110 protein-coding genes and 1 riboswitch (1 of these 111 running past the window's edge) are annotated in these 115,343 nt (G+C 38.0%); of the genes, 68 read left to right on the forward strand and 42 right to left on the reverse strand.

Going from position 1 to position 115,343, the window contains the following annotated elements:
- The 4 genes from EGI31_RS00005 to hslU form a co-directional block, all read left to right on the forward strand.
- Positions 1-2,467 (forward strand): immunoglobulin domain-containing protein (locus EGI31_RS00005; protein WP_255035052.1); only part of this gene is annotated, 2,467 nt, incomplete at its 5' end.
- A 28-nt stretch (positions 2,468-2,495) separates the two neighbouring features.
- The gene (locus EGI31_RS00010; protein WP_255035053.1) at positions 2,496-5,414 is read left to right on the forward strand and encodes a DUF11 domain-containing protein; all 2,919 of its coding nucleotides are present in this window, start codon (positions 2,496-2,498) and stop codon (positions 5,412-5,414) included.
- A 126-nt stretch (positions 5,415-5,540) separates the two neighbouring features.
- Complete coding sequence (locus tag EGI31_RS00015; protein WP_255035054.1) at positions 5,541-7,526, forward strand: T9SS type A sorting domain-containing protein; 1,986 nt, start codon at positions 5,541-5,543, stop codon at positions 7,524-7,526.
- Between the two features lie 332 nt (positions 7,527-7,858).
- On the forward strand, positions 7,859-9,235 hold the full coding sequence (gene hslU / locus EGI31_RS00020; RefSeq protein ID WP_262925348.1) for an ATP-dependent protease ATPase subunit HslU: 1,377 nt from the start codon (positions 7,859-7,861) through the stop codon (positions 9,233-9,235).
- A gap of 85 nt (positions 9,236-9,320) precedes the next feature.
- Here hslU and EGI31_RS00025 read toward each other — a convergent pair whose 3' ends face one another.
- Entirely contained in the window at positions 9,321-9,851 is a 531-nt protein-coding gene (locus tag EGI31_RS00025; RefSeq protein WP_255035055.1) for a thioredoxin family protein, read from the reverse strand.
- Positions 9,852-9,900: 49 nt separating this feature from the next.
- The gene (gnd, locus tag EGI31_RS00030; protein ID WP_255035056.1) at positions 9,901-11,784 is read right to left on the reverse strand and encodes an NADP-dependent phosphogluconate dehydrogenase; all 1,884 of its coding nucleotides are present in this window, start codon (positions 11,782-11,784) and stop codon (positions 9,901-9,903) included.
- 146 nt (positions 11,785-11,930) lie between these two features.
- Here gnd and EGI31_RS00035 point away from each other — a divergent pair, with 146 nt between their 5' ends.
- Positions 11,931-13,121 (forward strand): M20 metallopeptidase family protein, encoded by a 1,191-nt coding sequence (locus EGI31_RS00035; protein WP_255035057.1) that lies wholly within the window; start codon positions 11,931-11,933, stop codon positions 13,119-13,121.
- Between the two features lie 398 nt (positions 13,122-13,519).
- On the opposite strand, the gene nth is transcribed toward EGI31_RS00035, so the two are convergent.
- The 6 genes from nth to EGI31_RS00065 form a co-directional block, all read right to left on the reverse strand.
- Entirely contained in the window at positions 13,520-14,206 is a 687-nt protein-coding gene (nth, locus tag EGI31_RS00040; protein WP_255035058.1) for an endonuclease III, read from the reverse strand.
- Between the two features lie 99 nt (positions 14,207-14,305).
- On the reverse strand, positions 14,306-15,409 hold the full coding sequence (locus EGI31_RS00045; protein WP_255035060.1) for a vWA domain-containing protein: 1,104 nt from the start codon (positions 15,407-15,409) through the stop codon (positions 14,306-14,308).
- Positions 15,410-15,411: 2 nt separating this feature from the next.
- Complete coding sequence (locus tag EGI31_RS00050) at positions 15,412-15,597, reverse strand: hypothetical protein (RefSeq protein WP_255035061.1); 186 nt, start codon at positions 15,595-15,597, stop codon at positions 15,412-15,414.
- Positions 15,594-16,163: an ATPase gene (locus EGI31_RS00055; protein ID WP_255035062.1), complete on the reverse strand. Its 570-nt coding sequence runs from the start codon at positions 16,161-16,163 to the stop codon at positions 15,594-15,596. The genes EGI31_RS00050 and EGI31_RS00055 overlap by 4 nt, the downstream gene beginning before the upstream one ends.
- 114 nt (positions 16,164-16,277) lie before the next feature.
- Positions 16,278-17,414, reverse strand: a complete 1,137-nt coding sequence (gene nspC / locus EGI31_RS00060; protein ID WP_255035063.1) for a carboxynorspermidine decarboxylase — start codon at positions 17,412-17,414, stop codon at positions 16,278-16,280.
- A 91-nt stretch (positions 17,415-17,505) separates the two neighbouring features.
- Positions 17,506-19,467 carry a TonB-dependent receptor plug domain-containing protein gene (locus tag EGI31_RS00065; RefSeq protein ID WP_255035064.1) on the reverse strand — a complete coding sequence of 654 codons (1,962 nt, stop codon included), beginning with the start codon at positions 19,465-19,467 and terminating at the stop codon, positions 17,506-17,508.
- A 65-nt stretch (positions 19,468-19,532) separates the two neighbouring features.
- A riboswitch (cobalamin riboswitch) is annotated at positions 19,533-19,735 on the reverse strand.
- A gap of 84 nt (positions 19,736-19,819) precedes the next feature.
- Here EGI31_RS00065 and EGI31_RS00070 point away from each other — a divergent pair.
- Entirely contained in the window at positions 19,820-20,164 is a 345-nt protein-coding gene (locus tag EGI31_RS00070; RefSeq protein WP_255035065.1) for a GIY-YIG nuclease family protein, read from the forward strand.
- 483 nt (positions 20,165-20,647) lie between these two features.
- On the opposite strand, the gene EGI31_RS00075 is transcribed toward EGI31_RS00070, so the two are convergent.
- Entirely contained in the window at positions 20,648-21,877 is a 1,230-nt protein-coding gene (locus tag EGI31_RS00075) for a saccharopine dehydrogenase family protein (protein WP_255035066.1), read from the reverse strand.
- Between the two features lie 906 nt (positions 21,878-22,783).
- Here EGI31_RS00075 and EGI31_RS00080 point away from each other — a divergent pair.
- Positions 22,784-23,521, forward strand: a complete 738-nt coding sequence (locus EGI31_RS00080) for a 3-keto-disaccharide hydrolase (RefSeq protein ID WP_255035067.1) — start codon at positions 22,784-22,786, stop codon at positions 23,519-23,521.
- Position 23,522: 1 nt separating this feature from the next.
- Here the strand turns inward: EGI31_RS00080 and EGI31_RS00085 are convergent, their stop codons facing one another.
- The 6 genes from EGI31_RS00085 to EGI31_RS00110 form a co-directional block, all read right to left on the reverse strand.
- Complete coding sequence (locus EGI31_RS00085; RefSeq protein WP_255035068.1) at positions 23,523-24,002, reverse strand: hypothetical protein; 480 nt, start codon at positions 24,000-24,002, stop codon at positions 23,523-23,525.
- Positions 24,003-24,269: 267 nt separating this feature from the next.
- Positions 24,270-24,776: a fasciclin domain-containing protein gene (locus EGI31_RS00090; protein ID WP_310586141.1), complete on the reverse strand. Its 507-nt coding sequence runs from the start codon at positions 24,774-24,776 to the stop codon at positions 24,270-24,272.
- Positions 24,777-25,115: 339 nt separating this feature from the next.
- On the reverse strand, positions 25,116-25,487 hold the full coding sequence (locus EGI31_RS00095) for an energy transducer TonB (RefSeq protein ID WP_255035069.1): 372 nt from the start codon (positions 25,485-25,487) through the stop codon (positions 25,116-25,118).
- A 1-nt stretch (position 25,488) separates the two neighbouring features.
- On the reverse strand, positions 25,489-25,683 hold the full coding sequence (locus EGI31_RS00100; protein WP_255035070.1) for a hypothetical protein: 195 nt from the start codon (positions 25,681-25,683) through the stop codon (positions 25,489-25,491).
- Positions 25,684-25,724: 41 nt separating this feature from the next.
- Positions 25,725-27,869 (reverse strand): xanthine dehydrogenase family protein molybdopterin-binding subunit, encoded by a 2,145-nt coding sequence (locus EGI31_RS00105; protein WP_255035071.1) that lies wholly within the window; start codon positions 27,867-27,869, stop codon positions 25,725-25,727.
- 2 nt (positions 27,870-27,871) lie between these two features.
- Complete coding sequence (locus EGI31_RS00110) at positions 27,872-28,333, reverse strand: (2Fe-2S)-binding protein (protein ID WP_255035072.1); 462 nt, start codon at positions 28,331-28,333, stop codon at positions 27,872-27,874.
- A 211-nt stretch (positions 28,334-28,544) separates the two neighbouring features.
- Between EGI31_RS00110 and EGI31_RS00115 the strand changes: the two genes are divergently transcribed.
- Together EGI31_RS00115 and EGI31_RS00120 are read left to right on the forward strand one after the other, a co-directional pair.
- Positions 28,545-29,570, forward strand: a complete 1,026-nt coding sequence (locus EGI31_RS00115; RefSeq protein ID WP_255035073.1) for a threonine aldolase family protein — start codon at positions 28,545-28,547, stop codon at positions 29,568-29,570.
- Positions 29,570-30,337 (forward strand): DUF3575 domain-containing protein, encoded by a 768-nt coding sequence (locus tag EGI31_RS00120; protein ID WP_255035074.1) that lies wholly within the window; start codon positions 29,570-29,572, stop codon positions 30,335-30,337. The genes EGI31_RS00115 and EGI31_RS00120 overlap by 1 nt, the downstream gene beginning before the upstream one ends.
- A gap of 1 nt (position 30,338) precedes the next feature.
- Here the strand turns inward: EGI31_RS00120 and EGI31_RS00125 are convergent, their stop codons facing one another.
- A complete protein-coding gene (locus EGI31_RS00125) occupies positions 30,339-31,616 on the reverse strand; it encodes an aspartyl protease family protein (protein ID WP_255035075.1) in 1,278 nt (425 codons plus the stop codon).
- A 216-nt stretch (positions 31,617-31,832) separates the two neighbouring features.
- On the opposite strand from EGI31_RS00125, the gene rlmN reads away from it, so the two are divergent.
- The 10 genes from rlmN to EGI31_RS00175 all read left to right on the forward strand — a co-directional run bounded on the left by rlmN (position 31,833) and on the right by EGI31_RS00175 (position 44,580).
- Positions 31,833-32,867 carry a dual-specificity RNA methyltransferase RlmN gene (rlmN, locus tag EGI31_RS00130; RefSeq protein WP_255035076.1) on the forward strand — a complete coding sequence of 345 codons (1,035 nt, stop codon included), beginning with the start codon at positions 31,833-31,835 and terminating at the stop codon, positions 32,865-32,867.
- A gap of 106 nt (positions 32,868-32,973) precedes the next feature.
- Entirely contained in the window at positions 32,974-34,392 is a 1,419-nt protein-coding gene (locus tag EGI31_RS00135; protein WP_255035077.1) for an inorganic phosphate transporter, read from the forward strand.
- 168 nt (positions 34,393-34,560) lie between these two features.
- Complete coding sequence (locus tag EGI31_RS00140) at positions 34,561-35,643, forward strand: arginyl-tRNA--protein arginylyltransferase (protein ID WP_255035078.1); 1,083 nt, start codon at positions 34,561-34,563, stop codon at positions 35,641-35,643.
- Positions 35,644-35,924: 281 nt separating this feature from the next.
- Complete coding sequence (locus tag EGI31_RS00145; RefSeq protein ID WP_255035079.1) at positions 35,925-37,700, forward strand: FAD-dependent oxidoreductase; 1,776 nt, start codon at positions 35,925-35,927, stop codon at positions 37,698-37,700.
- 12 nt (positions 37,701-37,712) lie between these two features.
- The gene (locus EGI31_RS00150) at positions 37,713-39,515 is read left to right on the forward strand and encodes a 2-oxoacid:acceptor oxidoreductase subunit alpha (protein WP_255035080.1); all 1,803 of its coding nucleotides are present in this window, start codon (positions 37,713-37,715) and stop codon (positions 39,513-39,515) included.
- A 5-nt stretch (positions 39,516-39,520) separates the two neighbouring features.
- On the forward strand, positions 39,521-40,573 hold the full coding sequence (locus tag EGI31_RS00155; RefSeq protein ID WP_255035081.1) for a 2-oxoacid:ferredoxin oxidoreductase subunit beta: 1,053 nt from the start codon (positions 39,521-39,523) through the stop codon (positions 40,571-40,573).
- A 156-nt stretch (positions 40,574-40,729) separates the two neighbouring features.
- The gene (locus EGI31_RS00160) at positions 40,730-41,065 is read left to right on the forward strand and encodes a hypothetical protein (RefSeq protein WP_255035082.1); all 336 of its coding nucleotides are present in this window, start codon (positions 40,730-40,732) and stop codon (positions 41,063-41,065) included.
- A 185-nt stretch (positions 41,066-41,250) separates the two neighbouring features.
- Positions 41,251-41,760 (forward strand): hypothetical protein, encoded by a 510-nt coding sequence (locus EGI31_RS00165; protein ID WP_255035084.1) that lies wholly within the window; start codon positions 41,251-41,253, stop codon positions 41,758-41,760.
- 220 nt (positions 41,761-41,980) lie between these two features.
- Positions 41,981-43,336: a TlpA family protein disulfide reductase gene (locus EGI31_RS00170; protein WP_255035085.1), complete on the forward strand. Its 1,356-nt coding sequence runs from the start codon at positions 41,981-41,983 to the stop codon at positions 43,334-43,336.
- Between the two features lie 176 nt (positions 43,337-43,512).
- Positions 43,513-44,580, forward strand: a complete 1,068-nt coding sequence (locus EGI31_RS00175) for a TlpA family protein disulfide reductase (protein ID WP_255035086.1) — start codon at positions 43,513-43,515, stop codon at positions 44,578-44,580.
- A 61-nt stretch (positions 44,581-44,641) separates the two neighbouring features.
- Here EGI31_RS00175 and EGI31_RS00180 read toward each other — a convergent pair whose 3' ends face one another.
- Together EGI31_RS00180 and EGI31_RS00185 are read right to left on the reverse strand one after the other, a co-directional pair.
- Positions 44,642-44,872, reverse strand: a complete 231-nt coding sequence (locus EGI31_RS00180) for a type II toxin-antitoxin system RelE/ParE family toxin (RefSeq protein WP_310586147.1) — start codon at positions 44,870-44,872, stop codon at positions 44,642-44,644.
- A gap of 81 nt (positions 44,873-44,953) precedes the next feature.
- Positions 44,954-45,241 carry a hypothetical protein gene (locus EGI31_RS00185; protein WP_255035087.1) on the reverse strand — a complete coding sequence of 96 codons (288 nt, stop codon included), beginning with the start codon at positions 45,239-45,241 and terminating at the stop codon, positions 44,954-44,956.
- 346 nt (positions 45,242-45,587) lie between these two features.
- Here EGI31_RS00185 and EGI31_RS00190 point away from each other — a divergent pair, with 346 nt between their 5' ends.
- The 8 genes from EGI31_RS00190 to EGI31_RS00225 all read left to right on the forward strand — a co-directional run bounded on the left by EGI31_RS00190 (position 45,588) and on the right by EGI31_RS00225 (position 52,978).
- Positions 45,588-46,031 (forward strand): hypothetical protein, encoded by a 444-nt coding sequence (locus tag EGI31_RS00190; protein WP_255035088.1) that lies wholly within the window; start codon positions 45,588-45,590, stop codon positions 46,029-46,031.
- Positions 46,032-46,344: 313 nt separating this feature from the next.
- A complete protein-coding gene (locus EGI31_RS00195) occupies positions 46,345-46,794 on the forward strand; it encodes a DUF6036 family nucleotidyltransferase (protein ID WP_255035089.1) in 450 nt (149 codons plus the stop codon).
- An 80-nt stretch (positions 46,795-46,874) separates the two neighbouring features.
- On the forward strand, positions 46,875-48,017 hold the full coding sequence (locus tag EGI31_RS00200) for an amidohydrolase family protein (RefSeq protein WP_255035090.1): 1,143 nt from the start codon (positions 46,875-46,877) through the stop codon (positions 48,015-48,017).
- 161 nt (positions 48,018-48,178) lie between these two features.
- The gene (locus EGI31_RS00205) at positions 48,179-49,657 is read left to right on the forward strand and encodes a xylulokinase (protein ID WP_255035091.1); all 1,479 of its coding nucleotides are present in this window, start codon (positions 48,179-48,181) and stop codon (positions 49,655-49,657) included.
- 58 nt (positions 49,658-49,715) lie between these two features.
- A complete protein-coding gene (locus EGI31_RS00210) occupies positions 49,716-50,180 on the forward strand; it encodes an NADH-quinone oxidoreductase subunit A (RefSeq protein WP_255035092.1) in 465 nt (154 codons plus the stop codon).
- Complete coding sequence (locus EGI31_RS00215; RefSeq protein WP_255035093.1) at positions 50,177-50,692, forward strand: NADH-quinone oxidoreductase subunit B; 516 nt, start codon at positions 50,177-50,179, stop codon at positions 50,690-50,692. The genes EGI31_RS00210 and EGI31_RS00215 overlap by 4 nt, the downstream gene beginning before the upstream one ends.
- Positions 50,693-50,945: 253 nt before the next feature.
- Positions 50,946-51,818 carry an aldo/keto reductase gene (locus tag EGI31_RS00220; protein WP_255035094.1) on the forward strand — a complete coding sequence of 291 codons (873 nt, stop codon included), beginning with the start codon at positions 50,946-50,948 and terminating at the stop codon, positions 51,816-51,818.
- A 578-nt stretch (positions 51,819-52,396) separates the two neighbouring features.
- Positions 52,397-52,978 (forward strand): transposase, encoded by a 582-nt coding sequence (locus EGI31_RS00225; protein WP_255035095.1) that lies wholly within the window; start codon positions 52,397-52,399, stop codon positions 52,976-52,978.
- Positions 52,979-53,351: 373 nt separating this feature from the next.
- Here EGI31_RS00225 and EGI31_RS00230 read toward each other — a convergent pair whose 3' ends face one another.
- The 5 genes from EGI31_RS00230 to EGI31_RS00250 all read right to left on the reverse strand — a co-directional run bounded on the left by EGI31_RS00230 (position 53,352) and on the right by EGI31_RS00250 (position 59,069).
- Positions 53,352-54,722 carry an aminopeptidase P family protein gene (locus EGI31_RS00230; RefSeq protein ID WP_255035096.1) on the reverse strand — a complete coding sequence of 457 codons (1,371 nt, stop codon included), beginning with the start codon at positions 54,720-54,722 and terminating at the stop codon, positions 53,352-53,354.
- A 30-nt stretch (positions 54,723-54,752) separates the two neighbouring features.
- Entirely contained in the window at positions 54,753-55,754 is a 1,002-nt protein-coding gene (locus EGI31_RS00235) for a DUF4249 domain-containing protein (RefSeq protein WP_255035097.1), read from the reverse strand.
- A 35-nt stretch (positions 55,755-55,789) separates the two neighbouring features.
- Complete coding sequence (locus EGI31_RS00240) at positions 55,790-58,222, reverse strand: TonB-dependent receptor (RefSeq protein WP_255035098.1); 2,433 nt, start codon at positions 58,220-58,222, stop codon at positions 55,790-55,792.
- 121 nt (positions 58,223-58,343) lie between these two features.
- The gene (locus tag EGI31_RS00245) at positions 58,344-58,688 is read right to left on the reverse strand and encodes a single-stranded DNA-binding protein (RefSeq protein WP_255035099.1); all 345 of its coding nucleotides are present in this window, start codon (positions 58,686-58,688) and stop codon (positions 58,344-58,346) included.
- A 54-nt stretch (positions 58,689-58,742) separates the two neighbouring features.
- The gene (locus EGI31_RS00250) at positions 58,743-59,069 is read right to left on the reverse strand and encodes a single-stranded DNA-binding protein (RefSeq protein ID WP_255035100.1); all 327 of its coding nucleotides are present in this window, start codon (positions 59,067-59,069) and stop codon (positions 58,743-58,745) included.
- A 451-nt stretch (positions 59,070-59,520) separates the two neighbouring features.
- On the opposite strand from EGI31_RS00250, the gene EGI31_RS00255 reads away from it, so the two are divergent.
- Together EGI31_RS00255 and EGI31_RS00260 are read left to right on the forward strand one after the other, a co-directional pair.
- The gene (locus EGI31_RS00255; RefSeq protein WP_255035101.1) at positions 59,521-59,979 is read left to right on the forward strand and encodes a YehS family protein; all 459 of its coding nucleotides are present in this window, start codon (positions 59,521-59,523) and stop codon (positions 59,977-59,979) included.
- Between the two features lie 143 nt (positions 59,980-60,122).
- Positions 60,123-60,689: a Crp/Fnr family transcriptional regulator gene (locus tag EGI31_RS00260; protein WP_255035102.1), complete on the forward strand. Its 567-nt coding sequence runs from the start codon at positions 60,123-60,125 to the stop codon at positions 60,687-60,689.
- A 52-nt stretch (positions 60,690-60,741) separates the two neighbouring features.
- Here EGI31_RS00260 and EGI31_RS00265 read toward each other — a convergent pair whose 3' ends face one another.
- From EGI31_RS00265 to EGI31_RS00280, 4 genes are all read right to left on the reverse strand, one after another.
- A complete protein-coding gene (locus EGI31_RS00265; protein ID WP_255035103.1) occupies positions 60,742-61,002 on the reverse strand; it encodes a hypothetical protein in 261 nt (86 codons plus the stop codon).
- A 218-nt stretch (positions 61,003-61,220) separates the two neighbouring features.
- Positions 61,221-61,973, reverse strand: a complete 753-nt coding sequence (locus EGI31_RS00270; RefSeq protein WP_255035104.1) for a hypothetical protein — start codon at positions 61,971-61,973, stop codon at positions 61,221-61,223.
- 1 nt (position 61,974) lies between these two features.
- Entirely contained in the window at positions 61,975-62,943 is a 969-nt protein-coding gene (locus tag EGI31_RS00275) for a glycosyltransferase family 2 protein (RefSeq protein WP_255035105.1), read from the reverse strand.
- Between the two features lie 69 nt (positions 62,944-63,012).
- Positions 63,013-63,270 carry a helix-turn-helix domain-containing protein gene (locus tag EGI31_RS00280; protein WP_255035106.1) on the reverse strand — a complete coding sequence of 86 codons (258 nt, stop codon included), beginning with the start codon at positions 63,268-63,270 and terminating at the stop codon, positions 63,013-63,015.
- 240 nt (positions 63,271-63,510) lie between these two features.
- Here EGI31_RS00280 and EGI31_RS00285 point away from each other — a divergent pair, with 240 nt between their 5' ends.
- From EGI31_RS00285 to EGI31_RS00300, 4 genes are all read left to right on the forward strand, one after another.
- The gene (locus EGI31_RS00285; RefSeq protein ID WP_255035107.1) at positions 63,511-63,840 is read left to right on the forward strand and encodes a hypothetical protein; all 330 of its coding nucleotides are present in this window, start codon (positions 63,511-63,513) and stop codon (positions 63,838-63,840) included.
- 550 nt (positions 63,841-64,390) lie between these two features.
- Positions 64,391-66,580: a peptidase domain-containing ABC transporter gene (locus EGI31_RS00290; protein WP_255035108.1), complete on the forward strand. Its 2,190-nt coding sequence runs from the start codon at positions 64,391-64,393 to the stop codon at positions 66,578-66,580.
- A 3-nt stretch (positions 66,581-66,583) separates the two neighbouring features.
- Positions 66,584-68,056 (forward strand): HlyD family secretion protein, encoded by a 1,473-nt coding sequence (locus tag EGI31_RS00295; protein WP_255035109.1) that lies wholly within the window; start codon positions 66,584-66,586, stop codon positions 68,054-68,056.
- A 28-nt stretch (positions 68,057-68,084) separates the two neighbouring features.
- Entirely contained in the window at positions 68,085-69,458 is a 1,374-nt protein-coding gene (locus tag EGI31_RS00300; protein ID WP_255035110.1) for a TolC family protein, read from the forward strand.
- A gap of 8 nt (positions 69,459-69,466) precedes the next feature.
- Here EGI31_RS00300 and EGI31_RS00305 read toward each other — a convergent pair whose 3' ends face one another.
- Together EGI31_RS00305 and EGI31_RS00310 are read right to left on the reverse strand one after the other, a co-directional pair.
- Positions 69,467-69,847 (reverse strand): DUF779 domain-containing protein, encoded by a 381-nt coding sequence (locus tag EGI31_RS00305; RefSeq protein WP_255035111.1) that lies wholly within the window; start codon positions 69,845-69,847, stop codon positions 69,467-69,469.
- 79 nt (positions 69,848-69,926) lie between these two features.
- Positions 69,927-71,444 carry an aldehyde dehydrogenase family protein gene (locus EGI31_RS00310; protein WP_255035112.1) on the reverse strand — a complete coding sequence of 506 codons (1,518 nt, stop codon included), beginning with the start codon at positions 71,442-71,444 and terminating at the stop codon, positions 69,927-69,929.
- 225 nt (positions 71,445-71,669) lie between these two features.
- Between EGI31_RS00310 and EGI31_RS00315 the strand changes: the two genes are divergently transcribed.
- Positions 71,670-72,584 (forward strand): AraC family transcriptional regulator, encoded by a 915-nt coding sequence (locus tag EGI31_RS00315; RefSeq protein ID WP_255035113.1) that lies wholly within the window; start codon positions 71,670-71,672, stop codon positions 72,582-72,584.
- 64 nt (positions 72,585-72,648) lie between these two features.
- Positions 72,649-73,764, forward strand: a complete 1,116-nt coding sequence (locus tag EGI31_RS00320) for a DmpA family aminopeptidase (RefSeq protein ID WP_255035114.1) — start codon at positions 72,649-72,651, stop codon at positions 73,762-73,764.
- A 52-nt stretch (positions 73,765-73,816) separates the two neighbouring features.
- Here the strand turns inward: EGI31_RS00320 and EGI31_RS00325 are convergent, their stop codons facing one another.
- Positions 73,817-75,016, reverse strand: coding sequence for a WG repeat-containing protein (locus tag EGI31_RS00325; RefSeq protein WP_255035115.1), 1,200 nt, complete (start codon positions 75,014-75,016; stop codon positions 73,817-73,819).
- Positions 75,017-75,144: 128 nt separating this feature from the next.
- Positions 75,145-76,902 carry an ABC transporter ATP-binding protein gene (locus tag EGI31_RS00330; protein ID WP_255035116.1) on the reverse strand — a complete coding sequence of 586 codons (1,758 nt, stop codon included), beginning with the start codon at positions 76,900-76,902 and terminating at the stop codon, positions 75,145-75,147.
- Between the two features lie 89 nt (positions 76,903-76,991).
- Between EGI31_RS00330 and EGI31_RS00335 the strand changes: the two genes are divergently transcribed.
- Positions 76,992-77,237, forward strand: a complete 246-nt coding sequence (locus tag EGI31_RS00335) for a hypothetical protein (RefSeq protein WP_255035117.1) — start codon at positions 76,992-76,994, stop codon at positions 77,235-77,237.
- Here the strand turns inward: EGI31_RS00335 and EGI31_RS00340 are convergent.
- The 5 genes from EGI31_RS00340 to EGI31_RS00360 form a co-directional block, all read right to left on the reverse strand.
- Positions 77,234-78,196, reverse strand: coding sequence for a glycosyltransferase family 2 protein (locus tag EGI31_RS00340; RefSeq protein ID WP_255035119.1), 963 nt, complete (start codon positions 78,194-78,196; stop codon positions 77,234-77,236). The genes EGI31_RS00335 and EGI31_RS00340 overlap by 4 nt on opposite strands.
- Complete coding sequence (gene hemL, locus EGI31_RS00345; protein ID WP_255035120.1) at positions 78,193-79,491, reverse strand: glutamate-1-semialdehyde 2,1-aminomutase; 1,299 nt, start codon at positions 79,489-79,491, stop codon at positions 78,193-78,195. Before hemL ends, EGI31_RS00340 begins: the two co-directional genes overlap by 4 nt.
- Positions 79,492-79,494: 3 nt before the next feature.
- The gene (locus tag EGI31_RS00350) at positions 79,495-81,156 is read right to left on the reverse strand and encodes a type 1 periplasmic-binding domain-containing protein (RefSeq protein ID WP_255035121.1); all 1,662 of its coding nucleotides are present in this window, start codon (positions 81,154-81,156) and stop codon (positions 79,495-79,497) included.
- A gap of 72 nt (positions 81,157-81,228) precedes the next feature.
- On the reverse strand, positions 81,229-83,070 hold the full coding sequence (gene yidC / locus EGI31_RS00355; RefSeq protein ID WP_255035122.1) for a membrane protein insertase YidC: 1,842 nt from the start codon (positions 83,068-83,070) through the stop codon (positions 81,229-81,231).
- A 228-nt stretch (positions 83,071-83,298) separates the two neighbouring features.
- Positions 83,299-84,039, reverse strand: a complete 741-nt coding sequence (locus EGI31_RS00360) for a TrmH family RNA methyltransferase (RefSeq protein WP_255035123.1) — start codon at positions 84,037-84,039, stop codon at positions 83,299-83,301.
- Between the two features lie 21 nt (positions 84,040-84,060).
- Between EGI31_RS00360 and tamL the strand changes: the two genes are divergently transcribed.
- The 7 genes from tamL to EGI31_RS00395 all read left to right on the forward strand — a co-directional run bounded on the left by tamL (position 84,061) and on the right by EGI31_RS00395 (position 91,787).
- A complete protein-coding gene (tamL, locus tag EGI31_RS00365) occupies positions 84,061-86,589 on the forward strand; it encodes a translocation and assembly module lipoprotein TamL (RefSeq protein WP_255035124.1) in 2,529 nt (842 codons plus the stop codon).
- A 132-nt stretch (positions 86,590-86,721) separates the two neighbouring features.
- The gene (gene miaB / locus EGI31_RS00370) at positions 86,722-88,128 is read left to right on the forward strand and encodes a tRNA (N6-isopentenyl adenosine(37)-C2)-methylthiotransferase MiaB (RefSeq protein ID WP_255035126.1); all 1,407 of its coding nucleotides are present in this window, start codon (positions 86,722-86,724) and stop codon (positions 88,126-88,128) included.
- Between the two features lie 3 nt (positions 88,129-88,131).
- Positions 88,132-89,442, forward strand: a complete 1,311-nt coding sequence (locus tag EGI31_RS00375; protein ID WP_255035127.1) for a sigma 54-interacting transcriptional regulator — start codon at positions 88,132-88,134, stop codon at positions 89,440-89,442.
- Positions 89,432-89,944 (forward strand): LptE family protein, encoded by a 513-nt coding sequence (locus tag EGI31_RS00380; RefSeq protein WP_255035128.1) that lies wholly within the window; start codon positions 89,432-89,434, stop codon positions 89,942-89,944. Before EGI31_RS00375 ends, EGI31_RS00380 begins: the two co-directional genes overlap by 11 nt.
- Complete coding sequence (locus EGI31_RS00385) at positions 89,938-90,285, forward strand: hypothetical protein (RefSeq protein WP_255035129.1); 348 nt, start codon at positions 89,938-89,940, stop codon at positions 90,283-90,285. The genes EGI31_RS00380 and EGI31_RS00385 overlap by 7 nt, the downstream gene beginning before the upstream one ends.
- A 95-nt stretch (positions 90,286-90,380) precedes the next feature.
- Positions 90,381-90,746: a preprotein translocase subunit SecG gene (gene secG, locus EGI31_RS00390; RefSeq protein ID WP_255035130.1), complete on the forward strand. Its 366-nt coding sequence runs from the start codon at positions 90,381-90,383 to the stop codon at positions 90,744-90,746.
- A 297-nt stretch (positions 90,747-91,043) separates the two neighbouring features.
- Positions 91,044-91,787, forward strand: coding sequence for a hypothetical protein (locus EGI31_RS00395; protein ID WP_255035131.1), 744 nt, complete (start codon positions 91,044-91,046; stop codon positions 91,785-91,787).
- Positions 91,788-92,072: 285 nt separating this feature from the next.
- Here EGI31_RS00395 and EGI31_RS00400 read toward each other — a convergent pair whose 3' ends face one another.
- Together EGI31_RS00400 and EGI31_RS00405 are read right to left on the reverse strand one after the other, a co-directional pair.
- Complete coding sequence (locus tag EGI31_RS00400) at positions 92,073-92,900, reverse strand: hypothetical protein (protein WP_255035132.1); 828 nt, start codon at positions 92,898-92,900, stop codon at positions 92,073-92,075.
- A 234-nt stretch (positions 92,901-93,134) separates the two neighbouring features.
- A complete protein-coding gene (locus EGI31_RS00405; RefSeq protein ID WP_255035133.1) occupies positions 93,135-94,844 on the reverse strand; it encodes a hypothetical protein in 1,710 nt (569 codons plus the stop codon).
- A gap of 435 nt (positions 94,845-95,279) precedes the next feature.
- Here EGI31_RS00405 and EGI31_RS00410 point away from each other — a divergent pair, with 435 nt between their 5' ends.
- Positions 95,280-96,953: a DNA polymerase/3'-5' exonuclease PolX gene (locus tag EGI31_RS00410; protein WP_255035134.1), complete on the forward strand. Its 1,674-nt coding sequence runs from the start codon at positions 95,280-95,282 to the stop codon at positions 96,951-96,953.
- A gap of 25 nt (positions 96,954-96,978) precedes the next feature.
- Here the strand turns inward: EGI31_RS00410 and EGI31_RS00415 are convergent, their stop codons facing one another.
- From EGI31_RS00415 to EGI31_RS00430, 4 genes are all read right to left on the reverse strand, one after another.
- On the reverse strand, positions 96,979-97,944 hold the full coding sequence (locus EGI31_RS00415; RefSeq protein WP_255035135.1) for an AAA family ATPase: 966 nt from the start codon (positions 97,942-97,944) through the stop codon (positions 96,979-96,981).
- A 21-nt stretch (positions 97,945-97,965) separates the two neighbouring features.
- Positions 97,966-99,285 carry a peptidylprolyl isomerase gene (locus EGI31_RS00420; protein WP_255035136.1) on the reverse strand — a complete coding sequence of 440 codons (1,320 nt, stop codon included), beginning with the start codon at positions 99,283-99,285 and terminating at the stop codon, positions 97,966-97,968.
- Positions 99,282-101,615 carry a peptidylprolyl isomerase gene (locus tag EGI31_RS00425; RefSeq protein WP_255035137.1) on the reverse strand — a complete coding sequence of 778 codons (2,334 nt, stop codon included), beginning with the start codon at positions 101,613-101,615 and terminating at the stop codon, positions 99,282-99,284. Before EGI31_RS00425 ends, EGI31_RS00420 begins: the two co-directional genes overlap by 4 nt.
- Positions 101,616-101,744: 129 nt before the next feature.
- Positions 101,745-102,791 (reverse strand): agmatine deiminase family protein, encoded by a 1,047-nt coding sequence (locus EGI31_RS00430; RefSeq protein WP_255035138.1) that lies wholly within the window; start codon positions 102,789-102,791, stop codon positions 101,745-101,747.
- Between the two features lie 728 nt (positions 102,792-103,519).
- Here EGI31_RS00430 and rplC point away from each other — a divergent pair.
- The 24 genes from rplC to rpmJ all read left to right on the forward strand — a co-directional run.
- Positions 103,520-104,137 (forward strand): 50S ribosomal protein L3, encoded by a 618-nt coding sequence (gene rplC / locus EGI31_RS00435; protein WP_255035139.1) that lies wholly within the window; start codon positions 103,520-103,522, stop codon positions 104,135-104,137.
- A gap of 41 nt (positions 104,138-104,178) precedes the next feature.
- Positions 104,179-104,808, forward strand: a complete 630-nt coding sequence (gene rplD, locus EGI31_RS00440; RefSeq protein WP_255035140.1) for a 50S ribosomal protein L4 — start codon at positions 104,179-104,181, stop codon at positions 104,806-104,808.
- 11 nt (positions 104,809-104,819) lie between these two features.
- Entirely contained in the window at positions 104,820-105,107 is a 288-nt protein-coding gene (gene rplW, locus EGI31_RS00445; RefSeq protein ID WP_255035141.1) for a 50S ribosomal protein L23, read from the forward strand.
- A 51-nt stretch (positions 105,108-105,158) separates the two neighbouring features.
- Positions 105,159-105,983: a 50S ribosomal protein L2 gene (gene rplB, locus EGI31_RS00450; RefSeq protein WP_255035142.1), complete on the forward strand. Its 825-nt coding sequence runs from the start codon at positions 105,159-105,161 to the stop codon at positions 105,981-105,983.
- Between the two features lie 10 nt (positions 105,984-105,993).
- Complete coding sequence (rpsS, locus tag EGI31_RS00455) at positions 105,994-106,272, forward strand: 30S ribosomal protein S19 (protein ID WP_255035143.1); 279 nt, start codon at positions 105,994-105,996, stop codon at positions 106,270-106,272.
- Between the two features lie 38 nt (positions 106,273-106,310).
- A complete protein-coding gene (gene rplV / locus EGI31_RS00460; protein WP_255035144.1) occupies positions 106,311-106,667 on the forward strand; it encodes a 50S ribosomal protein L22 in 357 nt (118 codons plus the stop codon).
- A 46-nt stretch (positions 106,668-106,713) separates the two neighbouring features.
- Positions 106,714-107,526: a 30S ribosomal protein S3 gene (gene rpsC / locus EGI31_RS00465; protein ID WP_255035145.1), complete on the forward strand. Its 813-nt coding sequence runs from the start codon at positions 106,714-106,716 to the stop codon at positions 107,524-107,526.
- 34 nt (positions 107,527-107,560) lie between these two features.
- Positions 107,561-107,980 (forward strand): 50S ribosomal protein L16, encoded by a 420-nt coding sequence (rplP, locus tag EGI31_RS00470; RefSeq protein WP_255035146.1) that lies wholly within the window; start codon positions 107,561-107,563, stop codon positions 107,978-107,980.
- Between the two features lie 31 nt (positions 107,981-108,011).
- Positions 108,012-108,197, forward strand: coding sequence for a 50S ribosomal protein L29 (gene rpmC, locus EGI31_RS00475; protein ID WP_255035147.1), 186 nt, complete (start codon positions 108,012-108,014; stop codon positions 108,195-108,197).
- 53 nt (positions 108,198-108,250) lie between these two features.
- Positions 108,251-108,508, forward strand: coding sequence for a 30S ribosomal protein S17 (rpsQ, locus tag EGI31_RS00480; RefSeq protein WP_255035148.1), 258 nt, complete (start codon positions 108,251-108,253; stop codon positions 108,506-108,508).
- 34 nt (positions 108,509-108,542) lie between these two features.
- Positions 108,543-108,911 carry a 50S ribosomal protein L14 gene (gene rplN / locus EGI31_RS00485; protein ID WP_255035149.1) on the forward strand — a complete coding sequence of 123 codons (369 nt, stop codon included), beginning with the start codon at positions 108,543-108,545 and terminating at the stop codon, positions 108,909-108,911.
- Positions 108,912-108,945: 34 nt separating this feature from the next.
- The gene (gene rplX, locus EGI31_RS00490) at positions 108,946-109,284 is read left to right on the forward strand and encodes a 50S ribosomal protein L24 (protein ID WP_255035150.1); all 339 of its coding nucleotides are present in this window, start codon (positions 108,946-108,948) and stop codon (positions 109,282-109,284) included.
- Between the two features lie 39 nt (positions 109,285-109,323).
- Positions 109,324-109,872: a 50S ribosomal protein L5 gene (gene rplE / locus EGI31_RS00495; protein WP_255035151.1), complete on the forward strand. Its 549-nt coding sequence runs from the start codon at positions 109,324-109,326 to the stop codon at positions 109,870-109,872.
- A 19-nt stretch (positions 109,873-109,891) separates the two neighbouring features.
- Positions 109,892-110,161, forward strand: a complete 270-nt coding sequence (gene rpsN, locus EGI31_RS00500; protein ID WP_255035152.1) for a 30S ribosomal protein S14 — start codon at positions 109,892-109,894, stop codon at positions 110,159-110,161.
- 112 nt (positions 110,162-110,273) lie between these two features.
- Complete coding sequence (rpsH, locus tag EGI31_RS00505; RefSeq protein WP_255035153.1) at positions 110,274-110,675, forward strand: 30S ribosomal protein S8; 402 nt, start codon at positions 110,274-110,276, stop codon at positions 110,673-110,675.
- A gap of 43 nt (positions 110,676-110,718) precedes the next feature.
- Positions 110,719-111,276 (forward strand): 50S ribosomal protein L6, encoded by a 558-nt coding sequence (gene rplF, locus EGI31_RS00510; protein ID WP_255035154.1) that lies wholly within the window; start codon positions 110,719-110,721, stop codon positions 111,274-111,276.
- A 26-nt stretch (positions 111,277-111,302) separates the two neighbouring features.
- Positions 111,303-111,650 carry a 50S ribosomal protein L18 gene (gene rplR, locus EGI31_RS00515; RefSeq protein WP_255035156.1) on the forward strand — a complete coding sequence of 116 codons (348 nt, stop codon included), beginning with the start codon at positions 111,303-111,305 and terminating at the stop codon, positions 111,648-111,650.
- Between the two features lie 10 nt (positions 111,651-111,660).
- Positions 111,661-112,164: a 30S ribosomal protein S5 gene (rpsE, locus tag EGI31_RS00520; RefSeq protein ID WP_255035157.1), complete on the forward strand. Its 504-nt coding sequence runs from the start codon at positions 111,661-111,663 to the stop codon at positions 112,162-112,164.
- A 23-nt stretch (positions 112,165-112,187) separates the two neighbouring features.
- On the forward strand, positions 112,188-112,367 hold the full coding sequence (rpmD, locus tag EGI31_RS00525) for a 50S ribosomal protein L30 (RefSeq protein WP_255035158.1): 180 nt from the start codon (positions 112,188-112,190) through the stop codon (positions 112,365-112,367).
- Between the two features lie 48 nt (positions 112,368-112,415).
- Positions 112,416-112,913, forward strand: a complete 498-nt coding sequence (gene rplO / locus EGI31_RS00530; protein WP_255035159.1) for a 50S ribosomal protein L15 — start codon at positions 112,416-112,418, stop codon at positions 112,911-112,913.
- Positions 112,914-112,928: 15 nt separating this feature from the next.
- Entirely contained in the window at positions 112,929-114,254 is a 1,326-nt protein-coding gene (secY, locus tag EGI31_RS00535; RefSeq protein WP_255035160.1) for a preprotein translocase subunit SecY, read from the forward strand.
- A gap of 5 nt (positions 114,255-114,259) precedes the next feature.
- Positions 114,260-115,063: a type I methionyl aminopeptidase gene (gene map, locus EGI31_RS00540; protein ID WP_255035161.1), complete on the forward strand. Its 804-nt coding sequence runs from the start codon at positions 114,260-114,262 to the stop codon at positions 115,061-115,063.
- A 2-nt stretch (positions 115,064-115,065) separates the two neighbouring features.
- Positions 115,066-115,284, forward strand: coding sequence for a translation initiation factor IF-1 (infA, locus tag EGI31_RS00545; protein WP_255035162.1), 219 nt, complete (start codon positions 115,066-115,068; stop codon positions 115,282-115,284).
- A 27-nt stretch (positions 115,285-115,311) separates the two neighbouring features.
- Positions 115,312-115,343, forward strand: the 5' portion of a protein-coding gene (rpmJ, locus tag EGI31_RS00550) for a 50S ribosomal protein L36 (RefSeq protein WP_255035163.1). It continues 85 nt past the right edge of the window; 32 of the gene's 117 nt are visible here — the first part of the coding sequence; the start codon lies at positions 115,312-115,314; its stop codon lies off the right edge, out of view.

A 115,343-nucleotide genomic window follows, 5' to 3' on the forward strand; every position in this document is an offset into this window, starting at 1 on the left:
TATGAACGCTGTTCCAAATGACACAGTTTGTCATACTGAAACAGTAGCTGCTAAAATATTTACAGGTACCTTATCGACAGGATACTCTTGGACAAATAGCAATACTAGCATTGGTTTGGCTGCAAGTGGTTCAGGTAATTTACCAGCCTTCACAGCAATAAACGCAGGAACGACACCAGTCACCGCTACTATTACGGTAACACCATTAATCAATAGCTGCCCAGGAAATACAGAAACATTTACAATTGTTGTAAATCCAATCATTACTATGAATCCTGTTTCAAGCGATACAGTTTGTAACAATGGTACAGTTCCAGCAAAAATATTCACAGGAACATTATCAACAGGATACACTTGGACGAATAGTAATACCAGCATTGGTTTAGCAGCCAGTGGCTCTGGTAATATACCTACATTTACAGCAATAAATAACGGAACAACTCCGATTACCGCAACAATTACAGTTACTCCATTAATCAATGATTGTCCAGGAAATACCCAAACATTTACAATCACAGTATTGCCACAATTGGGAGCCGATATCGATTTGGCTGATATTACCATTTGCCAAACTGGAACCATAACACTCAATGCACAAGTCTCGAATCAAAACGGACCAGTTCGTTACCAATGGCAGTCTTCTTCAAATGGAACCACCTGGTCTTCCATGTCTGGAGAAACCAACCCTATCTTGAGTCTAAACGGTTCTATCGTGGATACAACTTACTATAAAGTAAGTGTTCAGGCAGTAGGAATAGGTTGTAATTTTAGAGATTCTGATAGTTCGAGGGTAATTGTTCTACCTAATTTGAGTGTTACTGTTAATATTCCAAACACCACTGTTTGTGAAAACGCAAATCTTATTCTAAGAGCCAATACTTCAAATGGCACAGGTACAATAACTTACCAATGGAGATCGTCAACCAATGGAATTTCATGGAACCTCATTTCAGGTGCAACAGCTGATACATTAATCGTGCCAACTTCGGCGGCCTATTTAGGAGCTAATTTTTATCAAATAATTGCCACTGCAGGTGGTATTGGCTGTGGAGCATCAGATCCTGATGTTGCTGTTGTAACAGTCGTGCCAAATATTTCTGTTACCATTGATATTCCAAATGTTACAGTTTGTGAAGGTGCATCAGTAACTTTAACGGCAACCAGATCCAATGCCACTGGAACGTTTAGTTACCAATGGCAGTCATCATCTGATAGTCTTTCATGGACAAACATCTCTGCTACAGGCCTAACATTTAACCCTTCGTCCTCTAGTCCTGGTACTGTTTATTATAGAATTATAGCTTCAGCAAGTGGCTTAGGTTGTGGTTCTGATACTTCGTCTGTAAGCAAAGTTATTGTTGTACCAGGTTTATCAGTTAGTGTAAACTTGACCAATACAATCCTTTGCCAAGACACTGACCTGATTTTTAGAGCTAACCCAACAAATGGCACAGGAACATTAAGCTTCCAATGGAGGAAATTTAATGGTGTTTCTTATAATAATATTTCTGGTGCGGTAGCGGATACGTTGGTAGTACCCACTAATATCCCTGGTATAGATTTGTATCAAGTTGTCGCAACAGCCTCAGGCATTGGTTGCGGAACTGCTACATCAGCTTCGGCCACGGTAACTATAAATCCTAATCCTGTGATTTCTTTAGATGGCGGTCAGTTTTGTACAAATACCTCAATAAATTTAACCTCATCAGGTGGCCAAACTTATGCTTGGACAGGTCCTAACGGTTACAACTCAAATGTACAAAATCCAACCATAGCCAATGCGGACAGTACGGCACATCAAGGAATGTACTATCTAACCGTCACAAACACATTTAGTTGTACTGCCAATGACTCTGTTTTTGTAGATATTTTACCACTTCCAAATGCCCCTACAGTTGCAGGTGATAGCAGTTGTGGCCCTTCAAGTCTATTATTGACTGCATCTAATTGTAATGGAACAATTAATTGGTACGACCAACAATTTTCTGGAAATAGCTTGTTAAATGGCACAACTTTTGCTACAACAATACTGAATGAAAGCCAGAATTTTTTCGCTTCGTGCATTTCAACTAATAATTGTTCTAGTCCATATAGAAGTGTGGTCTTGGCCAAAATAAAAGAGTTCCCGACGACAAACATACTATCGATTGACCCGACTTGTGCAGGTACATCGGTATTAAACAACGGAAGTCTGATATTGTCAGGATTTAAAAATGGGGAAACCTATTCTTTCAATATAGGATCAACTTATAACGCCACATTGGCCAATACGCCAGCGGTTATTCCAGCAAACGGTAGAATAACCAACTCGCTAAACGGCCCGGCAAAAGGTAGCCCACAAATATATACAGTTAGAATAATTAGTGCTGACGGATGTCCAATAGAAAAAACAGCGACAATAGAAAATGTTTGTCAAGATTGTGAAGTATTGTATTGTCCACCAGCAACAGTAGAAAGAACGAATTAGAAACATAAACAATTAATATTTATTTAACATGGAAAACAATTATTTAAAAACCAGATTTGCGTCTGTTTTTGAAAGGGACAGAAAGATGTGGACCCAAATCCTCCTCCTCGGCTTCCTTATGTTGTTTGCTCATTTGTCAACTTATGCCCAACCCTGTAACCCAGACCTGGCCATGACCATTACGACCTATGATGCATCGGCAGAAACAGTTAGTGATGCAAAAATCAGAATTTCAGGTATCACCAACGGAAACTATAAGGTTGGTTATAGTGCCGGGGCTACTTATAGCGGGCCAGGATTCGCCGCTTTGGGCCTTTATTCTGCTCTTACAAATGGATTTATAGCAGAAACCCTCGCTGCTCCAAGTGCAGCACCTGGTACACAATATACTGTAAGGGTATTCAACGAAACAGGATCTTGTTTCACAGACTCCACATTCTATTTGCCATATGTTAACTATAACTATGCCCCAACTTATGTTGATTTAGAAGCCACCATAACGCGTTCTCCTGCTGGAGATGTGCCTTTAGGTTCTTCAGTTACATTGACTGTTGCAGTTAGGAACAATGGTACTTTAGATGCAACAGGTGTTGTTTATCAGATTGGAAGTGCCTTAGATTTAACCATGACAGCCAATTCAACAGCCACTGGAACCTATGTTCCTGGAACAGGAGTTTGGACCATTGGAGCTCTAAATGCAGGGCAAACCGTGAGTTTAACGCTAACATACACTGTCAATTCCCGTGGAATAAAGGAGATCACAGCGGAAGCAACAGCTTTAGATCAGATAGATTTAGACTCTACACCAACGGCGAACCCCGAAAACGAGGACGACGAGGCACAAATATGTATAACAACACATAGGGATTTCTGTAATGGAGATGAATATACATTTGCTTTGGTTAATGGTAATTATACAGGTGTAGTTTGGCAAAGAAGTACAGATAATGGTACTACTTGGACAACAATTTCTGGTAGCACTCCAAACTATGAAATAGCTGCTTCTGGTGCTTTGATAATCAAGAGTGTTGGCGATTACAAATATTACAGAGACTCATCAGCGACTTCTTGTGGTTATGAAGGATGTTGTCCAATTAAGGTAATTCCAGGATTACCACCTATTCTCACTACACCTACCAACGAAGTAATTTGTTTTGGACAGCCGTCTCCTGCAATTGCTTCTACCAATACACAAACGGGTTATACTGCTACAGATCATACTTTGTATGGCATATCGACTCCAATAACTGGATTCTTGGCTGACCAAGGTGTTTTCAAATATCAGTGGTACAACAACAATGGCCCTAGTAACAACAACACCAATGCAATACCTGGTGATTCTACCCTTGCATTGGAAACGTTCCCTACTGCAGCTGGTATTTATAACTACAGATTGATCTCTGTACAAGCTGGTCATACTTCATGTACGGACACTGTAGATGTTGAATTCAGAATTAACGAAACTCCAGTTGCTTTTGCATCTTCTAATACTCCTATCTGTGCTGAAGATACTATAGAGTTGTTTAGCCGTAACGATGCCGTTAACAACCCAATTAACCCTTTTGGACCTGCAAGCTTCCAATGGTGGGGACCAGATTCTTTCACAAGTTCTGACTCTGTTACCACTAGATTAAATGCTACTGAGGCAATGGAAGGAAACTATTTTGTAAGAGCCTACTACACCCTAAACGGTAGAGTTTGTGCCGACACAATTTCTATTCCTGTGGTTATTAACCCATTACCAGACAAACCAAATGGTATTGATACCACATATTGTAGATATATAGCCGGAAAAAGACTCTCTGCTATACTTTCGGTTCCAGTTATAGATCATACTGGTGATAGTTTAAGATGGTATGAGGCTTCAAGCTTAGCGGATGTTTATGCTATTACCGACAAACCGGACACTACTTCATTAATTGGATACAATGTTGGACCTTATGCAGACACAGACGAAGCTCCGGGTCAGTACAAATGGTGGGTTACTACAGTTGATGCTTTAGGCTGTCAGTCACATATAGATTCCGTCATAATCACCATTCGAGATAAACCAGTACTACCCGTCGTCCGAGACTTGGCATTCTGTCAAAACTACCCATCTGTGCCACTCACGGCAACGACTTCGACCGGCGGTGTTTATGGATTAATTTGGTATGGAGAGGATAAATCAGTTATTCCAGGTGATACTGCGGCTACATTCCCGGCACCTGCTACTGATTCTGTGGGAACATTTACATTCTGGGTTTCGCAATTTGATACTGTAACAGGTTGTCAATCAGATACGGCCGATTTTGATGTCTTCATAAAAGATACACCAGACGGTCCAGCGGTGGTAGAACCAACCTATTGTTTGAACGAAACTCCCGTACCATTGATTGCCACACCAGTAATTACAAATACCGTTTCGAATGCGTTGAATACCCTAACTTGGTATTGGAATGGAACTACCTCAGGTACAGCTCCTACACCTCCAACCACTTTACCAGGTGCATCGTGGGCTTATGTGTCACAAACTACGCTATATGAGTTACCTGGTGTCGATACTCTAAATTGTGAGTCACCACAGTCACCTCTTAAAATTACGGTCAATCCACTTCCTGTGGCCAGCGTAATCCCAGTAAGTGCATTGTGTATTGGTACAATCTCTCAAAACAACGGTATGCTAATTGTTACCCGATACAGAGATACAGATCAGGCTGCATTTAACATCGGAGGATCTTTTACAGCACCTGGTACATTTGCAGTTATTCCTGCCACTGGTATTATTTCACCAGCAGCAGGTTTACCAAACCCAACGGGAGCTTCACAAGATTACACCGTAAGAATCAAGAATTTCCATCCTGGCGGTTTCGAATGTTTCATAGACGTTACAGTTCCTTTGGTTAAGAAAGACTGTACATGTCCTGGTGGATATTGTGAGCCAGCTGTGGTTACAAAAACCAAATAATTCGATTGGTTAGATTTGCTGAAGTAGCATTTCTTAAAAAATAAATCAAAAGTAAATACCTGAAATTAAACCTTCGGGTATTTACTTTTTACAACAAAGAGTAAAAGAATAAAAAAACATAAAAAAATGGAAAAATTCTATTTGAATTTCCGTTATCCATCCACAAGAATAATAACCTTAGTTTTAGGAATACTTTTCTTTTCGTTTTTTGATTCAAAAGCCGAGAGAAACGATTCTTTAAGTGCTATTTGTAAGCGTCCGACCTTTACTACCCGTCACAACGACGTTTCGTCACCCACTACTAGCGATGGACGACTGCTCATTACCACTATTGACTACGCCACACATTACGAAATTATCGAAGGCAATAATACGCCTTTTGACTTTGCCCAGTCTATTCCATTACCGCCACAACAGTTCGAAATCGAAATAAAAAACATTTCAAATCCAATCGGCAAAAAAATTTATAGAATTAGACTTTATAACGAAGGCCCTGACTGTTACACCGACGAAGTTGTTACCTTCGAACACATGAATTTTGCTGTAGACAGGGATTTTGCAACAGTTGAACTCATTCAAGGTATCGACAATTCTACTCCTAAAATTGGTGAATTAGTTACCTTTACAGCCATTGTTCAAAACAAAGGCACCAAAACTTCTGAGGATATCGAGGTGCGAGTAATCCAAAGCCTTAGCCTCGAAACCGTCAATTTTTATACAGAAAAAGGGCAGTTTACTTCGGTAGGTAATATTTGGAGAGTTGGAAAACTTACTGGTGGTCAGTCAGTTAAATTGGTTTTACGTCTAAAAGTAAAAGCCACAGGCTTGTCTTATATGTCATCCTTCATTTCACAAGAAGGTAATAAAATTCATGAGTATGTAGATGCTCAAGCTTCCGGGGTTACAGGAGCTAAACGTAGCGGTACCAGCTGTGTTACAGTTCCTATCGCCATAAATTCTGACGAGGTTTATAAGATGGTTTTGAAACAATACAAAGACGTAAAATGGTACTACAAAGATGCATCTGGTAATTTTTCTGAGATAAATGATAAAACAAATCCCGCTTTAGCTGTTATCAATCCTGACAGTTCACTCACTATCAAACAAGGGGGAGAATTTTCTTTCTCGAAAAAAGTTGGTGACTGTAACATCAGTAGTTGTTGCCCGGTTATTGTGGAGTCTTGTTCTGGTCCGCCCATTGTAGTCGACTCGGTTTATTGTAACACCACAGTCGATAGTTACAATATTGTTGTTCATCTCGAAAACGATAAATATAGCCTTATCGAGAAAGTGTTTTTTGCAATGTCAAATCTCAACTTTCCAGTTCTTACCAACTATCTAAGCCGAATTAACACCCTACCACTAACCTCTAGCTCGGGATTTGTTACCTCTTTGGGCAACAGTTCTTACCGCATCGAAAACGTACCTGCATTTATGCCAAACGTAACTTTGGTTTCTAGCGATTTGACCGGAAAGTGTCGAAACGTTAGAATAGTAAACGCTCCAAACTGCACCAAACCTATAGGTATGCCAGTTTTGGATGAAACCGTACAGTTTGTAGATGCTGGTCAGATTCCACCTGCCTTTTTAGTGATAACCAAAGAGGCTGGCACTGAAATAGTTTGGTACGAGGACGAACTAGCACAGAAACCATTGCACACAGGTAAAAAATTCAGAGCTAAAACACCTGGCACTTACTATGTGGCTTTTCGCGATAAAAAAACAAAGAGCGTAGGACCAACTGTTAAGGCCTATTTGAAAGAATTGGCTGCGGAAAAACCTGGTAAGTTTGGTGGTGAAGATGTTTGTGATTGTGACAACCCATTAATGGTTCCTCAGGGCGACTTAGGCGATTTAACCTCTGCCAAGGCCTATCCCAATCCAGTAAGTGATTTACTAACAGTTGATTATAGAATACCAAAAACTGCCGCCAAAGCTGCACTGAATTTCTCAAATGTGAACGGTAAACAAATGAAATTGATAGAGTTAGCTAAAAATACAAATTCTGTAAAAGTAGAAACCAACCGTTGGGCAGATGGCACATATTTTTATAGTCTCATAGTGGATGGTATCCGTACCTTCAGCCAAAAAATCATCGTTTCGCATCAGTAATTTTTTATCCAAACAAAAATCTAGGGAACAGAAAGGAACCGAAAAGAGTACTCTTTGCGGAACTTTGTGTCCCCCTTTGTGTAACTTAGTGTAATAGCCCGCCTTTATATTTTCTACACAAAGAAGTTAAGGAATTGATAATTAACTCTTTGTGTAACTTTGTACCTTCTTTGTGTAACTTCGTGTAATAGCAAGATTTCTAAATATTAAGGCCAAGTGCTAAAATCAATACATAACTTTAAATAATATTCGCAAGATCAACCTTTTTTGGATATTCATATTGAAAACCCTCAATTTTTGCGTTTTTTTGTAATCAATTTCAAAAAATCTGAATGAACAAAATAATAGACAACCTCACTCCAGGCCAAATAGTAGCTGAATTAGACAAATACATTATTGGACAAAAAGACGCCAAAAAAAATGTAGCCATAGCACTTCGGAACCGATGGAGAAGGATGAATGCCACACCTGAAATGCAGCAGGAGATTATTCCAAACAATATTTTGATGATTGGCTCTACGGGTGTGGGTAAAACCGAAATAGCCCGTCGATTGGCAAAAATTGCCGACGCACCGTTCACCAAAGTGGAGGCCTCGAAGTTTACAGAAGTAGGTTATGTGGGCAGAGACGTAGAAAGTATGGTTCGTGATTTGGTAGAACAAAGCATAAACATTGTCAAGACTAAAAAGAAAGATGAAGTAAAAATAAAAGCTACTGAAGCAGTTGAAGACAAAATATTGAACATTCTTATTCCGCCAGTTAAAAAATCAGGAAATAAAAATGCGGATATAGATTTAGACGCTCAAGAAGACACTGAATTGAATCAAGAAACCAGAGAGGCGTTTAGAAATAAACTCAAAAACGGCGACCTCGACAATAGAAAAATTGAAATAGACGTGTCGGGTGGCAGTATGGCTCCAATAGGAGTGATGGGCGGACCCATTGACGACGTTTCTATGATGAACATACAAGAAATGATTGGCGGCTTTATGCCAAAAGGCAACAAAAAACGTAAAGTAAGCATAGCCGAGGCACGTAAAATATTGATGGAGGAGGAATCTGCTAAACTCATCGATATGGACGAAGTGAAAGAGGAGGCCATCTGGAAAGCCGAAAATCTCGGAATGATTTTTATTGATGAAATAGACAAAATAGCATCTTCGGGTGGAAAATCCGGCCCAGATGTGAGTAGGGAAGGGGTCCAGCGAGATTTATTGCCAATAGTGGAAGGCTCCACTGTCAACACCAAGCATGGTGCCATCAAAACCGATCATATTTTGTTCATAGCTGCAGGTGCATTTCATGTTTCTAAGCCATCAGACTTGATACCAGAACTCCAAGGCCGTTTTCCGATCAGGGTGGAGTTAGAAGCCTTAACCGAAGATAATTTTTATCATATCCTTAAAACTCCTAAAAATGCCCTGACCAAGCAATATGTGGCTATGTTGGAGGCTGAAGGAGTAGCTTTAACATTCAGTGACGAATCTTTGAGAGAATTGGCTTCTCTTGCGTTTCAGGCAAATTTAGAAGTTGAAAACATCGGTGCTAGAAGACTTCAAACGGTTATGTCACACCTTTTGAATGACATCTTGTTTGATGTGCCAGAAAAAATACCTGCGGGTTCTGAAATAGAAATCTCCAAGGAAATGGTGTCGGAGAAACTCTCCAGCCTTATAAAAAACAAAGATTTAAGTCAGTATATTTTGTGACGGACTTTGAAGATGTCCGCAATGAATAAATTTGACAAAAAAAATGACCTCCGAGAGGTCATTTTTTTTGAATATCTGTAAGGTCTTAAATCGTTTTCTTGGAGAATAGTTTGCCATAAATATTGGCCTTGTAGTTTTCAAACTGCTCCTTTTTGTGGTAATTACCGCCAAAATAAGTTATGATTTGGTGAAAATCTTTGGCATTCATATAGCCAGGCAAAGGCTGAATCATGTTGAAACCTTCGTCTAAATATACGATACTCGGGTAACTCATTTTACCTTGCAAAAGAGCTATTGCAGCTTCATTTGAACGATTAGCGGCATCATATTTGTACACTTTTGGGCCAATTTTGATGTCTTTCGTTGATTCCGCATCTAGTTTTACAGCATAATAGTTTTGGTTGACATATTTTATAACTTCGGCGTTCGTAAAGGTTTCTTTGTCCATTACTTTGCACCATCCACACCAACCAGTGTACACGTCTATCAACACTTTCTTTGGCGTTATTTTCTGTTTCGCATATGCTTCTTCTAATGTCATCCAGTTTATTTTTGTCTGGGCGTTTCCTACTGCTATTGCTATCAAAACTATAAGAAAAGTCAATCTAACTTTCATAAAAACAATTCATTTTTAAATGATTAACGCAAAATATGTTCCAAAAATTTTATTCCCATATCGTATGAAAAAACTTACCTCTTTCAGCATCGATTCGTTGATAAGTGTGGGCACCAAAAAAGTCCCTTTGTGCCTGAATCATATTGGCGGTATGAACATCTTGGTTGAGGGTATTTATGTAGTCATTGGCCGAAATCATGCAAGGAATCGGTAATTCTGCCTCCATGGCCGCTATACAAAAACGCTTTAGATCACCCTTGAATTCAACAATTTGTTGTTTTATTTCTATTACATCAAAAAGGTCTTCAGCTGACTCGAAGTATTCCTGAATATTCTCCATCAAGGTACTTCTTATTATACAGCCATTGGTCCAAATTCGGGCTATTTCAGAAAGGTTAAGCGACCAATTGTATTCATCAGATACGGTTTTTATCAATCCAAAGCCTTGTTGATGGTTCAAAATCCTTGCCAAAGCATAAGCTTTTGCGACTATTCCCAAATCCAGCGGTTTGCTCTCAAATTCTGTATTTGATGGAACATTCAAATATTTTTCTCTAACTGTTGAGACGTATCTTGCAAATAAGGCGGAGGTAATCAATGTGGCCGGAATTCCCATTTCGGTGGCAGTGACGGTTGTCCAGTTGCCCGTACCTTTGTTACCGGCTTGGTCTAAAATTATGTCTATCAACCATTTTTCGTTTTCTTTTTTGGTCAGAATTTTGGCCGAAATTTCTAGCAAGTAGCTCTTCAATTCACCAGCATTCCATTGGTGGAATATTTCAGAAATTTCGTCTGGATTGAGACCATTTTTATATCTCAAAAGTGCATAAACCTCAGCAATTTGCTGCATTTCAGCATATTCCACACCATTGTGCACCATTTTTATGAAATGTCCAGAGCCATCTGGTCCAATGTAAGTGCAGCAATTCCCCCCATTTTTATCTTTAGCCGCTATTTTATTCAAAAATCTTTCGATGTTTTTGTAGGCAGCAGCATCGCCAGATGGCATGATTGAAGGGCCTTTCAATGCTCCTTCTTCACCTCCAGATACCCCAGTGCCAATAAAATGCAAGCCACTTTCGGCCAGATAGTCCATTCTTCTCTTTGTGTCTTTGAAATGAGAATTTCCGCCATCAATCAGAATATCCCCTTTTTGAAGATAAGGCTTTATTTTTTCAATAAATTCGTCTGTTTCCACACCGGCTTTTATCATTAAAAATATTTTCCGTGGTGTTTGTAATGACTTGCAAAATTTCTCCAAGTCTTCAAAACCCTTGGCTGAATTTAGCTCATCGTGACTTTCAATGAATTTTTCGGCCACTTTCACCTCTTTGTCTTCAACAAAACGGTTAAATAACGAGAGTTGGACCCCGTTGTTGGCCAAGTTACGAGCCAAACTTTTGCCCATAACACCCAAACCAACAAGACCAAACTCGCTCAAACTTATTTTTTCCAGGGTTTCTTGAATCATTTCTTCAGGGGATTTTGTCAGGTCTATCTCATGTGCATTTTGGGGTTCTTCAAGTGTGTTGAACTGGGAGTCCAGTAATTGACTCGGCATAAAATGCCCTTTTCTCGCATTCATGCGGGCCTGAATCACATCTTTGGTGCCTTTGAGATAAACAAAAACGATTTCGTTTTCTATATTTTTTGAAAGCAGTATTCTGTATTTTTCTTTGAGTGCTGAACAGGCAAATATCCCCGACTTTTTATCAGCCACCAATTTTTGTGCGGCCTCATTGATACTTTCTAGCCATTCAAATCTATCCTCATCGGTCAATGGGTTGCCTGCGGACATTTTGGCGATATTGGTTTCAGAGTGGAAATGGTCGCCATCGTAAAATTCTAGGCCTAATTTCTCAGAAAGTTGAAGGCCGAGTGTAGTTTTGCCACTACCCGAAACCCCCATTATTATATATATCTTGGTGTTCAAAAATTTAAATTTTTACCCAAAAATATGCTCTTTTTGTCTAATTCTGCCTTTTTTTACGGAAAAAACTTATTCCAACGAATTTAATTTGGCAATAGTCCGATTCTTTGGACGCTTACCTTTAATTTTGGTTTGAAAATAAGTTTGATATGTCTGTAATTGAAAAAATAAAAAAACTCGCCAAGGAAAACGCCGAAAATACTATTCGACAGAGAAGGCATTTACACCAAAATCCAGAACTTTCATTTTGTGAATTTGAGACGGCAAAGTTTATAGCTAAAGAACTACGAGCACTTGGCTTGGAACCTACAGAGGGTGTGGCGGGAACGGGTTTAGTAGCTCTAATTGAAGGTAATAATCCTGCGAATAAAACCATTGCTTTAAGAGCAGATATAGATGCACTACCTATTTTGGAGCAAAATGATGTCGCATACAAGTCTAATAATGAAGGGGTTATGCATGCTTGCGGGCATGACGTACACACCTCATCGTTACTTGGTGCTGCCAAGATTCTGGTTGAACTTAAGAATGAATTTGAAGGTACTATAAAGTTGATTTTTCAACCTGCCGAAGAAAAAGCTCCTGGAGGTGCCTCGCTTATGATAGCCGATGGTGTTTTGCAAAATCCGGAGGTCAATGGAATTATAGGCCAGCATGTGGCTCCGAATATACCGGTTGGAAAAATCGGTTTCAGAGAAGGCATGTATATGGCCAGTACAGACGAAGTCTACATGAAAATTATCGGTAAAGGAGGCCACGGTGCAGCTCCTCATCAGGCGGTTGATCCCATTTTGGCGTCCTCACATATTATAGTAGCTTTACAGCAAATCATATCCAGAAACAGAAATCCATCTTTTCCATCCGTATTAACGTTTGGGAAATTCATTGCCGAGGGTGCAACAAATATTATACCCAATGAGGTGTATATTGAGGGTACTTTTAGATGTATGGATGAAAGCTGGCGAGCTGAGGGACTTCAGAAAATGCAAAAGATGGCTGAAGGAATGGCCGAAGCTATGGGGGCGAAATGCGAGTTCTGGATAGAGAAAGGTTACCCGTTTTTGCAAAATAACCCTGGGCTAACCCAGAGTCTTAGGGCCTATGCAGCAGAATATGTGGGTTTGGAGAATATTATAGATTTGGATCTTTGGATGGGTGGAGAAGATTTTGCCTTCTACAGCCAAAAGGTACCTGCTTGTTTTTACAGATTAGGCACGAGAAACGAGGCAAAGGGAATAGTTTCAGGTGTACACACACCTACATTTGATATTGATGAAGAAGCCTTGGAAATTGGCCCTGGATTAATGGCTTATATGGCTTTGAGGGAGCTAGAACACTGATTCTGCCAGATATTTGTCAATTGTTACCATATATCGAGTAGTCAGTGGGATAACAACGCTTGGCATAATTTTTTCATTAATTTTGATTTATGAAATAATTTATGCAATACTTATTAATTACAATTCAGGTTCTAGGTTCGGTATCTCTTTACTATTGGTTTTTTTTCAATAGTGAGTTTTTTTATTTGCTCAACAAGCACAAAAATGCCCATCCTTTATATTTGTTTTTTTTGCCTCTTCTATTTATTTCTTATCCGGCAATTTTGGCCTTGGCCTATAAGATTGCTTGGGATTTTTTTGATGAAAATGTACAGAATATGGCCTTTTTGATCTCAGTCATACCTATTAGTTTTTTCTTGATTGGATTAGTTGTGCTCAAGAAAATAAAAAGCTTGTAATCAGTTAATTGAGGGTAGTTTTTTGTCTACTTCTACTATACCCAATTTCTGTATTTTTTCGTAAGATTTACATAAAGCAGTTATTCCACATTCGGAGCATTTTGGATTTCTGGCCAGGCAAGTATACCTTCCATGCAATATCAACCAATGATGGGCTTTAGGTATTATTATTTCATCAAAAAGTTTAACCAATTGTTTTTCCACCAATAATGGAGTTTTCGCCTTTAGACTTACCAATCCCAAACGGTGCGAAACTCTGAAAACATGGGTATCCACCGCCATTGTGGGCTGATTATGAATCACTGATGCTATTACGTTGGCAGTTTTTCTTCCTACACCGGGCATTTTGGTGAGGTCATCGATGCTGTCTGGTACTACATTGTTGAATTCTTCTACCAAAATTTTGGCCATTCCCACCAGGTGTTTGGCTTTGTTGTTGGGATAAGAAATGCTTTTTATGTATTCGAAAACTTCGTCAGAATCTGATCTAGAGAGAGTGGTGGCATTGGGGAAACGCTTGAATAATTCTGGAGTAACCATATTCACTCGTTTATCGGTACACTGAGCCGACAGAATCACCGCCACCAATAATTCATAAGGATTAGAATAACTCAGTTCCGTTTCGGGATTGGGCATATTTGCCTCAAAATATTCAACTAGATTTTTATAGCGTTCTTTTAGGGTCATTTTGGTCAATAGCCATTAGCAACTGGCTGATAGCTTAGATGTTAATTATAAATACTTATTTTACTTAACACTCAATACTCAACAAATTTTTTACACAAGTCACTTCACCTTCCTACGTCTATTTCTTTCAAAATCTTCAAGAACGAAACCACCCAGTCCATCAAGGTTACTATAGTAGGCTCGGCCTTTGTTTATTTCGGTAAATTCATGCACAAATTGCTTTAAATAAGCATCTTGTGCTATCATAAATGTTGTTATCGGAATATTTAGCCTTCTTGCTTGTGCAGCAATATTGAAGGTTTTATTTACAATTTTTCTATCTAAACCAAAACTATTTTTATAATATCTGATACCTTCTTTTAGACAAGTAGGCTTGCCGTCGGTTATCATGAAAATCTGTTTGTTTTTCGTTTTTCTTCTTCTCAGCAAATCCATGGCGAGCTCTAAACCGGCCACAGTGTTGGTGTGATATGGGCCAACTTCAAGGTATGGAATATCTTTAAGTGAAATTTGCCAAGCGTCGTTTCCAAAAACGATAATGTCCAAAGTATCTTTCGGGTATCGAGTACGTATGATTTCGGCCATGGCCAAGGCCACCTTTTTGGCAGGTGTTATACGGTCTTCGCCATACAAAATCATGGAGTGGCTAATATCAATCATCAAAACCGTTGAGGTTTGAATGTTTGATTCTCGGTCAGTTACCTCCAAATCTTTTTCATAAATCACTAAGTCATCCCCCATACCGTTGTTTATCTGTGCATTGCGGATAGACTCCGTCATGGCTATTTGGTCGAGGCTATCACCGAATTGAAACGATCGGATATCGCTGCTGTTTTCATCTGAACTACCCGTGTATGCTGTTCTATGGTTTCCTGTAGATTTGGCTCTTTTAAGTTTTCCGAAAATCTCCTCCAAACTGCGTTTACGGATACTCTGCTCAGATTTTGGTGTCATGATCATCTCTCCATCACCCTCAGCCTCAGTCAGATAACCTTTTTCTTTGAGTTCGTCTATAAAATCGGCAATACCATATTTATCGTCAGTGAGTTTGTACTGTCGGTCAAGGTCGTTCATGTAAGCCAAAGCCTCAGAGACATTGCCTGAAAATATCAAAAGCAGTTGCTGAAAAATATCCAAGAGTTTCTCGAAACCTGTATTTTTCTTTTCGTCTGGCTTGAAGTCTGAAAACTGAAATCCTAGCATGATTATTTTTCTGTTTTTTGATATTTAACCTCTGGATCAGCCAAAAAAGGGTCTAAGTGTACGATTTTGCCGTCAATTGAACTAACAATTGGAGTCTTTTTATATTTCTTGTATTCTACCATTTTTTTGTAAGAATCCTCCATCCCTTTCAAAACTTTGTCATGTAATTGAAATTCTGACTTTTTCATATAGTATTTTTTGAAATTAAACCCCAAATTTTTTCATCCAAGATATTATAATTCAATGAATTACCTTCGGCTAATATTTTCGATTCATTTTGTGAATTATCTATAAAAATCCACTCATCAACAATCGCCAAATAGATTTTGAATAAGTTTTTCAAACCATTAGAGTATCTTCTTAAAATTGTTTCTTCAGGTATATTATGTCCACCTTCAATTACTCTTGTTTTGACCCTCTGTAGTGCCAAGCTAGGTGAGTTCAAATAAATGAAAATAAGGAATGTTTCGTAACCATTCACCTTTGCTTTTAACAACAAGTTTTTATAGCTTTTTGTTGCCAAGGTAGTTTCAAAAGCGAAAGTTTCTCCTGCATCCATTAAATGGTTAATTCTAGAGAGCATTATTCTGCCTGCCTCTAAGGCTACACTCTCTGGCTTAAAAGGGGAAAGTGCTTTAGCGATTTCATCGGCATTCACAAACTCTCGACAATCCAACAACTCAGGCAAAAGCGATTGCGAGGCAGTTGTCTTACCAGCTCCGTTTGGTCCTGCTATTTCGTAGATTCGTTTCATAAATGTGAAAGTCTTTGATAAACCTGAAATTACTATCTCTTTGTTATTTCACTTAATTAGACAAAAAATCTGTGAAAATCTTCTAAATCAGTGTCATCTGTGTTCCAAAAAAACCTAGATTTTCTCCTTAAAACTCTCAAAACCGAAGCTTTTTACCAATTCAAAAGTATCGTCTTCATGCCATATACCAATCGATGGCAATCCAACTCCATTGAATGTAGTGGTTTTTACCATAGTGTAATGTATCATGTCATCGAAAATGACGGTATCTCCAATTTCTAATGGTTTGTCGAATGAATATTCAGACATATAATCGCCTGCTAAACAGGTCATTCCACCTAGTCTGTAAGTTGGTTTTCCTTCGATGGCATCTGTAGCTCCCCAAACTTTTGGCTTGTAAGGCATTTCTAAAGTATCTGGCATGTGGGCCGCAAAAGAGATGTCTAATATTGCCACATCCACTCCTTGGGCATCAACAATATCCAACACTCGGCTTCTCAAATACCCAGTTTGCCATGCAATTGCAGAACCCGGTTCTAGAATAATATCAATGTTATAGGTGGCTTTGAGACGTTTAATAGTGGCTATGAGGTGAGCGTGGTCGTAACCTTCTTTGGTCATGAGGTGTCCGCCGCCCAAATTCAGCCATTTGATTTGATGCAACAAATCACCGAATTTTTCTTCGATATGTACCAGAGTTCTTTCCAAAACATAGGAATCATTCTCGCACATGGTATGTGAGTGTAGGCCTTCAATTCCGTCAGGTAAGCTATCACCAAGAGCCTCTCTCGTAATACCCAATCGAGAACCCACCACGCAAGGATTGTACATATCCGTACTTACTTCGGCGTATTGGGGGTTGATTCTCAATCCCATAGATATTTTTCTGTCAAAGGCATCCACTTGTCCTTTAAACTGATGAAATTGATTCAAAGAATTGAAAGTAATATGTGAACTATAACCCATCAATTCTTCAAATTCCTCTGGTTTGTATGCTGGTGCGTAGGTATGTGCAAGGCAATCCATTTCTTCAAAAATGAGTCGGGCTTCGTTTAGCGAACTAGCCGTAGCTCCCGAAAGGTATTTTTTAACCATCGGAAACATCTTGTACATCGAGAAACCTTTCAAGGCCAGAATGATTTCTGCACCAGATTCGGTTTGAACTCGGTTGATCAATTCAAGGTTTTTGCGAAGAAGTTTTTCTTCTAAAACGTAGCATGGAGAAGGTATTTGTGAGAAGTCGATTGCCATTTGTTTGGTTTTTTATGCGAAAATACTCAATCAAAAAAATACCGCCAAAGAAATTAAATCTTTGACGGTAATAATGTCGGTATTTCGAAAATTATTTTGTGAAGCTCAATCCAAATAATGCTGTAAATGGTCTAGACGAATAGCCGTAAACCTCGGTAAATGATTTATTTGTAATGTTTTGGATGTTCAGAAATAATCCAACCGTCTCATTTATTTTATAATTCCAGTTGGTATGTATTTGTGTAAAACCATCAAGAATTACTGCCTCGTTGGCAAATGTCGCACTGTTATAAAACAAATCGTTTCTTTTGCTTAAATGTTGAGCAGTTACCGAACCTTTGAGTTTTGTACTAATGCTGTAAGACGCTGTAAGATTAAAATTGTGATTTGGTCTTCTCAGAAAAGCATTGATTTCTTTGGCGAATGATTTTAAATCATCAGATATTTTGCCATCCAAGAAAGTATAATTGCCTGAAAATGTGAATTTCTTGCAGTTTAAGTTTCCGTCAACTTCCAGCCCTTGGTTCTTTTGTTCAGCTAGATTGGTGTATTGCCCATAGGGTGGTTGGTTTGTTGAAAGAAACGAAATAAGGTCAGTATATTGCCTATTAAAATATACCATTCTCAAGTAATTCGACTTCGATTTTCCGAAAAACTGCCAGCCCAAATCAACAGTTTTAGCATTTTCAGGCTTCAAGTCAAGATTGCCATATGGCGAATACAATTGATACAAAGCGGGATTCTTAAAACTACTCGAAGCAGTTGCAAAAAACTTGATGTAGTCGTTTACCACAAAAAATGGATTTACGGAATAGGTGAAGTTATTGCCGTAAACAGAATGATTGTTCAACCTTCCGCCTAATTCCAATCCTAGTCCGTTTACTAGATTTACATTTAAAGAACTATATACGCTTTGGTTATCTATGTTGGCCATATCCGCCAAAATTGGAGTGTCAGTATAAGGCCCAAAGGCACTTATTGAAAAGTAGTCATAAGCCATGTTCTGGGCTCGGTAATCGGCTCCGATAAGCCATTCTGTTGTCTTGTGCAATTTGAAATTTGTAAAAATCTCTGCATAAGAGGCTTTGGATGTGTAATCTGTGTTTGAATATTTTGCAAAGGCACTTGCTACTACGTCGCTACTGTCGTTTTTGAAATTTCGGTAAGTTTGGTTATATAAATAATTGAAAACCAACTTTCCTTTAGGTAATTCCAATGTTAATCCACCTCCAACTTGATTGTTTTTGCTCAAATACGTATAATCTTTATCGTCCACAAATGCACCTTCGTCTAGATCAGTTTTGTAGGTATTGAATCTGTATAATCCATTAATGCTTAGTTTTTTAGTTAATTCATGGGTAATAGAAAGCTGAGAGTTTGAGGTTTTGAATCCATCGTTTTCAAACTTGTCTGCATCGTTTTTTGTTGCGGCTGTTGAAAAACCTCCCGTGCTAGCCAACGACTGTGAGAAATTATAGTTCGTTCTGTTTAAAGTGCCAAAAATACCAAAGTTAGCCTGTAAAGTATTCTGAGTTCCTGCAGCTAAACTGGCCGAAATGCTTTGTTTTTCTTGGCTTTTTCGGTTGGTAATGATGTTTACTACACCACCGATAGCGTCTGAACCATAAAGACTCGACTGCCCATTTTTCATGATTTCTATTCGCTCAATTTGTTGCAACGATAATAGATTAATGTCGAAAGTGCTTCCAATTCCCGAGGCCTCATTGACTGGAACCCCGTCTACGAGTATCAAAGTGTGGCCAAAATTTACACCTCTTAGAGATACATTTTGTGTACTCCCAGCGGTTTGCCCGCTACCAATTACCATTACACCCACTTGCTGGCTTAGGAGCTGACCGAGACTTAGACCGACATTTGCCTTAATTACCGAGTCCCCGATTACCGTAAGGACTTTTCCTGTTTGATCCAATTTTTGCGGATACTTGTTGGCTGTGATGACCACATCTTGTAATTGGTTTTCAGACTGTGAAAACGCGAAATTTACTTGCAGGCAGAAACCTACAAAAAGGACTTTTTTGAATGTTTGAAACATTTGTTTTTTGTAAAAAAATAAAAAAAGGGCGACCGCTCGTTGCTACACATCCACCGTATGACAGCAAAAAGGATAATTTTGGGGCAGGTCTCCTGGCTTGGTTTTTCATTTTTGCCTTCCCAATAAGTTTTTGCTTATCAGTGGCTTAGTGGTAAAATGAAGCAAATAAACCGCACAGTTGCGGGGACAGCTCACGACTTCAACGTGATTCCCTATTATTCATTCGATGCAAGAAATGCATCTTTGAACCCTAAAACTGAGGCAAAGGTATGATGAAAATTTGGTACAAATTTCGTTGACACGGAATATTTTGTAAGTTTGAGCTGGTACTAAATCTAAAAAAATAAAAGTTATGAAAGGTTGGATGTATATTCTTGAATGTTCTGATGGGTCATTTTATACCGGAAGTACGATAGATTTACTTAAAAGATTTGATGAACATCAGGCCGGTCTTGGTGCCAATCACACAAGTAAAAGGTTACCTGTGAAGTTGATTTACTTTGAGGAATTCGATAGGATTGATGAGGCATTTAATAGAGAAAAGCAAATTCAAGGTTGGTCAAGGGCCAAGAAACTTGCATTAATGCAAAAGAACTTTAACCAACTTCATGAACTGGCAGCATGTCTGAATAATTCACATTCTTCGAGGTATGAGTTTGAGAAGGCCATTAAAGCTAAAATTGAAGAAAAGCATTAATTGTCTTCGGCTAATTTCGGCAAGCTCAATGACCACCGATCAGACAACAGGGCGGTCACTGAGCTGAGACGACGTGCGGTCACTGAGCGAAGTCGACGTTCGATGACTGAGCGAAGTCGACGTTCGGTCACTGAGCGTAGTCGAAGTGACATTGCGGTTATTGGCTACGCCTCCGCTCCGACAACGGTGAGGTCACTGAGCGAAGTCGACGTTCGGTCACTGAGCGTAGTCGAAGTGACATTGCATTTATTGTCTTCGGCTCCGCTCAGACAACGGTGTGGTCACTGAGCGGAGTCGAAGTGCGGTTACTGAGCGTAGTCTAAGTGACATTTGAGTTATTGTCTTCGGCTCTGCTCAGACAACGGTGCGGTCACTGAGCGTAGTCGAAGTGCGGTCACTGAGCGAAGTCGAAGTGACATTTGAGTTATTGTCTTCGGCTCCGCTCAGACAACGGTGCGGTCACTGAGCGTAGTCGAAGTGCGGTCACTGAGCGAAGTCGAAGACATACTCATGCGGCAAAACTCCATCAACTTGCTCGTTCCATGGTAATCCATGCACATTTAGCAATTCCATAAATGGATCTGGATTGAGTTCTTCAACGTTATAAACGCCAGGTTTCATCCATTCTTCATTGGTGAGCATCAACATGGCTCCAATCATTGCCGGCACACCGGTGGTGTAAGAAACGGCCTGTGATCTTACCTCTTTGTAGGCTTCAGCATGGTTGCAGTTGTTCCACACATAATAAGTTCGGTCTTTGCCATCTTTTATTCCTTTTATCTGGCAACCTATAGAGGTTTGTCCTGTATAATTTCCCCCCAAAGACTCTGGTGCTGGAAGGACGGCTTTCAAGAATTCGAGTGGCACAATATCCATACCTTGGAACTTGATAGGAGCTATGCTCGTCATGCCGACGTTTTCCAAAACTTGCAAATGCGTAATATATGCTTGACCAAAAGTCATCCAGAATCTTGCTCTTTTCAAAGTCGGGAAGTTCTTTACCAAGGACTCCAATTCTTCATGATAAAGTACATACGACTCTTTCGGGCCAATATTTGGGTAATCTATGGCTTTGTGAATAGACATAGCTGGTATTTCTACCCATTTGCCATTTTCCCAATAACGGCCTGGCTGAGTGATTTCTCTGATATTTATTTCAGGGTTGAAGTTTGTCGCAAAGGCCTTTCCATGGTCACCCGCATTGCAGTCGATGATATCCAAGTAGTGCATTTCGTCGAAGTAGTGTTTGTTGGCATAGGCGGTAAATGCTTGTGTAACACCTGGGTCGAAACCACAACCTAATAGTGCCATTAATCCAGCAGACTTAAATCGCTCTTGATAAGCCCATTGCCAGCTGTATTCAAACTTCGCCACGTCTTTTGGCTCATAATTGGCGGTATCCAAATAATGCACGCCAGTTTCTAGACAAGCGTCCATAATGGTTAGGTCTTGGTACGGAAGAGCCACATTGATAACCATTTTTGGTCCGAAAGATTTAATCAAGGCAACCAACTCAGGCACATTATCGGCATCAACAGAAGCGGTTTTAATGCTTACACCATGCATTTCTTTTATTTCAGACGCAATTCTCTCACATTTGCTAACTGTACGGCTGGCCAACATGATTTCGGTAAAAACGTTCGAGTTTAAGGCACATTTGTGAGCTACAACTGTTCCAACTCCACCGGCACCAATTATTAGAACTTTAGACATTTATTTGTAGATAGTTTTGATTCGGGTGCAAAAATACTAAATGCAGGAAATATGTAACACATATTTTTGGTTAATGAAGTATTAATTAATCAAATAGTCTTTAAGCGTTCTTTTGGACCAAATATTTTTTATAATTTGCAGCCCTACCATTTGGTCTTGAAAATATATTGATACTATTTATCCAGCTTTGAAAATACATAGAGATTGAACTTTCCTTTAACCTCGCTCAATAATTATCCGAAGTATCGAAATTTTCGACAACATTTTTATGTGCCAGAATTTTTTAGAATGTCCCCTTTTAATAAAATTCTTAGAATTTAATTATTTAAGGGAGACAAAATTAAATTTCCTTCGTTAATGTTGTTGGGTGGCATAGAAATTGGCGTAACACTAACATTAATTGACAGAAGCTATGACTGTAAAAAGATTTTTTATATTAATCGAGAATTTTAAGTTAGTGGTTGCGACAGTATTTTTTATTGCTGTGCTTTCGAATGCAATTTTTTGATTTTTTCTTCGAAGGTCAGATTTCTGATATTTTTCGAGCCTTAATATACCTATAAAGCAATGTCTGAAATTTATAAAAAAATCTTGCAAAACATAGAAATCATTATCTACATTATAATTTTTGTAGTGGCTATTTATATGATTTTGTCTTAAAAACACAAGTCGGTGTAAGCTTCCAAGGTTCCTTTAATTTTCGAAAGAAAATGAAACCAAATCTTGATATTACAAATACCCCGACAATTCGACTCAAATGATTTTGTGATTTGATTTCCTACCATCTTCATGAAATATTCTAAAATGCGGGGTAATCGTTTTAAATTATTAAATTTCAGAAATTTCTAAGTTTGGTTTTTCAAAACCAAGGTTAAATGTTCTCTGGTTTGTTATAAATATCTAATAATGAATAAAATCAATATCACTTTACTGTCTGTGTTATTAACATTTTTTGGCTGTGCTGAAAAAAAAGTAGGTAACAACGAACTCTCAGAGTCTGAAAAAGAGGACGGTTGGAAATTACTCTTCGATGGCAAAACCACCAAAGGTTGGCATTTGTACAACAAAGCCGACGCACCCTCCGCTTGGATGGTAAAAGATGGAGAGTTGTTTTGTAATCCTGACACTTTTGAAGTAGAACACGGCGATCTAGTTTCGGATGCCGAATATGCCAATTTCGAACTCAAATTTGACTGGAAAATTACCACGGCGGGCAACAGTGGGGTTTTTATAAATGTCGTTGAAAATGATACCATTCCTAGAGCTTGGGCGTCGGGTCCTGAATATCAATTGCTTGATCACGAGGGTATTGGTAAAGATTATCTAAAGGATTCGACCAAATGGGCTGCATGCTTATATGGCTTCATGCCTCAAAAAAACGTCTCGAAACCAAAACCAGCAGGTGAGTGGAATCAGTCGAAAATTGTCCAAGACTCTGGTAAAATTCAGTTTTACTTAAATGGTATTTTGACTGCTGAACAAGATTTAAACTCGGAAGCTTGGAAAGCCATGGTGGCGAAGAGCGGATTTAAGTATTTTCCGTTGTTTGGTAAAAGCATTAAAGGTCGTTTGGCCCTGCAAGATTGGTCAAAAGGTGTTTCCTTTAGGAATATTAAGATCCAACAACATTATTGGGCTCCCTGAGTTAAGTTCGGGCGATAATTTCAGAGGCTACTTTTTTAAGTTCAGAAATAGAAGTCCTGGAACTAAGTTTATTAACTTTCAGACGAACTATTTCATTGCCTTTTCGAGCAATTACGAGGCCGAAATTCTCCTTGTCCGTATGAAAAAACGCTTCATCTCCGATGTCTTCAATTTTCTCGAAACCACTTGAGGTTTGATTGGACATCTTAAATTCATCAAAAGTCTTATTGGCAGAGAGTTCACTTTCGTAACTCTCAAAAATAAAATAAAGGGCATGGTTTGCATTTGAGCTGCCAATGTGTGTACTCTTATATTTGTGACCACCAACTTTGGTTTCGTTTCCGCTTTCTATGAGTTGACATGTTTCCCCTAAAATCCTTTCGGCCTCTTGAATGGTCAGTTTATGGCCGCCAAATACATCTTTATCGGTTTTCGAAAAAATCAAAAAAGGAAAAAGAAGGACCAGAATTAAGCTTTTCATGATATTATGATTTTAAGCTGAACAACGTTACTATTTAAAGATAAACTAATTGGCCTTTTGTTGCAAATATTTGGATTATTTATTTTGGCAATTCTGCAGGAGTACTTCTCTGTCTATTAGGTCTTTATCTTGGTGGTTCTCTTACTTTAATATTTTTGACAATTTGAATAGTTTAAGATCTGAGAATCGAAAAATTTAATTCTCAAAAGAAAACATAAAAAAACCTACCCAGGTTGCTGGATAGGTTTTTTCAAAATTCGAGAAGAATTATTTTGGTAATACCACCGAGTCAATTACGTGCACCACACCATTTGTACCCTTCAAATCTGCAGCGACAACTGTAGCCATTCCACCGTTTTCGTCTGTAATAACTACCTTACCACCAGATAATTTTACGCTTAGCTTACCACCACTTACTGTAGTTACGTTTGCTGTACCATTTCCAGCTTTTATGGCGGCTATTACTGCATTGGCGTCGAGATTTCCGCTTACTACGTGATAAGTTAAAATCTTTGCCAGTTGGGCTTTATTTTCAGGTTTCAGCAAAGTTGCCACCGTACCTTCAGGTAGTTTGGCAAATGCAGCATTAGTAGGAGCAAAAACAGTAAATGGACCAGCACCTTTGAGTGTGCCCACTAAATCAGCAGCTTTTACAGCGGCAACTAAGGTAGTATGATCGGGCGAACCAATGGCGATGTCAACGACATCTTTGGTTTGAGAGAAGGCAAACATTGGTGCGAACACCAAGAACAGAGCAGTCATTAAATTTTTCATACTATTATTTAGTTTAATGATGATGTAACTTTGGTGCTCTCGCATTGTTCGAAAGAAAGATGTTATTACATGAATTTTAAGGTGATTTTAATGTGATGGATTTGTTCTATGGTTTTTCAGCCAAGAATTGGGGAAATGAATCTGAAGATGATATTAGAACGAACTCAATTTTTTTTGAATAGCTTAATTTTTTTTGAAACTTAAGAAGATATGAATCTCAATTTATATTCAAAATGTTGCACAGCATTGATTATTTACCAAGGTTTAGAGTTGTCAGCATGTATTCTTTCTGTTTCAAACTATGGCAGTTTCTTACGACCTAATTTTAAAACATTACTATTATTCCAGCTTAAGGCAGGCAATAGGGATTTTTTCAAAACTGTCAATCGCAACACCATTTATTTTTGCGGGAATCCATTTTGGCATTGATTTAAAAACCTTAATTATTTCTTCATCTATTCCAAAACCAGGACTTTTCAAGATTTCAATATTATCTAAAGTACCTTCTTTCTTTACTCGAAAACTAACTACAATTTTTCCTGAAATTCCCGCATCCTGAAATTCTTTCGGCACTTTTAAATTTTGTCCTATAAACTTAAGCATTTCGGTGTTTCCACCTGGAAATTGGGCTCTTGTTGTTTCTTTTGCTATTTCTATTTGTTTTACATAAGAAAAAAATGGTATCAAAATGAGGGCTACTATACTTATCATTTCATTTTATATTAATATTCAAGCCCCCATTTTGACCATCCTTGCCGTCTTCGCCATCTTTGCCATTTTCACCCTTTCCACCTTTTCCGCCATTGCCACCAAAGAGATTAGGTTTCTTTGGCCTTTCAGAACTGTTCTTGTTTATGGTACAAGATGAAAATATTATGATTAAGCAAACAACCAATATTCGTTTCATATTGATTTAAATTTAATTAGAAAAACTAAATTCAAATTCCACTACACCCCCAAAGGCAACTTCCTTTCTCTTTTCCCCGTCAAATTAAAAATGGCATTGCCAAGGGCTGGAGCAATAGGAGGTAGTCCTGGTTCTCCTACACCGCCAGGGCGTTCGTAGTTTTCTACGATGTGTATTTCCATTTTTGGTGTTTCGGAGTTACGAAGTACTTGGTAGTCATGGTAGTTGGACTGCACACATTGATTGTTTTCGAAGGTTATTCCGCCTTTCGTTGCTGCCTGTATACCCATTATGATGTTTCCTTCGGTTTGGGCTTTTACGTTGTCGGGGTTTACAAACATACCGCAGTCAATTACCGAAACCACTTTGTCTATCTTTATGCCGTTATCGGTTTTAGAAACAAACACACAAGCCGCAGATATCGAGTCAAAAGAACGAAATACAGCAATTCCTTTTGCTTTTCCGGCTGGAAGTGGCGTTTTATAGTCAGCTTTTTCTGCCAAAAGATTCAAAACTTTTGTAAATCTTGGGGCATTTTTCAACAAACCTAATCTAAACTCCAATGGATCTTTTTTGGCTTCGTGGGCCATTTCATCTATAAAACATTCTTGTCCCCAGCCAAAGTTAGAAGCATACACGCTTCTCCACCAAACCACTGGAATACTGGTTTTTACCCTAGAGTAAGATACTTTGTTGACTTCGAAATTATACTGGTGGTTTTCTTGGCTCAACTCACCGCTCAACCAATCGTCGGCTGTGTTAGGTCTTAAACCATTAAATACTTGACCCGCAATAGATTCACCAATGGCTTGGTGGTGGAAGGCTTTGGCTCGACCGTTTTCTATAACGCCCTGCATACGACTAAGCATGGCCGGACGATAAGGTCCTTGGGCGATGTCGTCTTCTTTGGTCCAAAGAACTTTCACTGGCTTTTTGATTTTACGCGAAATATCACAAGCTTCGTTTAAGAAATCCATGTAGGCTTTTCTACCAAACGAACCACCCAAGAGTGTTACATTTATTTTTACTTTTTCTTCGGGAACTCCTAGATATTGAGCTACTTGGCTCAATGCTCCGTCCGGGCCTTGGATAGGTGCCCAAACTTCTACAGAGCCATCGTCTTTTACATGAACTGTGGCATTTTCAGACTCGATAGCTGCGTGGGCAAGAAATGGTGTTTCGTAAATGGCCTCCAATTTCGTACCTGCTGACTCAAAATGAGCATCAAAGTCTCCTTTTTCTTCCGCCCTTATGCCTGGTTTTTTGGCCGCAGTATAGGCGGCTTCAAAATATTCTGAGGTATTTTGGTTGAGATACTTTCCACTTTCTGACTTCCAATTAACAGTCAAGGCTTTTGCCCCTTTTAGTGCTGCCCATTGGTTTTGAGCAATTACGGCCACAGCATCCACTTTGGTATGTGGCATGGCTCTTTCTATTTTTATGACGTCTAGAACACCCACAACCTTTCTGGCAGTAGCATCATCAATTGAAGCTATAGAATCGTGAATTCTTGGCGAATGAACTACTTTGGCGTATACCATACCTGGAATTTCAGCGTCTATTCCATAAATGGCTTTTCCAGAAACTCTATCAGGAACATCCAGACGTTTGTTGTATTTGCCAATAATCTTAAAATCTTTCGGGTCTTTTAGTTTTGGATTTTTCGGCACTTGATAAGTTGAGGCCAAATCCGCCACTTCACCGTAGGTCACACTTTTTTGTGAGCCTTTTAAAAATATTTTTCCGGCTTCGGCGTAACAATCGGCTGCATTTACACCCCATTTTTCGGCTGCGGCTTTGATGAGCATTTCTTTAGCAGCTGCTCCAGCTTGTCTAAGCGGCATCCAAAGTCCTCTTACCGAGCTACTTCCGCCAGATTGCTGGCTTCCGTATTTGCTTCTACCGTCTGACTGTATGATACTCACTTGATCGAGACTGACTTCTAATTCCTCAGCCAAAAGCGATGGAACAGCCTGTGTAGAGCCTTGACCCATGTCTGGTCGGCTATTCACAAGGGTGATTTTGCCCGTATTTTCAATGATTATAAACGGATTTATCTCTAAAGCCAGCGTGGCTGCCGTAAGTTTCTTGAGGGCGACATTTTTGGAAAAACCATCTATACCGATGCTCAATCCAATACCAGTCAATCCGAGGTTTTTGATGAATTCTCTTCTGTTATTTTTCATGATTAAAGCATTTTAGAGGCGTTCTTGATGGCTTGGTTAATTCTTTGGTAAGTTCCACAACGGCACAGATTGCCTTCCATGGCGGCCAATATTTCCTCGTCATTCGGGTTTTTGTTGGTTTTCAACAATGCCACTGCAGACATTATCTGACCCGACTGACAATAGCCACATTGTGGCACTTGTTCTTCAATCCATGCCTTTTGTACTGCATGAAGAGTTGGTTCTGCAATACCCTCTATCGTAGTAATTTTTGCTTTTTTCGATAATGCAGAAAGCGGCATTTGGCAAGAACGAATCGGCTGCCCATCAAGATGAACCGTGCAGGCACCACATTGGGCCATTCCACAGCCAAATTTTGTACCTTTCAAATTGGCCAAATCTCTGATAGCCCACACCAGAGGCATATCGGCCTCAGCGGTGATTTTATAGACTTTGTTATTGATATTGAGGTTGAATACCGGCATAAAGATTGATTTTTTAGTAAAAATAAGGAAAACTTGGAAATGATAGTAATTTGTTAATGTGTTAATTTGCCAATTAGCTAATTTTACCCAGAATTAGTCAAATTTATAAGAAGTCAGGATATTCTTCTTCAAAAAACATTAACCGTTTAACAAATTGTCGAATTAACAAATTAACCTCCTAACTTTGTAATTCTCGAATAATAAACTGCAAATGACGATAGATTTAAGAAGCGATACGGTTACGAAACCCTCAAAAGAGATGCTGGAAGCCATGTTTTCAGCCGAAGTTGGCGACGATGTTTTTGGAGATGATCCAACAGTAAAGGCATTAGAAAACAAAGCTGCCGAAATGTTTGGGATGGAAGCTGCACTTTTCTGTACTTCTGGTACAATGACCAACCAGATTGCTTTAAAAGCTCATTTGTTCCCTGGTTCTGAGGTGATTTGTGACAAATATTCGCATATATATCTGTACGAAGGTGGCGGAATTGCTTCCAATGCCCAAGCTTCTGTAAAATTGATAGATGGAGATAAAGGGAGAATAACCGCTGAGCAGGTGAGGGGTGCGATTAATAACCCAGAGGATATTCATTTGCCTTTGAGTACTTTGGTTTCATTAGAAAATACCATGAACAAGGGTGGTGGTTCTATTTATGATTTTGATGAAATTCTCAAGATAAAGGAAGTTTGTCGAGAGAAAGGTTTAAAATTTCATTTGGATGGTGCCAGACTTTTCAATGCATTGATAGAGACTTCAGAGTCGCCCAAGGATTTTGGAAGTGCTTTTGATTCCATCTCCATTTGTCTTTCCAAAGGCTTGGGTGCACCAGTGGGTTCCCTGCTTTTGGGAAATGCAGAATTTATAAAAAAATCAAGGAGAATTCGTAAGTCATTTGGTGGAGGTTGGCGTCAAGCAGGATATTTGGCTGCGGCTGGTATTTACGCCTTAGATAATAATGTAAAAAGACTCAAGGAAGACCATGCAAATGCAAAGGCGATTGGTCAAATACTTCAAAAGTGTTCTTTTGTTAAAGAAATAATGCCGATTGATACTAATATTGTGATTTTTGAGTTAGTTGAAAATTGGACAAACACAGATTTTTTGGAGGTATTAAAACAAAATGGAGTGGGAGCGGTGGCTTTTGGTCCACAACTGGTAAGGTTCGTTACCCATTTAGATTTCAAAACCGAAGATTTGAATTTGCTCGAAAAAATATTAACCCAAATTAGTAAATAATGCGTTTTTTAGTTTTCTTATTCTTTTTAATTCTCTCTATTTCAGGGTTTTCACAGCAAAAAAACGCCATAAAATTTAATGTTGCAGGACCACTTACCCAGACCTACTCTTTGCAATATGAGCGGATGCTGACCAACAAAATTTCATTTAACAATACTTTTTTTTATCGCCAAAAATCATTGATTCCATTTGGAGTAGCTGTTGATACCTTGGCAAAACGTTATGGAGTTGGATTGACCGGTATAAAATTCAAGTATATTTTCATGAACGAAGCCAGAGTTGGCGTAAGAGGCTACGCTCCAGAACTTCGGTTTTATCTGGGAAATAAGAAAAACAGACCCTTTGTGGCACTTTTTGGTCAGTATGAAGACTTTGACATGGCCGTTCCGGCTTCTTTGTCTGTGTTATACAAAGGTTTGATTGTAGATGTAAAAACACCTGTAAACTTTACTTTTAACACACTTTCGGGCGGATTGTTGATTGGCAAACAATGGAAATGGAACAGAATGGGAGTGGATTTGGTGGTTATTGGGCCACATTTTGGAAAAGCCAAAGCGTTTTATGCTGTTGCTCAAACAGAGTTACTCTCAAAACTTTCAGAGGACGAAAAAGTATACCTGAAGGAAAAAATAACAGAGCGTTTTGGACTTTCTGGAGAATATTTCGCCTTGGATATTGCTGGCGAAAAAGCTGAAATTAAATCAGTAAAGCCCGTTCCTTATTTGGGAATTAGGGGTCTAGGCGTGAATTTGAGTTATAGTTTTTAGTCTAAATAACCCTTTTCAATTTAAAATAACAGAATTTCAATTCCCCATTCCTTCTCACGAATAGTTCTATTTCTGTACCTTCTTTTTTGCTGAGGTTTTTGTATATGTCGTTTATATTCAATTCCTTAAAGTGCTTGTTGTTCATGAAAATGATTTGATCATTTTCTTTGATTCCGGCTAGGTCTGCTTGTGAACCAGGCGTTATGAAAGTGACCACATATTCATTGAATCCGTCGCCTTTGGCCCTCACCTCCATGCCGCTCATGTCGTGTTCAAAGGTCTCTCGGTATTTACTTTTTAAGGGTTTTAGCATGAGGTAACCATCTCTATAGTTGAACGTTATCACAAATCTTCTCAAAAACTCTCCACCAATACTCCCTTGTCTGCCGTCAAAGTCCTCATTGAATTTTAGACTAAATGATAAACTATCTGGAAACGAAGCTAAAACGTCATTAAACTCGTATTTGCCAATTCTGAATTTCTCAATTCGGCCGATATGACCGTCAATGCTTCCATTTAAACCTCTACCCAAGTTGGCTCTGATGACCTTGTCTGGCAAATGAATGGGTGAGTTATCTTGCGTGTTGAGCAACAAGGCATGGCCAGCACCGGTGTCAATTACCAAGCGAAGTTTTGTGAAGTCATTGTCGTCATTTTGAGCCAATTCTATGGCTTCTATGTAGGGTTTCGATTGCGTTACCACCAAAGGATATTTCTCACCCATAGACTTTTTAGGCTTAAATTTATCGTGATTTCTAAGATATAACTCCCTCGAGCCAAAGTCAATCGTCACCACAAATCGTTCGAACAAATCATGACCAAAAATACCGTGGATAGGAATGCCCATGTACTCGGAGAGTTTCAAAATGTCATCTTCGAGTACTACCAAGTTTTGTCTATCGGCCTTCACAAATCCCAAATCTATGGTATGTCCTATAGAAACATTGGCGTTGATGTAATCTTTTTCGCCAGCACCATTAATGCGTACTTGTCTGCTAAAATCTAAATTGAGTTTTTTGGCCATGCTAGGGTCCGTTATAATAAACGAACTCACACCGGTGTCAAGAATAAAGTTTAGTGTGTCTGATTTGTTGATTCTGACTTTGACAACTATGAGGTTGGAATACAACTCGAACTTGATCTTTGCTGTTTTTTGCCTAATTCCCTTAAAATAAAACCCAAACTTATCCGAATCTCTCTTTTTTTGAGCCTCAATATGATTGAATACCCCGCCAAAGAAAAGAAAAAATAATAACAGAACTGGGATTCTATTTTTCATTTTTTTATTTGAAAAATACCATATAATATTAGAAAAACAAAAGGAATCCGCTAAAAGTTTAGCATTATTCAAATCTTCTTTGAATATAGTTGAGAAAAGGCCGATAAATGTGGAATTTTGCAAATAAAACGGAGCTAAATTTAAAGCTAAGGTTTCAATCCCACATCAATCAAAACAATTAGAGGGTCTTACGACCTAGCGGTAAATTAAAAAAATATGAAACAGGATTTAAGAAAGCTTGGTTTGGAACAACTCAAAGATTGGCTCAAGGAGAAAGGTGAGCCGGCCTTCAGAGCCAAGCAAATAATGGAATGGATTTGGCAAAAGTCTGTAACAGATATACAGGCCATGAGCAATCTTTCTAAAAATCTTCGTGAAACTTTATCGATCGAATTCGTAATAAATCCTGTAACTGTTTACAAATCACAGTATTCTGACGACGGTACGATAAAATCGGGCTTTAGACTTTATGATAAACACTTGGTAGAAGGGGTTTTGATTCCAACCGAAACTCGAATGACGGCCTGTATTTCTTCTCAAGTGGGTTGCTCCCTGACGTGTAAATTTTGTGCTACGGGATACATGAAACGTGAGCGAAATTTGGATGCTGCGGAAATTTATGATCAGGTAATTTTGATAAAAAATCAAGCAGAGGAAAGATTTAACCAACCCCTGACCAATATTGTGTATATGGGTATGGGCGAGCCACTTCTAAATTACCAAGCGGTGTTGGAGTCGGTAGAAAAAATTACTTCGCCACAGGGTTTAAATTGGTCCCCAAAACGTATTACGGTTTCTACTGCGGGCATAGCCAAAATGATCAAAAAACTGGGCGATGATGGCGTGAAATTCAATCTGGCTTTGTCACTTCATGCGGCAAATGATGAAAAACGCAACACCATTATGCCTATCAATGAGTCAAATAGCATAAAGAATTTAACAGAGGCCTTAACTTATTTTTACAAAAAAACTGGCAACAAAATCACGTTTGAATATATAGTTTTTAATGGCTTTAACGATACTATTGAGGATGCCAAGGATTTGCTAAAATTCTGTAAAAGAGTGCCTTCTAAGGTCAATATTATTGAATATAACCCTATCAACGAGGCAGACTTTAGAAACGCTGAAGCCGATGCCATAGAGAAATTTGCTAAGTACTTGGAGAACAATGGCGTAACCGTAAACATCCGTAGAAGTAGAGGAAAAGACATAGATGCTGCTTGTGGTCAGTTGGCTATCAAGGAAAATTAACAATTTGGTAACATTGGATGTGGATAACTTTTATGTCAGGTCAAAATTAATTCTGACCTTTGTGGCACCAATGTGAATCAGAATCTAAAACTAAAATTTAATTATTATGTTTGGTCTAGAAAATGACGTTTTTTTTCTTCTATTTTTTGCCCTTTTTGCAGCTTGTGTTTTCGAATTTATCAACGGTTTTCATGATACAGCCAATGCGGTAGCCACAGTAATCTATACCAACTCTCTCAAACCCACTCAAGCGGTTGTTTATTCCGGAATCCTCAATTTTATAGGTGTTATCACTGGTGGAGTAGGTGTTGGTATGAGCATCGTAAATTTACTCCCTGTAGAGTTACTAATCGACCAAGATGTTTATCATTCCCTCGCCATGGTGATGGCCATGTTATTCAGTGCTATTATCTGGAACTTTGGTACTTGGTATTTCGGTCTGCCATCGTCAAGTTCTCATACGCTTATTGGAGCTATCATGGGTGTGGGTTTAGGATATGCCCTGCTTCCTGAAAATCAAACAGGTGCAGCAGCCATTAACTGGGACAAAGTGAAAGATATTTTTACAGGACTTTTGATGGCACCTGTCTTGGGTTTTGCACTTGCTATCTTCTTGATGTTCATTTTAAGACGTACTGTTAATAAAAACGTACGTGACCAAATATTTTCAGAGCCAAAGAAAAATCAAGCACCACCAAATTGGATCAGAGGCACCTTGATTACCACTTGTGGTTTGGTGAGCTTTTTCCATGGTAAAAACGACGGTCAGAAAGGAATTGGTTTGATGATGTTGATTTTAATTGGTGTTTTGCCTTCGTATTTTGCCATAACAAGTGCGAAAAAATTGAAAGATATTCAGCCAGACTTGGTGAAAATTGAGACAATAGTTAACAAAATCGATACAGTAGGATTGGGTGTTTCTGAAATGAAACATATCAACGACATCAAATCTAACATTACTTTTTTACATCCAGTTGTTAATCAGACCTCAGCTGATACTTCTTCCAAACTTCATTTGCGTGGAGCCATCCTGAAGGTGGCTAGCAATGCTAAAAAACTCTTGACCGACGAAAGTGTGAGTATGAGTGCTGCGGACAGAGAAACATTGACCAATTTGGCCACAAAAGAAGAAAAAGGTATCAGACGTGCCACTGACTTTGCTCCGTTTTGGGTGATTATGCTTATTTCTCTTTCACTGGGATTAGGTACTATGATTGGCTGGAAAAGAATTGTGGTAACAGTAGGTGAGAAAATCGGAAAGTCGCATTTAACCTATGCTCAAGGAGCTTCTGCCGAACTTGTTGCAGCTGTAACCATCGGTTTGGCCTCAGGGTTTAAGCTCCCAGTTAGTACTACGCACACGTTATCATCAGGTATTGCGGGTTCTATGGTGGCGTCAAAAGGTATCAAAAACCTTCAAGCAGGTACCATAAAAAATATTGCCATAGCTTGGGTGCTTACCTTGCCTGTTTCTATGATGTTATCGGCAGGCTTATTTCTTTTGTTTAGATTCTTTGTGTCTTAAAATATTACATGGTCTGGAATAATGAAGTGGCTCTAAGGGGTCACTTTTTTTATGACCAAAATTCGGGTTTTTAAGGGGGATTTAGGCTTTTTAAATTTTTTTGAAGTAAATGTCTTTGTAAATTAAAAACGGCTTAGCATCTTTTCGGAAAATTTGATTTTGTAAGCATTGAAATATCAAGAAAACAATGATGTGCCTGTCGGAAATTGGAAAATGGCCGACGTTCGTAATTTAGAATGTATTTCGCCCAAACAACTGGATCATTTCCTAGAGGCTGGCTGGTTTAGAATGGGTCAGAGTATGTTTACAACCAATTTTCTGATATTTGGCAGTGAACAATACAACGCTCTTTGGTTGAGGGTAAATCTGAAAGACTTTGAGCCAAGTGCTTCTCAAAAAAGGCTTTTGAAGCAGAATGAAAGGTTTACCGTTGAGGTCTCAGCGGGCCAGATAACCTACGAAAAAGAAGATCTATTTTATCGTTATCGACAAAGCTTGTCTTTTTCTATTGCCCCGTCACTTCAAAATCTTCTAACAGGCAATTCACTATTTGATATTTTTGACTCCAGACATCTCGAAATTTATGACGGCAATAGACTCATAGGCTGTGGGGTGTTTGATATGGGGGAAAACTCTGCTCAAGGAATCGTTAGTGTTTTTGATCCCGACTATAAAAAATATAGCCTTGGTAAGTTTCTTTTTCTCCATAAAATCCTCTTCTTAAAGAATTTGGGATTAGATTATTTTTATCCTGGTTATTTTGTGCCTAGCTATAAGCAGTTTGACTATAAGCTCGAAATGGCGAAATCATCAACTAGTTTTCTAAATTTCGGCAAAAGGGAATGGCTAAGTATTCATCATTTTGGCCCGAATTATCAGCCATTGATTTTAATTAAAACAAAGCTCCAACAGATGCAAGAGCTACTGAGGAGTATCAATCTAAAAACTGATTTGCTTATTTATAATTTCTTTGATATTTGTTTGGTAAATGGTTACACGGAGTACGACTTGCTCGATGTTCCCCTCTTTTTGTACTGTTTTCCAAATTCCAGACAGCAGGAGGCTATTATCGTTTACAATATCTTCAACAGTTGTTACCAATTAGTAGTTTGTAACAAACCTTTTCAATCCAATATTGTGGAAGAGCCAGGACATTATGCCAAGTATCTGCTAAAACTGGACTCTATCATCATTCAAGAATTTGACGAACATATTTTTGCCCAAAAACTCCTTCAAATGGTCACTCTTTGAGTTTCTCGGAGTTCCTTGCAAGAGATTATCTATTTGATTTGGGCTTACTTCTGAATATTGATTTTTGCCATTTTTCAACGATTCAAAAAAATACTATTTATCCAAAATTTAGTATTAAAAACGGCATTTTCTATTTATAACCAATCTAAATTGATGTTTTTTTAAATTTTGCCCAATTATTATGAAGTCTTTTTCTTTTCTAAGAAATACTAACAATTTATATTTGGCAATATTTGACTTTTCAAATAATTTATAGAAATAATATTATATAACAGAGGCATATGAAGCCCACAAATATCAAAGATTCGGAGTATTACCACAAAGTTGTTGATTGTCAGTACGCTTGCCCTGCTCACACCCCAGTTCCTCATTACATCAGACTTATTGCCGCTGGCAAATATACCGAGGCATACATGGTCAACTGGGAGTCCAATGTTTTTCCTGGAGTTTTGGGCAGAACCTGCGACCGCCCATGCGAGCCTGCATGTAGAAGAGGTAGAGTAGAAGAGGAGCCAGTGGCCATTTGTAGACTTAAAAGAGTGACAGCAGATTTCAAAGACGACATCGCTCAATATTTGCCAGAGATTCCTAAAGTAAAGAACGGTAAAAAGATTGCCATTATTGGTGCTGGACCAGCCGGTTTGACTGTGGCCAGAGATTTGGCTCCGCTGGGTTATGAAATTCACATGTACGACGACCAAAGCAAAGGCGGTGGTATGATGAGAAGCCAGATACCCTCTTTCCGTTTGCCAAATTCGGTCTTGGACCAAGAGGTGAATGTAATTCTCGACATGGACATCGTAAAGCACTTCAATCAATATGTGACTAGTCTAAAAGAAATTATTGATGGAGGGTATGACGCTGTTTTTGTAGCAACTGGAGCACCAAAAGGCAAAGATTTGCCCAATCTGCCTGGCAGATGGGATGCCAAAGAGAACATTCACATCGGTATCCAATGGCTGGCGAATGTGGCGTTTGAACACACCAACAAAATTGGTAAAAAAGTAATTGTATTGGGTGGTGGAAATACTGCCATGGACTGTTGCCGTACTTCTCGTCGTTTGGGCGGTGAAGAAGTGAAAGTGTTGGTTAGAAGTCCATTCAAAGAAATGAAGGCTTCTCCATGGGAAAAAGAAGATGCCATTCATGAAGATATTCCGATTTTGGAAAATCACGTTCCGAAAAGCTTTGTTTCAGAAAATGGAAAACTTAAAGGCATGTTTTTTGAGAAAGTGGAGGCTCAATACGACGACAAAGGAAAGCGTAAATTGGTACCAACTGGTGAGCCAGATGTATTCATTGAAGCAGACGACGTAATAATAGCCATTGGTCAAGAAAACCGTTTTGAATGGATAGAGAAAGACCTTGGCGTGGAGTTTAACGAGTGGGAAATGCCCGTGGTAGACGAAAGCACTTTTGCTTCTACACGTGCGGGTGTTTTCTTTGGTGGAGATGCCGCTCTTGGACCTAAAAATGTTATCACAGCCGTTGCTCAAGGACATCAGGCAGCCATTTCGATAGATAAATATTGCCAAGGACAAGATATCCACGACAGACCAGCTCCAGATGTAACGCTGATCAGTACCAAAATGGGTATTCACGAATGGAGTTATGACAATGGTGTTTCAGCAGATTTAAGATTTGTGGTGCCTCAGGAGGATAAAAAGATAACTTTGGCCGATAGAAAGAAAGAAGTTGAGTTGGGCTTTGATCTGACTTCGGCTTTCAAAGAAGCTGAACGCTGTCTCAACTGTGACGTGCAGACTGTTTTCATGGAAGACAAATGCATCGAGTGCGATGCCTGTATGGATGTTTGCCCAACACAGTGTATCAATTTTACCGAAAATGCAGAAGAGGACGATTTGAGGGCCAAGCTTCTAATTCCGGCTTTGGATAAAAGTCAAGACATTTTGGTATCTGATATTTTGAAAACCGGTAAAGTAATGGTAAAAGACGAGGACGTTTGTCTTCACTGTGGCTTGTGTGCTGAGCGTTGCCCAACTTCGGCTTGGGACATGCAGAAATTTATGTATAAAACTGCCAAGGCAGGATGTTAAGAAAGAAATCATATGAGTAGTATAAACGATTTTGTAGTAAGATTTGCCAACGTAAACGGTACAGGTTCGGCAAGTGCCAACTCGCTTTTTGCCAAGTCTATTTTCCGAATGGGCGTGCCTGTGTCGGCTAAAAATATATTTCCATCCAATATTCAGGGTTTACCTACTTGGTATGAAGTTAGAGTGAGCGAAAAGGGATATTTGGGTAGAAAAAACGGCATTGACCTCATGGTGAGTGTCAACCCACAGAGCTTGAAGAAAGACATCGCTTCAGTAAGACCAGGTGGTTATTTTGTGTATGACAGCACCAAAAAACTATACGAAGAATTCTTGAGAGAGGATATCAATTTTATTGGCATTCCTTTGATGGATATCTGTAACCGTGAGTTTTCAGATCCTCGTCAGAAGCAATTGTTTAAGAACATTGTTTACGTGGGAGCTTTGGCTAAATTATTGGATATCAGTTTTGAGGAAATAGAAAAATTACTTTCGGAGCAATTCAAAGGCAAAGAAAAATTAGTAATTCCAAACGTAAAAGCCTTGAATCTTGGAGGTGACTACATAGCCGAAAACTTTGACTATCCACTTGATTTTAGGGTAGAAAGAAGAGATTTGGTGAAAGATTGGATTTTGATAGATGGCAATGCAGCTGCCGGATTGGGTGCCGTTTATGGCGGTGCTTCAGTAGTTTCTTGGTATCCTATTACGCCTTCTACTTCTTTGGTGAGTTCATTCGAAAAATACGCCAACAAGCTGCGTAAAGACCCAGAGACCGGCAAGAATAGTTTCTCAGTTGTGCAGTCAGAAGACGAACTTTCGGCTATCGGTATGGCCATAGGTGCCAACTGGAACGGTGCAAGAGCATTTACTGCTACCTCGGGACCTGGTTTATCCTTGATGAACGAATTTTTAGGTTTGGCTTATTACTCGGAAATTCCGGTGGTTTTGGCTGATGTTCAACGTTCTGGTCCTTCTACGGGTATGCCTACACGTACACAGCAGTCTGATTTGTTGATGGCGGCTTATGCTTCTCATGGAGATACCAAACACGTGCTTTTGCTTCCCTCTACACCTACGGAGTGTTTCGAAATGATGGCCGATGCCTTTGATTTGGCTGAGCAATTACAAACTCCCGTGTTGTTTATGACGGATTTGGACTTGGGTATGAACGAGCACATGTGTCCGCCATTCAAATGGGACGACAACCGCAAATATAACCGAGGAAAAGTTTTAAACGCCGAAGAATTGGAAGCAGCTCAAGATTGGGGAAGATACAAAGATGTGGACGGCGATGGAATTCCTTACAGAACTTTACCGGGTACACACCCTACCAAAGGAGCGTATTTCACCAGAGGCTCGTCGCACGACGAAAAAGCCGCTTACTCAGAGGATTCTGACACCTACGTGCGTATCATGAATAGGTTGAAGAAGAAACTCGAAACTGCCAAAACTTTGGTTCCTGGACCAGAATTTTATCAAGAAAACAATGAGTCAGAAATCGGGGTGATATTCTTTGGAACTTCGAGATATGCGGCTGAGGAGGCTTTGGATATTATGAGAGCTGACGGGTTGAAAATTGACGCCATGCGTTTGAAAGCTTTTCCTTTTTGCAAAGAGGTAGAAGACTTTATCGATGCCCACAAGCAGGTTTTTGTGGTTGAGCAAAACCGCGATGCTCAAATGAGAACTTTGCTCATCAATGAGTTGGAGGTGAATCCCAAGAAGTTGATCAGAGTTTTGAATTTTGACGGAACGCCTATCACCGCCGATTTGATTATTGAGCCCATCAGTGCATTAAACCTACAAAGTATCTAATTTTTATGTCATATATAAAACCAAAATTCGAACACCCAAGAGCTCCTAAAAATGCTTTGGGATATACCAGAAAAGAATACGAGGGTTCACTTTCAACACTTTGTGCGGGCTGTGGACATGATTCTATATCAGCTGCTATTGTAGATGCTTGTTTTGAGCTTTCTATTGAGCCGCACCGTGTGGCCAAGCTTTCGGGCATTGGCTGTTCCTCTAAAACGCCAGCTTATTTTCTGAACAATTCGCATGGATTCAACTCAGTGCATGGTCGTATGCCTTCAGTGGCTACAGGAGCCAATTTAGCCAACAGAGACTTGGTTTATTTGGGTGTTTCGGGCGACGGTGACAGTGCTTCAATAGGCTTTGGTCAGTTTGCACACGTGATTCGTAGAAATCTCAACATGACTTACATTGTGATGAACAATGGTTGCTATGGTCTAACCAAAGGACAGGACTCGGCCACTGCTGACCAAGGTTCTGTATCGAAAGCGGGTAGTGTCAACAACTTTGAAGGCATAGACATGTGTGCTATAGCCATAGAATTGGGTGCAACATTTGTAGCCCAGAGTTTTAGCGGAGATAAGGGACAACTGATTCCATTGATAAAAGCGGCTCTTTCACATTCTGGATTTTCCTTGATTAATGTTGTTTCGCCATGTGTGACTTTCAACAACAACCCTGGCTCTACGAAGTCCTATGACTATGTGCGTGAGCACAATGAGGCCCTTTCATCTTTGGATTTTGTGCCAGTAAAGGAAGAAATCACAACCGAATATGATGAAATAGATGTGAAAATGGTAGAAATGCACGATGGTACGTTTATCAAACTCAATAAACTACACCAAGGCTTTGACCCTCAAGACAAACTGTCTATCATCAACGCTCTTCAAGTAGCCCGTCAAAAAGACGAAATACTTACAGGATTGCTGTATCTTGACACCGAAAGCGTAGAACTAAACGACCTGATAGGAACCGTAAACAAACCACTTAATTCTCTTACAGAAAAGGAATTATGTCCTGGTAGTGAGGTTCTGGAAAAGATCAATGCGGGGTTGAGGTAATTTAATAATTCAGTACTTAAATGACTGATTTGAAAAGAGTTGGCGAATTTGGAATTTGTCGACTCTTTTTTTTGGATTGAATTTTGCCCTTATAAAGGAAAGATTGAGAAACATCTACAAAATGATTTTAGAGGATATTTACACCGTATTTTGGACATGCGTATAATTAGATACTTTTTTGCTCTTTGGGTACTAGTTGGTTGTACAAATCAATCTGTTTCTGAAATAGAGAAAAAGTTACATGGAAAATATTGTTCTAATACTAATGAAGAGAATCCATTAGTACTTTTTCCAGATAATTCATATAGTTTGGGGTATGAGGAAAACGGAAGATGGGAAGTAAACGACTATGGCGATTTTACAATACTAACTCTAATTCATAAAAATAAAAGAAAGGAAGGAGTTATACTTTTTAAAGAAAACTATTATTTCAAATTCAATAAATCCGTCTTTCCGTCTACAAGCGAAACATTGTTCAAAATTTGTGATTAATATGCTTTCAGTTTATCCAGCAAATACCACCAATCAAATTTTGTAACCCCTGAAATAAGAAAAATAAATGAAGAAAGACGATATATGATGAACAATGGATGATAAGATATTAATTTTTTTGGAATACGATTGCTCCGCTTTTTAATGTAAAGGGGTTAATTTATGACATTTCTTTTATAGAGAAAATGGATAATTTACTCAAAGGTTTTGGTAATTTAAGTTGGGAAATTGGTCCAGATGAGAACAGGGAAATGTATTTAGCCATTTCTCCAAGTTTAGAACCAGATCTTCATTCATTAACGAAACAATTCGTAAAATTATCTCCAAATATGGAAAACTGGAATTTTTATGATTGCAAACAGAAAAAAGCATTAACTTCTGTTAGAATAACCACTGAAGAATATGGTGGTGAAATTATTGATGCTAAAGATTTGAAATTCAGGATTTTAAAAGATGAAAATTATACTCCCTTGTTTTTAGATATTTACATAAATCGAGATTTAATGAATATCAACCGTGCCAATTCAATAGAAATGTTATTAACTAATTTAATTGGAGAGTTTAATTTGATGTATTTCATTGAGGACTTTGATTTGAAGGATTTAGAAAACTGCAAAGACAAAGAAAAATTGTGGGATTATAATAAGCTTATTAGTTACGTTGAAAAATACGCCAAAGAAAATTCAATAGAATAAAAAAGACTCTTGCATAACTATTGTTATACAATCCTTGGGATGACATTAAAGTTCTACTCAATTTATTCGCATTCAAAGGTTATCAAGTTTCTTTTGAGGAAATAGAATTTTTTATCATTCAATGCAAACCTTCAATCAATTCAAATCAGTGATTTCAAAATCACATGAAGAAATCTGAAAAGAGCTTGTGAACTTCAGCTTAAATTCTTAGTTTCATTGCATGAAACTATTCCTTACAATTTTATTATTCTCAAGCTTAATTGGTCAGTCGACCAAGGGCTCTCAAATCCTTATCAAATTCGAAGGGCAAGTAAAAGCATCTTCTGAATTATCTGTTTTCTATTCCAAAAATCTCGAAGAAAAAATTGTTGCTTTCAGTCAAAAAAATGTTGGCGATGCGGACATTAGTTTTGAGCTGGATAATACTCATGCAAAATTCTATTACTTTCAAATCGGTAAAAGTGCGATTTTACTTAAAGTCAAAGAAAAGGACAAAATAACCTTGTTTTATGATGGTGAAAATAATATATGGGATATCAAAAAGGAAAACGACGAGTATTTTGAAAAGGCCAAAGTATTCATAGGTTACAAGAGTCCAAAATGGAAAGATTCATCTTCTTTTGTAAGATATCACATTGATTTTATGGATTCTTTAGGCTTAGATCCTTCTAACAAAAGAAAAATTTATACCTCGGATCAGTCCTTTTTAAGAAGAAGATTTTTCAACCTCTATGTTGACAGGGTTTCTGGGTACAAACTTTTTAAATTTCCTGACACCGAGCAATCTGCTGAAACTAATTACGTGGAAGATTGGGCGAATTTAGCTCAAATCGATTATCGACAGTCCAATTATTATGAATTAGAGACAATTAGAAGATATATTGTCTATCATTTGCCGGTAATCTATAAAAACTTAAAAGTTACGAAACCTAATTTTGCCCAATTATTGGTCGCCGGAGAGACATGGATTAATTCTTTAGAAATTGATGAAAATCTAAAAATTTATATGCTTGGAGATTTAATTCAATATATGGCCAAGTTTAATCTTCCATTGGACGTAACAACTCAAAACTCTTTGGAAAACTTCTGTATTGCTAACCCAAATTCCTCTCATTTTGACTTTATTCAGGGTTTTTTGAAACAAAAACAATCCTTATCCACCCAGAAATTTGAAATCAATGCGGTGAACCTTAACAATGAAAAATTTGAGGTCAAAAAGTACAGCGAAAAGATAATCTTAATCGACTTTTGGGCAACTTGGTGTGCACCTTGTTTTGCAGCAAATCCATACATAGAAAAAATAAAGGCAAAATATCAGGGCAAGGTCAAGGTTATCAAGATTTCAATAGATGATAACTGGGTGCATTGGGAGCGGTTTGTGAGAGATAAGGATGGGAATATTGACGATAATTATATTCTTACCAAAGAGAGTTTTGAGTCCGAAATAAAGAAATTTAACCTGGTTTCAGTTCCAAGGTATTGGATTGTTAGGAATGATGGTAAAGTAATAAATATGGAGGCACCTCGTCCGATGCAGGACGAATTGGATAATTATCTAAAAAAGCTTTTAGAGTAACTGGATTTTCGGTTTTTATAATGGCCTTGAAGTTGTAACTTATTTGAATTGAAGTCGCTAAGTCTTGTTTAAGTCTAGTTCTTAATTTTCATAACTTAATTTTTTTTACAATGAAACGCATCATAATTCCCTTTCTTATTTTACTTTTTTCCTAAGATTGTATCTCTCAGGATAAATTGAGAATTAAAATCAAGCCCAATCAATATCTTGGAGATAGCGTATTTTTCGGAGTTCCGGAGGATGTTCCAAAAGGATTTGAGGATATATTGAATTTTAAGTTAGCAAATAATTCCTCCGTTCAGGACGCTTCAATTGAAATTGGCTATTCGTATTCCGTTTATAAAATTAAATTAAAGGAAAATCTTGAAGTAACAGGAAACTTGGAATATCCAAAGCCAGTTAATATTTTGTATGTAGATCAAGATAAATGTATCCCTTGCGTGACCAAGATATTTTATATTGATAACCAAAACATTAATATTGAATTATCTAAAATATCCAATAAGCAAAAGCTTCAAATTGATTCTCCAACAAACAATGATTATAACAAATTAAAATCCGAACTTTCTTCTGTTTATACTGAATCAAATAATCCATTTGAAATGGATAGTTTAACAGATTTTAGTAGAAAGCAAGAAATTTTAAGACAGTACATCCTTAAAAATCCGAGCTCCTACGCGGCCTTGTGGGAAATTATTTTGGACTATACCACTTATCACGAACATCCTTTGTACCAATCAAACTTAAAGTACTTTTCGAATACCATAAAAAACGGTAATTTATATAAAGGTTTTTCGAAGAAACTAAAAATACTTAACTCAACCAATAGTGGTAAATTTATGCCGTTTGTGAGAATAGACAGTACAAATAGCATTTCAAAAAGCACATTTGGTCAGTATAAATTAACACTGATCAACTATTGGGCTAGTACTTGTGGTCCTTGCATAAAGAGTTTACCCGATATGGTAAAACTTAGAAATGAATATCATTCCCAAGGTTTTGAAGTAATAGGTGTTGCGGATGACATTGTCATTACTAGAATGGTAAAAGCTAATAATATTCTTAAAAAAAATAATGCGGGTTGGATTAATATGTTTGATATAAATGAAGAGTTTAAGAAAAAAGTTTATGCCAATGGCTATCCTCTCTACTTTTTGGTGGATTCGAATGGAAAAATTTTGTTAAGAAAAGCAGGTAGTTTTGATTACGTACAAAACGAAGTAAGGGAATATTTTAAAAAGTGAAGGAGATGATTGCATAATGGCTCTCCAATCGTAGATGTGAATTTTCGGTTTTAAGTGATGTTTAAATCTCCCTTAAAAGTTCATCCAATTCACCAGGTGATAAGTTTTCTTTTTCGGCCTTATCGTAAATAGCAAGCAAAATGACTTCTTCATTTGCTGTAAAAACATAAGTGATTATTCTTGCCCCTCCACTTTTTCCTTTGCCCTTGCTCTTGATGGCTTGGCGTATTTTGTAGCAATTATTGCCTAAAGGTGTTCCTTGAGTGGGATTTAATGAAAGCTCTTGGCCAATTTAGACAATTCTTCACGAAGTGATACATACTTTTTTAGCAAAACCTTTGCGTCACGCTCAAAACTTCGGGCTGGAAAAACCTTATACATCAGCTAAAAAATCGTCCAAAGTTCTTAGCTTTATTTTACCTTCCTTATGGAGCTTAACATCTTCAAAGCCCTCTCTTATTTTAAAAAGTAGTTCATCCTTAGAAATAAAATCTTCTTCTTCTATTAAAATGGAAGCCAATTGTAATCTTTCTTTTTTTGGTAGCTGCCTTGCTAAATCAACGATTTGACTTACGGTTACCTGAATGTTTGTGTTTAATTTGAGTGTTCTTTCCATTTTTTTATTAAAATTTACTTCTGGAATTTCGGAATAAAGTTCCATTTGTTTCTTTAGGGAAATTTCAGTTTTGGTATTTTAAAAAATTCCAACCTAGTTTTCTCTACATTCTTTATCTTTCCTTGTTAATTAATTATTTCAGGCTGTAGTATTTAAGGATGCAGCGACAAAATACAATTATAAAGTTATCATTCATCATTCTACAATCAAAACATAAAACAATAAAACTTGGTTGCGATTTATTTTCTTTAACTGCTTTTTTCAAAAGAGAACATGATTTCAGGGGACTTTGAGGTGTTTTTTCTAGAGATTGTAAAAGGTGTTAACTTAGAAATTCTACTTATATTTAATTCTAAATTCTAATAATTGTTTAACCAAACAAAGTCCAAAAATGAAATCCACATTTTTTCTTCTCTTCATCTTATTATTTCCATTAGTCACTTTAGCCAATACAGAAACAGCCAAATCTAGCGAATTTATCTTTGATTCTTTGAAGGTTCAAGGTCATAATCAGGTCGTTGAGAAAGATTCTGTCAACAAAGAAAAGCTGCCAAATCACCAAAAGATAGCGAAAACTTCAGGGATATTGGGTATTGTTGGTTTAGGAACGGTGTTGGTTTTGGGTATAGCGAGTATCGGTACGTTTGCAGTGTTAATTGGTGCTGCAATTTCTTTCGCAGCATTGGTAATGGGTTTGTTGAGCGTCCGTAGAGTAAAAAACAAAAAATGGGCTCGTTTGGGTATAATTTTGGGGTCTTTGGGTATTTTGATTTTGGTGGCTTGGATTGGCCTTATCATTTATGTAATTTCTATTTTTGGAAATAGTATTGATTGATGGTATAATTATTGAAAAAGAGCGGTTTTAGTTTCTTTTTGTATTTCATTAACCTTTTCAATTCGTGCCTATAGCTAGGATTATTTTGATTGTTTTTCAGTAATTTTGTCAATATTATTGATAGAAATGGATAAAACTCTAACATGGTCCGGTAAACATGGTGATAATCAAAAACGATTAAAGGATTTTTGGTTGTCTCAAACTCCCAACCAGAGACTAGAAGCTTCTTATTATTTGAATTCCGTTGCATACAATTTCGACATAAATAACCCGCCAAGAATGGACAAATCTTACTCATATACAAGGAAAAGAAATGGGTAATATTTTCAATAATGATTTTCAGGAGTTTATCGCATGTCTAAACAAACATGATGTTGATTATATTTTAGTTGGTGGATATTCAGTGATTCTGCATGGTTACCCAAGAACTACCGGCGACTTAGATGTTTGGGTAAATCCCGTAAAAGACAATTATGAGAAACTTATGGCAGCTTTCCTAGAGTTTGGACTGCCACATATTCCATCTGAAATGTTTTTTGATTTGCAAAATTATGATGTTTTTGGCTTTGGAAGACCTCCAGTTTCAATTGAGATACTCACAAACGTAAAGGGGCTAACTTTTGATGTTGCAAAAAAAGATATTGTGATTTTTGAAGAAGATAATATCAAAGTTAAGACAATCAGTTATCGACATTTAATCGAAGCCAAAAAATCCTCCAATAGACCGAGGGATATAAATGATATTGAGAATTTAGAAAAATGAAATTTTAGAGTTTTCTACAAAATTCTCCAAGTAAAAAACGTTTTTTTATCCTTATCTTTACCGAAAATTCAAGCCGAAATATGAAGAAAGCAGCCTTGCTATTTATCGCTCTTATCATTTCTTTAAGTTCATTTTCACAGCAAATAACCATTGGCGACAACAAAGGAGCCGTAACTTTTGAAGAGTACGACCCGAAAAGTACTCTTGTGGTCGATAAAAACCCAAAAACCAGGTCGAAATATCCTTTCATAGACGTGCACAATCACCAATACGCCATGGGCGAAACGCGTGACAATGTGGACAAGCTTATTCCTGAAATGGACAAATTGAATATGCGAATTTTAGTCAATTTGAGTGGAAGAGGCTGGACAAAAGATGCTGATAAGGCTACCAAAACTTTAAGCGACAATGTGACCAACAGCAAACTTTATCCTGGAAGGTTTGCAGTTTTTACGAATGTCGATTTTGATTCAATCAACGAGACAGGTTGGTCAGAAAAAGCAGCGAAAATATTGGAGGAAGATGTAAAACTCAGAGGTGCAGTAGGTTTGAAAGTGTACAAGAACCTGGGTTTTAGTGTAAAAAACACAGATGGTTCTTTGGTGAGAGTCGACGACCCGAGAATTGATGCTGTTTGGGCAAAAGCAGGCGAATTAGGAATTCCTGTTATCATTCATTCTGCAGATCCTGCTTCTTTTTGGGAGCCTTTGAACCAGTTTAACGAACGTTGGTTGGAGCTGAAAACGCATCCTGGACGTAAGAAAGATATAGCAAAAGGAGATTTTGGTTTTGAGGAAATTATAGCTCAGCAACATAACATTATCAGAAAACACAAAGGCACAAAGTTTATTAGTGCCCACATGGGTTGGTATCCTAATAATTTAGGAAAACTGGATAGCCTTTTGACTGCCATGCCCAATATGTATGTGGAAATCGGTGCGGTAATTGCCGAACTTGGCCGTCAACCAAAAACTTCGAATAAGTTTTTTACAAAATGGCAGGATAGAATTTTGTTTGGTAAAGACTCTTGGGTTCCGTCGGAGTATTCAACTTATTTCAGAGTTTTGGAAACGGAAGATGAGTATTTTCAATATCACAAAAAATATCATGCATTCTGGCCAATGTACGGCATAGGTTTGTCTGATGATGTTTTGAAAAAGGTGTATTACAAAAATGCCCTGAAAATCATTCCAAGGTTAGATAAAAGTGGGTTTCCGGAGTAAGTCACTTCGGCTCCGCTCAGCGACCGAAGCTCACTTCGGCTCCGCTTAGTCACATCTCGCTAAGGGTATGGGAAAAGTTTAGACATAAAAATATATATAAAGTAAATCGTAAATCATATAATCGATTTAATCTAAAATCGAATCAATCGCAAATCAATAAAATGTTTTTACTCGGAATAGACTTAGGTACATCTTCAATAAAAGCGTCGATTGTAGACGCCAGTTCAAAAAAGGAAATCGCTTCAGCACAGTATCCAGATGTGGAGGCTGAAATATCGTCACCACAAAAAGGTTGGGCAGAGCAAGACCCCGAAATGTGGTGGGAAAATACCCAAGAAGCCATCAAAAGAGTAATGGCCTCTGGTTTGTTTGATGCCCAGCAGATAGTTTCTATCGGTATTTCCTATCAAATGCATGGCTTGGTAATGGTCGATAAAGACCAAAAGGTTTTGCGTCCGTCGATAATTTGGTGTGATAGTCGGGCGGTGGGTCAAGGAGATAGTGCCTTCAAGACCATAGGTCAAGCAAAAGCACTAAGCCATTTGTTAAACTCACCTGGTAATTTTACAGCCGCCAAGTTGGCTTGGGTTAAAGAAAATGAACCAGCTGTTTTTGAGAAATGTGACAAAATTATGCTTCCTGGAGATTTCATTGCTATGAAAATGACAGGAGAAATCACTGCTACAAATTCAGGTTTATCCGAAGGTATTTTCTGGGATTTTCAAGAAAACAAAGTTTCGGATGATGTATTGAAAGCCTTTGGATTTACGTCCTCGATAATTCCGACAATCAAACCTGTTTTTTCAAACCATGGAGAAGTTTCCTCGGAGATAGCTCAAAGTTTAGGAATAAAGGCTGGAATTCCGATTGCTTATAAAGCTGGTGACCAACCTAACAATGCACTTTCATTGAATGTGGTCAATCCAGGGGAAATAGCAGCAACGGCTGGAACTTCGGGCGTGGTATATGCTGTAAGTGACCAAGTAGCCTTTGATCCAAAATCGAGGATAAATTCGTTCGCACACGTGAACCATGGAATGGATTCTCAAAACAGAATCGGTATATTATTGTGCATCAACGGTACGGGTATACTGAATCGCTGGTTGAAAGATAATATTGGAGGCGGAATTGGCTACCAAGAAATGAACAACAAAGCTTCTAAAATTGCAATTGGTTCGGATGGGTTGGTGATGATGCCTTTTGGAAATGGTTCAGAGCGGATGCTTCAAAACCAACTCTATGGTGGCGAAGTGTTGGGATTAGATTTTAATATTCACTCACAAGCACATTTGTTTAGAGCGGGTCAAGAGGGGATTGTTTTCTCAATGAAATATGGCTTTGATTTGATGAAAGACTTGGGTGTTGTGCCAAGTGTAATTAGAGCCGGACATGCCAATATGTTTTTGAGTGAGGTCTTTACCGAAACTATGGTGAATGTGACCCAAGTTCCTGTAGAAATGTACGACACACACGGTGCAAAAGGAGCGGCGTTGGGTAGTGGAGTAGGAGCAGGAGTTTTTGCCAACATTGCCGAAGCCATGGCAGGGCTTACCCTTTTGAAGGTAATTGAGCCAAATGTTGCACAAAAAGAAGAATACGCGAATGCTTACGGCAATTGGTTCAGCAAATTGAAGGTGTAAAAACTAATAAGTCATTTGAAGTGTTAGAGAATCACAAGCTTAATTTGGGTAAATAAAAATGGTTGGTCAATTCGGATTTGTACTCTTGTTTTTTGTCTCAGGTATTTTGTTGGTATTATTGGTTTTGGGAATCGCCAGACTCCTTAGACCTTCGAGGCCAAACCCTGAGAAAAATGCTGTATATGAGTCTGGAGAAGAAACTGAGGGTACTGCACATGTTTCCTTCAACCTTAGATTCTATATTGTGGCCTTGATTTTTATTCTTTTCGATGTTGAATTGGTGCTACTTTTTCCTTGGGCTACTGTTTTTGGTGACCGTCAGCTATTTGCAGAAACCAACGGCGTTTGGGCTATATATGCAGGTGTAGAGATGTTTATTTTCGTGTTCATATTGGCTCTAGGCTTATTGTACGCTTGGAAAAAAGGACACCTCGACTGGATAAAACCTGCTCAAAAGGACAATGAATTTAAGTCGCCTGTACCCGGAAATCTTTATAAAAATATTAACGAGAAATATTCATGAATTTTGATTCATTGGAGGCTACAGATAGATTAAAATCAGGTGAGGGAGAAGTTATTTTAACCTCGGTAGATGAGTTAACCAATTGGGCAAGAGCTAATTCTCTTTGGCCCTTGGGCTTTGGTCTGGCCTGTTGTGCTATTGAAATGATGGCCACCTATGCTTCTAATTACGACCTAGAACGTTTCGGTATTTTTCCAAGAAACTCGCCTCGTCAATCAGATTTGATTATCATTTCAGGCACCGTTACCTTCAAAATGGCGGATAGAATTAAACGCCTTTACGAACAAATGCCCGACCCTAAATATGTTATTTCAATGGGCAGCTGCTCCAACTGTGGAGGTCCATACTGGGAGCATGGTTATCATGTGGTCAAGGGTGTTGATAGAATAATCCCTGTTGATGTTTACGTGTCTGGCTGCCCACCAAGGCCAGAAGCCCTTTTGGGAGGATTGATAAAGCTGCAAGAAAAAATCAAAGGTCAGAAGTTTTCGGATACAAGTTCGAATTCATAGTGCGGTCAGACGATAGTCGGACCTGAAAAGGAGAATATAACAGCTGTTGGATTTCTATCAGACTGCGGTCAGACGATAGTCGGACCTGATAAGAAGTTTATTTTAACTCTGGTATTTCTATAAACCAAACCTGAAAAAATCAAATAAAATAAGAAGAAACGGAGTTTTCAAATATTCAAAATTCTTCTATTCTTACCATAATTTCAGTAATAAAAGTAAGTAAAGTTCTAATTGTCAATATATTAAAAGCCAAATGCAAACAAAACCATTTTCAAAAATCATAGCCGGCACCATGACTTGGGGTGTTTGGGGGAAAAATTGTGATACCAAGCAAATGATTGAATTGATGCATTCTTGTTTGGAAAATGACATCACAACTTTTGACCATGCCGATATTTACGGTGACTACACCACAGAAGCTAGTTTTGGAAAGGCATTTGCTGAAAGTAAAATTGAAAGAGATGAAATCCAGTTGATTTCTAAATGTGGTATTCAAATGCTGTCTGAAGAAAGAAAAAACACAGTTAAGCATTATGAATATTCGTCTTCCTACATTATTTGGTCTGTAGAGCAATCTCTAAAAAATCTCCAAACTGATTATCTCGATTTACTTTTGTTGCATAGACCCAGTCCATTGATGCATCCGAATGAGATAGCCAAGGCGATTGAAAAACTGAAACAAGAAGGTAAAATTATAGATTTCGGCGTTTCCAATTTTACACCACTTCAGTCTGATTTGATAGAGAAAAAAACCAAAATTGCTTATAATCAAATTGAATTTTCTATTACTCATTTCGATGCTATGTTAGATGGAAGTTTAAATCATATGCAAACCCGTGGCATTCAACCGATGTCTTGGTCGCCTTTGGGAAGCGTTTTTAAAAAAGATAATGAGCAGTCTTTGCGTGTGAGAAAAATGGCTGAATCATTAGCAGTGAAATACGAAGTTTCCGTTGATATCATACTTTTGGCATGGATTCTGAAATATCCAGCTGGTATTTTACCTGTTTGTGGCACAGCAGATCCTGCTAGAATTTCCAATTTAACAAAAGCTTGTCAGGTTGAAATGGAGTTGCAAGACTGGTTTGCACTTTGGTCAGAAAGTGCTGGAACTCCAGTGCCTTGATTTTAAGGGAAATGAGTTTTCAATTTAGTTTTGGTCAGACATAAGTCGGACCTGATTTGAGTTAATGTTTTTAGCGGCGGTCAGACGCTAGTCGGACCTGATAAAACTTATTATTGGTAATTTAAGATCTACCGTAAGACGAAAGACAAACCGGAGTGCCAAGGTTTTGAAATAGATTTACATTTAGTGTTGATATTTTACAGTCTACGATGAAACGAAAGACAAATCTTAAAACCAAGGTGTCGAAATTTATTTATATTTAGCTTTAATATTCTACTGGCCTCGGTCTTCTAGCTGCGGTCAGACGTAAGTCGGACCTGATAAAACTTAATATTGGTAATTTTAGGTCTATGTATGACGAAAGACAAACCGGAGTGCCAAGGTTTTGAAATAGATTTACATTAAGTTTAATATTCTAGTTGCATCGGCCTTTTTAACATTTCTATTAGATGCGATTATTAGGTCCGACTGTCGTCTGACCGATGCTGGAATTATAAAATTGAATCTTGCACAAAATCAAACCTTTACTCTTGTATTTTAATTGAGATTTATTATTTTTGGTTAAAAAAATAACCAACATGCAATTTTATAATAAATCCATTTATCATGTTTATAATCAGGGCAATAATCGCCAAAGAATATTTTTTGAGAGAAATGACTATCTTCGATTTTTACAAAAAATCAATGTTTTGGTAAAACCTAATTGTGATCTTTTGGCTTACTGTTTGATGCCCAATCATTTTCATATTTTGATACAAACCACCGACAGAAGCCTCGAAAATATTAAAGTTGGAAATATAGATTTGACAAAAATAACCAATAGTTTCAGGCTTTTATTAAGCGAATTTGCTAAAGAGGTTAATATAAAATATAATAGAAGTGGGTCGCTTTTTAGGCAGAAAACGAAGTTTAGCTTGGTTGATAATGGCAATCCAAAGTATCCAAAGAATGTGATAAAATATGTTTTGGCTAATCCTTTGGAATCTAAATTGGTTTCAAATTTAGATGATTGGGAATATAGTTCATTCTTGGATATGGTCGGAAAAAGAAATGGAAAACTATGCGATTTTGACTTATGCAAAGAAGTTTTTCAACTGACTTTGGAGGATTTGAAAGATATTGGGAATGGATATGATGATATTTTGTATTTGAAGGAATAGCTAATGTAGGAGTGCGGTCAGACGATAGTCGGACCTGTAGAATTTCTGATATCATCGTCACTTCCTGGTATAAGAAATTACCGCATATAATTTTTACAAAAAATTAAAACAAAAGCAGGTAAGATTTACGTCTGTCCATTGCTGAGTTGACAGGCCTGACTACTAAAGTCTGACTGTTGCTCGTGCTATTACCATCGTCTGAGCACTGTTCGATTTACAGGTCCGACTGGCGTCTGACCGCTGTTTGCGTTATTTTTTATGTCCGACTAACATCAATTTACAGTTGTTCGGTTTTCAGGTCCGACTAGCGTCTGACCGCAGTTCGTGCTATTCCAACCATCGTTTGACCGCTGACCGGTTAAAAAGCTGACGGCTACTTCATTATTTCTTCAACTTCTTCCACTCCTTTTGGAATGACTTCGCCTAAAATTTCATAGCCACTTTCGGTTATCAACACATTATCTTCAATTCTTACCCCTCCAAAGTCAAGATACTCTTCAAGTTTTGAGTAGTTTACAAAGTCTTTGAATTTACCTTCTGATTTATATTTGCTAATTAGTTCAGGGATGAAATAGCACCCAGGCTCTACCGTAATTACATGTCCTGCTTCTAATTCTTTGGCCATACGGAGAGACTTTAGACCTAATTGGGTACATCTTTCAAGACCATCACGATATCCCACATAATTTTCACCCAAGGCTTCCAAATCATGTACGTCTAGTCCAATCATATGTCCAAGTCCGTGCGGCATAAATAGTCCACCAACTCCTTCAGTCAGCATGTCATCCACATTGCCATTTACGAGTCCCAAAGACTTTAGGTTGGTGAGTAAGATTTTGTTGGCTGAAAGATGCACATCTCGGTACATTAATTCTGGTTTTAAACTTTCTATTGACGAAACCTCCATTTCTAGAACAGTTTCATAAATATCCTTTTGTTTTTGTGTGAATTTACCCGAAACAGGAATCGTCCTCGTGATATCACCAGCATAACCCATTTCTGTCTCACATCCGGAATCGTTAATGGCCAATTGCCCAGCATGCATTTTATTTCCATGGTAATGATTGTGCAGCGTTTGTCCGTTTACCGAAAAAATTACTGGATAAGATAACTCAGCATTATGGCCATGCATGGTTTCTAATATTTTTCCCACTACCTCATACTCCATTTTTCCTGCAGAGGTAGACTTCATGGCAGTTATATGCATCTGACGGGTGATGTTCACAGCCTCAGTCATTTGAAGGATTTCTTCGGCTGTTTTAATCGATCTTTGAGCTATTACCGCCTGAATTAAGGACAATGAAGGCTTTAATTCACTTACTTTTTGATCAAGAAGTTCTGACAGAAATATTTGATTGTCAAATCTATATTGTGGTAAGAAATGAACTGCATTTTTAAAAATATATTTGTCAATTTCGGAAGGAGAAATCGTTTGCTCAACCCCCACTTTAGATGCTAAACTGGCCAAACTTTCATGAGGGCCAATCCAAATGATATCATCAATTGAAAACTCGTGACCGAAAATGATTTCTTGATCATGGTCGATATCAATAAGTGCCGAAAGCCCTGGTAGATTTATTCCGAAATAATAGAGAAAAGAACTATCCTGACGAAATCTAAAGGTGTTGTCTGTATAATTCATTGGAGCCTCGTTGTTTCCAAGAAACAAAATTTGGCCTTTGCCAATGGCTTTTTTTAGGTTATTTCTTCGATTTTTATAAGTTTCTGCCGAGAAGAGTTTCATTTGAAGGTTTTTTCTTCAAAAATAATAAATTTATTTTGTCCTTACCACCACTTCGGTTCTATTATAGCCAGCAACGCAACCGAATCCATTTTTTACATTCGTATAAACCTGCACGGGTTCGGCAAAAGGATTATCGTCAGTGCGGTTGTGTTCCGTTAAGGATTTTTGGTAATCGTAGAATTCTTTGCTGATGTTGGCAAGTTGCACCCGAATTACCTTGTCTGAGTCTGGTATCTTTTCTGATTTGTAGGTTCCAGATTGGGTGTTGAAACGACTGATATTTTCAAACAAATTCACTGCATCAACTTTGAATATATTGCCGTCAGCGTTTTGGTCGGTGTAATAATTTCTGATGCCCGAGTTTTGTTCATTTGGCCAACGGAAATAAGAATATTTGGTTTTTTCTACGAAACTGATTTCTTCCTTGTTGTTGGTATACTTTACCACTGGTTCTATTTGTCGATAAGCCATCTCGCCAAATATCTTATAGTAGTTGGTCTGACCTGCCACATCTTGCCAATTGAACTGAAGTTGATAGCCAGTGTTGGTGTCTCGGTCGAAAAATGAGCTGGTAATTTGGGTAAATGGTCTGATTTGTAGGTTATTAATTCGCACTCTTTCGACAGGGATACTTGTGGTAGCTTCTACTTCAAGGTCGCCACTTCGGGCTTTTACCACGTAGGTTTTACCGGCTTCAATTCTGAAGGTCCTTCTCGGAATTTCATAAAATTTATTCTTTGAATTGAATTTTAGAACTGCTACGGTTGAGCCATCGCTGATAGTGACTAGGCCATTCGGTACAAAATTATTCACCCTCACAAAGTTGGCGGAGTCACCCGTAAAAATCAAAACCTTGTTGGTGTCGAGATTCCCAGAACCAAAAAGCGGAACTGATTTGCCCAAACTCACATATATCATAGTGTCTTGGGGGCAAAGAAAACTCGTTAATACCAGTTTTTCCTTTAAATCAGGAAACCTACTTAGTGGTATATCGTCTATAACCGTTTCGCAAGAAAATAGAATCGTCGACAATAGGCTGAATATTAGTATTTTATATTTTTTAGCCATTAGAATTTGAAATTGTAAGTGATGGATGGCAGAATCGGGAACAAGGAATACCTTTTTAGCGTCAGTGTATTGCTGGTATTCGTATTTGCCGAACTTCCAAAAAATGTTTGGTCGTTGGATGCCGTATAGAAAAACGGATTTTTGCGGTTGTATGCGTTATAAATGCTTACATCCCAAGTTCTTTCAAAGCGTTTTTTCTTTTTGTGAAATTGTATGCCTAAATCCAATCTGTGATAAGGCTCAGCTCTGAAACTGTTCCTTTCGCCATATTCTTGAACAGTAAAGTTTCGCCATCCGATCGGATTATCGACATTGTCGCCTCTCACGAAGTTGCTTGAGTAGGCCCTGTATTCGGCGATAGGAATGGTGAGGGCATTGCCAGTACCGTACACCCAAATGCCCGAAAGAGTGATTTTGGGTTTTAATTTGTAAATACCGACCAAGGATAAATCGTGTCGGCGGTCGTATTTCGGAAAAAATGACTTTCCGAAGTTTAGCTCTTGGAAGGTCCAGAGTGTTTTTGACCAAGTGTAGCCTACCCAACCAGAGAACTTCCCGACTTTTTTCTGCAACAAAAACTCCAAACCATAAGATTCTCCTTGTCCTGAAGTTACTTTGTTTTCCCAGCCATTTTCTTCAATGTTGGTATTGGCGTTGATGGAAAGAAAACTGGCTCCCTCTTTGTAACTGATGATGTTGTTCATCTTTTTATAGTAGCCCTCTAAGGTTATCGAAATTCCCTTTGTCTGGTCAATATCTTTTACGGCACCAGCGGCTATTTGAGACGAACTTTGTGGGGCTACTTTTTCGGTAGCAGGTACCCAAAGATCTGTGGGCAGACCTAAACCAGTATTGGTGAGTAAATGCAAATATTGGTTCATTGTGGCGTACGAAGCTTTGATGGCCAAGTCATTTTTGACTTTGTAAGCCAATGAAATCCGCGGTTCAAGCCTGTGTTGAGGAGCGTTTGTTATTAAATATTGACTTAACCTTAAACCAGCATTTACTTTTATTTTCGGTATAGGCGACCAAACGCTTTCGGTGTAAACGGCATTTTCCCAAACTTTGTAGGATTTGTCATTTGTTAAATTTACCTCGCTGGAGGCATTTTGTAAAATTAAAGCCTCCGGTGTAAAAGTATGATGGGTGGCCATCACTCCAAATCTGAAACTGAGGTTGGGTTTTTGAAAGTAATCGATGTCGTATTTTAAACTGTAGTCTTCAATACCAGAGTTATAGTTTAGTGTGAAGTTGTTGGCTTCTAATGAGTTAACTCTTGTTTCTTTTGTGAAAATGTTAAAGCCGTAGTTGCTGTAAATCAAAGAAGCATTTCCAAAGGTTTTTTGTCCAAAAACATGATTCCAGCGTAGTGTGGTGGTTATGTTTCCCCAGTTTAGGCCTGCGTCAGAATTGTCTGTAGGGGAAGAATATTTGTTATAAAAAACGTCGTCTCCAAGATAAGAACTCAAAAATATCTTGTTTTTTGAATTGATTTCGTAGTTGAGTTTTACATTTAAATCATAAAAATAATAGCCAGATGTTTGCTTTCCTTCCGACTCTTCATTTTGTGCTTTTATGAAGGGACGCATCACAAAATCCACATAAGTTCTTCTTCCCGAAACTAGAAAAGACCCTTTAGCTGGTTTGTTTTTATTGAATTTCAACGGACCTTCTAACAAGAGTCTCGAAGAAATTAGACCAATTCCACCTTCGCCAGAAAACTTTTCCTTGTTGCCGTCTTTCATAGTCAAATCTATCACTGATGAAAGTCTTCCGCCATATCGTGCGGGAAATCCACCTTTGGTTAGTTCGACACTTTTGAGAGCATCACCATTGAAAGTTGAGAAAAAACCAAATAAATGGCTGGCATTGTAAACAACCGCGTCGTCCAGGATTATCAAGTTTTGGTCGGGTCCGCCACCTCTCACATATATACCAGACTGACCCTCAGAGGCTTTCTGAACTCCAGGTAGTAGTTGAATGATTTTCAGAACATCTTTTTCTCCCATCAATGTCGGCAGATTTTTGATTTGATCTACGGGCAAATCAATTTTAGACATATTCGGCGAATTGCTTTGTTTATTTTGCTCTGTTTTTGAGCTGATAACTACTTCTTCAAGAAAATTCTCATCCTCGAGTTCAATGTCAAGTTTTTGATTTTTTGTAAAAGGCAAACGCAAAGTTTTCTTTTGAAAGCCTACCATAGAATATACCAAAGTGAGAGAGTCTTTTGCCGGAACAGACAAAGAATAGTACCCGTAAGTGTTGGTTGAAACGCCAATATTGGTGTTTGGAATATAGACATTCACGCCAATTAGCAGTTCTTTGGTACTTTTTTCTTTTAGAAAACCACTAATCGTGACCATTTGCTGGGCTTGGACTCCAAAAAATGAAAGTATAAGAAAAGCACAAATTTGTATAGATTTGAGCATTCAGAATTTACAGTTTATAGTTCTTCTAAAAACGATAGATTTCACCCAAATATTGGCTTGGCCATAAAATAGAAATTTGGAAATCTACCAAGTAGACTCCCAAATTTGCAGAAGCGTTGGATTATAGAAAGAATGTCTTTGTTTTGGATTTAGTTGCTACTTCTTCCACTTTGGTAGCGAGTACCTCAGTGATGTACACTTTGCGGTTTTCTTTGTTCAAATAATTGCGGGTTTGTAGTTTGCCCTCAATACTTATGAATTTTCCTTTGGCGATCAATTCCTCGCATTGCTCAGCTACTTTGCCCCAGGCCACTATGTTGTGCCATTGTGTGTTGGTGATTTCTTCCTGGTTTTGGTTTTCGAAAGTTTCTTTGGTAGCTAAACTAAAGCTCGCTAATTTACTCCTTTCGAATGTTCTGATATTGGGATTGTTACCTACGTTTCCGATTAATTTTACTGTGTTCATTTTACTAATGTGTTAATTTGATAATTTGTTAATCTGATAATTTACTGGTTGAAATTACTTTTTTTCGTAAACGTATTCTTCCACCTTGAATGCCTGAATTTCAGTAACATAGACTTTTTGATTTTGGCTGTTGGTATAGTTTCTGTAAACCAATTTGCCTTCCACACTTACTGATTTTCCTTTCGATATCAAGGCTTCGCACACATCGGCAATTTTTCCCCAAGCAATTACATTATGCCAGGCCGTACTTTTAACTTCTTGGTTGTTTTTGTCTTTGTAACTGTCTGTGGTCGCCAGGCTGAAGCTCGCCTTTTTGCCTGTTTCAAATTTCATTACGTTCACCTCTGCACCTACATTTCCGATTAATTTTACTGAGTTCATTTTTTGTTTTGTTTAAAAGTTTAACATTGCTCGAAACTTCATTTTGTGTTTGTTTCGATTTGATGTTGCAAAGTTGGGGCAACCAACAAAAACGATTCGGTTGTTAGTCGTTTGTATTCGGATGTAAATGATTGTTGTCGTTTGTTGTCGGTTATAATATTGTAAAACAGCATTTTAATTTTTGTTTATTTATGATGTTATTTTTTAATATTTATGTCGGGATATTTTTTCTGAGCCGAATTTGCAAAGCATATTCATCTTTGCAGGTTCTTTTTTGAGTAATAAATTATGTTCGTTTTAGGATATTCATTGGACAATAATTGCCTTAACTAATTGCTTTTGTTGTAATTTTGAATTTATGAAAATTGGAAAGTATTGAGCTCGAGGATTTAATTATAGGCTTTTACTAGAATTAAAAAACATAGCGTCTTTACTTTAAATTAAATTGCAAATGAAAAATAACGATATTCTTAGAAGGCTAAGGTACACTTTCAACTTTGGGGATGACAAAATGATTGAGATTTTTGCCAAAGGTGGAATGGTCACCTCAAGGGCTGATGTGAGCGATTATTTAAAAAAAGAGGAGGAAGAAAGCCATAAGCCTTTAAACGATAGGTTGTTTGCCATTTTTCTAAATGGTTTCATTACTAACTTTAGAGGTGCTAAAGAAGGCCCAAGTCCTGAACCCGAAAAGCAACTCAATAACAATATAATTTTTAGGAAATTGAAAATTGCTCTTAATTTCAAGGACGAGGATATAATTGGCATTTACGATTTAGTTGGCATGCGTATTAGTAAACACGAACTGAGTGCATTTTTCAGAAACCCCTCACAACCGCAATATCGCGAATGCAAGGATCAGTTTTTGCGTAATTTCTTGGATGGTCTTCAAGCTAAGTATCGCAAGTAACACGTCTTCATGAGGATTTCTAGCCTAGTTTTGGTATTATTCTCCCAAATATTAGAACTACCAGTTTGTTGCTTTAAATCTGCAAATAAAACGATACATGGAATGGTTTTTGCATAAATTTACTTAGACCATAAGTATCATTAATGATTAATCTCGATTTCGATTTAAATTTAGAGTATCAACATTTCGATTTAGATATACAAATAGAGATCGCTTCACATTTTCGTCCATTGGATTTTCAGAAAAACGAGTACATACTGGCCAAAGGTGAGGTTTGTACGGGTATTTATTACATAGAAACTGGTCTATGTCGGTCATTTCTGTGTAGTAATGGCAAAGAATATACGACTTCCTTTGGGCTTGATCAAAACATCATATGTTCACCTATTAGTTATTTGAAGCAAATGCCATCCGCAGAATCTATTCAGGCCATTGAAAAAACCTTCTGTTTCTATCTGTCTTACGAAAGTATACAATATCTTCTGGCCAAGCACTGTGTATTTAACGATTACGTACGGAGACTATATGAAAAACTATTTATTGAGGCTGAAAATTTATTAAATAGTATCAGGGTAGATAGTGCTCTGCAACGATATGAAAAATTTATGGCAGAAACGCCTCATCTTTTGAATCGGATTCCTTTGGGATATTTGGCCTCTTACTTGGGTATGAGCCAGGAAACGCTCAGCAGAATGCGTGGAAAAATATAAAGGGAACCCTCTTTGGAGAATTCCCTTTACAATTAAGCTATTAAGCTAGGAATTAACATCCCCAACCGAAAGAAAAGCTAAAGCTAATCTTTGGAGCACAATAAGTTGGCTTTGGAGCACAGTAATTGTTTGAATAACCGCCTGTGTTACAAGATACTGGAGGGGGAGTGTAACAAGGTTGTGGAGCTGGAGTGTAGCATGTTGTTTTTGGAGCACAGTAGCCTCCTAAGAGTGATAATAATCCGAATGTTCCTCCTTTAACTTCTTCTGTGTTTGAGATTTCCATTCCTGCAAATTTGTCTAATGATTTCATTTTACCGGGTGTTTAAAGTTTAAGTTTATTTTCCTGTCCTCACAAAATTATTAAGCGAGTACATCACAAATATAAAGTCTTAACTACCAAGTAACAATATCGTTAAAACCGTTTTTGATTTTAATCAAAATCATCTGGAAATGCATATAACGGTATGATTTTTGCAGTGATTAATATATCCTGCAATTATGTTCTTCTCAATTGGGAGTTTACCACTCTTATTTCGAATGGATTTTGGTAAGAATACTCAAAAGCGTTTCAGTAATTTTTGGAGCGAAAGTTCTTATTTCTAGTGCTTGGCATACACTTTCCTGGATATAATTGATTTCTTCAAGGGTTTCTGTTTCTTTGGTTAATTCTATCCAATTGATTACCCAAGGTTCAATGTTTTCCTCATTTTCGATATCTTGAAGCTCTTCAAAAAATACCATTAGGTCAGGATCAACTTCCTTCTGGATCGCTGAAGGGTTTGTAATTATTGCTGATGAAATAATTTTTGAAAAGTTTGCTCTTACCATTGCCAAAAATGCCAACTGTAAGGCGATATTTATCCGGTTTTTTTCTTCTATAAAGAAATCGTTGTAGTTCAATGCACCAATAAGAACCGCAGACAGATTTTTTTGAAAACTTATCGCTTCTTTAACTGGATTAATCAGCTGTATATCAGAGTGGTTTGATATTTTGTCAATTTTAACAAGACTGCCGCTTGGAAAATTTTCAAAAATTGGGTCTTGTGATTGTTTGCCATTAGGGTAGGGAAGGATTTCTATAAAGTCCGCTAGCTTCTTGATATCCTTTTCGGATATTTCCTCGGAAAATATACTCAGGTTATGGCCTCGATCGGTATCGAAGAAAAAAAAGAAATTATCTCCAAAGATATGCTCTTGAATAAAATTGAGCGTCATTTTCCAGTTGGATTTCTCTATGTAAACCTTTAGGCCTTGCAGATTTCCTTTTGTAAAAATACTCATATTATTCAATCGTTATGGGGATCTTATTTTCAAAGCCTTGATACACAGTTCCTTTTCCAAAGCCTATCTCTTGATTAGCCACAAGCTCTAGACTTTTAAGTTTTATTTCGGTATGTTTTTTATTTTTTATTTGAGAGTAAAAGTGAATCGTATCAATTTTGACTTTTTGGTTAGTAATTTCTTTATAATTCCCCATTTCTAAATCTTCTACAAATCCTTTTTTCTCTGTTCCAGTAAGCATATTATACCTTTTCCTCTGGTCAAGTGGTCTTACAAAACCACCACAGCTATGGGTATATTGGCTGTCTTCAATAAACACTGACTCATAAGTAAGGTCCTGCAAACAAAAAATCAATCTACTAGTAAAAGGATTTATGGTCTCTACCAAAATCTTACTGAGGTTTTTAAACAAAAATTCGTTTTCTATTCTTTCGAGCTCAGAATGAACTATAGCTTGTGCAAAGTCCGGGTTGTTAAAAGTCACTTTCTCTAAGCCCAATAATTCGAGTCTATTCTTGAGGTCAAAATCCTCAAAACCATAAAGTTCTATCTTTTCGTCGTAACCACCGATGGCCAAAAAATCGGATTTAGTAAAACACAATTTGCCAAAAATATCACTTTGAAGTTCTTCGCTTGGCGATATATAAATATTTTTTTTAGTCAAAAACTTTTCTTGGATGTATGATGCAAAACCAATGCCGACGAAATTGTCTGCATCGAGATTACAAACGATATCTCCACTCGCGAGTTTAATGGCCATGTTTCTTGAATGGCTTCTTTTATAAAACTGTGGCTCGGTGGTTCGGTAATATTTAACCTTCCCACCAAAATGCTGTTGGTTCACATTTATCCAATCTAAAAGGCCGTCGGTGGAATTGTAATCCAATATGACAAATTCACTATCAGGCAAAGTCTTACAACAGTCCAGATTAAAGGGTAAAGTGGCTTTGACGTGATGAAGTCGGTTCATCACGGTAGTACAGAAAGATATTTTAGGTTTTTTAATAATGCTTGTAACGTTAAAAATATCCTTTATCTGTTAGGCCGAAGTTTTGAGATCCGCTTTTTTTAGAAGATAAGTGTCGTATATAATATCTTCCAAGGGCACTTTAAAAAACTGGCTCACTTTCACTATATTTTTGATGGTGGGCGTTTTGAGGTCGCTTTCCCATTTCGAGTAGGTGGTTTGGGTTACATCCAACATGTAAGAAATCTCTTGCTGGGAGTATCCAAAGTTCATCCTCAGGTTACGTAAATTTTTTCCGATGGCTATAGGTAGGTGTAATTCTAAGCTCATAATTTTCACTCACTAATGGTAGGTGAAATTCAAAAACTATACCATTCAATAGTGTTCTAAGTTAGGTATAAATTCTTTGATTTTAATTTTCCATCATTATGATGATTTCTGCATTAGAAGACTGTTTGGCCCTGTATCGGTGTTTTTTTAAAAAAACTTTTAAAAAAATATTTTTTTGACCAAAGAAAAATAATCCTTTTGGTATAGTTTTTGTCTTGAAAAATTGGAAATAAAACAGATTTGAACACTACCAACATACAAATAGAGATCAATTCCGACGCTGAGAATGTACCCGAGCGAATACTCTGGGGAAACAACTCAGGCATAGAAGTGGAGGAGGCCAAAGCTATATCTATAGGTGTGTGGGATGCCAAGGGTCGCGGTTCTATGGTGATGGAACTCTGGAACAAAGAAATGCAGACCTTGGAACTCAAAGGTTTTTATTTGGAGATTATTAAAAAGATAGCTGAAACCATAAGGACCGCAACAGACGATCATGTGGTATCAAATATTCTTGACAATGCGTGTTTTCAGATTTCTTCTTTGTTAGAAGAAGAGATAAAACGGTAGTTTTTGTTTCGTCTTTAAAGTTTCGACTCGGTTTTTTATTAAAAAAATCGGGTTATTGTCATTTTATATACTTTGGTATATAAGACCTCTCGTCTTATGTTTTCACTTTTGTGCTGCTGTTAAATGCAAATCACCCTAAAAATTGAAAAATCTAAGTAACTACTCGCTGTAGCATTAAACAGTGATAAAATTTTTGACATAAAAGGTGGTACTTTTTGGTTTAGGAAATAATATTTTGTGGAATAACTACGATGAACCATCAGCAGAAATTTGTAGAAGTCTATGTTGAGTTAAAAGCATAGCTCATTTAGTTTTTCTTTTGGAAGATTAGGTGGATGTAACTCTAAACCAAATACTTGTACACGACCATCTGAGGTAGTACCTCTTGTAGTAGAAGATAGATTACCAGAATGATTTCGAGATTTTTTAAGAAATATTAATTGTTTATGTTGGAAAGGAAACTTCATTTGAGGTTTCCTTTTTTTGGTTTCTCAAAAACCATTATACGGCATGAATTTTGATTTATTAGCCTTAGGATTATTACAAAATATTGGGTAAAAAATTTATACATTATCGTCAGTTTGACCAGATGGACTGCGGACCTACCTGCCTTCGTATGGTTGCAAAACACTATGGCAAAAATGTAAATATCCAATATCTCCGAGAAAAATGCCAGATAAACAAAGAAGGAGTTTCCTTAAAAGGTATTAGTAAAGCTGCTGATTCATTGGGTTTTAGGTCTTTGGGCGTTAAGGTCACCTTTGAACAACTTCAAGAAGCTCCTCTGCCGTGTATTGTTCATTGGGACCAAAACCATTTTGTGGTGGTGCACGACATCAAACAAAAAGGCAAGAAAACCAATGTTTATGTGGCCAATCCTGGCACTGACAATGAAGTGTATTCCCGAGCCGAGTTTGAAGAACACTGGATTAGTATTGACGAAAAAGAAGGTATAGCACTTTTACTGGAAACCACTCCGAAATTTGCCGAATTCGAAAATCACGACTCACTTGAGGCTTTAAGTTTTAAGCGTATCGGTACTTACTTGGTCAAATACAAGGCACTCATTTTTCAGCTTTTTATCGGCCTTTTGGCGGGTACACTGATATCCATGATTCTGCCTTTTCTGACGCAGTCAGTGGTAGATACAGGTATTCAGACCAAAAACCTCAACTTCATCTATCTGGTTTTTATAGCTCAGTTGATGCTCTTTTTTGGGAGAACCGGTCTTGAATTTATCAGGAGCTGGTTGCTGCTGCACATCAGTATGCGACTAAACCTGACCATTATTTCAGATTTTCTGATAAAGCTTTTGAACCTGCCACCTTCATTTTTTGATACAAAGATGACTGGTGATATTTTACAAAGAATTGATGACCACCACGAGATAGAATCGTTTCTTTCTTCCACCACCCTCAGCTTTGTTTTTAACTTCTTTACTTTTATAGTTTTCGGGTTTGTTTTGGCGTACTATGATATCAAAATCTTTGCTATTTATATCGTCAGTGGTCTCATGTACGTTTTCTGGGTGCGGTTTTTTCTTAAAAGAAGACGAACCATTAACCAAACAAAATTCACCTATTCAGCTCAGAATCAGTCTAAAATTATTCAAATGATATCTGGTGTTCAAGATATCAAACTCACCAATTCTGAACAAGATAAACGATGGGAATGGGAAAATCTCCAGATCAAAATTTTTAGATTGAATCTTAAAAACTTGGCTTTGGAGCAGTTTCAAAGTTCGGGTGCTTTGCTCATAAATGAAGGTAAAAACATCCTAATCGCTTTCATAGCAGCCAAAGAAGTGATAGAGGGGAACCTTACACTAGGTGGCATGATGGCTCTGCAATATATTGTGGGTCAACTCAATGGCCCCATAGACAGCTTGGTCGGTTTTATTCAGCATTATCAAGACGCCAAAATTAGTCTAGAAAGACTCAATGAGATTCATACATTGAAAGACGAGGAGCCTTTTGAAAATTCATTTATACAAAATTTTAATACCGAGGGCGATATTTCGATTGAGAACATGGATTTTGCCTATCCAGGTATCGAAAAACCGACACTCAAAAACATCAATATGCACATAACTGCTGGCAAAGTCACGGCCATAGTGGGTTCCAGTGGCTCAGGCAAAACCACTTTGCTGAAACTTCTTTTGAGATTTTATGAACCCAGCTCGGGCAAAATTTCCGTTGGCGATTCCAATCTTAGTAATATTCTACCAAGTGCTTGGAGACAAGAGTGCGGCACTGTGATGCAGGAAGGATATATATTTTCGGATTCTATCGCCAAAAACATAGCGGTAGGTGTCGAAAAAATTGACCATGAAAGACTCTTTCATGCGGTCAGAGTAGCCAATATTACCCCATTTATAGAACAACTTCCGATGGGTTATAATACCAAAATTGGTGATGAAGGAATAGGAGTGAGTCAAGGCCAAAAACAAAGAATACTGATAGCCAGAGCGGTTTACAAAAATCCGAGTTTTATTTTCTTTGACGAGGCCACCAATGCACTGGATGCTAATAATGAGCGAGTTATTATGCAAAATCTGAATAGCTTTTTCAGAGGAAAAACCGTGATTATAGTTGCTCATAGACTTAGTACCGTTAAAAATGCCGACCAGATAATCGTCCTTGAAAATGGTCAGGTGGCCGAAGTCGGTAGCCATGAGGCTTTGATTCAAAATCGTGGGTTTTATTTTTCATTGGTTAAAAATCAACTCGAATTGGGCTAAACTATGGAAAACAGCTACGACAAAAAATATACCCAAGACAAGCTAAGTATGCGGATTTTGAACGGTCCGCACGATGAAAAACCTTTGGGTAAAAGTGGGAACTTTGAAAAGGATAATTATGGCGGCTCTGAGGTGTTGGGCATCAATAAAAGTATAAAAGACCTAGGTCTAGCCGGGCAAAGAAATCAAAATACCGAGAGGAAACTAAAAGGGCTCGGAAAAGCGGAACGAAGTGACCTTGTGAAGGAAGTGCTGGAGGCTCCGCCGTCTTGGCTGGTTAAATGGGGCAGTACTTGGACGCTGATTGTGGTTTTGATGATTTTGGCTATCAGTTGGTTCGTGGAATATCCTGATTTGTTAAAGGGAGCGGTACAAATCACAAGTGAAGACATAGCGAAACCAGTAAATGCCAAGAAAGACGGGCTTCTGGAGGAAATATATGCCAAAGAAGGCCAAATGGTCAAGAAGCACCAACGGATTGGCCGCATAGAGTCCATTGCCGATCCTGCTGAAATAGAAAAACTTAAGGTCTATTTGCTTGGTATTCAGAACGATGTGAGTAAAGGTGGAGGTAGCACTTCAACTTTAAGCGAGTTTAATAATTTGGGTGAAATACAACAAGACTTTCAAAGTTTTGCACAGGTATTTACTTCAAAAAGTAATTTTGACCCTGCTGGAGTGGAGTCCGAGAAAATTTCTATTCTGAACCGGGACTTGGCGGAAATAGAAGAAATGGATGAAAATCTTCAGAAACAAATATCTAACTATAACAACGATTATAATCTCGCCAAAGAAGAATTCGCCAATCAACAGAAACTGAACAAAAAGGGATTAATATCTACCAATGAGTTACGACTGGCAGAAAGCAAGGTAATTGCCAAAAAACAACAAATAGATCAGATTATATCTACTTTCAATACCAATCAGCTTCAGAAAAATCAGAAGAGACAAGAGATTTTGTCGGTTAGGAAGGGTAAAGTGGAGCAAAATTCGGCCTTTAAGCAAGAGATTAATAGACTTTTACAGGCGATTGAAAATTGGGAAAAAATACATTATTTGGTGGCTTCTACGGATGGAAAACTCATTTATCTCAAGAATATTCAGGCCAATCAGCAGCTCAAAAATGGTGAAAATCTTTTCTACATATTGCCAAACAGTGCCAAAGTTTACGGTGAAATGTATGTTGGGCAGTACAATATTGGAAAAATCAAGGTGGGACAAAGGGTGATTCTCAAATTTGACGGGTACCCTTATCAAGAGTTTGGGACAATGGATGCCAAAATTGAGACTATTTCTGATATTCCGATTGATTCAGTGTATAAAATCAAGGTTTTATTGCCCAATAACGAACTCAAGACTTTTAACAAAAACGTAAAGATAAAAGTAGGTATGACCGCCTCGGGCGAGATTGTTACGGAGGATTTAAGACTAATAGAAAAGTTGTTTTACGAAATCAGAAAGTATGTTAAAAGGTAAGTTTTTGTTGCTTTTTTGCGGCATTTTAATGCAATTCGCCCATTCTTTTGCTCAAAAGGCATTGAGTTTGGAGAACTGTATTGATATGGCCCTGAACAACAACCAAGACTACAAGAATCTATCGTTGCAAACTAAAATAGCCAATGTAAAAGTAAAGCAGTCTCAACTCGAAAAGTACCCGTCTTTGTCAAGTGATTTTTCTCAAGGTTTTAATTTAGGTCGAAATATCGACCCTTTTAGCAACCAATTCGTTACAAAACCTATCAATTCGGCCAATGTGGGGTTTTCCTCCAACGCCACTTTATACAACGGTGGCCAAATAAAGAATACTACCAAACTCAATCAATTAGAAAAAAGTGTGGTTCAATTAGAAGCTGAAAAATCAAAAATAGAAATTAAGAAATCCGTGGCATTGGCTTACCTGGAGGTGGTTTTGAAAAAAGAGATTTTGAGAATCAAAAAAGAACAAAAAGCCATTGTGGAGGAGCAAATAAAGAGAGCAAATGCCCTTTCTGAGCTTGGAAATGAGGCTGCCGCAAGCAAAATAGATCTAAACGCCCAACTCGAGAATGAAATTTATCAGATAGTGGAGGCAGAGGGTAATCTCAAACTAGCTAAAGTCAATCTCTCACAGCTACTCAATCAGAAAGACTTGGTAGATTTTGAGGTTCAGGAGCCATCAAACATTACTATGACTAATCCGAATCTAACCACGAGTATTGTAGGGGTACCACATCTAAAGCAAAAGCAACTTGAGGTCAACCAAGCTGATATCAACCTTTTGCTCAAAAAAAGTCAGAGAAAACCTTTTGTTTTTCTTAATGGAGGTCTTTTTTCTAATTTTTCTAGTGAGGCACCACCTCGATTCAAGAATCTGGGAGGAACACCCAAACAGGAAATTCTGGTGAGTTCTAATCAGTTTGTGAGTATCGAAAACATAAAGTTTCCGGTGAGTGAAGTCAGAACAATTCCGAACGTTAAAGAGTCTAACTTTGGTTATTTTAATCAACTTTTCTCAAATTTCGGTTTAGGTCTAAAAGTCAATTTTCAGTATCCGATTTATGACAAAGGCCTCAGGAACTCTCAAATTCAGTCTCAGAAAATTGAAAAACTCATTGCTCAGAACAATTACCAGAAGGCCGAGCAGGAAATTTCTAACGAATTGAAAGAGTACAAAACCTACATAGAAATCTCGAAAAGTAAATTTTTACAAGCTCAAAATCAAGAAAAATCACAGCAAAAAGCCTTTGAATTAGCCAAAATGCGATTCGAAGAAGGAATAATCCGATTTGCGGAATTTAACTTGGCCAAAATCAATCTAGAATCTTCGAGGTCAAATGTCCTTCAGAATAAATTCAATTTTTACTATTACACTTTGGTATACAAATACTTTTTCGAATAAATTCCAGACTAATCATTCAACCTGACTTCCTCCAATTTGGCAGTTTCTTCTTCTGTGAAAAGTCTGTAAATGACTTTAAAGGTTTTGCCGTAAGGAGTTTCTAAGGAAAAGCCGCCGGGTCCAAAGCCCTCAGATACGTCTAATGTGAAATGTGAGTATTTCCAATATTCAAATAAGTCTTTGTCCACCCAAAACTCAAATCCTTTAATAGTGCCTATGCATACATCCCCCATTCTTAAGTAGAATCCGCCTTTTTCAAAACACTGAGGCTGAGTGCCTTCGCAGCAGCCTCCGGCTTGATAAAACATCAAATCCCCGAATTTTTCTGCGAGCATTTCTATGAGTTCGAGTGCTTTTTCAGTAGCATCCAATCGCTTAATTTTTTCCATTTTTTTAAATTTAAAAACCGCAAATTCATCAAAAATACTCTGAGAATTTGCGGCTGTGAATTACTTATTTCCCTTTAAATCAAAAGAAACCAAGCTTGTTTTTGTTGTAAGATATCAACATATTTTTTGATTGCCGATAGTGTCCCAACATCATTTTGTGGTTTTCTCTGCCAATACCAGATTGTTTATAGCCACCAAATGGTGCACCAGCTGGGTAAGCATGATATTGATTTACCCAAACACGACCAGCCTGAATAGCTCTCGGAACCGTGTAAAGTTCGTGTGCGTCACGTGTCCAAACTCCAGCTCCTAAGCCATAAAGTGTGTCATTCGCTATTTCCAAGGCCTCTTCAGTAGTTTTGAAGGTTGTCACTGCCAGCACTGGACCAAAGATTTCTTCTTGGAAAATTCTCATCTTATTTTGGCCTTTGAAAAGTGTTGGTTGAATGTAATATCCACCTTCCAAGTCACCACCCAAATGATTTACATCTCCACCACAAAGCAATTCGGCTCCTTCTTGTTTACCAAGATTAATATATGAAAGTATCTTATCTTTTTGAATTTGAGACGCTTGTGCCCCCATCATCACTGTTGGGTCTAAAGGATTTCCTACTTTTATGGCTTTTACTCGGCCAATTACTCTTTCAATAAATCTATCATAAATAGACTCATGGACTAAAAGTCGAGACGGACAGGTACATACTTCGCCTTGGTTAAGTGCAAAAAGCACGGCACCTTCAATAGCCTTGTCCAAAAACTCATCATCTGCGTCCATCACCGAAGGGAAGAAAATATTTGGTGATTTTCCACCCAATTCTAAAGTTACTGGGATAATGTTTTCCGTGGCATATTGCATTACCATTCTACCCGTTGCTGTCGAACCTGTAAAGGCCGCCTTCGAAACTTTCGGATTGGTTACCAAAGTTCTGCCTAGTTCAGCACCGAAACCATTTACGATGTTCACCACGCCGTCAGGTAGCAAATCTCCGATCAATTCCATCATAACCATAATAGATATTGGCGTACTTTCCGCAGGTTTCAGAACCACGCAGTTACCAGCAGCAATAGCCGGAGCCAATTTCCAAACAGCCATCAATATCGGGAAATTCCATGGAATAATCTGAGCTATAACACCAATAGGTTCGTGGACTATAATCGATACGGTGTCAGCGTCCAATTCTGAAATACTACCTTCTTCGGCACGAATAACCCCGGCAAAATATCTGAAGTGATCAATGGCCAAAGGTAAGTCGGCAGCCAAAGTTTCTCTTACGGCCTTGCCATTGTCCATGGTTTCTACTGCCGCTAAATGCGAAAGATTAGCCTCCATTCTATCTGCTATTTTATTCAGAATTATACTTCTTTCGGTAGACGAAGTTTTGCTCCATGTTTTGAATGCTTCGTGTGCGGCGTTAACGGCCATTTCAATGTCTAGTTTGTCAGAATGTGCTGCTTTGGACATCACTTTTCCATCTACTGGCGATACTACTTCAAAATATTGGCCTGTAGAAGGCGGTGTCCATTTACCATTGATATAGTTGTCGTAATGAGGCTTTAAGCTTGGTTTTGCCACGAGATTGCTGTTTTCGCTTGACATAGTTTTCTTTTTTTTGGTTTGAAATAGATATGGTACAAAACAATCTTTAAATGTTTATATTTAGTAGCATTATTCTATCGACCAATTTCATTTTTCTGCTTTCTGATTGAACATTTCTGCATTCTGTTGCATTTTTCTCGCATATTTTGCTGAAATGTGCTATTTGGATTGTTCAATTTTTTGCAGGAAAAATAATATTATCTATTTTTAGTAAAAATATCAGAGATGTTAAACCTAAGTTCTGCTCATTACGAAAACCGTAAACTCGAAAATCACGTCGAGAACAGAACTGTACACACTTTGAAAAATGCCGAGTTGAACATTTTTGAGACTCATCTACAAGCCTCTCAGGTTTATTTGCGGTTTCCGCAACCAGTTTTGGCAAGCATGATTAAAGGTAAAAAAGTGATGCACCTAGATGGTTCACCTTCTTTTGGTTTCTTACCAGGTGAGTCTGTCATTTTGCCTTCTAATGAAAAAATGGTCATTGATTTTCCGGAGGCATCGGTTCATAATCCAACGCAATGTTTGGCCTTGGCACTTTCTGAGGAAAAACTTCAAGAAGCTGTTGATTTGTTGAACAACCGAGGGACCAAACAAAATGGTCTGGAATGGTCTGTGATGGATTATAACTATCACTTTACCAATGATGTCGCTATTAATCAGATACTTCAGCGGTTGATTTTTATTTTTACAGAAAATCATCCTTCCAAAGATATTTTTTCAGATTTATTGATTCAGGAATTGGTAATCAGGATTTTACAAACCGAAACCAAGTCCATGTATAGGAAAAAATCTCTGACTGATGCCAACAACGATAGAATTTCTTATATCATAAAGTTTATCAGAGAAAACCTTACTGAGGATTTGTCCATTGATATTTTGAGTGAAAAAGCTTACATGAGTGAGTCTAATTTTTACAGAACCTTCAAGCACGAGTTGGGCTCATCGCCCAATGATTTCATCATAGAAGAGCGTCTAAAAGTAGCCGAAAGTTTACTTCGAAATCCACGGATGAGTGTGAAGGAAGCCTATTTGGCCTCTGGATTCAATAGCTTTTCTTATTTCTGCCGTATTTTTAAGAAGAAAAAGAATCTGTCTCCAACCGAGTTTAAGGAGAAGTCTAATATTTTTGGATAGATAAAACAAACGCAGTTTGCTTTTTTGCTTTAGTTGAAGTACTTTTTGCAAAAAAATACCTGAAATGCGATTTCTTTTACTCTCTTTTCTCCTGATTTTACAAATTCCTTCATTTTCTCAAAAACCTCGACCTAGAGAACTTGGAATTGAATTTGGTATTCTTAAAACGGGAAATCTCAATGCCATCACTGATGTACCGGGTGTTAAAGTTGGTCATTTTACACTTCACCAAGGAACTGATATCCACACTGGTGTCACTGCAATTTTACCCATCGAAGAGAATATTTTTCAAAATAAGGTGCCTGCAGCCATCTATATAGGTAATGGTTTTGGTAAATTGGCGGGTTATACACAAGTCGAAGAACTTGGAAATATTGAAACGCCAATATTACTCACCAATACCATGGTTGTTTCTACGGCCATTGATGCCCTAATAGATTTTACAATTCAAAACCCAGAGAACAAAACCGTAAAAAGTGTAAATGCAGTAGTTGGTGAAACCAACGATGGCGGTTTGAATGATATTAGGGCCAGAGTTTTGACCAAAGAAAATATGTTAGAAGCCATAGCTTCAGCTAATTCTGGAAAAGTGGCAGAAGGAAATGTGGGTGCTGGAACAGGAACCATGAGTTTGGGTTTCAAAGGTGGCATAGGTACTTCATCGCGTATTTTACCAATATCAAAAGGTGGTTATACGGTTGGAGTTTTGGTACAGTCCAACTTTGGAGGTGTTCTACAGATAGGAGGTAAGCCGATAGGTCAGTTGCTGGGTAATTATAAATTCAAAAATATTGACAAGGAATATGAAGAGGACGGCTCATGTATGATGGTGGTGATTACGGATGCTCCTCTGAACGCCAAAAACTTGAAAAGGTTAGCAGCCAGAGCCATGTTGGGTTTGTCTAGAACTGGCGGAATGGCTGCCAACGGCAGTGGAGATTACGTAATTGCCCTCTCTACGGCCAAGGATTTAAGAATTGCACACGACAGCAAAGAAATGTACGAAACCTTCAAGGTGTTGAGAAACAACGATTTGGATTTGTTATTTCAAGGTGTAGTAGAAGCCACTGAGGAGGCTATTATCAATTCGCTTTTTGCGGCTGAAGATTTGCAAGGTTTTAATGGCTACAAGGCGGAGGCTTTACCGATTAAGACAGTAATGGAATTGCTCAAAAAATAAAAAATCACCTAAACAAGCGTTCAGGTGATTATATATTTCAAGAAAATAAATGTCAGTCTAATGCAATGCTGCTAATCAAGGCATCTTTAGAGTCAGCGTCTTGATCAAGAACTTTCACCATTATACGATCTTGGTTATCCAAGCTTCTAGTGATTTCTATTCTTTCTTTAGCCTTTTGGTCGATAAATAAATAACTCTCCCTGAATTTTACCGCACCTAAGCCTTCAGAAAAATCAGTAGCATTATCGAATATAATTGGCACTACCAATTTACCTTTTGAATCAATATATCCAAATTTCTTGTTTACACTCACAACGGCCATTCCGTTTGAAAAAGCCCTTATATTCTCAAAAATTGGCTCTACAATAGTCTGACCTTTTTGATTCATAAAGCCCCATAGACCAAATTTCTTAAACCCGAATAAACCTTCCGATGCTTCTTCTATATATTGGAAGTTTTCGGTTGTAATGTTACCTTTAGTATCCATTAAACCAAAAACACCGTCTCTTTCAAAAACCGCTATGCCGTCTTTAAAGGCAGCAATGTTTGAAAATTGAAAATCTACAACAAGCTTTGCTTTTTTATTGATAACGCCAAACTTACCATTCAGTTTAACCGCTGCTAGACCTTCACTGAAGGCGGTGGCTGACTCGTAAATTGGTTCTATAACCGTAGCACCTTTTGTATTGATGTAGCCAAATTTATTATTGACTTTTACCAAGGCTACGCCGTCCATGAATGAACTCGCGAAATCAAACTTTGGCTCAATTTGAAACTCTCCCGCCTTATTAATGAATCCAACTTTACCAGCTTTTTCTACTAAGGCTAGGCCTTCTGAGAAACTAGTGGCAAATTCAAATATTGGAGCGATTACTTCTTTTCCTTTTTGATCTATAAAACCAAACTTACCGTTTTGTTTGTAAAGTGCTAGGCCATTTGAGAAGTTTTCGAGGTATTCGTATTTGAAATCTACAATCGGAAGTCCGTTTGAACTGATGATAGCATATTTCTTTTCGTTACGAACTATTGCAAAATTATTAGAAAAATCGTTTGAGTAGTCGAAAACGCATGGAATCGCCAAAGAACCTTCTTTGTCTATATAACCGTACTTTCCGTTTAAGACAATTTTAGAAAATCCGTTGGAGTATTTATATCCAGCGGTGAATTTTTTGGAGCTCTGAGCAAAAGTTGCTAAAGACACAAGCAAAGTGAGAGCGATTGATAAGATTGTTTTATTTTTTTCCTGGAACATGGGTAGTATAATTTTGATTATACTATCTCAATTCTCGTGCCATTCTAATGGAAAAATGAATAAAATTATTTTTGAGTTTTTGGTTAATTTTATCAAAAGTGTACAAAAAAATCGTAAGTTATTGATAATCAAAGTGCTTTTTCGAACTGAATTTCGTATAATTTGGTGTATAATCCATTCATTGTCAAAAGCTTTTGATGCGTGCCAACTTCCATAATCTGGCCTTTTTCCAACAAAATGATCTTATCGGCCTTCTGAATTGTACTCAACCGGTGGGCAATTACTATAGAAGTTCTATTTTTCATGAGTTTCTCAATCGCATTCTGAATTAATTCCTCCGACTCAGAATCTATAGATGAAGTGGCCTCATCGAGAATAATTATTTTGGGATTTTGTAGTAGAACTCGCACAAACGAAAGCAACTGTCGCTGCCCCATGGAAATCGTGGCACCACGCTCCATAACTTCGTAGGCGTATTGACCCGGCAAACGACATATAAACTCGTGAACACCGACCTCTTTGGCAGCATTCACTATCATTTCATCTGTAATCTTTTGGTCTCCCATCCGCAAATTCTCAGCAATACTGCCTTTGAACAGGAAAACATCTTGTAATACCACTCCAATTTGACTCCTCAAATTCTCAAGATTCCACTTGTTTATATTTTGGCCATCTACCAATATTTCACCCCGGTTTATGGCATAAAATCCATTCAATAAACTTATTATGGAAGTTTTTCCTGCTCCTGTAGCACCAACAAATGCCACAGATTCACCTATTTTGGCTTCAAAACTTAGATTTTTCAAAACCCACTGTTCTTCAATGTAAGCAAACCAAACATTTTTGAAAGCCACCTCGCCTTTAATTTCTCTCTTTTCAACAAGTTCTGGCTCTATATTCTCTTGGTCGTCCAATATTTCAATAATGCGAGAAACACTTACAACACCCATTTGTAAGGTATTTATGCGGTCAGCTATCATTCTTATGGGCCTAAAAAACTGGTTAATAAACATAATGAAAGCCGTAATGGTACCATAGCTAACCTCATGATTGATCAGTCCTTGTGCTCCGTACCAAACAATCAGTCCTACTCCTAAGGCCGAAATTACATCTGCCACGGGAAAATAAACCGAATAATACAAGATGGATTTGATGTTGGCATTTCGGTGTTCGAGATTTAAGCTGTTAAACTTGTCGAATTCTTGTTTTTGAACATTAAATATTTGAATCAGGCTCATTCCTGAAATACGCTCCTGCACGAACGAATTTAGGTTGGCCACAGCATTTCTGACCTGATTAAATGACTTCTTTACTTTTTCTTTAAATACATAAGTGCTTATCAATAAGAGCGGTATGGTGCTGATGCTAATAAGAGTGAGCTTCCAGTCGAGGTAAAACATGACTGAAATAATCAAAATTAACTGCAAGAAATCACCCGCAATGGCCGCAAAGCCGGAACTAAATACCTCAGAAAGTGATTCCACATCAGAAATTGTACGAGTTACCAGTTTGCCGATTGGAGTTTGGTCATAATATTTTAGTTTGAGATGTATGATTTTCTGAAATACCTGTTGCCTGATGTCATGAATTATTTGTTGACTCAACCAACCCGCTTCATAAGTATTGTAGTAGGAAACCACCGAGTTCAGGACCAAAATCAAGACCATTATGCCGAGATATAAGGCCAATTGGCCGTAATTTCCGCTGGCGATCGGACCGTCAATAGTAGTTTGAATCATTAACGGTAGGGCAGGGGCGAGCAAGGCTCCAATTATTATGAGAAATACCAAAAGCGTAAACTTGGACTTATATGGCAGCAAAAAGCCAAATAATCGCTTAAGTATTTGATAATCAACTATTTTCTTTTCTGTCTTTTCTGCTTTCAAAGTCTGTTATATTTTACCGAAATTTTTATCAAAATATTGGCACAAAATACGCCCAAAAAACTTATTTTTGTACACCTTAACTATAAATAATGCCTGCTTGTTGTCCTGATTGTAAAACCGCTCCTAATAAAAATCAATTGTGGAAATGCTTCTGCGGAGAGAGTTTCAACCATTTTGAGAACATTGGTAAATGCCCCTCTTGTGGCTACAGTCACGAGTTTACCGAATGCCTTCAGAACGATTGTAAGGCTATTTCCTTACACTTAGATTGGTATCCAGGCGTCAAAACCAACTTAGAAGAACTTACCCTTGATCTTGACCTCATAATGAGCTAAGATTTACCTGCTATGGCTTCTTTTAGGAAGCCCATGCCGTAGGCAAAAAGTTGTATAAATGACGCTGGCACACTTTTAATTCCAACTGTCAAACTTTTATTTTCAATAGTTGAGCTGATAAATATTAAAAGTAAAAATAGTAGCAATACAGCCAAAGAAAATATTCCTAAAGGTCTGAAAATGAGAATCTGCAATGGAATAGACAGTACGAAAAGCGTAAAGGCTACTGGAAAAAAATGAACAAGTTTTAGTTCCTTAGGAAAAAATCTCCAAATGTTAATCCTCGCTCTTCCAAAGAAAAACAACTGCTTGTAAAATTGCTTCAAACTTGTTCTGCGTTTGTGATAAATAAACGCCTCAGGAATAAGTTTCACTTTAAATCCAGCCTCAATAATCCTGATACTGTATTCGATATCCTCGCCCATGCGGGTAATAATGTATCCACCTAGTTTTTCATAAACTTCACGAGAAATACCAAAATTGAAGCTTCTTGGATGAAATTTTCCTCCAAGATTCTTATTTTTACCTCTTGTACCACCTGTGGTTAAAACCGAAGTCATAGCAAAATTGATGGCCTTTTGGGTGTCTGTGAAAGACTCATGGGCAGCATCTGGACCGCCATAGGCATCAAGATATTCATGCTCAAAGTATTTCTCAACTTTTTCGAAATAATCCGACGGAATAATGGCGTCAGAGTCAAATTGAACGAAGTAATCGCCTGTAGCTTTTTCAAATCCATAGTTTCTCGCAAAACCTTGACCACCATTTTCCTTATAGAAGTACTTAATATCTAAGGCCTTACTGTGCTTTTCTACTATTTTATCACACCGTAATTTTGAGCCATCTTCAATAACTATGATTTCGAAATTTTTGAAACTTTGTAGCTCCAAACTATCCAAAAGTTCGTCTAATTCGTCTGGTCTGTTGTAAATAGGAATAATGATCGAATACTTCCTCATTTTCCAAGTTTTATTTCTTTTAAACTTTCCAAGTTGGCTTTCAGAATTTTCTTGATTAGTTTTTTGTCAATTTTGGTAGATAAAAACAAGGACTCAAATTGGCTAGGGGCAAGGTAAACACCTTTTTCTAACATTTTGTTGAAATAGAGTCCAAAGGTTTTGGTATCGCATGTTTTGGCAGTTTCGTAGTCTACCACTTGTTTATCCGTAAAAAAGAGACTGTACATGGAACCTATTTGGTTCACGGTGTAATCAATTTCAAGTTCCTTTAGCGATTTTCTGATACCAGTTGCCAATTCTAATCCAGCCTCATCCAAGTCTTTGTAAATGTCCTTGTGTTTTTTGAGGTGTTTCAGCATTTCTATTCCAGCTGACATGGCTATCGGATTACCCGAAAGCGTACCGGCTTGATACATAGGACCAGAAGGTGACACCATCTCCATGATCTCTTTTCTGCCGCCATAGGCACCCACAGGCATACCACCACCGATGATTTTACCCATGGTAGTCAAGTCAGGAGTTATGCCGAAACGTTCCTGTGCACCACCAATGGCAAGCCTGAAGCCTGTCATAACCTCATCAAAAATGAGAACAATGTTTTCTTTGGTACATATTTCTCTAATAAAGGCCAGGTAACCATCATTTGGCAAAACACAGCCCATATTACCAACCACAGGCTCAATAATAAGACCAGCTATTTTACCTTTATTTTTCTTGATTATTTGTGCTAAAGCCTCCGTATTATTGTAAGGCACAGTTAATGTATCATTTGCAGTGGCTTGTGTGACCCCTGGACTGTCTGGATGTCCCATACTCATGGCTCCGCTGCCGGCCGATATCAGAAAAGCATCTCCGTGGCCGTGATAACAACCTTCAAATTTTATGATTTTGTCTTTTCCTGTATAGGCTCTGGCTAGTCTAATGGCTGACATCGTAGCTTCTGTGCCGGAATTGACCATCCGTACCATTTCTACAGAAGGCACCAAGTCACATATCAATTTGGCCATGGTCACTTCTTTTTTGGTAGGTGCACCAAAAGAAAAGCCCGATTTTACAGCCTTCCGAACTTCATTCTCAATGGGACCAAAGGCATGGCCGAGAATCATTGGCCCCCAAGAGCCTATCATGTCAATATACTTGTTGTTGTCCTCATCAGTCAGGTATGCACCTTTAGCTCTTTTAATGAATCGTGGATTACCACCTACCGATTTAAATGCCCTCACTGGTGAATTTACTCCTCCTGGAATGAACTGTTTTGCTTCTTCAAAAAGCTTCGTACTATTTTTATTTTTCATGTTTTATCTAAATATCTCCTCAAACGCCTCATTCTTGTATTTTACAATCGGCACTATGGCATTTTCCTTTATTCGCCCACTGAAATCAAACCCACTCAAAAGATATTCGTCAGTATATTCTCCCGATTCTATGTTTAGTTTGAAAATGTCTTTTCCATCTTTAAGCATTTTTGCAAAAAATAAGATCAGATCATGTCCAGCATAGGCGTAATAAGAAGGTTGGCCGGCCATTTTTTCCACAAACGTCTTTTCGAAGTTTCTAACATGCTCTTTATCTTTTGCTACAAATTCAGGGTAAATCAATGAAACATGCTCTGTAAACGTGTTGCTTTGGTTTTTATCCCATGCAAAAGATGCGGCCGTACATACCGTTTCAGCGGTTATTTTGCTGTAAGAAACACTTTGTAGAAATTTAACACCTTGATTATTATCTGTCGCTATGAAAATGTGACCAGTCTCTGGTAAAAGTTTCTGCAGGTTTCCTGCATATTTTTTAAAAACAGTTATGGTATATCCTTTTTTCAATGCTTCACTTCGGTAAATCGAAGCAAACAAAGAGTCTTTCTTGGCGTTTCCAAAATATATACTTACGGTTTTCTTTCTGTTTAAACCAGATACGTATTCTAATGTTTTCTTGGATTGCTGCAAATGCGATGGTTGCATTAAAAATATATTGTTTCCATCTTTCAAAAGACTCAAATTATTGGAAAGCGGATGAACTTGAATGATTTTATTGCTCACTGCAAACTCTACCGCCTCTTCGTTGGGGTCTGGATAGAGTGGACCTACCATGAGGTCAAGGTCCTTGAATCCCTCTCTTTTCTCAAGTATTTGAAAATCATACTTCGATTTTTTTACATCAAAGGCATGTAGATTAACATTTATACCTTGGGTCTTGAGTTGTTCGGTGGCTATTTTCATGCCCTCATACAATTCAAAAGTATACTTGTTGGCCGCTACACTATTCGTAAGGTCGTTGACATTAAACGGCAACAAAATTCCAAAATCTAAAGCTGCTTCAGTGCCAGTTGCGGAGGAGGAACTAGACTTGTTGGTCGTTTTGCCTTTTGGTACCTCCTTGAGCTTAAATCTGTTGGTTAGCATATCAGATATCTCCAAATCATCCTTCGAATTATATCTGTTTGCCTGAATTTTTTCGACTAAATTTCTGGCCAAAACTTCATGTGTGGGAAATTTGAAATAAAGCTCCTTGAGGGTTGAAATACTTTTTATTTTCGGAATATGCTGGTTCAGGATATCATTTTTGAGTCCTTCAAATTCTTTGTCTTGGATGGCCTCCAGGCTCTTTAAGCCTTCTTCAAAGTAGTTTTCGCTAAAGTTCAGCTCGGAGTAAATTATCCGGGCCTCGTTTATTTTGTCCCAGTCATAATAGTTTTCAAACAGCGACCTGAAAATTACTCGACTTTGGTATAAGTTTCCTTTATTTTTGGCCGTAAGTGCATTGTAAAAATAGGCATACGGCACCATAGGGTTGCTGTAGTTTTTCGAACACAAAGGTGCGAACTTCTGACCCGCTTGCTCATACTGACTATTGGCGAAAAGTTGTACGGCTTTTTTGTATTCAATCAGATAGGCTTGGTCATTTAACTGTTGCCCAAAGCTGTTTGAAATCAAACCCAACACTATGATAAATGTTTTTTTCATTATAAAGTTGAGATATACTTATTTGGGTTTAAAAAAAATGCTCTACAAATCTAAAACTTGTAGAGCGTTTTTTTATTTCTTTTTTCTTGAATTTTTCAATTCGGTGCTTTGTTTTTTCATTTCTTCAGATGCCTGAAGTTGTTTCTGGATGAAATCTCCGAATTTACTTTTTTTCTGAGGCTTGCTGTGATAGTTCTTTCGATTTTTCTCCAAAATCGCCAATATTTTATCTTCGTCAATGAATTTCCTAACGATTAGCTGCTGAGCGATGGTGACTACGTTGGAAACCAAATAGTAAAAACTCAATGCCGCAGGGAAACTGTTCAATACAAAAAAGAACACCAATGGGAATATATACGACAGCTTTTTCATATCCACCGGACCAGGTTGGTCAGGGGTTACTTGGTTGTTATAATACGTAAACGCTAAAGAGGATAAGGTCATCAATACCACAAAAAGACTAATATGATGGCCGATTATAGGTAAATTAAAGCCCCAACTGATCAATGAATCATAAGTAGAGAGGTCATTGGCCCACAAGAAGTTTTTCTGTCTAAACATCAACATGTTCGGAAACAAGAAGAAAACAGACATCAAAATCGGCATTTGAAGCAATAAAGGCACACAGCCACTTAACGGGCTCACACCTACCTGTTGGTAAAGTTTCATGGTTTCTTGTTGCACTTTCACTGCATCGTCACCTACTTTTTCTTTGATGGCGGCTATTTCTGGTGCCAATACTCTCATTTTCGCCGAACTAACATAAGACTTGTAAATAAGTGGCGTTAGCGTGATTTTTATCATCAAAACCACCAAAATAATCAAAAGACCATAGTTGCTGACAAATGATTCTACCCAGTTAAACAAAGGCACGAAAACGTACAAGTTAACAGGCTTCACAATGTCATAACCCAAATATAAGTTTTTCTGAAAATCGTTTCCGACGCTTTTCAGAGCATCTAAATCATTCGGCCCGAAATAGTATTTTAGAGAAACTTTGTTTTGACTCAAATCAGTAAAAGGAATCTGAGCGGTTATTTTCCCCAACTTAACGATTGAACTATCTTCAACTGGTGTTTTTAAATCATATTGTGTTTTTTCAAAGTAGCCGTTTTCCGAAACTACGCCTGACGTGAAGTATTTCTGCTTGAAAGAGAACCATTTTACAGGCAATTCAGCGGTTTCGTTTTCGTCAGAAGTACTTCCGAGGCCGAGGTCTTCAAAAGTTTCTTCTTTGTCGAAATAGTTTATTTGGGCTGCTTTGCGGTTTTCTGAAAGGTCATTTTCAAGGACCAACATAGGATTTTCCCAAATCATGGTGGATGGTGCGTTTTTCAAAACTGCACCCAATCCTTCTGTTTTGATTTCTTGTTTGATTTCAAAACCTTTGCCTGTAATGGTGTATATTTTTTCGATTTTTCCACCAGAAACGGGTACAGAAAAAATAATGTTCTCGGATTTTTCACCAACAACGTTCACACTTGGCTTAGAGACTGCAAAACTTAAGTTTGATAGACTTACATCACCCGCATTGGTTGGTATTTGAAAATCTGAACCCGTGTTTTTTCCATCGTATAAAACCAGACTTTCTTTCTTGTTGGCTTGATAGGCGTCAAAAGTCTTGTAGTTCTTAAGTTCTACTTTTACTATTTTGGCACCTTTGCTAGAAAGCGTCACCTTTATGTTTTCGTTTTCAGCAGTTACCAATTGCTCAGGAGCATTTGCCACAGAACTATCTGCAACCACCAAAGTATTTGGAGCTGTCGTAGCGGCTGTAGGCTTTTTGGCAGCAGCGGCCTCGGTTTTTACTGGTTCTGCAGGAGGTGTAAGAGAATCATTGAAGTAGATGTAGGTACCATACATCAAAAACAACAGTATGAAACCTATGATATAATTCTTGTCTAATTTTTCCATTTAGGAGATTATTGATAATAAAAATTTCCGCAAAATTCGTAAAAAATCTTTATTAAATGGAATCAATCTCTAATTAAATTAAGAACGGTCGATTTTAGTTTTGAATTGGTTTTGATGATGGCCAAAATTCAAAAGTGCAGAATGGATTGCCAAGTTTCTTGGATTCTAGTAAGTGAATATTTAAGGTTCTTATTTAGTCCAAAGATCTAAAATGCCAAAAGGAAGAATTTAAATATCCCTGAAGATATTATCTAAAATTATCCCTGTAGCGACAGCAGCGTTCAGTGATTCGGCCAAACCGACCCTTGGAATGGTGATTTTTGTATCGATTAGCTTTTCAATTTCTGGGCTTATGCCATGCGACTCGCTGCCTATCACTAAGCCAAAAGGTTTTTTCAAAGACAAATGATGAATGTTTTGACCTCCTAAAAATGCTCCTAAAACGGGAACTTTTAGGCCATCGATAAATGGAGCGAGGTCTAAATAATGTGCTGAAACTCTTGTAAATGAGCCCATCGTCGAATTTATTACTTTAGGATTGTAAAACTCTACGGTATTCTGGCTGCAATAAAGGTCATTGATGCCGTACCAGTCCGCCAAACGAATGATGGTGCCTAAATTTCCAGGATCTTTGATGTCGTCTAAAATCAAAACTATTTGATTTTCAGTTACTTTTGGTGTTGTGGTGATTTTTTTTTGATTCACCACCGCTACGCCTGAGTTGTTGGTTTTAAATGTTGAAATAGCCTGTATTTCCTCTTCTTTGCAGATGTTAAATGCCTTAAATTTGGTGTCTGTTGGTACTTTTTCTTTGAAGTTTTCGGTGCAAAATATATTTTCTATCTCAAAATCAGAGTTTAATATTTCTAAAATTCCTTTTTCGCCTTCAACCAAAAATTTGCCATATTCCGTTCTGTATTTTTTATTATGGAGAGATTGAACGTATTTTTGCTGCTGTTTTGAAATCATGGTCAATTAAAAAATCGAGGTTTGTTTAGACTAATAAAATATTGTTTTGCGGTTGCTATGTTACTCGGAACGCTGTTTTCGTGTAAAAATAATGCACCGGTAGACAATAATAGGTATATTTTGTGGAGAAATGATTTCAAAGGCAACCAAAATGTCATCGACGAAGAACTGGAGCAGATTATTCCTTTTTCTCAAAAAGAAAACTCCAAGCCACTCGAACTGCCCATTACTCCAAGAGTTTGGTGGTACAATTTCGGTCAAAACACTTTCAATCCCATCAAAAACGAAAGAAAATTGAGTGATTTGGTAGCCGAATTGGAGCAAATCAAGAAATCCAACAATGCCTCTGCCAGAAAGATACAAAAAATAGAGAAAAAGATTGAACGCTTCCAAGGCAACCTTCAAGAACAATCGGGATGGCTTTGGCGAAATATCGGTGAAAAACAAGTGCTGATTTCAGCAGCAAATGTGGCCGAAACGGCCTCTAAAATGAAGAAATTCCTTTACGATGTAGGTTATAGAGATGCAGAGGTCATTTATCGGCTTGATTCTTCCAACGCCAAGCGGAAACTTAAGGTGACGTATTTTATTGACGAAAAAGTCGGATATAAAATTGACACCGTTCAGTACGTGACCAACGATGTAGTGATTGATAGTTTGATTAAAGCCAATGTTTCGAAGCAAACTATTACTTCAGGAAGTCTTTTTGATTTGCGACTGGTGGCTGCCGAAAAACTGCGTTTGGAGGCTTTGCTCAAAAATAATGGCTACTATAACTTCAACAATAAGTTTATCAGTCACGGAGCTACGAATTATGAAAATGACGAAGCACTATTCTTGAAAACCAAAAGAGGTAACCTGAAAATTGAGGTCCAAAATCCCGAAAACAAACCTCGCCATGAACGTTTTACGGTAGAAGAAGTCATTTTTAAAGCTTTTGATCCCAACAGCAGCGACACCTACCGAAGCCCCGATACGGTCTTTTACAATGGTGTGAAGTTTATAAGGCTCGACCGCAACGTGCCAATCAATATCATCAGCCCACGTATAATTTCCAAGCCGGGTTCTGTTTACCGCATTTCTGATATCATGGAAACCCAGCGGCAGATTTCACTTTACAACCAATTCGCTTTTACCTCTTCGCAAATAAAACCACTTTCTCCCGGTCAGTTATCCTTGGAGTATTTTGCCCCATTACTTGAAAAATACACTTTTGGTATAAGCCCTGGTATCAATAATATTTATAATGATGGCTCTACTTTTTTTGGTTTAGGAGTTCCGGTTTCATTAACGGCTCGTAATCTTCTCAAGAAATTAGAGATTTTTGAAGGTTCACTTAGAGCATCTTATGAAGGCCAACCCGCTCCCATCAATACCTCCAGTGAGACCAGTGGTGCCATTCGCGGGAGTTTGGAGTTAGGTTTGAATCTCAACCTTACATTGCCCACCTTGTGGCCCTTACAAAATTCACTTCAAGCACTTAATCTCAAAAACCCAAGGACAATATTTGGCATTGGATACAACTATTCAGAGCCTTTTTGGGGTAAAAGGCTGAACTTTAAACTCAATACCAACCATTCCATTCAATTTTCGAAAAATGCATTTTTGTATTTGAGTGTCTTGGATGCTCACCTCATCAATACCATATATTTCAACAACGAGTCGGGCCGTAGATTTTACAATAGCTTGATTGATTTGCAGCAACAGGGCAATAACCTCAAAATCACTTTCGATCCGCAGTTTGTTTCCTCGCTGAACTCCAACTTCGTTTATAACAACCAAAACCCGAGCAAACCACTTTCATCCTCTAAGTTCTTTAGATTGTTTCTGGAGTCAGGCGGAACGGTACTCAATTTTCTGGATAACAAAGAAAGAATCAACATTATAGAGAAAGCATTTCCGTTGAGGCAGTCTGAAAACGGTATTGACAGTGTTCGTGCATATTTTAGATTCGTAAAATTGAATGCTGACTACAGACGCAGTGTAGGTATAAATGCCAAAAGTAGTTATGCTTACAGATTCAATGTCGGCTTGGCCAATCCATACGGAAGCAACCGTTCCATGCCCTTCGACAAGAACTTTTTTATTGGTGGTAGCAACAGTGTAAGAGCCTGGGCTCCAAGGACACTTGGAACTGGCTCCTCAAAACCTGACATTACGGGGGCAGGCAACACTATTCCGCAACCAGGTGATATTTTGTTAGAATCGAGCATCGAATACCGGCTAAAAGTCCTGCACTTCGCTGGTGATATTCAGTTGGCTGGATTTGTGGATGCCGGCAATGTTTGGAAATGGCACCAAACCAATACGCCTTCCAAACTAGACAAGGCCAATTTCGATTTTCGAAGATTTTACAAAGAAATAGCCATTGGTACGGGTTTTGGACTTCGCTGGGACTTGTCTTATTTCTTGTTTAGGTTCGACTGGGGCATCAAGGTATTTGACCCGAGCCAAGATAAGGGCAGTAGGTTCGTACTTGACGATTTTTCCCTCCGAAGAAAACAACAATACGGCCTCAACTGGAATTTTGGTATCGGTTATCCTTTCTAATCTTCGTTTTGTCTTCATTTTTTGCTTTTAAAGCTCCATTTACTTCATTTCGGATAAATTATAAGTGTTTTTAACACTGACATATTGTCATATTTCGTAATTTTGCATTGCTTTTTAACAACAGATACTTTAATGACAGCCGAACATATAACAGCAGAAGAACTACAAAACTTAGATGAAGCCAAGGTTTCGGTAAACGAACATGTGCTGGGTACTAAAAAACTTTATATCGAGAGCTACGGTTGCCAAATGAACTTTGCCGACAGCGAAGTGGTGGCCTCTATCTTAAGAACCAACGGCTATTCTACCACAGCCAATCTCGAAGAAGCCGATTTGGTATTGCTCAACACTTGTGCCATCAGAGACAACGCCGAACAAAAAGTAAGACACAGACTTTCGGCTTTAAACAAAAACAAAAAGGCAAATCCTGGCCTCAAGATAGGTGTGCTGGGATGTATGGCTGAACGTCTGAAAACCAAGTTTTTAGAAGAAGAAAAAATGGTAGATTTGGTGGTTGGGCCCGATGCCTACCGCGACCTGCCCAATTTGCTCCAAGAAGTAGAAAGTGGCCACAAAGCGGTCAATGTTTTTCTATCGAGAGAAGAAACCTATGCCGATATTTCACCTATTCGTTTAGATTCCAACGGTGTTTCGGCCTTTATATCCATTATGCGTGGATGCGACAACATGTGCAGTTTCTGTGTGGTACCTTACACCCGTGGTCGTGAGCGTAGCCGCGATCCTCACTCCATTTACGACGAAGCCAAAGGATTATTTGAGCAAGGTTATAAAGAAGTAACGCTTTTGGGTCAAAATGTAGACTCTTATAAATGGTCTAGCGAAACTGAAAAGTACAATTTTGCCAATTTGCTCGAAAAAGTGGCCTCCATACATCCCGATTTGAGAGTTAGGTTTTCTACCTCTCATCCCAAAGACATCACCGACGAGGTGCTTCATACCATCAAAAAATACGATAACATCTGCAATTACATTCACCTTCCGGCCCAGAGCGGTAGTTCGAGGATATTGAGTTTGATGAACCGAACCTACTCCCGCGAATGGTATTTGGAGAGAATTCATAAAATCAGAGAAGTTCTAGGCGAAGACTGCGGCGTGTCGCATGATATGATTGCGGGCTTCTGCACCGAAACCGAGGAAGATCACCAACAAACGCTCAGTTTGATGGATGAAGTGGTTTTTGACTATGGTTATATGTTCTTTTACTCCGAAAGACCGGGAACACCAGCCGCCAAAAATCTCAAAGATGATGTTTCTTTAGAAGACAAAAAGCGTAGAGTAAACGAAATTATAGACAAGCAAAGACAACACTCCGCCATAAAAAACCAAATGTCTGTGGGCAAGGTATTTAGGGTGTTGATAGAGGGCGAATCGAAGAAATCGAGAGAGGATTTTGCAGGAAGAAACGACCAAAACAAGGTGATAGTATTTCCAAGAAAGACCTACAAGAAAGGCGATTACGTAAACGTTTTTGTGAATTCTTGTACTTCAGGAACACTTATTGGCGAAATAGTAGACTAAATAATGATTAATACCACCGAAATACAAAACGCAAAAAATAGGTTTGGGGTTATTGGCAATGCACCACCGCTCAACTTTGCTTTGAGCATAGCCATCCAAGTAGCACCCACCGACCTCACCGTGCTCATCAACGGTGAAAGTGGAAGTGGTAAAGAATCATTTTCGAAGATAATTCATGGGCTCAGCAACCGTAAACTTGGGCCATTTATCGCCATTAACTGCGGAGCCATTCCAGAGGGAACCATAGACTCTGAACTGTTTGGGCACGTAAAAGGCTCATTTACAGGAGCTATAGAAGACCGTAAGGGATATTTCGAGACCACCAACGGTGGCACAATTTTTCTGGACGAAATCGCCGAAATGCCACTTGGAACCCAGGCACGTTTACTCAGGATTCTTGAAAATGGCGAATACATACCTGTGGGTTCTTCGAAAGTGAAGAAAACCAACGTACGTGTGGTAGCCGCTACCAATGTCAACCTCCAGACGGCGATAGAGAAGGGTGAATTTAGAGAAGACCTTTACTATAGACTCAACACAGTGCCTATTATGGTGCCGCCCTTGCGTGACAGAGGCTTCGATATTGAGCTACTTTTTATCAAGTTTACTTCCGATTTTGCCGAAAAGAACCACATTCAACCTGTGGAACTCACCGAAGAAGCCCGTGCCATGCTGCGTGTTTTCAGATTTCCGGGAAACATCAGGCAGCTGAAGAACATAGCCGAGCAAATAACAATCCTAGAGTCTGACCGCATCATCAATAGTCAGATTCTTGAGAAGTACCTGCCCAAAAGCCAAAAGTCGGGCTTGCCAGCCTTGCTGAATCCCCATGATTTGGGTGGGCTCAACGACTACACGGAGCGGGAATTACTCTACAAGGTGCTTTTTGACATGAAAAAAGACATCACCGAACTCAAGAAATTGGTATATTCTCTTATGTCAAATGACGGCATCACTGCAACTCCAGAAAGTCTTAAACACGAGATATTCAAAGACGTTTTGGCCGAGACACCAGTGGTTTACACCCGTCCGGCCATAGCAGAGTCTGAGCCGGTGTATCCGGTTTATAATCAGCCATTGACGGAGAATTTTATCAAAATTGATGACTTCCAGAAATCTCGTGAAAATGTGGAAGACATCAGCCATGAGACCGAGGAGGAGTCACTATCGTTGGAGAAAAACGAAAAAGACATGATCATCAAAGCTCTGAAAAAGAACAATTTCAAAAGAAAATATGCGGCCATGAGCCTCGGAATATCGGAGCGAACGTTATATAGAAAAATCAAACAATATGACATCGAAGATGAAGATTAACGGGTTTGCAAAGATGCTTTCTGCCCTGTTTACGGTTGTATTTATCACGGGCTGCAAAATATACTCGTTTACAGGTACCACGCTTTCGCCTGATTTGAAAACCTTCTCAATTCAGAATTTTCAGATGGCAGCCGCCGGTGGACCCCAAAACATGAGTTTGACTTTCAACGAAAAACTCAAAGAATACTACCAACGAAACACCAACCTGAAGTTTAAAAACACTGATGGCGACATACACCTCGAAGGCTCCATCATTTCCTACGAACTTACGCCTGTGTCGGCCACTGCTGGCGACCGAGCGGCCATGAACCGCCTGACCATAACGGTGGAGGTGAAGTTTGTAAACAAAACCAGTGAGCAAGAAAGCTTCGAGAAAGAATTTAGTTTTTATCAGGATTTTCCGCAAGAACAGTCTCTCACGCAAGCTGAGCCTGTTTTGGTGCCAAAAATACTCGATCAATTGGTTTTAAATATCTTTAACTCTACGGCGGCCTCATGGTAATATCTCCCGATATTTTCAATAACCTCGTACTGAAGAAAGACTTCAGAGATCAGAAAGACGCTGATTATCTGATATCGCTTTGCAAAGCCTATCCCAACTTTAAGCTGCCCTTTATTTTGTTGCTCAACTACCAGCCAGACTTTTTTAACCAGGAATATTGGAAAAAAGGGGAGGAGTTGATTCTGAATTCAAAGAGCAACTGGAACGCCTACCTGAGAGTGGAAGGAGCAGAGGCCCACAAGGCAGGCTCGAAGATGGGCGGCCATAACAATGGCAAATGTGTTGACCAAAAAGCCATTCTACAAAAATACCTCTCAAAAGACACTCCGAGCTTTATCTGAAAAATGCTCTAACAATTCCAAAAAAAAAGTATGGTTTCTAATGAAAAAATACTAACTTTGCGGTTCTTTAAGAAAACAACAAGAAATTTAAGAAAATGATAACAACTATTTTGGTTTTGATGATATTGGTTGCTCTATTGCTTATCATCGTTATATTGGTTCAAAATCCTAAGGGTGGTGGTATTTCTTCTGAGTTTGGAGGAAGTTCAACACAGATGTTCGGTGTACAAAAAACAGGTGACATATTGGAGAAATTGACTTGGGGCTTTTTTGCTTTCTTGTTGGTAGCTGCCTTGAGCACTGTTATTTTGACAAAAACCATAGGTTCTTCAGCCGCTACTGATAGCGACGTAAACGTAGAAAAAGCAACCACTGCACCTGCATTGCCAACTGCACCAGCTACAGCTCCTGCAACGGCTCCAGTAACAGCACCAGCCACTACGCCAACACCAGCAAAGTAATATACCCCAGCATTATATTTGAAAGACATCCTTCAGGGTGTCTTTTTTTTTGTGGTTTTTGAAAAGATATCTTTAGTTAATTTTTTTGATCTGTGAATTGCTAAAGCTGAATGATAAAATATGTAGTTGGATTGGAAATCCTACTTATCTCGATTCGAAGTCGAGAGGATGTTGAATAGCTAATAGAGCTTTGATCTGAAGTAATATCTTGATTTATCCTTGTGGTTAATTTCATTAATTTGGACTTTGAGCTACAAATACTATTTTTGCCACAAAAAATAGTCAGAAAACCGATACATGAATTTAGAAGAACTGATAGAGCACTCGTATACAATTTTTGGAAAATATACCATAGGAAAAACGTTGGATGTGTGCAAAAGATGTTGTGTCAGTGATAGCGACGAGGCGGCATTGGTCAATACCCCACTTAGGCAAATATCGACGCAACAACTGAGAAGCGGTTATTTTGAGTCGGCGAGAAGTAATTCAGACCAGGAACTTTGGGAAATGAAGCACTTCCTGCCGAGAGTGCTCGAACTCATGGCCAACTTTGAGGTGCCTGACGCTTCTACCGAAACCGTTTTTTACAGGTTAAATCTGGCAAATCGAGACAAATGGCCAAGCGAGGAGCTACAATTGCTAAGCGATTATTCTGTTTTATTTTTTGAAAAGTGTCTGGCTTATTTTCCTTACTCTCCCGATGATTGCGATATTTCCACCTACCTTTTAATGTTTTCGGCGGCTCATTTTGACTTAAAACCTATTTTAAAAAGTTGGGAAAAAGTCGACACACTTGAAAGTCTTTTGAATTTTAATGAATTTGTTTTGACCGGAACCGAATTTAATTCCGAAAACAAGCTAATCCTTAAAAATACCTACGCCGATGCTGAAAATGATAAGGCAATAGTCGATTGGCTAAATGACAAAAATGTAAAAGCCAACTTTTCAAAAAAAATAACCCGTATTCTCCAAGAAAATAAAAGTTTGAACAAAGAGACCTTTGAAGAACTTAGTTTTTTGAATGAGCTTTTGGTGGTATGATATTGGGCGAAATTGGCCAGTTTTCAGATATGTACCTTGTCAGATTGGAAATCCTCTCCATTTCGCTTCGACATCGGGAAGATGTAGAAGAACTGAATGGTGCTCAAATATACACAAAAAATTTCAAAACTCAGAGGGAAACCGCTACAGAAACTCACACAAAGCAAATTACGAAAATCCTATAGATGCCATAAAGCGGTAAAAACTACCAAAGATTAAGTTCAATACCGAAAGCTTTCGGGAGGCTTCATTCTGGGCATTGTATGCCGAACGAAGCCTTAGTTGCTAGCAGGCGTTGTTTTGTGTAAAGAAATTTGCCCTTTCTGTCAAACGCTCCGTATAAGTTTTGCTATCCAATTTCAAATGGTCAAACATGATTAGTTCAAGTATTTCATTCAGATACAATAACAAAAAAGGTAATCGTCTATACAAGTAGTCCCATTGCGTCATAATGCTATCCTTGGTGCTAAATACAAAATTTATATTTTGTATTTCCGTTTTATTGTTCTTGTTTCTTGTCGTAGATGGATGAAGTGCTTTGTTTGACATATTTACTAAACTGTCCGACAAAGCTGGGTTGAATATGAAATCATATACATCTAAAGCTTTAATAGATTTAGTAAAAAGGAGGCTTTCTGAAGCATTTAATAACTCGATTATATTCTCTTGGGATAACCCTGTAGTGTCAAAACTATCCTCCTTATTAAACCTATCTAAAAAGTCACTTGTAAGATACAACCTCAAAATCACAAGTAAGTTATAAACAAAGGGTTTTCTGAGAAGGGAAAATGTAACAGTCAATCGTTGTTGTAAAGAAGCAAAAAGAGCAATCTGCAAAAACTGGCATGTGTCTGCGATAACTGCATTTAGAATATTGCTTGTAATTATTTCATCGTGTTTATCAGATTTGTTATTTCTAAGTAAATAGTCGAGTATATGTTCGCCATCAATCAATTCTACTTCTTTATCGAATTGTATTGTTTGGACTTTTAAATCTTTAAATGTGTCTGCAGTTACAAAGTCTTCAATTTGGTAAAGCAAAAATTCACAACTTTTATGTGGTTTATGAAACTCCTGAGGGAGATGAAGAAAGTCGTATCGTTCGTTTCTCATAATGGAATGGTCGCTTTACACTGCCTGCTAACGAGTAGGGCTTTATGCAGGTTGGGAATTGTTATTCGTCTGCCCACAACTACTGCTGATTGAAAATACAAAGTTGAATTTAAGAACTAAAGTTGAAAGTTGTTTGTCCAGCCCGAACCAGAGCCTGGATTTGCAATTTGTTGATGTTTGCTGGTCATGCCCAACTTGCATAAAACCCAATGTTGGCAGCATGGCATTTTACTGTTACCAAAAAAGAAACTTGCCACTTTGCTTTTCGTACAAATACTTTTCATTCTTAAATCCCATTGTTTTGTGATATTGCTTATCAAATATATCTCCTAAATCAGGTGCTGTTACTATCATACTATTTTTGTCAACTTGTTTTTGATTTAATTTCCCAATTAAGAAGCCTCCACAAATTTCTAATTCGTCCGAACAAATTAATTTCTCATGAAGGGTCTCTCTCATTAATAAATAGTTTACAAAGTCAATTGGCTTTTTTTTCCGAGAAATTAAAGTCAACAAGAATATTTCAAGGTCATCAAGTTTAACCGCCCAAGGATAAACATCGTCATCATTTTCAAGTTTAATAAGGGTTGAAAGGTCGCACTGAATTTGACCAAACGATTTTATATTGACAATTATTGAAAAATCTTGTTCGTATTTTGAAGTGTCTATTTCTTCAATAAGTTTCCCGTCTTTGTCAGTAATTTTTAACCGAACAGCATCAATAAATTTTTTTTCAACTCTACGTGTTTGAGTATAGCCGTATCCAATACAAGCATCAAAGTCATCTTTAATTCTTACAAATGCTTTTTCAGGGTTTCTTAAAGGTTCACGAAGTGAATAACCTTTAGCCTCTATTATGAATGCATAATTTTTCCAAAGAATTAAAATGTCTTGTTCACAGCCATCAACATAATAACCACGAAATACTTTAAAATCAGTTTTAAAGAAATTTGAGAAAAGTTCTACTATACGGTCTTCCAGCAATTTTCCTTTTTTTGAAACATATTTAGTTGTGTGTTCTTCTGTTGCAGTACAAATTTGTTCAAGCAAATTTTCTATAGCATGTATCACTTGTTTAACTTCAAATACTTGATAGATACCTTCTCCGATGTATAAAATTGGTTTTTCGAAAAGAGGGTTTCCAGGTCTAGTCGCCGTGTAGTATAGGTAGTCTGTTTTTGCCCTTTTTATCACAAGATGTTGTAAAACTATTTTTACTTTCTCAATTGGAAGGGTTTCTGAAATTAATTCTTCTGGATAAAACCTGTCCGTAATGCCTTTGTCAGACATAAAAGTATATATATGTCTATGCTGTTCGCCCAATTCTTTAATAAAATCAGGAGCCTCATCTACGACGCCCATTTTTATTTTGGTGTATTTATCCCAATTGGGACGTAGCAATTCTTTCCTTGTCGAATGTGCTTGAAAGTTTTTATGACGTAGTTGGTCAAGATTTTCATAAAACTGGATAAAATCTTCTGTTTTTACACCGGTTGCATTTTCAACAATTGTGTTTAAGGGTGTAAACAAGTCTCTTATCCAATTGATAACTTGTTCCTCATAATTTAGAGGTCCTTGATTAAAATATGAAAGGAAAGAAGGCATTGCAACTTGTCTTACACGTTTCCATTCATCTGTTACATCTTCAGGTTGAGTGGGAAAGAATAATTTGTCATATTCTGCTTCAATTTCATTGAGTAATGCTACAATAGGATTCCATTTTTCATGAGTAAACATTACATCAAGTCCTTCGGCTGGGTCTGAACTTATGTTTAGTCCTGCTAAATAATATAACTGACGTTGAGGAGAAGATAGCTTTCCTAATTGGTCATTGGCTCTTTCTCTTCCAGCACGTATTAATGCAGAAAGGTCACCAAGAAGCCAGTCAGCGTTATAAGTCGCAATAAGGTCTTTTAATTGTTGTGATTTGGTCTCTATACTCATAATCTGTCAATTCTTAGAGTGGTTGCGATACGCTTGCTGCCAACGAGTATGTTAACGAAACGCATTTTCAGAGTTTCGTAAATATCTTTATTAAATTTAGCTAGATTTTGTGTTTAATGTTCTAAAAATGAGTGGTTTGTGAAAAAAAGGGAGTTTCGTTAATATTTTCATGATCATTTTTGTGTTTTGATAATTTACAGCGGTCTTTTGCAAATGTATTGTTCAATGTCTTAATTTCCAAGTATTTATTTCATCTCCGCATATATTCAGATTAATATCTTTAGTTCGCACAAAATTGGATTTATAAACCTGATGATTTGAACATTGCTCAGAACCCAAATTCTATCCACAGCTAAACAATATAGCAAACCTTCCACCAAGCATTTGAATTCCACTCGAAATCCTATAATTTTACTTTTCAATTATTAAGTAAAAATGAGCAATTCTGACATCGCCGATATTATCCAGCTTACGGGTAAACTTCTTGACCTGCACGACCGAGACGAAATGAGGTCTAAGGTGTATATTTCCAGTGTTTTTACCCTAGAAAGACTCGATACGCCCATCGCCGAAATGTCGCCAAAGGAAGTGGGTTTAATCCGTGGCTTTGGTAAAGTCTTGTCGGCCAATATCGAGGAAATTGTCAGAACAGGTACTTTAAAAGAGCTCAACGACCTCATAGAGATTACGCCAGAAGGGATTTTTGATATTTTCAAGGTGAAAGGCTTGGGCGTAAAAAAGATAAAAACGCTTTGGAAAGAATTGGGCATTGACAACATCAATGACCTCAAAATAGCTTGTGAAAACCACAAAATAGCCAATACCAAGGGCTTTGGACAAAAAACACAAGACGCCATTCTGGAGTCTTTGGCTTTTATGCAGGAGCAGATGGGCAAACTCAGAATGGACAAAGCAGCTTTTTTGAGTGCCGAAATCCTCGGTCACATAAAAGGTGTGTATGAAAACTCTCATGAAGTGGGGCATGTTATACGAAAGTCAGAAACTGTGGATTTGCTCCAGTTTATAGTGCTAAAGGATGGTTTTGGTGGACTTAAATTCGACGATACACTTTTTCACCAGGATGTTAAAACGTCGTCGCCGAGTGTGTGGCGTGGGCTATATGCTGAGTATGCCGTGGCCATAGAGATTGAGAAAGTATCTTCTCGAGATTTTTTGGTAAAAAAACTAATAAAAAACTCAGCTGAAGACCACCTGAAATTTCAGAATGCAGACGGCGTTACGTTTCTCTCGCACCTGACCAAAAATACTTTTGCAGACGAGGCCGAAGCTTATACTTCTTTTGGCTTTAGCTATATTGTTCCCGAGATGCGTGAAGGCCGTGAGGAGTTCGAATGGACCAAGACCCACAAGAATGAAGATTTGGTGACTTGGGAAGCACTGAAAGGCACAGTGCACAATCACTCTACTTATTCCGACGGTAGTCATACCTTAAAGGAAATGGCCGATTATTGCAAAAGCCTGGGTTTAAAGTATTTCGGTATAGCCGACCACAGCCAAACTGCTTCCTATGCCTCAGGACTTTGGCCTGAAACCGTAGTGAAACAACATCAAGAAATAGATGCTCTGAATGCCAATTATCAAGATTTTCGGATTCTAAAGGGCATAGAGTCTGATATTTTGGTAAATGGAGATTTAGATTATGAAAACGATGTTTTGGCCTCGTTTGATTACGTGGTGGCCTCTGTGCATGCCGTTTTGAACATGGACAAGGAAAAGGCCACAAGAAGGCTACTAAAGGCCGTAGAGAATCCTTACACGAGTATTTTGGGTCATCCTTCGGGCAGACTCTTACTTTCGAGAAAAGGATATCCGTTTGACTACAAAATGATTATAGATGCCTGTGCGGCCAACAAGGTGGTGATGGAACTCAACGCCAGCCCTTACCGATTAGACATTGATTGGCGATGGATTGATTATTGTCTTTCCAAAGGCGTGATGATCAGTATAAACCCCGACGCCCACGAGACCAAGGGCATTCACGACATGCATTATGGTGTGGCCGTAGCCAGAAAAGCAGGTTTGACAGCCGATATGACCTTGAATTGCCTCAGCAAGGAGGAAATCATGAAAGTATTTTCCAAAAAATAAGGAGAGCCTTTCGACTCTCCTCATTTTACATTAATTTCTTTATTATCTCTTCGGTACTCATTCCCTCGGCTTCGGCCTTGAAATTCCGTACTATTCTGTGTCTTAAAACTGGAAACGCCACTGCTTTAACGTCTTCAATATCTGGAGAATATTTTCCGTTAATCAAGGCATGGCATTTAGCAGCCAACACCAAGTTTTGAGAGGCTCTCGGGCCAGCTCCCCATTCCAGAAACTTCTTAGATTCTTCTGAGGCTCCTTCTATGTTTGGTCTGGTTTTTTGTACCAAACGCACGGCGTATTCTACTACATTGTCAGCCACAGGTACTTTTCTAACCAAATCTTGGAATACGATGATTTCCTCAGCTCCTAAAACCTTGTTTACAATGGTCTTAATGTTTGAAGTTGTACTCTTTACAATGGCAAGCTCTTGCTCAAAGCTCGGGTAATCTAAGTTGACCATGAACATAAAACGGTCTAACTGAGCCTCAGGTAGGGGATAGGTACCTTCTTGCTCTATGGGGTTTTGCGTAGCCAATACAAAAAACGGCTTCGACAGTTGGTGTCTCTCACCTGCCACAGTTACCGAATATTCCTGCATAGACTCCAACAAGGCAGACTGTGTTTTTGGTGGCGTACGGTTTATCTCATCCGCCAAAATGATATTGGCAAATACGGGACCTTTTACAAATTTGAAGTTACGGTTATTGTCCAAAGTCTCTGAACCGACAATGTCAGAAGGCATTAAATCTGGCGTAAACTGAATACGATTAAAGTCCAAGTCTAATGCCGATGCAATGGTTTGCACCAAAAGCGTTTTGGCCAAGCCAGGAACACCCACTAGCAAACAATGCCCCTGACAGAAAATAGCAGTCAATAGCAATTTTACCGTTTCTTCTTGACCAACTATTACTTTGCCTATTTCTTTTGAAAGCTCTTGATAAGTGTTTTTTAAAGCATCTGCTGCTTCTACATCTGAGTTGAAGGTTTTCAATTGCACTTTTCTAAAAATGGTTTATTGTTCAAATAATTTACAAGCTTCGTATTCTTTTTCAATATTGATGTACACCTCCGAAATGGCATCTTTAAACCATTTTTCTATAGCTTCGTTTTGCTTATTGTTCATGGCGTAGTTTTTCAACTTTTCATAATCATCCTTCATGTTGGCTCTGTGAGCCTCTTTTTTGTCTTTGATTTTGATTAGTCGCATACCCGTTTTGCCGTCAGGCGTTCTGTAGTTTAAAGTGGCACTTATCGTGCCAACCTTCATCGGATCTACCGTGAAATAAAGGTTCGGTTCCATGGTCACATCTACCGCATGCCAGTTACTGCCTGTTTCGGGATTCATGATAATACCACCAGCATCAGCAGTGCTTTTGTCCTCTGAGTACAATTTTATTGCTTTTTCGAACTTGATACTGTCTATCTCAATTTGATTTTTTAGGCTGTCCAAAAATCTCTTTGGTTCGGTAAGGTCTAAGCGGCTGTAGTCAGGTCTTAACAATATATGTCTTGCACGATATTCTTGTCCGCGTTTTTCCAAAGTTTGTATCAGGTGAAAACCAAAGTCGGATTCAATAATGCCAGATAGCTTACCAGAGTCCAACGTCATGGCAGAGGCTTCAAATTCCGCCACCATCTGTCCTCTTTTCGCCCAACCGAGGTCACCACCTTGTACTTTTGAGCCTTGGTCTTCTGAGAATTCTTTCGCTAGGTCAGCAAAGTTTTCACCCAATTCTATTCTTTTCTTGAAGCCGTTTAGTCGTTCAATTAGCTCGTCTTTCATGGCTTTAGTAACTGGAGCCAGTCGTACAATCTGGGATATCACCACTTCAGTAGGAATAATAGGCAAACTGTCCTTTGGTATTTTGTTGAAAAAATTCTTCACTTCCAAAGGGGTTACGTTGATATTCTCAGTAATGGTGTTTCTCATTTTGTCTGAGGTTAACTGCTCCCGTACCTGGCTTTTTAGCTCGGATTTCAGGGTTTCAATAGACTTACTGAACTGCTGCACGATGTTTTTTTCGCTGCCGTAGGCTCTGATCATTTCTTGCATACGAGCATCTAACTGACCATTTACCATGTCTTCGTCTACTATTACGGAGTCAATTTCGGCCTTCGCAACTAATAGCTTTTGAATGGCCAAACTTTCAAGGGCTTGGCACCTGTTCATTTCTTGACCTTCTTGTTTGCCTCTCTCAACTATAGTCTCTACCTCAGATTTGAGTATATAATAATTGTCTATTTTAGCTACAATCTTATCAACATTGGTGGAGGTTTGTCCAAAACTTATAAACGGAATGGCAATCAATGCCAACAAAAACTTCTTTATCATTTACTGTTACTTTTTACTGCTTCTACTATTTTATTTAGCTCGGCTTTGTCAAAATTTACTTTGTACTTTTGAGTCAAACTTTTGGTTAATTCTTGGGTGAGATAATCTTGATATTTCTCTATTACCTCGTATTTATAGTCATTAAACGACTTGGTTGCTTTCTTTATTTTCAAAGAGAACTCTTCAATCCTCCCTGCTATTTCCACTACGCCCGTTTGATTCTGCCATTTCAGCCCAAGTTTTTTCTCAAACTCTCGGCGGTCGATGGTGTAGGTTTTGTAAATGATTGATTCGGCCTGTCTTTCGTTGAAAACCTTGATTAAATCTGACTCCAAATTACTGAAAAACTGAAAGCTCACTCTTTGGTTCTTGGTCCAGTCAAATCTGTCTTGAACCTTGTTGTTCTTATAGTTTACTTCCAAAATTCTCGTCAAAGGTAAGCCATTTTCAACCAAATAATCAACGATTTGCTGAATTCTTAACGCTGCTACCTTCTCATCCTCGTTTTTGTCTACATGCCCACCTATTTCTACAATGTACCCACTATTCTTCTTCATGATGGTCAGTAGACCCGTTAATTTTCGTTTTTCTTCTAGTCCTAGCAAATATTGATCTTTGGCATAATATAGCGGTTTGATGCCTCTATTGAGTTGGTAAGGTTTGGCTCCGGCTCTGTAAACCTTAAACTTGTTCTGGATACTGGTGTCCGCAAAACTTACCACCGTAAATGAGCCTACTTCAACGTTAGGGAATAGTTCTGGGTGCGATTCAAAGAATTGTCTTTGGCCTGTGGAATCATCCAATGACTTTTGAATAATGGCCTTATTATAAAATTTAGAATAAAGTAAGTTGTCTTTTTGAAACTTAAACAGTCTCTCCAGGTCAGCGTTGGTGCCCAAAATACTCTTCTCTTCTGCCAAAACAAGTTGTTGGTTGAGGTATTTGTCAAACAACATTTTGAAAATCTCTACTGGTTTTTCTTCAGTTCTCCATTTTTCGTACTCCTGACGTTCCTCCACATATTTCATAAATGCCGAAACAAAGTATTTATTCTGACCAATGCTGAACAACACAAAGTTCGACAGTTCGTTTTGGGTCATCTTCCAATTTCTCTCTAAAATTCTGTTATCGGCATAGTTGATGCATTGAGCAAAAATCTCATCGTTAATTACCAAATGATGTTTTTTTCTGAGCGTTTCGAATTTTTTGATTTGTAGATATTCGGCCCTAGAGTCGGTGGTAAGTTTGGGCTGAATCTTTTTTAGATATACTTCCCTGCTATCGGGTTTATATTTTTCTATGAGTTTTATCAAATGCAATCCGCTACTCGATCTCACTGGTTTTGATACCTCACCTTTCTGCAATGAAAACGCGGCTTCTTCAAAGGTAGATTCCTCCCGGGTTCCGATTCCGAAAATGGGCAGCATGCCATTCGACTCACGAGAATTGAAGTCATCAGAATATTTAATGACCAACTCGTCAAAGTTAGCACCTGATTCGAGTGAAGTCTTTAGTGAATCCAAGGTAGCGTAGGTTTTGTCATATTGCTCTTTACTTACATCCACCTTCAAGTATTTAAAAATGTGCTTTACTTTAGCATAACCGCTATTCGGTCGCTTGTCATTTACTTTCACCAAATGATAACCAACTTTGGTTTTTACGGGCAATGAAATAGAATCGACAGGCGTGGAGTAGGCCGCCTTCTCTAATGGGTAAATAAGGTGAAAAGCTGTAAACCATCCCAAGCTTCCTCCTTTCATATTTGTTTTGGGGTCTTTAGACCATTCCTTCGCCAAAATCGCAAAATTGTCATTTTTCAATGCATACCTTCGAAGCTCCATGAGTTCATTGTAAACTTTGAGTGTATCTTCAGGCGATGCATACCATGACATCGGTATGAAAATATGCGAAGCATTTATTTCGGACTGATATTTTTGATAGGAATCCTCAGCTAGTGCAGACAGCATAGCTCGGTCCTCAGAGAAATTCTGGATTTCTATTCTCTTGTAAGTCTCCACTTCCTCTTTGAAAAGGCTCGACGTATCCATACCCATGGCCTGAGCCTCCATAATGAATAATTTCTTCTGAATTACTTCATTGATCAGGGCATCGTTGGAGCTGGAGTCGAGACTAGGAAGATTTTCAAACTCGGCCAGCAAATCTGTTTTTGTAAACGACGCCTCACCCAAAGTTACCAAAGCGGGTTCTTTGGGTACGTCTATGATTGCTGGTTTACCTTGGATTACAATTGGTTTGCTCGGTAAGGGTTTTGCACACGACCACAAAATTCCGAACAATACAACTGCATATATATATTTAATGTAAAGCATTCTTGGTGTCTCAATTTGTATCAGGTCAAAACGCTAGCTTGTTTTCGACAAAGCAATGTTCCCTGATATTTGGTATAAAAGCCAAAACTATAACTCCTTTTGAAAGTTTTTATTTTGGCTCAAAAAAAATTAAACAAAATTTGGCGATGGTTCCTGTTGCGATAGACAATGGAAGCTTCCCAATCCCCAAATGATTTCTGTTGAGTCTATTCCTACTACTTTTCTTTCTGGAAAACATGACTGAATAACCTCCAGGGCTTTTTCGTCATTATCGCAGCGGTAGGTAGGAACTATTACATGCCCGTTTGTCATGCAAAAATTAGCATAAGAGGCGGGTAATCTCTCTCCACTGTCCACCACTGGTTTCGGCATTTCTATTTCTATAATGTCCAAGGGCTTGCCATCAAGAAGTCTCATTTTCTTTAACAAGTCTAGGTTTTCTTTTAAAATGGCGTGGTTGGCATCTGACTTATTATGTTCTACCATTGTAATTACCTTATTTTCCGACACAAATCTCACGGTGTCGTCTATGTGACCATCGGTGTCGTCGCCTACTATACCATCTTCTATCCACAACACTTGTTCTACTCCATAATATTTTATTAGTGCTTCTTCAATTTGCTTTTGGTTCAAGTTAGCGTTTCTGTTTTTATTAAGAAGGCAAGACTTGCTGGTCATCACGGTGCCTCTGCCATTAAACTCCACCGAACCTCCTTCCATTATAATACCTGGACTCACAAAATCCAGCTGCAGTACTTTTGCTATTTTTTGAGGAATTTCATTGTCATTATTATAAGGGGGATATTTTCCGCCCCAGGCGTTATATTCCCAATCTATTATGAGTCTTTCTGCGTTGTTTCTATTGACTAAGATTCCTGGTCCATGGTCTCGGCACCACGAATCATTGGTGCGATGCTCATATAATTCGATGTTGGATTTACTTATCTCAAATTTTTCAAGAAGTCCGTTTATCAGTTCAATCGTTTTAGCATCATTTGCATTAATCCTTACTTTTTCGCTCAGTGCAATGGTTTCTATGAGTTTAAAATATGCCGGATAAATCCTTTCTAATCTTTCCTCCCAAGTGTCAGTATTGATGGGGAAGCTCAGCCATGTGGCTTCATGCGGGTGCCATTCAGCAGGGAAATAGAAGTTTTCTTCACTCGGATTTCGCATAGAATTCTGTTAAATTTAAAATAAGGTGCAAAAATAATTTCTTTTTTTTTGTTTTTTCAGTTTTAAAAAAGAATTACTTTTGTAAATCGATAAGCGGTAGGCGGTACCGTTTATCTCAAGAAATTAAAAAAATCTCTTCTGAAACATTACGTTTTTTAAGAGTGGTTGAATAAATGATAGGTTAAAAACAGTTGAATTTTTCGGCTGTTTTTTTTATTTTGTATTCATCTAGATTACTTCGATTTTAGAAAACTGACCAAATAGAGCATTATAAATGCGTTTATTGCTTCGAAATCAAGGATTTGTTCAGATTCTACCCTAGATTTTGCCATTTTTGAATAAAAATAGAGTTTTTTTTAGAATTAATTTTTTATTTGACAAAAAAGGTATAATTTTGCACCTCAATTCGACGGAGGAATCTCCTTATCAATAATTAAAAGAAGTCGGCATCGTACGAAACCATTTTAATTTCGACTGTGAATTTCACTTATAGGCAGTCTCCGATTCGCGATTAATTTTTTTGGAGTCACAGAGAGGAAACAAGGCATGTTCCTGCATAATTAAAAATGCCTTACCCGTAAAACGGTTCTCAGTGTTGGCAAGTTGGTTCGTTTACCAACCTCTGGGTTTAAAAAGAATTAAAATTTGGATTTTTGCAGGCGTATTCGTACTTTTGCAGCCCGATTCAAATTTGGTTAACATTTAGCGATTATATTAAAGTTAAGACTATGTCTGGAATTATTGGAAAGAAAATTGGAATGACTACCATTTTTACAAATGGTGAAGCTGTGCCTTGCACGGTAATTGAAGCTGGTCCATGTGTTGTAACACAAGTCAGAACAGAGGAAAATGACGGTTACAAAGCAGTTCAATTGGGCTTCGGAGAGAAGAAAGAAAAGCGTACAACAAAAGCTTTGATGGGTCATTTTAAGAAGGCTGATACTACTCCAAAGAGAAAATTAGTAGAGTTCAAAGAATTCGAAAAAGATTTGGCTCTAGGTGAGACTATCAGAGTAGAAGATGTATTCGAAGAAGGTGAATTTGTTGATATCAGCGGAAAAACTAAAGGAAAAGGTTTCCAAGGTGTTGTGAAAAGACACGGATTTGGTGGTGTAGGTCAAAGTACACACGGTCAGCACAATAGAGGCAGACACCCAGGTTCAATCGGAGCTTGTTCGTATCCAGCAAGAGTATTTAAAGGTATTAAAATGGGTGGTAGAATGGGACATACCAATGTTACAATTCAAAACCTTAAAGTATTGAGACTTTTCCCTGAGAAAAACTTGATCCTAGTATCAGGTTCAGTTCCAGGAGCTAAAAACTCAATCATTACATTACACAAATAAAAGGTCGGTAGCCAACGACATCGAAAAAGAGGCTAAACAAAATGAAAATTAAAGTTTTAAACAAAGAAGGCAAAGAAACAGGTAAGTCTGTTGAGCTAAGCGAAGAGGTTTTTGGTGTTGAGCCAAACCAACACGTTGTTTGGTTAGACGTTAAGCATTACTTAGCTAACCAACGTCAAGGTACGCACAAGTCTAAAGAGAGAGCCGAGGTTTCTCGTTCTACTAAGAAGCTTGTTCGTCAAAAAGGTTCTGGAGGTGCAAGACACGGTTCCGCAAAATCACCAACTTATGTAGGTGGTGGTACAGTATTCGGCCCACGACCAAGAGATTACGATTTCAAATTGAACAAGAAAATCAAAGTTTTAGCTCGTAAGTCGGTTTTATCGGCAAGAGTAGCTGAGAACAACTTGATTATCGTTGAGGATTTCAACATGGAATCTCCTAAAACAAAAGCATATATTCAATTTTTGAATGCTTTGAGTTTGGCAGGTAAAAAGACACTTTTTGTGGTTAACGGCGGAGAAAATAATCTTTATTTATCAGCTCGTAACATTCCTAAAACCAAAGTGGTTGATAAAGATTCTGTAAACACTTATGATTTGATCAACACTGAAATCATATTGTTGGCTGAAAGTACAGTTTCTCATTTAGAATCAATTTTGAAAGATTAATTTTTAAAGAAATGAGCGTTTTAAAAAGACCAAAAATAACTGAGAAAACACAGTTACTTACTTCAAAAGGCAAGTATACATTTGAAGTAAGTCGTGATGCCAACAAAATTGAAATAGCAGCCGCTGTTGAAAGAATGTACGGTGTAACGGTAGAAAAAGTAAATACGATTACTCAAATCGGAAAGAAGAAGTCTAGAATGACAAAATCAAGATTGAGTTCAGGAAAAACTAGTACTTTCAAAAAAGCGATGGTGACTTTGAAAGACGGTGATTTAATCGATTTTTACGCAGAATTATAATTTATTAAATTGTTAAAGTATAGCCTTTTATAGGCTGCAAATGTGTGAGAAATGGCAGTTAAAAAATTAAATCCGGTAACACCCGGCACCAGACACAGAATAGCCCCAGATTTCTCTGATATTACTGCAAGTAAGCCAGAGAAAAGTTTAACGGAAGCTATCAGAAAAACAGGTGGAAGAAACAACGAAGGACACCGTACTGCAAGGTACATTGGTGGTGGTCACAAAAGAAAGTATCGTATAATCGACTTCAAAAGAGATAGAAAAGACATCGAAGCTGAAGTTATGACTATCGAGTACGATCCAAACCGTACTTCAAGAATCGCTCTTGTAAAATACACTGACGGAGAGAAGAGATATATCATTGCTCCTCAAGGTCTTAGAGTAGGTCAAAAAATTGTTTCAGGAGAGAAAGTGGCTCCAGAAGTAGGAAATGCATTGTTGTTGAAAAATATGCCTTTGGGTACTATTGTTCACAATATAGAATTGACACCTGGTAAAGGTGGTCAGATGGCCAGAAGTGCTGGTACATATGCTCAGGTATTGGCGAAAGACGGTAAGTTCGTTACCTTGAAAATGCCTTCAGGTGAAATGAGAATGGTTCTTGGGGCTTGTATTGCTACTGTAGGATCCGTATCAAACCCTGACCACATGAACGTAGTACTTGGTAAAGCAGGTCGCAAGAGATGGTTAGGAGTTACTCCAAGAGTAAGAGGTGTAGCCATGAACCCAGTAGATCACCCGATGGGTGGTGGTGAGGGTCGTGCATCAGGTGGTCACCCTCGTTCTAGAAACGGTTTAATTGCAAAAGGCAAGAAGACAAGATCTAAGAACAAATACTCTAATAGATTAATAATTTCACGTAGAACAAAATAATACAAAATAGATGGCTCGTTCACTTAAAAAAGGACCTTACGTAGATTTTAGACTTGAGAATAAAGTCGACGTAATGAATGATTCAGGGAAGAAGTCTGTAATCAAAACTTGGTCAAGAAGATCAATGATTACCCCTGATTTTATTGGACATACTTTTGCTGTTCATAACGGTAATAAATTTATTCCGGTATATGTTACAGATAACATGATTGGTCACAAGTTGGGAGAATTTGCTCCTACTAGAAACTTTAGAGGCCACGTGAACAAAAAAGATAAAGGTAAAAGATAATATTCCGAAGAGCTAAGCTCTTTAAAAAAGAATAAAAAATGGAAGCAGTAGCAAAATTAAACGATTTTCCAACGTCACCTAGAAAAGCTAGGTTAGTAGCCGACTTGATTAGAGGTAAAAAAGTAAACCTTGCCTTAGGAATACTTTCTTTCCAACCACAGCAAGCAGCTCCAGTAATCAAGAAAGTTTTGATGTCAGCAGTAGCAAACTGGCAGAACAAAAACGAAGACTTGAAAATCGAAGAGGCCGATCTATATGTGAAAGCAATCATGATTGACGGTGGTAGAATGTTGAAGAGACTTCGTCCAGCTCCACAAGGTAGAGCTTACAGAGTAAGAAAGCGTTCTCAACACATCACTATTGTTGTTGATTCATTGGAAAGTCAAGCAGTATAATTAAGTAACGATACTTAGAAATTAGAATATTATATAATTAGTTAAAATGGGACAAAAAGTAAATCCTGTAGGTTTTAGACTAGGTTACATCAGAGGATGGGAATCCAACTGGTACGGCGGAAAGAATTTTGCTGAGAAACTCGTTGAAGACGACAAAATCAGGAAATATATCAATGCACGTATTCCGAAAGGTTCTGTTTCGAGAGTAGTAATTGAAAGAACGCTTAAGAGAATTACCCTTACTATTCACACGGCAAGACCAGGTGTTGTAATCGGTAAAGCAGGTAGTGAGGTAGATAAGCTAAGAGAAGAGCTTAAAAAACTTACTAAAAAAGATGTTCAAATCAATATATTTGAAATAAAAAGACCTGAAATCGATGCTAAATTAGTAGGTGAGACTATCGCCCAACAATTAAGAGCAAGAATTTCATTCCGTAGAGCTATGAAGCAAGCAATTCAATCTGCTATGCGTGTAGGAGCTCAAGGTATAAAAATTAAATTGTCAGGAAGATTAGGTGGAGCGGAGATGGCTCGTTCTGAGATGTACAAAGAAGGAAGAATTCCTCTTCATACACTGAGAGCTGACATCGATTATGCAATCTCTGAGTCATTAACTGTTTACGGTTTAATTGGTATCAAAGTGTGGGTATTCAAAGGTGAAGTTTTTGGTAAAAGAGATTTAACCTCTGTAGCAGCACTTGCCACTGAATCGGCTGATAGCAAAAAGTCTTCTATGGGTGGCCCTGGTGGTTCTAACCAAGGTAAAGGTCGTAGAGACGAAGAAGGTGACAAAAACGGCAGAAGGAAGAAAACCAACAACAGTGGTGGTGGTAGATCAAACGGCCAAAAGAGAAATTAAATTTTAGTGGCATTTTGCCTTAAACGTTATTATTATGTTACAACCTAAAAGAACTAAGTTTCGTAAGCAGCAAAAGGGTAGGATCAAAGGTTTGGCAACCAGAGGTCACGAGATTGCTTTCGGTTCATTTGCGATAAAAAGTCTAGAGCCAGGCAGAATCACTGCTAGACAAATAGAAGCTGCTCGTATTGGTGTTACACGTGCCATGAAACGTGAAGGTCAAGTTTGGATTAGAATATTCCCTGATACCCCTATCACCAAGAAACCTTTAGAGGTAAGGATGGGTAAAGGTAAAGGAGCTCCTGAGTATTGGGTTGCTAATATCTACCCTGGTACTGTTTTGTTTGAAGCTACAGGTGTGTCTTTAGAATTAGCTAAAGAGGCTCTTAGATTAGCTGCTCAGAAGTTGCCAGTAAAAACAAAGTTTGTAGTTCGTAGAGATTACGAAGTATAGTCATATATAAATACTTCAATTAATAAAGAAGATGAAAAAAAATGATTTAAGTGGTTTTACTGAAGAACAGTTGAAACAACAAATAGCAGGAGAAAAAGACAGATTGGTGAAATTGAAGTTCGCCCATGCTATCACTCCAATCGAGAATCCTAGGAGAATTACTGAGACTCGTAAGAATATTGCTAGACTTTCTACTGCTCTTAACAGTTCAAAGTAAAATATCATTATCCAAATTTCATGGTTTTGATTAACCATTAATTTTATCCGAAAATGGAAGAAAGACAAGTAAGAAAAGAACGTATTGGAGTTGTGACCAGCAACAAGATGGAAAAATCTGGCGTTATCCAAGTGATTCGTAAGGTGAAACATCCTAAATATGGTAAGTTCATGCTCAAGACTAAGAAGTTTATGTTTCATGATGAAAACAATGAAGCCGGTATCGGTGACACTGTTAAAATCAGCGAGACTAGACCATTGAGCAAAAATAAAAATTGGAGATTGGTTGAAATCATAGAAAAAGCCAAATAATCTGATATTCTTAAAATAGTAAAAGGGAATAATAATGTTACAGCAAGAATCAAGAGCCAATGTCGCTGACAACAGTGGGGCTAAAGAAGTTTTGGTAATAAGAGTTTTAGGTGGTACAAAGAAGAGATATGCATCAGTTGGCGACAAAGTTGTTGTTACTGTTAAGGCTGCTCTTTCGTCTTCAAACATGAAGAAAGGTACAGTTTCTAAAGCTGTTGTTGTAAGAACTAAGAAAGAAGTAAGAAGAAAAGATGGTTCTTACATCAGGTTTGAAGAAAATGCAGTTGTTCTGTTGAACAACCAAAACGAACCAAGAGGAACTAGAATTTTCGGACCTGTCGCTAGAGAGTTAAGAGAGAAGCAGTTCATGAAAATTGTATCATTAGCTCCTGAGGTACTATAATAGCTCTAAAATATATCGTAATTAATTTATTACAATGGAAAGGAAATTTAATAAACAACCTAAGCTTCATGTTAAAACTGGTGATACCGTTGAGGTAATTGCTGGTAACTCTAAAGGTAAAAGAGGTAAAATTGTTGAAGTTTTGGTAAAGAAAAATCGTGTGGTTGTGGAAGGTGTTAATATGATTAAAAAACACATCAAGCCAAACGCTCAAAGTCCTCAAGGCGAAATCAAAGAGCTTGAAGGAACTATTCACATCAGTAATGTTTTGGTTGTGGACCCGTCTACAGGAAAACCTACAAGAGTGGGTAGAAAACTTAACGATGCAGGCAATCTTCAGAGATTCTCAAAGGCATCAGGTAAATTTATCTAATAATTTAAAGTGGGTCGGTAATCCACTAAATTTAAAAAAATGGCAAGGTTAAGAGATCAATATCAAAAAGAAATTATAACTGCGTTGATGGAGAAGTATCAGTACAAATCTATCATGCAAGTTCCTAAACTACTTAAGATAGTAGTTAACAGAGGAGTTGGAGCTGCTACTGGTGACAAAAAACTAGTAGACAACAGTGTAGATGAGCTAACAATAATAGCTGGTCAGAAAGCTGTTCCAACTATCTCTAAAAAGGCGGTATCCAACTTTAAATTAAGAGAGGGTATGCCTATCGGTGCTAAAGTAACACTTAGATCCAACATAATGTATGAATTTATGGATCGTTTGACTTCAGTTGCTTTACCACGTGTGAGAGATTTTCAAGGTATTAGTGATAAAGGATTTGACGGTAGAGGAAACTACACTTTCGGTGTAACTGAGCAAATCATCTTCCCTGAAATATCTATCGATAAAATCAATAAGATTCAAGGTATGGACATTACTTTCGTAACAAGTGCAAAGACTGATGCTGAAAGCTATGAGTTGTTGAAAGCGTTAGGAATGCCTTTTGTGAATAAAAATAAATAATAAGCAATAATTTAGAGACATGGCAAAAGAGTCAATAAAAGCTAGAGAAAGAAAGAGAGAGAGATTAGTAGCTAAATTTGCTACCAAAAGAGCTGCCCTTAAAGAGGCTCAAGATTGGAAAGGTTTAGATGCTCTTCCTAAGAACTCTTCTCCTGTTAGATTGCACAACAGATGCAAGCTTACTGGTCGTCCTAAAGGTTACATGAGGAAGTTTGGAATTAACCGTGTTACCTTCCGTGAAATGGCCAATTCAGGATTTATTCCTGGCGTTACCAAATCTTCTTGGTAAAAACTTTTTTTTCTTATTTAGAATTACTATCTTTGCAGCCCAGTTAGAGAAGTCACGCCTGTGATACTGTCTAATGTTGGCTAAGGAATCCAAAAAAATATTAAATTTAGAGATGATTACAACGGATCCAATAGCAGATTTTCTTACAAGAATCAGAAATGCTATTAAAGCTAGGCACAGAGTCGTAGAGATTCCTGCCTCAAATCTTAAAAAAGAGCTTACAGTTCTTCTTTATGAAAAAGGTTATATTGCAAGTTATAAGTTCGAAGACGATGGTCTTCAAGGAGTTATAAAAATTGCTTTAAAATATAATCCAGTTACGAAAAAATCAGCAATCATTAATCTTTCAAGGGTTTCAAAGCCTGGTCTAAGAAAGTATGTTAAGTCTAGTGAGTTACCTAGAGTACTCAATGGTCTTGGTATTGCAATTTTATCAACTTCCAAAGGAATAGTTACAGACAAAGAGGCTAGAACGCTGAATGTTGGTGGCGAGGTTCTTTGTTATGTTTATTAATTTTTGTTGACCGCTTCTTTAATGAAGCCTTAAACGTTTTAAAATGTCTAGAATAGGTAAAAAACCAATTACAATCCCTTCAGGAGTAACAATAACTGTTGGTTCTGATAATTTAGTGACTGCAAAAGGTGCATTAGGTACTTTAACTCAGAAAGTTGATCCTGATATGGGTTTGACCATTGAGGATGGTGTTTTGACAGTTACTCGTCCAACTGAACAAAAAAGACACAAAGCATTGCATGGTCTTTATAGATCTTTGTTAAGCAATTTAGTTGTAGGTGTTTCTGAAGGATACAAAAAAGAGCTTGAGTTAGTCGGTGTAGGTTACAAAGCAACCAACAACGGCAACATCATCGATATGTCTTTAGGTTACTCTCACAATATTTATCTTGTTGTACCTTCTGAATTGAAAGTAGAAACTAAGATGGAGAAAGGTAAGAATCCAATTATCACTTTACAAGGTATTGACAAACAATTGATTGGTTTGGTTGCGGCCAAAATTAAATCGTTGCGTAAGTCTGAGCCATACAAAGGTAAAGGTATCAAGTTTGTTGGTGAGGTTATCAGAAGAAAAGCTGGTAAAACTGCAGGTAAAAAATAATTAAGAAAATTATAACTTTATAATATATGTCTAGTGTTAAGTCTGAAAGAAGACAAAAGATAAAGTGGAGAGTTAGAAAAAGGGTTTCGGGTACTCCTGAAAGACCAAGGTTAAGTGTTTTTCGTAGTAATACAGGAATATATGCACAATTAATTGATGATATAGCCGGAAAAACCTTAGCAGCTGCTTCTTCAGTAGAACTAGGTCTCAAAACTTTGAATATAGAAAATTCAAAACAAGTAGGTTCAACTATTGCCAAAAAAGCTGTTGAGATTGGTCTCACTGCTTGTGTATTTGACCGTAGCGGCTATTTATACCACGGAAATGTAAAAGCTTTGGCAGATGCTGCTAGAGAAGCTGGACTTAACTTTTAATACTATTTAAATGAAAGCAATTAAAGTAAACGAATCAGAATTAAAGGAAAGAGTTGTAGCCATAAATAGGGTTGCCAAGGTAGTTAAAGGTGGTCGTAGATTTAGCTTCTCTGCTATTGTTGTTCTTGGTGACGGTCAAGGTGCAGTAGGTCAGGGTCTTGGTAAAGCAAACGAGGTAACAGATGCTATCTCAAAAGCAATTGAAGATGCTCGTAAGAATCTAGTGAATGTGCCAATCATCAATGGTACAGTTCCTCACGAAATGGAAGGTAAATATTCAGGTGGTTTCGTTTTTGTTAAGCCTGCAGCTCCTGGTACTGGAGTAATAGCTGGTGGTGCGATGCGTGCCGTCTTGGAGGCAGCCGGAGTACACAATGTACTTGCAAAGTCTAAAGGAAGTTCGAATCCTCACAACGTGGTTAAGGCAACTTTGGATGCTCTTTTAAAAATGAGAGCTCCGCACGAAGTAGCTGCTATGAGAGGTATTAAATTAAACAAGGTATTCAACGGTTAATTGCCGCTTAAATAATTTTAGTAATGGCTAAAGTAAAACTTACTCAAGTAAAAAGTGTAATTGAGAGACCTAAAAAGCAGAAACTTACTATGCAGGCTTTGGGTTTGACTAAAATCGGTAGATCGGTAGAAGTTGAGTCTAATCCAGCAATCGAAGGGATGATTAGAAAGGTAAATCATTTGATTAGAGTAGAGAATTGTTAATATAGGGATAACCGAGTAGTGCTATACACTGCGTAAATTTATTAAATAATGAAATTAGAGATTTTACAACCTGCGAAGGGTTCTGTTAGAGATAATACAAGACAAGGTAGAGGTCAAGGTTCAGGTGGTGGTGGTACTGCCAGAAGAGGTCACAAGGGTGCAAGATCTAGATCGGGTTACAGTTCAAAACGCGGTTTTGAAGGTGGTCAAATGCCTTTACAAAGACGTTTACCTAAGTTTGGTTTCAATAACATCAACCGTGTGGGGTTTAAAGGTATCAACTTGGATACCATACAGGCCTTGGTGGAGAAAACAGGAGTTAGCACAATTGACCTCAAGTTTTTGAAGGAGCATGGTTTGATGGCGAAAACAGATTTAATTAAAGTTTTAGGTAGAGGTGAGCTTACATCTAAGGTAACTATTAGTGTAAATGCTTTTTCAAAATCCGCTATTTCAGCAATTGAGAAGCTTGGAGGTGCTGCAATCGTGGTTACCAAATCGGTTTCAGCTGATTCAAATACGAATGATGGTGTTCAGCCTGAATAATTTCTCCTAAACCTTATGAAAAAATTAATAAGCACATTTAAGAACATCTGGTCAATAGAAGAGCTAAGAAATAGAATCTTAGCTACTCTCTTGATTATTGTTATTTTCAGAGTTGGTTCTTATGTTACATTACCGGGTGTAGATCCATCCAAGTTACAGGACCTTACAAGTGGTAATGGCTTGTTAGGTTTGTTAGATACTTTAGTTGGTGGAGCTTTCAGCAAGGCTTCGATTATGGCTTTGGGTATTATGCCTTACATTTCGGCTTCAATTGCAATACAGTTGCTTGGCTTGGCATTGCCTTACTTTTCGAAATTGCAAAAGGAGGGTGACTCAGGTAGAAGGAAGTTGAACCAGATTACAAGATGGTTGACAATTGCGGTAACAGCTACACAGGGTTTTACCTATCTTAAGACTACTATTCCAACAGACGCCATTACTGTTTCCCAAGGATTGTTTTATTTCTCTGGGGTAATTATGTTGGTTGCTGGTACAATGATGAGTATGTGGCTTGGTGAGAGAATAACTGAAAAAGGTATTGGTAATGGTATCTCTATGATAATCATGATTGGTATCGTATCACGTTTTCCAGGTGCGATCATTGGAGAAGCCAATGCTAGAGCTGCAAATGGTCAAATTTTGTTCTTTGTTATCGAGATTGTAGCTTTGTTTTTGGTAGTTATCTTCGCTGTAGCTATGACTCAGGCGGTAAGAAGGATTCCAGTTCAATATGCCAAGCAAATTGTTGGCAACAAAACGGTTACAGGTCAGAGACAATATTTGCCTCTTAAATTGAATATATCTGGTGTTATGCCAATTATCTTCGGCCAGGCTCTTATGTTCATTCCGGCCTTTGTTGCTTCATTGTTTGCTGAAAAAAGTGATTTTGCTCAGACTGTTAATACTATTTTCAGTGATCCTACATCGTGGCAGTACAATTTGCTTTATTTAATACTAATTGTTGCTTTTACATTCTTTTATACGGCTATCTCTATTAATCCAAACCAAATAGCTGATGACATGAAACGTGGTGGTGGTTTTGTCCCTGGTATTAAGCCTGGTCAACCTACATCTGATTTTGTGGCTCAGGTATTGGATAGAATAACATTGCCGGGAAGTATATTGTTAGCGATGATTGCTATTTTCCCTGCTGTAGCGAGTTTGTTTGGTATGACGCAATTGTTCTCCTCATTTTTTGGTGGTACTTCATTATTGATTTTAGTTGGTGTTGTTCTTGATACTTTGCAACAAGTTGAAAGTTACTTGCTAATGAAAAAATATGAAGGCCTAATGGAATCTGGAAGAATCGAAGGTCGCCAAACTTCTGTAATGAGCAATTAATTACTATGTCTAAAAGAGTAATTTATCTCAAAAGTTCAGAAGAGGCTCAGATAATTAGAGATAATGGTGTCATTTTAGGTAAAGCTCAAGCAGAGGTTGCCAAATTAGTTGGAGAGGGTGTTAGAACCAAGGATTTAGATAAAGTAGCTGAGGAGTTCATATTAGACAATGGCGGAAAGCCTTCTTTTAAGAACTACAATGGTTTTCCAGCGACACTTTGCATATCAGTGAATGATGTTGTTGTTCATGGTATACCAAGTGGCAGAGAGTTAAAGGAAGGTGATATTGTATCAGTAGACTGTGGTGTATATAAAAATGGTTATCATGCAGACAGTGCTTATACGTACATGGTTGGTGAGGTTGATGCTCTTACAAAAAAGCTACTGATCGATACAAAGCAGTCTCTTTTTGAGGGAATTGCATTGGTAAAGCCAGGTAATAGAGTCGGTGACATCAGTTATGGTATTCAGAGCTTTACCGAGAATCTGGGATATGGAGTTGTAAGGGAGTTAGTAGGCCACGGAGTTGGGAAATATCTCCACGAAGCTCCGGAAGTTCCAAACTTTGGAAAAAGAGGAAATGGTCCTAAGCTTCAGGCGGGAATGGTGATTGCCATAGAGCCGATGATTACTCAGGGAAAGCGTTTTGTTGTTCAAGAGAACGATAATTGGACCATAAGAACTGAGGATAGAAAGCCAGCTGCTCATTTTGAGCATACGGTTTTAGTTACAAAGAGTGGTTATGATATTTTAACTACCTTTGAATTTATAGAACAAGTTTTGAAGAGTAGAAACTTAGAGATAATTTAAGAATGGCAAAGCAGTCCAATATTCAAGTTGATGGAGTAATTATAGAAGCTTTATCTAATGCCATGTTTAGAGTGGAACTAGAAAATAAGCATGAAGTTATTGCACACATTTCTGGTAAAATGAGAATGAATTATATCAGGATTTTACCAGGCGATAAAGTTAAGTTGGAGATGTCTCCATATGATTTGTCAAAAGCGAGAATTACTTACCGATATAAATAATCGGTTCTAATATATTAATTAAATAAAATGAAAGTTAAAGCATCAGTTAAAAAGCGTAG

The organism is Lacihabitans soyangensis, assembly GCF_024343775.1.
Taxonomy (GTDB): domain Bacteria; phylum Bacteroidota; class Bacteroidia; order Cytophagales; family Spirosomataceae; genus Leadbetterella; species Leadbetterella soyangensis.

Bases quoted from the DNA above. Each gene is read 5' to 3' on its own strand.
- rplP (WP_255035146.1), top strand. From the start codon at position 107,561: ATGTTACAACCTAAAAGAACTAAGTTTCGTAAGCAGCAAAAGGGTAGG.
- rplW (WP_255035141.1), top strand. From the start codon at position 104,820: ATGAGCGTTTTAAAAAGACCAAAAATAACTGAGAAAACACAGTTACTT.
- EGI31_RS00110 (WP_255035072.1), bottom strand. From the start codon at position 28,333: ATGCCGGTATTCAACCTCAATATCAATAACAAAGTCTATAAAATCACC.
- EGI31_RS00245 (WP_255035099.1), bottom strand. From the start codon at position 58,688: ATGAACACAGTAAAATTAATCGGAAACGTAGGTAACAATCCCAATATC.
- EGI31_RS00295 (WP_255035109.1), top strand. From the start codon at position 66,584: ATGGAAAACAGCTACGACAAAAAATATACCCAAGACAAGCTAAGTATG.
- EGI31_RS00300 (WP_255035110.1), top strand. From the start codon at position 68,085: ATGCAATTCGCCCATTCTTTTGCTCAAAAGGCATTGAGTTTGGAGAAC.
- EGI31_RS00050 (WP_255035061.1), bottom strand. From the start codon at position 15,597: ATGAAAAAGTCAGAATTTCAATTACATGACAAAGTTTTGAAAGGGATG.
- rpmD (WP_255035158.1), top strand. From the start codon at position 112,188: ATGGCTAAAGTAAAACTTACTCAAGTAAAAAGTGTAATTGAGAGACCT.
- EGI31_RS00205 (WP_255035091.1), top strand. From the start codon at position 48,179: ATGTTTTTACTCGGAATAGACTTAGGTACATCTTCAATAAAAGCGTCG.
- EGI31_RS00100 (WP_255035070.1), bottom strand. From the start codon at position 25,683: ATGAAACGAATATTGGTTGTTTGCTTAATCATAATATTTTCATCTTGT.
- EGI31_RS00190 (WP_255035088.1), top strand. From the start codon at position 45,588: ATGAAATCCACATTTTTTCTTCTCTTCATCTTATTATTTCCATTAGTC.
- rplX (WP_255035150.1), top strand. From the start codon at position 108,946: ATGGAAAGGAAATTTAATAAACAACCTAAGCTTCATGTTAAAACTGGT.
- rpmC (WP_255035147.1), top strand. From the start codon at position 108,012: ATGAAAAAAAATGATTTAAGTGGTTTTACTGAAGAACAGTTGAAACAA.
- EGI31_RS00070 (WP_255035065.1), top strand. From the start codon at position 19,820: ATGAAAGGTTGGATGTATATTCTTGAATGTTCTGATGGGTCATTTTAT.
- secG (WP_255035130.1), top strand. From the start codon at position 90,381: ATGATAACAACTATTTTGGTTTTGATGATATTGGTTGCTCTATTGCTT.
- EGI31_RS00335 (WP_255035117.1), top strand. From the start codon at position 76,992: ATGCCTGCTTGTTGTCCTGATTGTAAAACCGCTCCTAATAAAAATCAA.
- EGI31_RS00135 (WP_255035077.1), top strand. From the start codon at position 32,974: ATGTTTGGTCTAGAAAATGACGTTTTTTTTCTTCTATTTTTTGCCCTT.
- EGI31_RS00230 (WP_255035096.1), bottom strand. From the start codon at position 54,722: ATGAAACTCTTCTCGGCAGAAACTTATAAAAATCGAAGAAATAACCTA.
- EGI31_RS00375 (WP_255035127.1), top strand. From the start codon at position 88,132: ATGATTAATACCACCGAAATACAAAACGCAAAAAATAGGTTTGGGGTT.
- EGI31_RS00360 (WP_255035123.1), bottom strand. From the start codon at position 84,039: ATGATTTCAAAACAGCAGCAAAAATACGTTCAATCTCTCCATAATAAA.
- EGI31_RS00275 (WP_255035105.1), bottom strand. From the start codon at position 62,943: ATGAACCGACTTCATCACGTCAAAGCCACTTTACCCTTTAATCTGGAC.
- EGI31_RS00250 (WP_255035100.1), bottom strand. From the start codon at position 59,069: ATGAACTCAGTAAAATTAATCGGAAATGTAGGTGCAGAGGTGAACGTA.
- EGI31_RS00010 (WP_255035053.1), top strand. From the start codon at position 2,496: ATGGAAAACAATTATTTAAAAACCAGATTTGCGTCTGTTTTTGAAAGG.
- EGI31_RS00260 (WP_255035102.1), top strand. From the start codon at position 60,123: ATGATTAATCTCGATTTCGATTTAAATTTAGAGTATCAACATTTCGAT.
- yidC (WP_255035122.1), bottom strand. From the start codon at position 83,070: ATGGAAAAATTAGACAAGAATTATATCATAGGTTTCATACTGTTGTTT.
- EGI31_RS00255 (WP_255035101.1), top strand. From the start codon at position 59,521: ATGAAAAATAACGATATTCTTAGAAGGCTAAGGTACACTTTCAACTTT.
- rplE (WP_255035151.1), top strand. From the start codon at position 109,324: ATGGCAAGGTTAAGAGATCAATATCAAAAAGAAATTATAACTGCGTTG.
- EGI31_RS00035 (WP_255035057.1), top strand. From the start codon at position 11,931: ATGTCTGTAATTGAAAAAATAAAAAAACTCGCCAAGGAAAACGCCGAA.
- miaB (WP_255035126.1), top strand. From the start codon at position 86,722: ATGACAGCCGAACATATAACAGCAGAAGAACTACAAAACTTAGATGAA.
- nth (WP_255035058.1), bottom strand. From the start codon at position 14,206: ATGACCCTAAAAGAACGCTATAAAAATCTAGTTGAATATTTTGAGGCA.
- EGI31_RS00170 (WP_255035085.1), top strand. From the start codon at position 41,981: ATGAAACTATTCCTTACAATTTTATTATTCTCAAGCTTAATTGGTCAG.
- infA (WP_255035162.1), top strand. From the start codon at position 115,066: ATGGCAAAGCAGTCCAATATTCAAGTTGATGGAGTAATTATAGAAGCT.
- EGI31_RS00115 (WP_255035073.1), top strand. From the start codon at position 28,545: ATGACGATAGATTTAAGAAGCGATACGGTTACGAAACCCTCAAAAGAG.
- EGI31_RS00385 (WP_255035129.1), top strand. From the start codon at position 89,938: ATGGTAATATCTCCCGATATTTTCAATAACCTCGTACTGAAGAAAGAC.
- EGI31_RS00305 (WP_255035111.1), bottom strand. From the start codon at position 69,847: ATGGAAAAAATTAAGCGATTGGATGCTACTGAAAAAGCACTCGAACTC.
- EGI31_RS00270 (WP_255035104.1), bottom strand. From the start codon at position 61,973: ATGAGTATTTTTACAAAAGGAAATCTGCAAGGCCTAAAGGTTTACATA.
- EGI31_RS00085 (WP_255035068.1), bottom strand. From the start codon at position 24,002: ATGAAAAGCTTAATTCTGGTCCTTCTTTTTCCTTTTTTGATTTTTTCG.
- EGI31_RS00410 (WP_255035134.1), top strand. From the start codon at position 95,280: ATGAGCAATTCTGACATCGCCGATATTATCCAGCTTACGGGTAAACTT.
- EGI31_RS00025 (WP_255035055.1), bottom strand. From the start codon at position 9,851: ATGAAAGTTAGATTGACTTTTCTTATAGTTTTGATAGCAATAGCAGTA.
- EGI31_RS00075 (WP_255035066.1), bottom strand. From the start codon at position 21,877: ATGTCTAAAGTTCTAATAATTGGTGCCGGTGGAGTTGGAACAGTTGTA.
- EGI31_RS00225 (WP_255035095.1), top strand. From the start codon at position 52,397: ATGCAATTTTATAATAAATCCATTTATCATGTTTATAATCAGGGCAAT.
- EGI31_RS00400 (WP_255035132.1), bottom strand. From the start codon at position 92,900: ATGAGAAACGAACGATACGACTTTCTTCATCTCCCTCAGGAGTTTCAT.
- hemL (WP_255035120.1), bottom strand. From the start codon at position 79,491: ATGAAAAATAAAAATAGTACGAAGCTTTTTGAAGAAGCAAAACAGTTC.
- EGI31_RS00340 (WP_255035119.1), bottom strand. From the start codon at position 78,196: ATGAGGAAGTATTCGATCATTATTCCTATTTACAACAGACCAGACGAA.
- map (WP_255035161.1), top strand. From the start codon at position 114,260: ATGTCTAAAAGAGTAATTTATCTCAAAAGTTCAGAAGAGGCTCAGATA.
- EGI31_RS00065 (WP_255035064.1), bottom strand. From the start codon at position 19,467: ATGTTTCAAACATTCAAAAAAGTCCTTTTTGTAGGTTTCTGCCTGCAA.
- EGI31_RS00420 (WP_255035136.1), bottom strand. From the start codon at position 99,285: ATGATAAAGAAGTTTTTGTTGGCATTGATTGCCATTCCGTTTATAAGT.
- rlmN (WP_255035076.1), top strand. From the start codon at position 31,833: ATGAAACAGGATTTAAGAAAGCTTGGTTTGGAACAACTCAAAGATTGG.
- rpsQ (WP_255035148.1), top strand. From the start codon at position 108,251: ATGGAAGAAAGACAAGTAAGAAAAGAACGTATTGGAGTTGTGACCAGC.
- EGI31_RS00395 (WP_255035131.1), top strand. From the start codon at position 91,044: ATGAATTTAGAAGAACTGATAGAGCACTCGTATACAATTTTTGGAAAA.
- EGI31_RS00055 (WP_255035062.1), bottom strand. From the start codon at position 16,163: ATGAAACGAATCTACGAAATAGCAGGACCAAACGGAGCTGGTAAGACA.
- EGI31_RS00425 (WP_255035137.1), bottom strand. From the start codon at position 101,615: ATGCTTTACATTAAATATATATATGCAGTTGTATTGTTCGGAATTTTG.
- EGI31_RS00350 (WP_255035121.1), bottom strand. From the start codon at position 81,156: ATGAAAAAAACATTTATCATAGTGTTGGGTTTGATTTCAAACAGCTTT.
- EGI31_RS00265 (WP_255035103.1), bottom strand. From the start codon at position 61,002: ATGAAATCATTAGACAAATTTGCAGGAATGGAAATCTCAAACACAGAA.
- rplC (WP_255035139.1), top strand. From the start codon at position 103,520: ATGTCTGGAATTATTGGAAAGAAAATTGGAATGACTACCATTTTTACA.
- EGI31_RS00160 (WP_255035082.1), top strand. From the start codon at position 40,730: ATGCGTATAATTAGATACTTTTTTGCTCTTTGGGTACTAGTTGGTTGT.
- EGI31_RS00210 (WP_255035092.1), top strand. From the start codon at position 49,716: ATGGTTGGTCAATTCGGATTTGTACTCTTGTTTTTTGTCTCAGGTATT.
- rplR (WP_255035156.1), top strand. From the start codon at position 111,303: ATGTCTAGTGTTAAGTCTGAAAGAAGACAAAAGATAAAGTGGAGAGTT.
- EGI31_RS00280 (WP_255035106.1), bottom strand. From the start codon at position 63,270: ATGAGCTTAGAATTACACCTACCTATAGCCATCGGAAAAAATTTACGT.
- EGI31_RS00105 (WP_255035071.1), bottom strand. From the start codon at position 27,869: ATGAAAAATAACAGAAGAGAATTCATCAAAAACCTCGGATTGACTGGT.
- rplD (WP_255035140.1), top strand. From the start codon at position 104,179: ATGAAAATTAAAGTTTTAAACAAAGAAGGCAAAGAAACAGGTAAGTCT.
- rplB (WP_255035142.1), top strand. From the start codon at position 105,159: ATGGCAGTTAAAAAATTAAATCCGGTAACACCCGGCACCAGACACAGA.
- EGI31_RS00090 (WP_310586141.1), bottom strand. From the start codon at position 24,776: ATGAAAAATTTAATGACTGCTCTGTTCTTGGTGTTCGCACCAATGTTT.
- EGI31_RS00165 (WP_255035084.1), top strand. From the start codon at position 41,251: ATGGATAATTTACTCAAAGGTTTTGGTAATTTAAGTTGGGAAATTGGT.
- EGI31_RS00200 (WP_255035090.1), top strand. From the start codon at position 46,875: ATGAAGAAAGCAGCCTTGCTATTTATCGCTCTTATCATTTCTTTAAGT.
- rplV (WP_255035144.1), top strand. From the start codon at position 106,311: ATGGAAGCAGTAGCAAAATTAAACGATTTTCCAACGTCACCTAGAAAA.
- EGI31_RS00155 (WP_255035081.1), top strand. From the start codon at position 39,521: ATGTCATATATAAAACCAAAATTCGAACACCCAAGAGCTCCTAAAAAT.
- EGI31_RS00185 (WP_255035087.1), bottom strand. From the start codon at position 45,241: ATGGAACTTTATTCCGAAATTCCAGAAGTAAATTTTAATAAAAAAATG.
- EGI31_RS00430 (WP_255035138.1), bottom strand. From the start codon at position 102,791: ATGCGAAATCCGAGTGAAGAAAACTTCTATTTCCCTGCTGAATGGCAC.
- EGI31_RS00145 (WP_255035079.1), top strand. From the start codon at position 35,925: ATGAAGCCCACAAATATCAAAGATTCGGAGTATTACCACAAAGTTGTT.
- rpsH (WP_255035153.1), top strand. From the start codon at position 110,274: ATGATTACAACGGATCCAATAGCAGATTTTCTTACAAGAATCAGAAAT.
- EGI31_RS00405 (WP_255035133.1), bottom strand. From the start codon at position 94,844: ATGAGTATAGAGACCAAATCACAACAATTAAAAGACCTTATTGCGACT.
- EGI31_RS00220 (WP_255035094.1), top strand. From the start codon at position 50,946: ATGCAAACAAAACCATTTTCAAAAATCATAGCCGGCACCATGACTTGG.
- EGI31_RS00315 (WP_255035113.1), top strand. From the start codon at position 71,670: ATGTTAAACCTAAGTTCTGCTCATTACGAAAACCGTAAACTCGAAAAT.
- EGI31_RS00195 (WP_255035089.1), top strand. From the start codon at position 46,345: ATGGGTAATATTTTCAATAATGATTTTCAGGAGTTTATCGCATGTCTA.
- rpsS (WP_255035143.1), top strand. From the start codon at position 105,994: ATGGCTCGTTCACTTAAAAAAGGACCTTACGTAGATTTTAGACTTGAG.
- rpsC (WP_255035145.1), top strand. From the start codon at position 106,714: ATGGGACAAAAAGTAAATCCTGTAGGTTTTAGACTAGGTTACATCAGA.
- EGI31_RS00080 (WP_255035067.1), top strand. From the start codon at position 22,784: ATGAATAAAATCAATATCACTTTACTGTCTGTGTTATTAACATTTTTT.
- EGI31_RS00380 (WP_255035128.1), top strand. From the start codon at position 89,432: ATGAAGATTAACGGGTTTGCAAAGATGCTTTCTGCCCTGTTTACGGTT.
- rpsN (WP_255035152.1), top strand. From the start codon at position 109,892: ATGGCAAAAGAGTCAATAAAAGCTAGAGAAAGAAAGAGAGAGAGATTA.
- EGI31_RS00015 (WP_255035054.1), top strand. From the start codon at position 5,541: ATGGAAAAATTCTATTTGAATTTCCGTTATCCATCCACAAGAATAATA.
- rpsE (WP_255035157.1), top strand. From the start codon at position 111,661: ATGAAAGCAATTAAAGTAAACGAATCAGAATTAAAGGAAAGAGTTGTA.
- nspC (WP_255035063.1), bottom strand. From the start codon at position 17,414: ATGGCAATCGACTTCTCACAAATACCTTCTCCATGCTACGTTTTAGAA.
- EGI31_RS00320 (WP_255035114.1), top strand. From the start codon at position 72,649: ATGCGATTTCTTTTACTCTCTTTTCTCCTGATTTTACAAATTCCTTCA.
- EGI31_RS00240 (WP_255035098.1), bottom strand. From the start codon at position 58,222: ATGCTCAAATCTATACAAATTTGTGCTTTTCTTATACTTTCATTTTTT.
- rplF (WP_255035154.1), top strand. From the start codon at position 110,719: ATGTCTAGAATAGGTAAAAAACCAATTACAATCCCTTCAGGAGTAACA.
- EGI31_RS00120 (WP_255035074.1), top strand. From the start codon at position 29,570: ATGCGTTTTTTAGTTTTCTTATTCTTTTTAATTCTCTCTATTTCAGGG.
- EGI31_RS00045 (WP_255035060.1), bottom strand. From the start codon at position 15,409: ATGCTAGGATTTCAGTTTTCAGACTTCAAGCCAGACGAAAAGAAAAAT.
- EGI31_RS00325 (WP_255035115.1), bottom strand. From the start codon at position 75,016: ATGTTCCAGGAAAAAAATAAAACAATCTTATCAATCGCTCTCACTTTG.
- EGI31_RS00215 (WP_255035093.1), top strand. From the start codon at position 50,177: ATGAATTTTGATTCATTGGAGGCTACAGATAGATTAAAATCAGGTGAG.
- EGI31_RS00150 (WP_255035080.1), top strand. From the start codon at position 37,713: ATGAGTAGTATAAACGATTTTGTAGTAAGATTTGCCAACGTAAACGGT.
- EGI31_RS00310 (WP_255035112.1), bottom strand. From the start codon at position 71,444: ATGTCAAGCGAAAACAGCAATCTCGTGGCAAAACCAAGCTTAAAGCCT.
- hslU (WP_262925348.1), top strand. From the start codon at position 7,859: ATGAACAAAATAATAGACAACCTCACTCCAGGCCAAATAGTAGCTGAA.
- EGI31_RS00125 (WP_255035075.1), bottom strand. From the start codon at position 31,616: ATGAAAAATAGAATCCCAGTTCTGTTATTATTTTTTCTTTTCTTTGGC.
- rplN (WP_255035149.1), top strand. From the start codon at position 108,543: ATGTTACAGCAAGAATCAAGAGCCAATGTCGCTGACAACAGTGGGGCT.
- secY (WP_255035160.1), top strand. From the start codon at position 112,929: ATGAAAAAATTAATAAGCACATTTAAGAACATCTGGTCAATAGAAGAG.
- rplO (WP_255035159.1), top strand. From the start codon at position 112,416: ATGAAATTAGAGATTTTACAACCTGCGAAGGGTTCTGTTAGAGATAAT.
- EGI31_RS00095 (WP_255035069.1), bottom strand. From the start codon at position 25,487: ATGATAAGTATAGTAGCCCTCATTTTGATACCATTTTTTTCTTATGTA.